Source organism: Pseudomonas sp. GW704-F2, assembly GCF_059423025.1.
This window is the reverse complement of sequence record NZ_JBWKXO010000004.1, coordinates 88,721-204,063: the sequence shown is the minus strand read 5'-3', so window position 1 is coordinate 204,063 and position 115,343 is coordinate 88,721. Positions and strand designations below refer to the sequence as shown.

Sequence of the window (115,343 nt, the reverse complement as noted above, 5' to 3'; positions counted from 1 at the left end):
CGCGGCGAGCACCGCATACCGCGGCGACAGGCGTTTGATGAGCAGGTAGGTGAAAAACATCCCCAGAACCAGGCCGGTGCGATGCTGCGCGGCGACGAAAATCTCGCTGCCGATCTTGAACAGAATCCCCGCCAGCAACGCCGCCGCCAGCGACGCCGGGATGCGTCTGACCAGTTTTTCGAAGCTGCCGGTCAGCCCGCAGAGCGTCACCAGCACCGCGCAGGTGATGTAGGCGCCGATGGCTTCGCCGTAACTGACGCCGCCGAGGCTGGTGATCAACAGCGCTGCGCCGGGTGTCGACCAGGCAATGGTGATCGGTGTGCGGTAGCGCAGGGACAGGCCGATGCTGCACACCGCCATGCCGATGGAAATCGCCCAGATCCACGAGGAAATCTGCGCACTGGTCAAACCGGCGGCTTGGCCGGCCTGGAACATGAGCACCAGGGAGCTGGTATAGCCGGTCATCATGGCGATGAAACCGGCGACGATGGCCGAGGGAGAAGTGTCGGCCAGTGGGCGCAAGGGCGCTTGGGTGGCGTCGGTCATGGCGAGGTGTTCCTTTTACCTGGGAGTTTGCCAGTGAAGGCGCAGATTCAAGCCTAAACTCAAACGTAACGACTCATTGCAGTACAGCCGGGCTCGCAAACAGCCGTACAGTGTGTTGGCGCATGGGGTTGTGTACAATGTGCGCTGATTTTAGCTGATACTTGCCAGCGCCTCTTTGTTGCCGTATTACCGTTAATTCGCCGCCGTTCTCCCGATCCGAGTGCCCATGAACGAACAGTTGCAACCTCTCAAGAAACAACCGCGAGCCAGCAAGACCGGCCGCAGCGGAACCCAGGACGATATCGTCTACGCGCATATCTTCGAGGCGATTCTCGAACAACGCCTGGCACCCGGTACCAAATTGAGCGAAGAGGCACTCGGCGAAATCTTTGGCGTGAGCCGCACCATCATTCGCCGCGCGCTGTCGCGCCTGGCCCATGAAGGCGTGGTACTGCTGCGGCCCAATCGCGGCGCGGTGGTGGCCAGCCCGAGTGTCGAAGAAGCGCGCCAGGTGTTCCTGGCCCGGCGCCTGGTCGAGCGGGCGATCACGGAACTGGCGGTGCAGCACGCCACGGCGGAGCAGTTGGCCGAGCTGCGGCAGATGGTCAACGACGAACGCGACAGCTTCTCCCGCGGCGATCGCGGTGCCGGTATCCGCCTTTCCGGCGAGTTCCATCTGAAGCTGGCCGAAGCGGCAAAAAACGCGCCGCTGATCAGCTTCCAGCGCAGCCTGGTGTCCCAGACCTCATTGATCATCGCGCAGTACGAAAGCGGCAACCGCTCGCACTGTTCCTACGATGAACACAGCCAGTTGATCGATGCGATCGAAGCCCGGGACGCGGCGCTGGCAGTGAATTTGATGATGCATCACATGGATCATATCGACAGCAAGCTCAACCTCGACGAGGAAAGCGCGTCGGATGATTTGCATGCGGTGTTCTCGCATTTGTTGCAGAGCAAGAAGCCGGGGCGTTCGTCGGTCAAACTCTAAGCCCGATCAAAAATGTGGGAGGGGGCTTGCCCCCGATGGCGGTGTATCAGTCACTGGATGCTTTGACTGAACCACTGCAATCGGGGGCAAGCCCCCTCCCACATTTGGGTTTGTGGCATATCTGAAATTAGCGTTGGTGAACCAGATTACCGGCCGCATAGGTCTGCAACACCGCCCGGTCATCCCCCAACGTCATCAATACAAACAACCTCTCGGCAATGTCCTTGGCCTGCTTCATGCGATAGCTGAGCAGTGGCGTGGCGTTGTAATCCAGCACCAGGAAGTCCGCATCGGTACCCGGCTGCAACGTGCCGATCTTGTCCTCCAACCGCAACGCCCGCGCACCGCCCAGGGTGGCCAGGTACAGCGACTTGAACGGGCTCAGTCGCGCGCCTTGCAGTTGCATGACCTTGTAGGCTTCGTTCAACGTCTGCAGCAACGAGAAGCTGGTGCCGCCGCCGACGTCAGTGCCCAGGCCCACGTTGAGTTTGTGCTTCTCGGCCATCGGCAGGTTGAACAGCCCGCTGCCGAGGAACAGGTTCGAGGTCGGGCAGAATGCGACTGCCGAGCCGGTCTGCGCCAACCGCGCGCATTCGTCATCGCACAGATGCACGCCGTGGGCAAACACCGAGCGTTCGCCCAATAGCTGGTAGTGGTCGTACACATCCAGGTAGCCGTTGCGCTCGGGGAACAGCTCGTTGACCCACTCGACTTCCTGCTTGTTCTCACTGATGTGCGTCTGCATGTACAGGTCGGGGTATTCGCCCAGCAGTTGCCCGGCCAGCGCCAATTGCTGCGGCGTGCTGGTGGGTGCGAAGCGCGGCGTCACCGCATAGTGCAGGCGGCCCTTGCCGTGCCAGCGTTCGATCAGCGCCTTGCTCTCCTGGTAGCCGGATTCGGCGGTGTCGGTCAGGTAGTCGGGGGCGTTGCGGTCCATCATCACCTTGCCGGCGATCATGCGCAGGTCGAGTTTTTCGGCGGCCTCGAAGAATGCCTGCACCGATTGCGGATGCACGCTGCCGAACACCAGCGCGGTGGTGGTGCCGTTGCGCAGCAGTTCCTTGATGAAAATCTCCGCGACGTCCTCGGCATGGGCCTTGTCGGCGAACTGGCGTTCGCAGGGGAAGGTGTAGGTGTTGAGCCAGTCCAGTAGCTGTTCGCCATAAGCGCCGACCATGCCGGTTTGCGGCAGGTGGATATGCGTATCGATCAGCCCGGGGGTGATCAGCGCGTCCTGGTAGTGGGTGATTTCGACCTCGGCGGGCAGGTGCGGCAGCAGGTCGTGGGCGTGGCCCAGGGCGCTGATCCGGCCGTTGTCGATGACCAGCAGGCCGTCTTCGAAATACTCATAGGACGCCTCGATCCCCACTTCGGCGGGGTCGGCGAGGCTGTGCAGGATGGCGGCGCGGTAGGCTTTGCGAGTCGAAGGCATGGTGATCTCAATTTAAATAGCTTGGCTGCGACGCGAAGCCGGCAGCAGTTGGGCAATGGGTTCGGCGCTCGCGGTGTGCTGGCCGAAATGGGCGTTATAGGTGGCGATGATTTCGCCGGCGATGGAGATGGCGATTTCCACCGGCAATTTGCCCTTCACTTCGCTAAGGCCCATGGGGCAGCGCATGCGTTGCAGTTGTGCGGCGTCGATGCCGCGATCCCGCAGGCGGTGTTCGAATTTGACGCGCTTGGTCTTCGAACCGATCAGACCGAAGTAGGCAAAGTCATTGCGCTTGAGCAGGGCGGCGCTGAGTTCCAGGTCCAGCGCGTGATTGTGGGTCATCACGATGCAGTAACTGCCCGCGGGCAGGTCGGCAATTTCGTCGACCGGTTCTTCGCTGACGATTTTGCGCACGCCTTGTGGGATGTGTTCCGGGAACTCCTGCTCGCGCGAATCGATCCAGCGCACCCGGCACGGCAGGCTCGCCAGCAACGGCACCAGGGCGCGGCCGACGTGGCCGGCGCCAAATACGGCGATCTGTGCCTGCACCTGACCCATGGGTTCGAACAGCAGCACGGTCGCGCCGCCGCAGCACTGGCCCAGGCTCGCGCCGAGGCTGAAGCGCTCCAGATGGGTGTGTTGCTGGCCGCGGGCGAGCATGTCGCGGGCGATCTGCATCGCTTTGTATTCCAGGTGCCCGCCGCCGATGGTGTCGAACGTGTGTGCGGCACTGATGACCATCTTCGAACCGGCATTGCGCGGCGTGGAGCCGAGCTCTTCGATGATGGTCACCAGCACGCAGGGTTCGCCCTGGTTTTGCAGGTTGGCGAGGGCGCTGATCCAGTTGTTCATGTCTACCTCAACATTTCTGTTGTCAGTTCTACCGTCATCGGGGGCAAGCCCCCTCCCACACTTGAATGTATTCACAGATCAAAAATGTGGGAGGGGCAAGCCCCTTCCCATACTTGAATGTATTCACAGGTGAAAAATGTGGGAGGGGGCTTGCCCCCGATGGCAGCACCTCGATTTACAGCGAAGCCATCTCGGTTTCAGCCTCAACCGCCTTCGCAGCAGCCAACTGCCGCATCTGCTCACAGCCCCACAACACCCGCTCAGGCGTCGCCGGCGCATCGATGTTCGGCTGGTGGCGATAGTCACCCAGGCTCGCCACCGCATCCTTGATCGCGCACCACGAGGCAATCCCGAGCATGAACGGCGGCTCACCCACGGCCTTGGAATGGAACACCGTGTCTTCCGGGTTCTTACGGTTTTCCACCAGTTTCACGCGCAAATCCAAGGGCATGTCGGCCACGGCCGGGATCTTGTAGCTGGCCGGGCCGTTTGTCATCAGCTTGCCCTTGTCGTTCCACACCAGCTCTTCCATGGTCAGCCAGCCCATGCCCTGGATAAAGCCGCCTTCGACCTGGCCAGTGTCGATGGCCGGGTTCAGCGAAGCGCCGACGTCGTGGAGGATGTCGGTGCGCAGCATCTTGTATTCGCCGGTCAGGGTGTCGACGATCACTTCGCAGCAGGCCGCGCCGAACGCGAAGTAGTAGAACGGCCGACCGCGCGCCTGGCTGCGGTCGTAGAAGATTTTCGGGGTCTTGTAGAAGCCGGTGCTCGACAACGACACCTGGGCGAAATACGCCTGCTGGATCAGGCTTTCAAAGCTCAGGATCTGCTCGCGCACGCGCACATGGCCGTTGTGGAATGCCACGTCCGCTTCGCTCACCGCGTAGTGGCGCGCAGCAAATTCCACCAGGCGTTGCTTGATGGTTTCAGCGGCGTTCTGCGCGGCCTTGCCGTTCAGGTCGGCACCGCTGGAGGCGGCGGTCGGCGAGGTGTTGGGCACCTTGTCGGTGTTGGTGGCGGTGATCTGCACACGGTCGATGTCCACCTGGAACACCTCGGCCACCACTTGCGCGACCTTGGTGTTCAAGCCCTGGCCCATCTCGGTGCCGCCGTGGTTCAGGTGAATGCTGCCATCGGTGTAGATATGGATCAGCGCGCCGGCCTGGTTGAGGAAGCTGGCGGTGAAGGAAATGCCGAATTTTACCGGGGTCAGCGCCAGGCCTTTTTTCAGGATCGGGCTGTGCGCGTTGTAGCGGCGGATCGCTTCGCGGCGCTCGGCGTATTGGCTGCTGGCCTCAAGCTCGGCAGTCATCTCTTCGAGCAGGTTGTGCTCGACGGTCTGATAGTAGTGGGTGACGTTGCGCTCGGTCTTGCCGTAATAGTTGGCCTTGCGCACCGCCAACGGGTCGAGGGCCAGATGACGGGCGATAGCGTCCATGACTTCTTCGATGGCGACCATCCCTTGCGGGCCGCCAAAGCCGCGGTACGCGGTGTTGGACGCGGTGTTGGTCTTGCAGCGATGGCCGTTGACCGTGGCGTCGCCCAGGTAATACGCGTTGTCGGCGTGGAACATGGCGCGGTCGACAATCGAGTTCGACAGGTCCGGCGAGCAGCCGCAGTTACCCGCCAGCTCCAACTGGATGCCGTGCAAGCGCCCGCTGTCATCGAAGCCGACGTCGTATTCGATATAGAAGGGGTGGCGCTTGCCGGTCATCAGCATGTCTTCGACGCGCGGCAGGCGCATCTTGGTCGGCTGCCCGGTAAGGCGCGCGACCACCGCACACAGGCACGCCGGGCTGGCGGCCTGAGTCTCCTTGCCGCCGAAACCACCGCCCATGCGGCGCATGTCGACGACGATCTTGTTCATCGACACGTCGAGCACTTCGGCCACCAGCTTCTGCACCTCGGTGGGGTTTTGCGTGGAGCAGTAGACGATCATGCCGCCGTCTTCGGTGGGCATCACCGAGGAAATCTGGGTTTCCAGGTAGAAGTGTTCCTGGCCGCCGATATGCAGCGTGCCCTGGATGCGATGCTTCGCGGCCGCCAGCGCTGTCGCCGAATCGCCGCGTTGATGGGTGTGGCTGTCCAGCACGAAATGCTGGTTGCGGTAGGCCTCGACCACGTCCAGCACCGGCTCCAGGTCTTCGTATTCGATCACTGCGGCCAGCGCCGCTTTACGCGCGGTTTCCAGGTCGCGGGCGGCCACGGCCAGCACCACCTGGCCGACGAACTGCACGGTGTCGATGGCCAACAGCGGATCACCCGGCAGCAGCGGGCCGATGTCTTTGAGCCCCGGCACGTCTTCGTGGGTGATGACAATACGCACGCCGTCGAAGGCGTAGCAGGGCGCGGTATCGATGTTGAGGATTTTGGCGTGGGCGCGGTCGGACAGGCGCGCATACAGGTGCAACTGGTTGGGGAATTCCAGGCGGTCGTCGATGTACTGCGCTTCGCCGGATACGTGCTTGGCGGCGCTGTCGTGCTTGACGCTGCGGCCGACGCCGGAGGTCAGGTCCTGGGCAAACAGCGCGGCCAGTTCGGCCTGGGTTTTTGCCACGGCGTGATGGTTAGACATAAGCGGTCACCCGAGTTTCGATGTGCGGCGTTTGCAGCTCGATGAAGTATTTGCGCAGCAGGTTCTGCGCGCTGAGCAGGCGGTATTCCTTGCTGGCGCGAAAGTCCGACAGCGGGGTGAAATCCTCGGCCAGGGCGGCGCAGGCGTGCTCCACGGTGGCGGCATTCCAGGGCGCGCCGATCAGCACGGTTTCGCAGTGCTGTGCGCGTTTGGGCGTGGCGGCCATACCGCCGAAGGCGACGCGGGCGTCGCTGATCACACCGTCGTCGATCTTCAGGTTGAACGCCGCGCACACCGCGGAAATGTCGTCGTCCAGGCGCTTGGATACCTTGTACGCCCGGAACCGCGTGTGGCCCTTGGGCACGATGATCTTCTCGATGAACTCGCTGTCCTGGCGTGCGGTGACGCGGTAGTCGATGAAGTAATCTTCCAGCGCCAGGGTGCGACGGACGTTGCCCTTGCACAGCACGATCTGCGCGCCGAGGGCGATCAGCAGCGGCGGCGAATCGCCGATCGGCGAGGCGTTGCCGATGTTGCCGCCCAGGGTGCCCTGGTTGCGGATTTGCAGGGAGGCGAAGCGCTGCAGCAGTTCGCCGAAGTCCGGGTATTCGTGGCGCAGCGCGGTGTAGCAATCGGAGAGGGCGGCGGCGGCGCCGATTTCCAGGCGATCGTCGAACGTCTCGATGCGCTTCATCTCGTCGATATTGCCGACGTAGATCATCACCGGCAGCGTGCGGTGGAACTGCGTGACTTCCAGCGCCAGGTCGGTGCCACCGGCCAGCAGGCGGGCCTGGGGGTAGGCGTCGTAGAGGTCGGCCAGGTCGGCGACGGTCAGCGGCACCAGGCAGCGTTTGTCGCCGCTGTTGAGTTCAGCGGTGTGCGTCGGCGCGATGGCCTTGAGGCGGGCGATGGTCTGGGCCTCGCGGCTGTCGAACTGATCCTGGGGTTTGTTGCAGCAGGCCTGTTCGGCGGCGGCGAGGATCGGGCGATAGCCGGTGCAGCGGCACAGGTTGCCGGCCAGGGCTTCATGGGCTTTGTCGCGGTCAGGGGCGTCGCTGTTTTTTTGCAGGGCGAACAACGACATCACAAAACCGGGGGTGCAGAAGCCGCATTGCGAACCGTGACACTCCACCATGGCCTGTTGCACGCTGTGCAGTTGGCCCTGGTGCTTGAGGTCTTCGACGCTGATCAACTGTTTACCGTGCAACGACGACACGAACGTCAGGCACGCATTCAGGCTGCGATAGCGAATCCGCTCGCCCTGCTCATCGCTGTGCAGTTCGCCGACCACCACGGTGCAGGCGCCGCAATCGCCGCTGGCACAGCCTTCCTTGGTGCCGGGTTTGCCCACATGCTCGCGCAGGTAGTTGAGCACGGTCAGGTTGGGGTCCAGGGCGTGCTCGCTACGGAGTTCCTGGTTAAGTAAAAACTGGATCACGGAAGGCCTCGCAGACTCATTATTGTTGTTAACCGCTTTGCGCCGAATCTAGTCATGTCTGACTTTTCGGTCAATGATTTTCTGACCTAAAGGTCAAGAAAATGCGGTCACAACCCTATCCATTATGGTCCAGTCTTCTGGAACCGGCGTTTTTGGGGGCTTCTGGCGGTTCATCGTTGCTTATTTCATGCCAAATTCTTGAAGGTGGGCCGAGCGCCATCAGCGGGCATTTGCGCTACACTGGCGCGCTTGTATCGATAGAAGATTTTGAAGGGAAAACATGACGTTCAAGGCGCCGGACAGTCTCGCCGAGCAAATCGCTCACCACCTCGCCGAACGTATCATTCGCGGCGATCTCAAGCCTGGGGAACGGATCCAGGAACAGAAGGTTACGCTGGCACTCAACGTCAGCCGCGGTTCCGTGCGTGAAGCCTTGCTGATCCTCGAACGTCGCCACCTGATCGCGATCCTGCCGCGCCGTGGCGCTCACGTCACCGAACTCACCGCGCACAAGGTGCAGAGCCTGTGTACGTTGATGGCCGAGCTGTACATCCTGCTCGGCAATGCGGTGGCGCAGGGCTGGCAGACCCAGGCCGACATGGCGTCGTTCGTGCAGATCCAGCAGCGCCTGGTGAGCAATTTCGAACGCCAGGACATCCGCGCCTTCGTCGCAGAAAGCTTCAATGTGATGCGTGCCGCGTACCCCTTCGCCAACAACCCGTATTTGCAGGAAACCGTCGAGAACCTGCAGCCGGCGATGAACCGTGCCTATTACCTGGCCCTGGATCAACGCAAGGCCTCCATGAGCGAATACCTCGCGCTGTTCGAGCAATTGCTCGCCGCCGTGCTCGCCCGTGACCTGCCGCAGATTCGCCTGGTGCTGTCGGCCTACGGCCAGCGCAGTTGCTCGCTGGTGATCGCTGCGTTGGCGGACGCCTAAGCGTGCGGCTCAAGTGCATCAAACTGGCGGGGTTCAAATCCTTCGTCGACCCGACCACGGTGAACTTCCCCAGTAACATGGCGGCGGTGGTCGGGCCCAATGGCTGCGGCAAGTCGAACATCATCGATGCCGTGCGCTGGGTGATGGGCGAGAGCTCGGCAAAAAACCTGCGTGGCGAGTCGATGACCGACGTCATCTTCAACGGCTCCACCAGCCGCAAGCCGGTGAGCCAGGCCAGCATCGAACTGGTGTTCGACAACTCTGACGGCACCCTGGTCGGCGAATACGCGGCCTACGCGGAAATTTCCATCCGCCGCAAAGTGACGCGCGACAGCCAGAACAGTTACTTCCTCAACGGCACCAAGTGTCGCCGTCGGGACATCACCGATATCTTCCTCGGCACCGGCCTTGGCCCGCGCAGCTATTCGATCATCGAACAGGGCATGATCTCCAAGCTGATCGAAGCCAAGCCCGAAGACCTGCGTAACTTTATCGAAGAAGCCGCCGGCATCTCCAAGTACAAGGAGCGCCGTCGCGAGACCGAAAACCGTATCCGCCGCACCCATGAAAACCTCGCCCGCCTGACCGACCTGCGCGAAGAGCTGGAGCGCCAGTTGGAGCGCCTGCACCGCCAGGCCCAGGCCGCCGAGAAGTATCAGGAATACAAGGGCGAAGAACGTCAACTCAAGGCACAACTGTCGGCCTTGCGCTGGCAGGCGCTGAACGATCAGGTCGGCCAGCGCGAAGCGATCATCGGCACCCAGGAAATCAGCTTCGAAGCCCTGGTGGCCGAACAACGCAACGCCGACGCCAGCATTGAGCGCCTGCGCGACGGGCATCATGACCTGTCCGAGCGCTTCAATCTGGTGCAGGGCCGCTTCTATTCGGTGGGCGGCGACATCGCCCGGGTTGAGCAGAGCATCCAGCACGGCCAGCAACGTCTGCGCCAGTTGCAGGACGATCTGAAGGAAGCCGAGCGCGCGCGCCTGGAGACCGAGTCCCACCTCGGCCACGACCGCACCTTGCTGCTGACCCTCGGCGAAGAGCTGGACATGCTCACCCCCGAACAGGAAATCACCAGCGCCGCTGCCGAAGAAGCCGCCGCCACTCTGGAAGAATCCGAGACCACCATGCACGGCTGGCAGGAGCAGTGGGACACCTTCAACCTGCGCTCCGCCGAACCGCGCCGCCAGGCCGAGGTGCAGCAGTCGCGCATCCAGCAACTGGAAACCAGCATGGAGCGCCTGGCCGAGCGCCAGCGTCGCTTGCAGGAAGAGCGCGTGCTGCTCGCCGCCGACCCGGAAGACGCGGCGATCCTGGAGCTGAGCGAGCAACTCGCCGAAAGCGAAATGACCCTCGAAGAGCTGGAAGCCAGCGAAGAACAGCAAGTGGAGCGCCTGGAGCAATTGCGTCAGCAACTGCAACAGGCGACCCAGGCCCAGCAACAGGCCCAGGGCGATCTGCAGCGGCTCAACGGGCGCCTGGCGTCCCTCGAAGCCTTGCAGCAGGCCGCGTTGGACCCTGGCACCGGCACCGCCGAATGGCTGCGTGACCAGCACTTGGCCGAACGCCCGCGTCTGGCGGAGGGCTTGAAGGTCGAGGCCGGTTGGGAACTGGCGGTGGAAACCGTGCTCGGCGCCGACCTGCAAGCGGTGCTGGTGGATGATTTTGCCGGCTTCGACCTGGCCGGTTTTGCCCAGGGCGATCTGCGCTTGCTCAGCCCCGCCGCCGATGGCGCGCGTGTGCCGGGCAGCCTGCTGGATAAAGTCGAGGCCGCGCTTGACCTGGCGCCGTGGCTGGGCCAGGTCAAACCGGTGGAATCCCTGGAGCAGGCGCTGGCCCAGCGCGGTCAACTGGGCGCCGGCGAAAGCCTGATCAGCCGCGACGGTTATTGGGTCGGCCGCCACTTCCTGCGGGTGCGCCGCGCCAGTGAGGCGGAAAGTGGCGTATTGGCCCGTGGCCAGGAAATCGTCAAGCTGATCGCCGAGCGTGAAGAGCGCGAAGCCACCCTGGAAAGCCTGGAAACCGAACTGCAAACCCTGCGCGCCACCCAGCGCCAGCAAGAGACCGGCCGCGAACACCTGCGCCGCCTGTTGCAGGACGAAGCGCGCCAGCAGGGCGAATTGAAAGCCCAGTTGTCGGCGAGCAAGGCCAAGGTCGAGCAACTGACCCTGCGCCGCACTCGCCTCGACGAAGAAGTGGCCGAGATGGGCGAGCAGCGCGCCCTCGAACACGAACAGATCGGCGAGGCGCGCCTGCAATTGCAGGAAGCCCTCGACAGCATGGCCGTCGACACCGAGCAGCGCGAATTGCTGCTGGCCCAGCGCGACAGCCTGCGCGAACGCCTCGACCGGGTCCGTCAGGAAGCGCGCCAGCACAAGGACCACGCCCACCAGTTGGCGGTGCGCCTCGGCTCCCTGCGTGCCCAGCACGATTCCACGCGCCAGGCCCTGGAGCGCCTGGAGATGCAGTCCGAGCGCCTGACCGAAAAGCGTGAGCAACTGAGCCTCAACCTGGAGGAGGGCGAAGCGCCCCTGGAAGAGTTGCGGCTCAAGCTCGAAGAACTGCTCGACAAGCGCATGACCGTCGACGAAGAACTCAAGACCGCGCAAATCGCCCTGGAAGACGCCGACCGCGAACTGCGCGACGCGGAAAAACGCCGCACCCAGGCCGAGCAGCAATCCCAGCTGATTCGCGGCCAGCTCGAACAACAGCGCATGGAATGGCAGGCCCTGACCGTGCGCCGCAAAACCCTGCAAGACCAACTGCTCGAAGACGGCTACGACCTGCACGGCGTGCTCAACACCCTGACCGCCCAGGCCAACGAGAAAGACGCCGAAGAAGAACTTGAGCGGATTGCCGCGCGTATCCAGCGACTCGGTGCGATCAACCTCGCCGCCATCGACGAATACCAGCAACAGTCCGAGCGTAAACGTTATCTGGATGCTCAGGACGCCGATCTGGTGGAAGCCCTGGACACCCTGGAAAACGTGATCCGCAAGATCGACAAGGAAACCCGCAACCGCTTCAAAGATACCTTTGATCAGATTAACGGCGGTTTACAGGCGTTATTCCCAAAAGTTTTCGGTGGCGGCAGCGCTTACTTGGAACTGACGGGCGAAGATCTACTCGATACAGGGGTAACGATCATGGCGCGGCCTCCGGGCAAGAAGAACAGCACCATCCATTTGTTGTCCGGCGGCGAAAAAGCCCTGACCGCATTGGCCCTGGTGTTTGCCATCTTCAAGTTGAACCCGGCGCCGTTCTGCATGCTCGATGAAGTTGACGCGCCACTGGATGACGCTAACGTTGGACGTTACGCACGCCTGGTCAAAGAGATGTCCCAGACCGTGCAGTTCATCTATATCACCCACAACAAGATCGCCATGGAAATGGCGGATCAGTTGATGGGGGTGACGATGCACGAGCCGGGCTGTTCGCGATTGGTGGCGGTGGATGTCGAAGAGGCGATGGCGATGGTGGATTCCTGAGCCATGTCAGCAGCGAAGATTATCAGCGCGATGTAGGGCGGTTTACCGGTCTGACGAAAGTGGCAAATTGGCATATTTGTTCAAGGCATTTTGACAGACGGTGTAAAGTTATCTTTGGTCGTGCTAGTTTAATGTCAATTTTTCGTATGCGTGGGCAAAACGTCAGTCAGAACATAGAGTTGGCGCCACGTTTTAAAGCGGTTTGCACGGTGCTAAACCCCTTATTTTTCAGCATTTTTTATTAGAGGCACGGGATTACATGGAAATCGGTCTGCGCGAGTGGCTGATCGTCATCGGCATTATTGTCATTGCCGGTATTCTTTTTGATGGCTGGCGCCGTATGCGCGGCGGCAAGGGCAAGCTCAAGTTCCGTCTGGACCGCAACCTGTCCAACTTGCCCGACGACGACGGCAGCGCCGAGCTGCTGGGGCCGCCCCGTGTGCTGGATACCCACAAGGAACCGCAACTGGACGAACATGACTTGCCGTCCATGAGCGCCCCTGTGCGCGAAGCCCGTGAACCGTCTTCCAAGCGTGGCAAACGTGGCAGTGCCGCCGCCGCCGAGCCGCATCAGGGCGACCTGAACCTGGGCGTGGACGACGGCCCGAGCTTCAGCAGCCGCGATGACGATTTCCCTGACGAGAGCCCGGCCAAGAGTGCGCCGCGCCAGTCGGTGAACGATCAGCCGGCCGCCGAAGAAGTCCTGGTGATCAGCGTGATCTGCCGCGACGCCGCTGGCTTCAAGGGCCCGGCACTGTTGCAGAACATTCTGGAAAGCGGCCTGCGCTTTGGCGAGATGGATATCTTCCACCGCCACGAAAGCATGGCCGGTAATGGCGAAGTGCTGTTCTCGATGGCCAACGCGGTCAAGCCGGGCACCTTCGACCTGGACGATATCGACCTGTTCAGCACCCCGGCCGTGAGCTTCTTCCTCGGCCTGCCGGGTCCGCGTCATCCGAAACAGGCCTTCGACGTGATGGTTGCCGCAGCGCGCAAACTGTCCCAGGAGCTCAACGGCGAACTGAAGGACGATCAGCGCAGCGTCCTGACCGCCCAGACCATCGAACACTACCGTCAGCGCATCGTCGAGTTCGAGCGTCGCGCCCTGACACAGAAACGCTGAGGTTTGGCCTCAAGCGTTGTCGATAGAATAAGCGCACCAACATTTGAGCAGCTTCGGCTGCTCTTTTGCTTTATGAGAGAACACCCATGACCGCCGCCCACACCCGCATCCTCGAATTGCGCGCTGAACTGGATCAGCACGACTACCGTTATTACGTCCTCGACGAGCCGAGCATCCCAGACGCCGAGTACGATCGCTTGTTCCAGGAACTCAAGGCCCTGGAGGCCGAGCATCCGGAGCTGGTCACGCGTGATTCGCCGACGCAGCGGGTCGGCGGTGCGGCGTTGTCGGCGTTTACCCAGGTCAAGCATGAGATTCCGATGCTCAGCCTGGGCAACGCCTTCGATGAAACCACCATGCTCGAGTTCGATCGCCGGGTGACCGAAGGCCTCGACCTGCCGACCGGCGACCTGTTTGGCGGCGGTGCTGCGGTGGAATACAGCTGCGAGCCGAAGTTGGATGGCCTGGCGGTCAGCCTGCTGTATCTGAACGGCGAACTGGTGCGCGGCGCCACCCGGGGCGACGGCACCACCGGCGAAGACATCAGCGTGAATGTGCGTACCGTGCGCAATATCCCGTTGAAGCTGCACGGCAGCGGCTGGCCGGCGACCCTGGAAGTGCGCGGCGAGGTGTTCATGTCCAAGGCCGGTTTCGAGCGCCTGAACGCCTCGCAACTGGAAGTCGGCGGCAAGACCTTCGCCAACCCGCGCAACGCCGCCGCCGGCAGCCTGCGCCAGCTGGATTCGAAAATCACCGCCAGCCGCCCGCTGGAGTTCTGCTGCTACGGCATTGGCCAGGTGACGGCGGATATCAGCGACACCCACATCGGCAATTTGCAGCAGTTGCAGAAGTGGGGCATGCCGATCAGCCATGAGCTGAAACTGGCCAAGGGCATCCAGGAATGCCTGGACTACTACCGTGATATCGGCGAGCGGCGTAGCAACCTGCCCTATGAAATCGACGGCGTGGTGTTCAAGGTCAACAGCATTGCCTCCCAGCGCGAACTGGGTTTCCGCGCTCGCGAGCCGCGGTGGGCGATCGCGCACAAATTCCCGGCCATGGAAGAGTTGACCGAGCTGCTCGACGTGGAATTCCAGGTCGGCCGCACCGGCGCCGTCACCCCGGTGGCGCGGCTGAAACCGGTCAAGGTCGCGGGTGTGACCGTGTCCAACGCCACCCTGCACAACATGGATGAAGTGGCGCGCCTGGGCCTGATGATCGGCGACACGGTGATCATCCGCCGCGCCGGGGACGTGATCCCGCAGGTCGTCTCGGTGGTCACCGAGCGCCGCCCGGAACACGCCCGCGCGGTGCATATCCCGGAAAGCTGCCCGGTGTGCGGCTCCCACGTCGAGCGCACGCAACTGGTCAAGCGCAGCAAGGGCAAGGAAACCGTCAGCGAAGGCGCGGTGTACCGCTGCGTCGGTCGCCTGGCCTGCGGGGCGCAGCTCAAGCAGGCGATCATCCATTTCGTCTCGCGCCGGGCGATGGACATCGACGGCCTGGGCGACAAGACCATCGAGCAATTGGTCGACGAAAAACTCATCGCCTCGCCGGCGGATCTGTACATGCTCAAGTACGAACAGATCATCGACCTGGAAGGCTTTGCCGATGTCTCCAGCAAGAAGCTGATCAGCGCCATCGAACACAGCAAGACGCCGACCCTGGCACGTTTCATCTACGCCCTGGGCATTCCCGACGTGGGCGAGGAGACCGCCAAGGTGCTGGCGCGCTCCCTGGCGTCCCTGGAGCGCGTGCAGCGCGCTTTGCCGGAAGTGCTGACGTACCTGCCGGACGTGGGCCTGGAAGTGGCGCACGAGATCCACAGCTTCTTTGAGGATCGCCACAACCAGGACGTGATCGGCGCGCTGTTGGCGCCGGACAAGTGCGGCCTGCAACTGCAGGACCAAGGCGACCTGGCCGCGGAGTTCGCCGCCAGCACCACCCTCGGCGGTTTGCTCGACAAACTCAACGTGCCCAGCGTCGGCCCCGGCGCCGCGCAGAAACTGGCGGACAAGTTCGGCTCCCTCGAAGGCGTGATCAAGGCCGACTGGCTCGATATGCGCCAGGCGCTGCCCGAGAAGCAGGCCAAGGCCGTGCGCGAGTTCTTCGATAACCCCGACCACGCCCAGCGTGCCCTGGCCATCGAGCAGCAACTCGAGGAATTCGGCATGCACTGGCAGAGCGCGAAAAAAGTGATCGAAGGTTTGCCGGAGGCGGGGCACACCTGGGTGCTGACCGGCTCGCTGGAGCGGATGAGCCGCGACGTGGCCAAGGACAAGCTCGAAAGCCTCGGCGCCAAGGTGGCCGGTTCAGTGTCGGCGAAAACCTATTGCGTGGTGGCCGGGCCGGGTGCCGGTTCGAAGTTGGCCAAGGCCAGCGAACTGGGCCTGAAGGTTCTGGACGAAGACGCCTTCGTGGACTTTCTGGCTCGGCACAACATCACTGTCTGACAACTTCTTGTGATGCGGGCGCTTGCTCCCGCTGGGCTGCGAAGCGGCCCTTCGAAGAAAGTGGAACGATCCCGGGCGCGAAATGATCTAGTCTTCGTCACCCCGGGAGAGATCGCCATGTACCGCTTCTTCGAGCAACTCAGTTCGCGCATCGCCGCACCGTTCATGGCCGAATCCTCGCGCAACAGCAAGGTCTGGCAGTGCCGGTGTGGCCAGTCGTTGTTCTTTCGCAACAGCCAATGCCTGGCCTGCTCGGCGCTGCTCGGCTACCCACCGCAACAAAGCCGCCTGTCTTCATTGCACGCGGGCCCGGTCGCCGACACTTGGCTGCTGGACGACAACCCCGACGCCGGCGCTTTCCGCCGCTGCGCCAACCTCGACAGCCCGGCCGCCTGCAACTGGCTGATTCCCGCCCACAGCACCGCCGCGCTGTGCGTGGCGTGCAGCCTGAATCGCACCATTCCCGACCTGTCGATCGCAGAAAACCCCGAGCGCTGGGGCAAGGTCGAGACCGCCAAACGCCGGCTGGTGGCGCAACTGATCAGCCTGGGTTTGCAGGTCGTGCCCAAAAGCGTCGACGAAGACAACGGCCTGGCCTTCGACTTCGTTGGCATCGACCTGGAAGGCAACGCGCCGACCACCGGCCATGCCAACGGCCTGATCACCCTCGACATCAAGGAAGCCGACGACGCCCACCGCGAAAAAATCCGCGTGCAGATGCGCGAACCGTACCGCACCTTGCTCGGCCACTTTCGCCATGAAGTCGGCCATTACTATTGGGACCGGCTGATCGCCAACAGCCACTGGCTTCCAGCGTTTCGCCACCTGTTCGGCGACGAACGCGCAAGTTACGCCGACGCCCTCGACCAGCACTACCAGAACGGCCCGCGCGCGGATTGGCAACACACCTGCGTCAGCGCCTACGCCACCATGCACCCCTGGGAAGACTGGGCCGAAACCTGGGCGCATTACCTGCACATGATGGACGCCGTCGACACCGCCCTGGGCTTCGGCATGAGCGCCCGCGAAATGGACCTGGATTACCAGCCGTTCCCCCGCACCACCCTCTACGACCCCGAACACCCCGGCGGCGCGGCGTTCCTCTCATTCGTCAACGCCTGGATCGAACTGGCCGGCATGCTCAACGAACTGTCCCGCGCCATGGGCCAGCCGGATTTCTACCCCTTCATACTGCCACCGGCAGTGATCGCCAAGCTGCACTTCATTCACCTGGTCATCCAGGAAGAGGGCGGCAGGGCAGATGAGGCCCTGCAGGCACAGGCATGAAGGAGAGATCCGGACGGTTAGGGCAAGTGCTTGAACCTCTTCATTTTTTAATCCCGCACTAACGGTTGTAACTTCCGATCAGATCGGTACAATGGCGCGGCTTGCCGAGAGGCCGGCGTCGTTATGGTGACCCCATCGGTCCCCCCGCAACGATTACCCGTGAACCTGGTCAGAGCCGGAAGGCAGCAGCCACAGCGGGAACATTGTGTGCCGGGGTGTGGCTGGTGGGGTTGCCTCCTATCTCTAAATCCTTGAATCTACAAGGATTTGTCAGTTAAAAATCTCGAAGTGTGACAGCGTTTAAGCACACCAATTTGGTGCGCTGCTCGTCATAATACCTGAGCCAAAAAACAAGTACGTTGATTTAAGCTGACTCGAAGCCGTGATGGCATTTCGTTATCTTTCGGATGCTGTTAATCTCTAGACGCATTGGGAACGGGTATTTCCGGCATATCTCGCTTCCACTGATCCACCCTTCGATATTCATTTGGCGAGGACTGCTGAATGCGAAACGTGTCACTTATCCCCAAATTTTTTGGTTGTGATGTTTGTATCAGCATAAAAGTCTTAATAAGGTTTCTACTTGGAATCTTGCCCTACGGTGTATGTCGTTTACGATGTGCAAGTAAGAGTCCATGCAAGTTAAAGCAATCAATAAGATACTCTGGTAGCTCTGCTAACGGTAAGTCCTATGGATATTGATAAAAGAATTCAGTTTCCATTAGGTCGGAGTTTTATCCTTCGGAAAGAGTTGGGTCAGGGGGCGTGTGGTAGGACGGTTTTATTGCACGATGATGTGATTGATGAATATTTTGTATGTAAAAAATATTCACCAATGTTTATCGAGTGGAAAGAGGTTTTATATAAAGGTTTTGTTGGTGAGATAAAGCTCCTTTATTCTCTCCATCACCTTAATGTTGTGCGTGTTTTTAATTATATGCTGTATCCGGAAAAATTCAGTGGCTTCATATTCATGGAGTATGTTGAAGGCGTTGATGTTGAAGTGTACTTAACAGAACATCCTGAAAATATAAATGAAGTGTTTTTACAGGTTGTTGATGCTTTTGCTCATTTGGAATCTCGCAATATTTTGCATCGTGATGTTCGGCCGTCAAATCTGATGGTTACAAATGAAGGTATTGTTAAGGTTATCGATTTTGGGTTTGGGAAAAAAGTACTTGAAAGCGTAGACTTTGATAAAAGTATTTCGTTGAATTGGTGGTGTGAACTTCCTGCAGAGTTTGGGGATAAGTTATATTCTCATGCCACCGAAGTTTATTTTGTAGGCAAGCTGTTCGAAAAAATTGTACGTGAAAACTCAATTATCTCGTTCAAGCATGCAGCTTTAGTTGAGGGTATGACCAAGCGATTGCAGGATGATCGTATTGATTCGTTCGCTAGTGTTAGAGAGGCCGCTTTAACGAATACAGCAGCATCTGTAACGTTCACAGATTATGAGAAGTCCACTTATCAGTCGTTTTCCCGTGGCTTGGTGTCAGTAGTTTCAAAAATCGTTTCTGATGCAAAATACTTCGATGTAGATGAGTTCTCGGTGCGTTTGCGGAATGTCTACAATAGTGTGATGCTTGAAAGTCAAGTGCCTTCTAATGCGGCGGTGGTTAAGTGCTTCGTGAATGGTGGATACTATTACAGTAAGAAAAGTCTTATGTCAGTGCATGTGATTGAAGAGTTTTTGATGCTCTTGGATGATTCTGGAAAGGAAAAAAGAAATATCATAGAGGCCAATATCTACGCAAAATTGGATGCGGTAGAAAGATATAAGTCACGACCTGTTCCGGACTTTAGTTCTTTTGATGATGATATTCCGTTCTGATTATCATGTTTTTGCTGTGGCTTTATTATTGTAGAGTTATTTTGTAATTAATTTCTCATAAGGAGTTGCACGGATGCACTTTCAGCTATTGATTTTTGATCTCGATAATACCTTGCTCGAGACAAATGACCTCGAAGATGGATTTCGTGGGTTTGAATATAAAGGCGAACAACCCTTAGATTATATTAATAGACTTCGTGCAAAGGCTTTGGAGCGCCCGCAGCGTGTCGTATATACATTGGGGTTTTTAGTTTGGCTGAAGGAGAAATATCCGCTTCTGAAATTTGGTGTTTTTACACGTGCTCCTAAAGTTTACACTCATACGTTATTGTCGTTGTTTTATCCTGATTTTCATTGGGATTCTATAGTGACTGCTGATGATGGTGTTCGGCCTAAGCCTTCGCCTGATGGGATTCAGCGTTCAATGGCTTCTTTAGGTATAACTGACGTTTCAGCAGTGGTAATGATAGGTGATGGCAAGGTAGACATTAATGCTGCATATGCTGCAGGTGTGTGGGCTGTTGCTGATACGACCACATGGCCAGAACGGCATATTTCGGATAATTATTACGTTATCGAACGACTTCCCGATGCAATGATTGGTGATCCCCAACATTTACCCATTTTCCTTGAAAATCCCGTAGACGGTTGGCCATTACTGGAAAAGCTGGAATATTATAAATCGAATAATCCTGTTGGAACACCGCAAAGGGTTGAGGTTATTAATCATTTCGATAAGTCTGGTGATGATAAAAAGTTCGTGAAGGTTTCAGTGCTTGGTAGAAGATTTCGTAATGATGATCTTTTAGCTACGAGGCGAAACTGGCATCCGGTTTCACATGAGATTGAAGCAAATAAAAACGCTATTATTTTTCCCCCGCACTGGATTCAAAGCTTACGGGTTTGTATAGGGAGTGATATCGGTGTCCAAGTCGGAAATCCAGTGGTTGTAACTGTGATTCCCGCTCGCGTGGGAAGAACGCCACGTCTTGAAAATCTATTAGCACAACTTTCTCAGTCTCATGCCAGCGCCCCGCTTACTGGAATTTTCGGTAGTGTTAATCTAGAGTTTATTCCTGACGTCTTCGCATATACCGAAGGGATGCGTTCCAATCATGGGGAGCATCTGGGGGCAAAAGATCGATTTATCAATGTAAGGGATCACATGATTGTCCGGCCGGGGTATTCGCCCCACAGAAAACGATATATAGTAATTGACGACGTCGTCACCACGGGGGCCACATTGTTCTATGCCTCGCATTATTTGAGAGATGCTGGTGCAGTAGACGTTGTTCTGATTTCCTTAGCGAAGGCGGTTTCAGTTTAATAATGGTGATTTCTCAAAAGACAGAAAGAATGTTGGCCCTATCGTTGCTAAAGGGTATAGGGCCTGCTTCCTTGCATCAGATTTCAAAGTTTCCAAGTTTTTTGGAGGAAGATGTCGGTGTTATTGCAAACTCTTTGTCGAAATTAAAAAAATCTCTTGAAGTCTCAGGCTCTTGGAAGATGGCTTTAGAGCAAGTTCGTTATCAGGTAAGTCAAGCCGAAGAATCAAATTGCCGTATTTTGAGCGTCCTTGATTCTGATTATCCATCACTGCTAAGGTTTACAAAGGATGCCCCGTATATAATTTATGTTAAAGGAACACTGCATCAAAGTCCTGAGAAGTCTGTTGCGATAATCGGGACTCGGCATCCAACGCGTCATGGGTCATTAATCACCGAAAGGATTACAAGTTTCTTTGTCAAGAATGATTGGAGTATTGTAAGCGGCCTAGCACTGGGGTGCGACACTATTGCTCATCAAACTGCGGTAGCTGCGCGGGGACACACCATTGCGGTTTTGGCTCATGGGCTCCAGACAATATCACCAGGTAGCAACAAGAAGCTCGCCTCTGAAATACTTGAGTCTGGCGGTGCACTAATCAGCGAGTATGGGTTTGGGAGTGCAGCAATTCCTGCACATTTTGTAAAGCGAGATAGGACCCAAGCTGGCTTGGCACAGGGTGTCGTTATGATTCAGTCGGATATAAAAGGGGGCAGTCTACATGCTTCTCGTGCCGCACTTCAATATGGTCGCTGGTTAGCTGTTCCTTTTCCTACCGAGCTTGATAGGCAAGCGGCAGAGCCTAAAATTCAAGCAAATATGTTATTTGCGTCAAATGATACTAATGAAAAAGCTTCTTTGTTGAACTGTGATGCTGCGGATTTGCAAAGACTTCATATTGTTGAAAGTAAAGAAGATTATCCGAAAATAATTGAGCTGGAAAAGTACGTTGGTGGTACTTCAAAGTATGGTCTTGACTTTCTTGATTAGTGAGTTTTTAATTTTCGGCAAACTAATAGTCTAGTTGTGTGGGAAAGGCTTCAGGCTTCAGTGTTCCAGTGACGTTTAACCGTTGCAATGCCGATCCCTAATTCCGCTGCAGCCTGTGTTTGAATGTACCCCCTGGCTTTCAATTTCTGGACTTCAACCGTAGTTTTCACAGCTATGGGACGACCAAGCTTCTTTCCTTCAGCTTTGGCACGTTTCAACCCTTGCTGTGTGCGCTCTATCAGCAGGTCACGTTCAAACTCTGCTACAGCGCTCAAAACCTGCATCGTCATCTTGCCTGCCGGACTTGTCAGGTCTACGCCGCCTAATGCTAGACAATGGACGCGAATTCCAATTCCAGCTAGGTGTTCAACGGTTTGACGCACATCCATTGCGTTTCGGCCCAAACGGTCCAGCTTGGTCACGATCAGTACGTCACCTGTTTCCATACGATCCAATAGTTTTTGAAACCCTTGGCGTTCACTAGCCGCGATGCTACCCGATATGACTTCTTCAATTACCCTGCTTGCCTGTACGTCGAATCCGGCTGCTCTCACTTCTTGCACTTGGTTTGCAGTGAACTGATTGGAAGTTGAAACACGACAGTATAGGAATGTGCGGGACATGGGGTGCGCTCACGTATCATTAAACGTGGTATCACTGTAGCTTGGTATCGCTATATCCTCAACCTTATTTTGTTGATACTTTTACGAGCACTAATTCTGCGCATCACTAAACGGTCGTTTGGTGATGCGTTTGCTTACGACGCGTAGCGATGGCCTTTATTCGGTAGATGAAGGCTACCGAGATCAACTGCAGGCATGGACGTCATGATGGCTTTAAGCTACCTTTCAGCGCGCTTCCGCTATTTACGACCAATCCGTCACCATCAATCAATAAAAGGCAAGTCCAATGGAAGAACCTCTGTTGTTTGTAAACGTTGGATGGATGGTGTCCTACCAAGGGTTAGATAACGATCCCACTATCGGGGGACACGGCTGGCTAAAGACCCATGATTATGGGCATGAGGCTTGGAACTTCCTCCCGCACAGGGGAAAACTATATGGGTACGTACCACGGTCGGCACGTATCGACTTGAGAAGGCTTGGCGCTACTAATAAAGATGAGAAGTTGGCTGGTGTTACTGTCGTGTGGGTCGCTCGAAATCCCCGTGATGGAGTGACATACGTGGCGGGCTGGTATCGGAATGCCTTAGTTCACCGTGAATGCAACCATTTCAAGATTTCGCGTTCGACCGATCAAGTCGTGGAGTATCAAATTCAGGCGCCGCTTAGTAAGGCGAGGCTGCTAGCTCCGGATCAGCGGACGCAGAAGGTACCTACGGCCAAAGTGAAAGGAAATCTTGGGCAAAGTCCAGTCTGGTATGGAAATGCTGAATACGTGGCACGAATCCGCGCATACCTGAAAAACGATGGAGTTATAAAAGCTCCCACTGAAGGAAAAGGACGAGGGACACCAAAACAGCAGGATGCCGAAACGCGAAAGCTCGTCGAGCTCGCTGCTGTACGCCATGCAATCGCCTACTACACGTCTCGTGAGGGCGGTAACCGCATCGTAAATTCAGTGGAACGCGACAATGTTGGATGGGATTTAACGGTTACGGGCGGCGACGTAACACTCAAGGTTGAAGTCAAAGGTCTATCGGGAAGCGCGTTATGCGTAGAGCTGACCCCGAACGAATACAAGCAAATGCTCTCATCCGAACACAGAAGTATGTACGTCATCTATGCCGTTACGAATGCTTTAACTCCTCATGCAGAGGCCAATGTCTTCTACTACAACGCCGAGGCTAGCCACGGTCGTAATTACATCTGGGCGACTGAAGATGGACGGTTGCTCAATATCGAACCACTCACTGGCGCTAGGCTGACATTAGCTTGAAGTAGGTTTGGGGTGTTATATGATCTCTATCAGATCGCTGGTGATATTGGTGCTTCTGTAAACCCCGACGATATTTGAAAAATTCCTGCACCAGTACACCTAAAAACGCAGATTATTCAATAATTGGGTGAAAAATGGCTGTTTCACTAAATGCTTTAAGGCCTACGGGCAAATGGATGATAATCGATTGCGTGCAAGAAGCGGGTATCGATGTCAGAGCATGGAGTTTCAGAAAGAAAGACGGTCAACCGGTGGCTTTGCCCCAATCCAATGGTGGGTACTGCTACGAATGGTCGTTTCGCAGCGATAACGGTCGTATATTTTTGTTATGCGTCTGGTTCGAAGAGCTACGAGTTGATGACCAGGGGAGAATTAACTTTCCGGGCAACCTAGCCGCATACGCCGATACGTTGATCAGGCAGCTCGAAAAAGACCCCAAAAATAGAGCCCGCACTATCAAAGACCCGCGTATCAGTCGTGCGCAGCATTTCAACTCGACGGTTCAGCTTGCCTACATAAACTCGGTTCCTGTGCGTGTGGTTATCGTGTCAGGACCTGTTCGTGAGATAGAAGACATTGATTCTGGGAATGATCGTGCTGTTGGTCGTTACTTGGATAGCGAATCTTGGACAGTGGAGCGTTTTGATAAAGGCACTGGTGCTTTCGTCCTGATTCGCGGCTGTAGTTCTGATCAGCCATTAGTACAAGCGGGACTTGAGGAAGGTGCCGCAGGTCTTGCCGTTGTAGATGGGCAGGTAGTGAGCGATCAGTTTCAGGAGCAAAACCGCTCTGAGGCTTATACGTACAATGGTGTTCATAGGTACCGAGACCCGAAAGTGCGTGCGCTTGTACTGGCAAGATCGAAGGGAGTATGTGAACTGACAATGGCTCCAGGTTTCAAAATGGCAAACGGCGGCACCTATTTGGAAACGCACCATATTGTTCCTCTTTCGGAGGGTGGTGCCGACACAATCGAAAATGTCATAGCACTTTCCGCTGATGCCCATCGTCAAGCGCACTATGCTGTGGATCGCGATAATTTGCGACGAAAGTGCCTTGAAATTGTTGCGGAACGCTTGAGGTCTTTACAAGTGTGAACGGCGAAAGGTGTGCATGTATTTGCAGTTAGGGACGAAGCAGAGGGAGCAGTAATCACTGGTGGCGACTCAGCTCTATTTCCAGTTCTGATATCAGAACGGATGGCGGGCAGTGCAGCGCGTGGGCAAGCTTGAAAACTATCGCAATGGTAGGATGGTGAATTCCTCGCTCGATCAAGCTGACATAATTACGTTGCACATCAGCCTCATGGGCAAGCTGTTCCTGGGTCAGTCCGGCATCCTTACGCTTCTGACGAAGGACCTTTCCGAAAGCTACGCCAATATCCACTTTTACAGTCCGGTCTCAAAGACGGGTCACTGTCGGTGATGGCTGTGGATACGTCCTCACAGTATACTGTGAATATTGAGGCAAAATTCACTTAAACCGAGGTCAGTATGAAGCTCTACATATCCATATTTATCGCCGCAACCAGCATGCCGGTAGCCAGTATTACCGGAATCTGTTCATTGGAATTCGGATACGTTTCCAGCTTCCGGCAAGCACTGGGCGTTGGCGTCCTGGTGGGCTCTGTGATGCTGCTGGTGGCCTTGACTTTGTTCCTGGCAGGGGTGCCCTCGACTTTGCGGCGTTTGCGCGCACCGATCAATACGAACTGATTTCAAGGATGAATGGCGATGCGAAAACCAGGAGTTAAAGAGTACGCAGTCAGTAGGCCGAAATTAAAAAGCAGGACAGCCGCAGTGGGGTTGAATGTACTGCTTCCTGGGGCTGGCTACCTGTACATGGGCCGTTGGTTCGCGGGTATTTTCGGTGGGGCGCTGATTCTGGCAATTCTAATGCGCAGTTCTCAAGAACATCTTTTTTGGGTTTGGACAGTTACAAATCTAATTATGGCTATTGACATGTGCCTGTTGAGTTCAAATCATCAATCTAAACAAAGGGGTTTTCAATGAAACTTCCATTGGTAGTACTTTTATTCACAATGGCATCTGTTACCCATGCAGATGCGGCTGATTCCGTAGAATGGGATCAATTCAATACGCGCATGCATGAAATGTTTGACACGACAGGTTGGGAATTTCGCCAAGCTGTTGACACCAAACAGATTACAAAAGATTTACAATCCAATCAGGCAAGGGCACAAATTAAATATAGCATGCCCGGCATTTATCACGGGCGTATCAGTAAGATAATGATGGATGATCAGGGAGCTTTCTTCATAATTGATCAAGGAAAAAATACTGCTGTAACGGTATTTATGTCCGGGTATCAGGCTTGGCCTTGGAAGGTTTCCGGGGGGAAATCGGAAATCACAGGAATTCAATCCCTCAATGAATTTGCCGCCAACTTCGATATAGGACAGGAACTGTACTTTCAATGTCGAAGGGTTGAGTTTGGGCTTGGCATATATCTAAGAAACTGCCTGGTATTTCCACCGAGTGTAGCGACTTCGCGTTCTGCTCCTGAGTTGATCAATGAAGTTGACATGGGGGCAAACTTTGACGAACTGATCAAAGCTCGCTCCGCTGAAGGCTGGACACGCGTACCGTCAGTAAGAAAGGGAATGGTCGTTGAATTGGAAATCGGTATGGCGCCAGACGGTACTGTTAGATCAGTCAACATAGCTAAAACTAGTGGCGATGAACCATTTGATAGATCAGCAGTGGCGGCAGTCAAAAATATTGGCCGACTGGCTGAAATGCAGGGGATGAAGGCAGAAGATATAGCCAGATATCGATTGTTTCGCATGTTATTTACACCGGATGACTTAAGCTTGTAATACGGTTCGTCCCATTGGGTTATGGACCTCTAAAGGATGTGAACAGTAAAAGAAGCAAGGTTTATATGGTAGGGAAAAGTAAAAGTCCAGAGGTTTAATTGAAACTTGCAGGGTTATCTTGAACGGTTAGGGTTTGATAAAAACTCATAATCTATGTGAATATGTATTGAGGTAATACATATTCACAGTTTCAAGTTGACCTGATCAAAGTTGTAATCTTCCAGATTAAGATAAGATACCCAAAAAAACTGTAGCGGGAACGCAGTTCATGCGAAGCCGGTAGGCGAGCATAAAGCTCAGTAATTCAAGTCGAATTGCCGTTTCTAAACGTTTCCTATCTCTTCCTCGCTTTGCTTCGGAAACACCTGCGGTGTGGGTGGTTTTGTAACTGGATACCTTATAGTTATAAGGAGATTATTTACTTTTTACGGGATTAGGTTTCGGACTTACAACCACTGCTCAAGGGTATGGGTAGAGCTTGCACTGTTTTCCCCAGCTTTGATCTGTCGAATAGCTTTCGCATAATTGCAGATGGTCATCTTATCCAGTTTGGTCGCCCGTGCAACTACTGCCTGTTTCATACCGGCTTGGAGCATGGTAATAGCTTTTTCACGTTCTGGATGTGGTGTTGGTCCAGGTTTTTTCTTTTCTTTGTAGGTTTTGGCCAAGCTGTCGTCAATTTTTGCATTTGGAAGATACATGTTTTTCAAAAAGTTGGCGACCTCATTATCTTGAACGTACAGTTTTACCGGCTTGTCAATTGTTTTGCTTCGCAACGACGTCCGAAAAACATTTTGCAAAGTCATTTCCAGTTTGTATGTGAATTTCCATGCGTTTTGCAGTTCGTCTGTTGATCTGTTATATTTTTTTGCAATGTATTCAAAAGATTTGTATGCGAGTGGATTAGGATTTCCATGGAATGCTGTGAATGCGCAATGTGTGTCTGTAAAGCTATTAAGTCCACGGCTATCAATTTTGCACTGAATGAATTTTCTGCTATGAGTGTTTTTGCCCCATTTGTACGCAAACATCAGGCAGTATTCTTGGTTGGTCAATTGTTGGTCAATCAAATTTGCCATTGATTGCAAGACTTTGCACCCGTCATTGGAAGCGCCGTCCACTGAATCCAGTACTCCACGTGAACAGTGGTTTTTGTCGGAAAGCATTGGATAAATAGTTACATCTTTTACATTGTCGGTGGTGCTTTGGGCGAAGTTTGAGTGGGCATACGTAAACCCATTGGCTCTCGCAAACCAATCAAACAATGAGCCCTTGAGTGTTGCTGACAAAAGATGTACTTCTTGTGCCATATGAAATCGTTCGAAAAATCCATATTCCTCAATGATCCGAATCACGATTTTTTCATTGGCTGAGTGATATGCGTCAGCGAACACGGGAAGCTTGCTCAAAACCGCGTTATAAATATCTTGCGCGGCAGGGGACAATGTAGTATCGATTTGATTGTATTTCTGGCTTTTGGATTTGTTGAATGTGGCTACTTCATTTTTGATGTCTTCGTATTTGTTTTTTTTGATTTTGATTTGGTTGTCAATGATCTCAATAAGGTCCAAGCGCTTGAGTTGTACTTGGTCGAAGGCCATATGACGAAGACTGATGGGCATAGGCAGCTCATCAATGATGATCGTCCAGTCGCGCAAGTGTTTTGTCGAGCACTTTTGGAAGGTGATATGCTGGCAGATAATTAAATGCGAACTTTCTTTTGGGTTCAGCATTTTGTTCAGGTTTGCCTCTGCTGATCCTTCACATCGTGAATCAATAATAATCGGTTCAAGAGAACTACAAATTCTGCGGATGTCTTTAAAAACTTGATCTGCCAGTGCAAGTGTTGGTGCTACGTAGAGAATTTTTTTCCCATGACCAAGCATTCCAGGGATGGCGGAAATTGCCGCCATAGTTTTACCTGTGCCAGGTGCTGCAATAGATACGTGAATGATTTTACTGTTCATTGGTTTTCCAGTGATTTGTTTCGGTTGTAGGATGGCTTTCATTGTCGAATGTGCGTTCGAATGTTTGGTGTGCTTGTTACTCATTCGATGAGGCAACTCTACAATACGGGGGCGCCATTCTAAACATTCAATCTGAATAAAGTTGGATCGACTTTTATGGTTGTGGATTTCAAGCTTAATAGTGGGGGGTACTGGTTGCGTTTGAAATTTTTGATGTAAATGATCTGGTAAATGATATAAAGGCCAGATGGTTTGCGAGGTTGGTTAATTGGTTGTTTTTGACGATTTTATAAAATTAATCTGTCGAGTTGCTTCACCCATTGCGCATCGCTATGGATGAAGCATAGTAAGAATCCGACGACGATATTCAGTCAGATCACGGCGGTTTTCACGCGGCGTTCATCACTGTATGTGGATCAGGGCTTTTAGCATTGCTTTTATCGGTATCCTGCTTCCATAAACGCAAAAGGTAATACTGTTGTCTTCATGCCCAGCAATACGCTTGATCAAGGAGTCTTGTACTCCAGCATCCCTAAGATCATCGATCATTGTGTGGCGGAAGCTGTGAAAGGTTTTCTTTGGGTCGGCGACACCCATTCTAATCCTGTATCGACTAAACCACTTCGACGGCGCGTGGCCTAGCTTTCCGCGAACAGGCTCCAGCTCTGGGAATAAACGATCAGACCCCTGAATACGCAGATTATTCAGGTGATCAAGCAGTCCAAGCTGAATCAGCGTTGGATGGATTGGGAGAGTTCGGCGACTGCTACTGTTCTTCAGGCTTTGGGCTTGGTGACCATCGTCAATCCGAATGCACTCGAATCCTTGCAGCGTGACGAAATCGGTAACGTGCAACTGGCAAAGCTCTTCCAGTCGGGCGCCGGTGAACCTACCAAGCAATGGGAGCCAGAACCTCCATGGATGCTTACGTGATTCTTCCTTGAGTGCATTTAGGTCGAGAAGGATACTCAAGTCGCGTTGATCAAACGACAGTCGTGCATCTTTCGCCGAACCCGTCATCATCTTGAGTCCCGACAATGGATTGTCGGTAACGTAACCATTGGATTTGCACCAATTCATAAATGCCGAGAGTTTACGTAGACGGTTGTTTACGGTTACGGCGGTGATGGTTTTGTACGTGCCGCCAGAGTCAATCACTTGAGTTAGCGTCTTGCCCTTGAACTGGGGGAGCAGAGCGAAGTATTGGGGGCAACGGCTCAGACGATCCTTCAACAGACGGGCCTGATGCACATCGAACTCAAATGCAGGCATATCGCCCATCAGCTCGAACAAATCTCGTAATGCACGTTCAACTTCGTGTGTGCTGACCTCACGCCACGTGCCACCACGTTTTCCTTCTTCGATATACAGCTTGGACAGGGTGGTCAGTGTAGGTCCGTCCACATTGCACTTCACGGTGATGGCTGGAGCCTTCCGTGAGGCATTTTGGATGGTCGGCATGGGTGCTGAATCACGCCACTCCGAACACAGCCTACGCAGCGTTTGAAAGCCATCCAGGGGGTGTTCTGATAAGTGCTTATGCACCCGCTGGGCCAGAAATGCAGCAAGGAACAATGCGCTTTGCCGGTGCCGGATGTTCAGGCTCAGACGTAAAGTGTGACACCTTGGGAAGAGGTGCTTAGGTAGTCGCAGATTCAGATAGTAGAAAGCCCCGCGACGGATTATGTAGGCCATATGTGTGACACCGATGTGTGACAGCTGTGTGTGACAGTGCTGGCTACACCCCCGATTTCTAACTGTCCGCACCGGGTATTGGCACGGAAGGTTAGAGGCAATCTCAAAAGCCTGTTACCCTGACCCCATCGGTCCCCCCGCAACGATTACCCGTGAACCTGGTCAGAGCCGGAAGGCAGCAGCCACAGCGGGAACATTGTGTGCCGGGGTGTGGCTGGTGGGGTTGCCTCCATAACGCTCCTCCTTGTAGTAACCTCCTTCTGCTTCCAATCAAAAACTTTGATTCGTCATCTGCCAGGTTTTATTGCGCAGTGCGTGACGGACACTTCACTATTTTCAAAATGTGCTAACGGGAAACCATCCAATATCGGGCTTCGCTTCAACGACAGGGCTGGGAGTGCCTGAGTCAAAAGTGGATCGCCCCGGCAATCGTTGCGTACTGACGATGAGGGAAGATACAGGGAGGTGGAGTTTTATCGCGTTCTACTGATGCCGGAGTCGTTGATTGAGTGACTGGCCTCGATTACTTCAAATCAGGAGCTTCCTGTTCCAGCACCTCTTCAGCAATGTTGCCAAAAAAGTTTCGTGTGATGCTGAAGAACGGGCTCAGTTGTGTTCCTCTCGGTGCAAGGTCAATGCCTGCAAGGCAGTGCAGGCTCATATCCTGATCAATATGCTCGCTGAAAAGCGCTTCCAATTCGCTCCACCACTGATACCGCAACTCCTGAAGAAAGGGGCTATTCAGATTGAGCAGGTCAATGGTGTATTTGGCTCGGTCCTTCTCCTGTGCGGACAGTCCGTCAGCGGCCACTATGCGCCCATCGGACAGGTACGCGAAGAAGCGGCTGCAATCGGATTGATGACAGGACACAAAGCGATTGATATCGACTGTGCTCGATTTTCCAAGCGCATGTCCGCCAAATACCTCTGACGCCTGGCCTTTGAACGTGTACAGATCGGTCTCGCTATCCAAGGATGAGGCGGCCAGGTTGCTGTAATCGAATGTGCGTTGGGGATTCTGACTTTTGTTTTCGACGTGCTCTATATGCAACCCTAGTCCGATCAGATCGGGTCGAATCTCACTGTAGCAACACAGGCCATATTGCTCCTCTAACAGGTAACCAAGCACTTGCTGTTTAGAGCCGAACCCCGCCCAGCGACTCGTCGCCGCTTTGGCTGTGATGGGGGGATTTGCATGTGAGTTGTTCAATTGATAAGGGCCGTTGCCTCGCTTGTGAATAGCCCTCATCTTTTAAGCGCCCGCTGCCGCTTGATGCTGCGCTGTAGGCGTTGCAGTTGGGGATGCTGTTCACTCAGTGCTGCTGTCAGCCGTTCCATCAATTCAACTGCGGGTTGCTCGTCATAGCGCCCCTTGTCCACCCATTCGGTGAGTTGCAACAACTCGGGCTTTTCAATAACGGGTGGCTGCGGATCTACCTGCATGACGCTATGTAAAACACTGCTGCTGGGTTCACCGTAGGTCATTGCCAGTGGAGGAGAGGCGATCAAGTTGCCATGCACATCCTTGCCAATCACTCGAATGTTTTCGCGCCGCACAGTACTCAATACTTGTGGGCTATGAGTGGTCACAATGAATTGCATGGCTGGGAAAGCTGCTCGTAATGACCCTAGGATTGTCTGTTGCCAGTGAGGGTGGAGAAACATATCCACTTCGTCGATCAAGGCGATACCGGGCGTTTGTGAGGGTGCCTGGTCCCCTAAGTGCGGATTGAGCTTGCAGGCCCGAAAGGCAAGGTCAGCAACCATGGCAATGGCGTTGCGCAGTCCATCGCTCAGCATCTCTACAGGTAATATGCCTTGTTCCGGGTGATGCATGATCAGTTGCTGTTGATGGCTCTCACTGTATTCCAGGCTGTGCCAGCCGGTCGGGCCTTGTATCAATCGGTCAATGGCTTCTTTTATGGACCTGATGATCTGCCCGAAGCGAATGCCTAGGTCGGACAGCTCTGCGTTGCGCTCGAGGGCGATCACCTGTGCTTCCCGATAGCTGCGATAGATCCAGCCATACCATGCAGTGAAAGTTTTGAAGCTCGAAGAGTAGGAGAGGCAATTCAGATAGCCTGAGGTTCTAGAGTACTCAGTTTTGTCGAGAGTGGTTTGAGCCGCTGCGGAGGTGAAACGGCCCTCGAACCAGAGTCGGGAAGTCCCTAAGTAAGTTATCAGCGGCAACACGACGGGCTCATCGCGACGTACTTTTTCCTGAAGAGACTTGCTGTATCCAGTCAGTGCTTTCGAGCCTGTGTCGCCAAGGGTATTGGTCGACTTCTTCAAGCTTGTGCGCTGCTGCAACCAATTGTTTTCAGGTTCGTCTGGTCCCCACGGACCCCAGGCCTCGATGACGCTGGCAATTTGAGGCTCCATGTTGCCGCTGGCAAGGTGTGCGAGGCGCACGTCGTCGATTTGAATTGTCGCGGATTTTCCGGTCTGGCTACCGAGGTCAAAACCCTTTACAAAAGGCCATAGAGCAACTCGCGCAGCATCCAGAATGGTGGTTTTACCGCCTCCGTTGGAAGCAATCAATATGGTCAGATGAGGGTCGAAGTCGATCTCGAACTCTCCAAAGCAGCGGTAATTCTGCACGCGCAGTTTGTCGAGCCTCACAGTCGTTTCTCCGATTTCATTCTCTGGCCAGGCATAGGATCTATCCCTCTGCATTCCGGGGGGTACAGCATACTAAAGAGAAATGACGAAAGCGCTATGTAAAGCTGGCGGGGATGACTCCCTCGCATCCTGGGCGTTCCTGAGGGTGGTAGATAATCGGCGGAAGATAATTCCAACCGCTATCCATCGTTCGACAGCCAATTCACACCTTTTAAAAGCCCTGCTGGACAACCTCAAACCACCTTGTTAGTTTCCGCCGGCCACTTGTTTCAGAGTATAACAATGGCGCTGATTTGATATTGAAGTGCTATCACTTCTTTAACTAACAAGGATGTCTGTGATGAAAAGCCTGCAGGGGTTACCCCGTCTTATCAGTGCTTCAGTTGGTGCCTCCGGTAAAGCCCGTAACTTGCCCGCCGATGTTCAGTGCATTCAGTATTTATTCAATTTGATCATCCCCAAGATGGGGTTTCCGTTGGCTGAAAACGGCAAGTGCGACGGCCAATTGGTGCAGTGCATCAGCCAGTATCAGTTCCGTCATCTCAAGTACGCCCATCCCGATGGCGTGATCGACCCCACCGGCCGCACGTTCAACAGCCTGATCGAGGAAGCGGTGAAGGTGCCGGTGAAGGCCTTCCCGACGATGCGTATCCCGAGCTTTCTCAATGTGTTCGGCAACAACAGCGGCGATGCGGTGCAGGCCACGGTCAATGTGTACCTGGACCGCATGCGCGCGATGGTCGAGGCCGAGCGGCGCAATCGGCAGTTGATACTTCAGGCCACGTGCGACGGGGGCATGACCCTGAGCGATAGCGACTTCCAGAACGCCGCTACGCAACTGGGCAATGGTATTTCCGTCAATATCATCAGGGCCTTCGCCACCGTGGAATCGGGTGGGCGTTCCGGGTTTGGCCCGGCCAAGTTGCCGGTGATCGCCTTTGAGGGGCACCAGTTTCGCAAGTACACCAAGCGTATCTACGACCAGGCGCACCCGCTGCTGTCGTACCCCTACGTCAGAAAGGCGGGGCCGCAGTGGCAGGTCAATAACAAGGATCAGATCAAGGCCTGGGAAACCATGGCCACCGCATTTGCGCTGAATCAGGAAGCTGCCTTGATGTCGGCCTCATGGGGCATGTTTCAGATCATGGGGTTCAATTTCGCGGCATGCGGTTACACAAGCGTATTTGAGTTCGTTGCCGCATTAAAAGTTAATGCCGGTAATCAACTAAAGGCTTTCCTCGCCTTGTGCAGCCACAGCCCGGCATTGATGAAAGCCATGAAAGCCAAAGACTTTACCGCCATGGCCCGTAACTATAACGGCGAGGACTACGGCAACTATGACGACCTCATGAAAAAAGCCTACGACGCACTTGAGAGGAAAAAATAAGATGATCCGTTATCTCGCGATGGGTGTGTTGTCGTGGTGTGCGGTGGCGCCGGTATTCGCCGGTTCCGCTGTGTTGCATTCGGGCAAGTACGAAGGGTTGATGCTGGCGTTGACGCCCGAGCATCAGGTCGAAGGTTTCTACGCCGAAGAACTGGGCGAGGGCGTGACCCGTGGTTGCGCGTTCTACCTGCAAGGCCAGCCCGACGCGTTGACCACCTGGCTTGACGATGCCTACCCCGGCAGCGTGGCGCCTTCGTCCGACGGCGTGACCCTGACCGTCGAACAGGGTCGCCAGCATCCCGGTTGCATCAGTGTGTTGATGCCGGAAATCGCCACCGGCCTGGACCTGAGCCAGACTGCCAACAAGCCATGGATCGGCCTGGTGACCGTGTCCGCCGACAAGGCCTACTTGCTGAAGACCCCGCGCGCCAAGGCGGCCAAGCGTGCGTATATCGTCAAAGGGGATGTGGTCGGCGTGCTGGCTTTCAAGGACGGCTGGGCCCAGGTCGAGTTCGTCAATGCTCAGGATCGGTCGTTCATCGGCTGGATCAGCCAGGATCAGTACGCGCGATTGGCTGCCCCGAAAAGCTGATGTTCGCTCAGGGTTGGCCGAAGGTTTCGCGCAGCAGCCCGGCGAATGCATCCCGGGCCAGATGTCGCTGGGTGTCCTTGTGCCAGAACAGCAGGTTATCCACGGCCGCCAGTTCTTCGAACCGGTATGACGCCAGCTGATTGGCCTGCTCATAGCGCGCCAGAATGCCCTCCGGCGCCAGCGCCACGCCGATCCCTGCGCTGACGCAGCCGATGATCGTGCCCCAACTGGCATAGCTGGCGATGGTCGGCTTGAAGTCATGGGGCTTGACCCAGTTTTCCAAGGCCGCGCGATAAGGGCAGCCAGGCGGCCAGACGAGCAGGGTACGCCCTGCCAGGTCCTCGGCACGCTTGATCGGTGCGCTGCAGGCGCTGGCGATCAGCACCAGGCGTTCGCTGTAGACCACGCTGTGTTCGAGCTTGGAGCGTTTGTTGCCGGCGGCCACCAGCGCCACGTCCAGGCGGTGGTGTTGCAGGTCGTCGAGCAGTTGGCCCCAGGCGCCGGTCACCAGTTCGAGGCTGACGTCGGGGTAGCGTCGATGGTATTCCGCCAGCAGCGGTGGCAGGCGGCCGCTGGCGCTGGACTCTACCGCGCCGATCCGCAAGGTGCCCCGCGGGATAGCGTTGGCGTCCACCGCGCGTTTGGATTCGTCCACCAGGGCCAGGATGCGTTCGCAGTAATCGAGGAAGATTTCACCGGCGGCGCTGATCGCCAGCCCGCGTCCGGCACGGATGAACAGTGGCGTGCCCAATTCGCTTTCCAGCTGTTTGATGCGCGTGGTGATGTTCGACGGCACGCAATGCAATTGCGCCGCGGCCTGAGCCACGCTGCCGGTTTGCGCCACGGCTCGCACCATCTTCAGTTGGGCCATTTCCATTGCTCAGTTCCACTGATTTCAGAAGTCAGAAACGCTTAATTGTCCTACGGCGTGACCCGGCCAAGACTGGCGGCATTCCTTCTCTGTTTCTGGATGCCGTTGATGAATTCCCCGTCACGCCTAAAGCTTACGCTAGTCATCGCCAGCGTGATCCTCTGCTGGGCCTATTCGCCGATTGGCGTACACATGGGGCTGCGCAGCTACAGTCCGGGTCAACTGGCGTTGCTGCGATTTTTGATCGCCTCGGTGTTTATGGGCGGCGTCGCGTTGGTGCTGGATGTCGGTCGGCCGCGCCTGCGAGATGTGCCGTGGTTGCTGGTGCTGGGTTTTTTCGGGGTGTTCCTGCATCACACTTGCCTCAACTATGGGCAGCAATGGGTCACGGCGGCGGCGTCCAGTGTATTGGCGCAGTCGGCGCCGCTGTTCAGTGTGCTGATCGCGTTTTTTTGCTTGAGGGAGCGGGTCAGTGTCTGGCGCTGGAGCTGTGTATTGCTGGGGTTGCTTGGCGTGCTGGTGGTGATCTGGGGTGAGCAGGGCGTGGGTGACATCGACCCGTGTGGCCTGGTGATCCTGCTGGCAGCGGTGTCATGGAGCGTGTATTTCGCCATCCAGAAACACTATGCCCACCGCTACAGCCCGCTGACCCTGGCGTGCTACATGGTGTGGTCGGGCACCTTGATGCTCTGCGTGAACCTGCCAGGCCTGCCCGCTGCCGTGGCGCAGGCGCCCTGGCCGGAAAACCTGGCGGTGCTGGTGCTGGGCATTTTCCCCAGTGCCTTGGCGTACCTGGCCTGGGCTTATGTGTTGAAGCATGTCGAGGTCAGCCGTGCATCGGTGGCGATGTACTTGATTCCGCCGGTGTCCATGGCGATGGCGGCGATATTGCTGGGTGAGCACGTCGCCGGGCAGGTGATGCTCGGCGCGATGATCGTGCTCGCCAGTGTGGCGGCCATCAGCCTGGAAGGCCGCTGGCGGCGCAGCTCAGCCGCCCATGCAGAACGCGCGCAACCGATGACCGTCGAGGTCCTGGGCGACAAAGGTGTAGCCAAAGTCCACGACGGTCGGTGACTGGATGATCGTGGCGCCACGTTCCAGCCATTGGTCGTGCAGAGCATCCACGGCGGCCTGGTCGGGCAGGGCGAAGCCCACTTCGCCGCCGCCGCCCGTGGCCTGGGCCGCTGGCTCTACGCTGTGGCGCGACCACAGGCCGAGCTTGACGCCATTATCGAGAATGAACAGGGCAAAGGTCGGGTTCAATTCAACCGGTGGCTTGTCCAGCAGGCGGCTGTAGAAGTTGGCGCTGGTGGCGGGGCTGTCGACATACAGCAGGAAGTAATGGGCGACGGTATTCATGGAGGCTCCTTGAGGACGGGGTGGTTGAGCCCAGTCTAAAAGACGGCGCTGTCAGTTCTTGTCAGGAGCGTGCGGGGGCACGGCGTCTTCGCCGGTGTACAGCTGGATGATGTCGTCGATTTCGCCTGACATCTTCATCCGCAGCAGGGTGCGCAGGATTTGTTGCACCGGCAGGTCCGGGTCGTTGCGCACGGCGCAGCCCAGGCTTTGCTCCTCGATGATGGCGACTTTGTGCAGTCGCTGTTCCATCGGCAGGTGCTGGTTGAAGCGGTCGACGATCCATTCATTGCTCACCGCATACTTGAAGCGCCCGGCCACCAGTTTGTGCAGCACTTGTTCTTCGCTGCGGGCGTCGTCGCGCCTCAGTTGGCCTTTGGCGAACAATGGGTCGAGCGTGGGGTAGCGGTAATTGAGCACCGTTCCGATCGACTGCGGCGCCAGCCGGGCCAATTGCACCGGCTGGTTGCGGACGCTGACCAATACGTTGCGCTGGACCAGCAACGGCAGGCTCCAGAGGTAGTCGCCAGACAGGTTGTCGAGCCAGGCCTGGGCGACATAACAGCGCACATCGATGTCGCCATGGGCCATGGCCGCGGCAATGCGTGCCCGCGCCAGTACGTGGAACTCGGCCGGGCGGCCGACCTGGGTGGCCAGGCTCGACATCAGGTCATACAAAATACCCTGGGTGGGCTGGCCGTCCTCCACTTGCACCATAGGCATCGCCCAACTGTCGGAAACCGAGAAACGCAACGGCGCGGGCGCCGCAAGGCTGGCGGTGGTGAGCATCCATAAGGCGCCCAGGACTACGCGCATACACTCTCCGGGTTCAGGCCTTTTCGGGGCCGCTCAGGCAATCTTAGGCAGATAAGGCAAGCGTGCCGGATGCAATTTCCCCCTTGCTCCGCTAGCATTACCGGCTTCCGCTTCTCAGTTGCGACGGTTTTCGATGAGTTATCAGGTTCTTGCACGTAAATGGCGCCCGCGCTCGTTCCGCGAAATGGTCGGCCAGACCCATGTGCTCAAGGCTCTGATCAATGCCTTGGACAGCCAACGGCTGCACCACGCCTACCTGTTTACCGGTACTCGCGGTGTCGGCAAGACTACCATTGCCCGAATCATTGCCAAGTGCCTGAACTGTGAGACGGGCATCACCTCGACGCCCTGCGGTACCTGCTCGGTATGCCGCGAGATCGACGAAGGGCGTTTCGTCGACCTGATCGAGATCGACGCCGCGAGCCGCACCAAGGTCGAAGACACCCGCGAGCTGCTCGATAACGTGCAGTACGCGCCGAGCCGTGGCCGCTTCAAGGTCTACCTGATCGACGAAGTCCACATGCTTTCCAGTCATTCGTTCAACGCATTGTTGAAAACCCTGGAAGAGCCGCCGCCCTACGTCAAATTCATCCTGGCGACCACCGACCCGCAGAAACTCCCTGCAACGATTTTGTCGCGGTGCCTGCAGTTCTCCCTGAAAAACATGACCCCCGAGCGTGTGGTCGAGCACTTGACCCACGTGCTGGGTGTCGAAAACGTACCGTTCGAAGACGACGCGCTGTGGCTGCTCGGCCGTGCCGCCGATGGTTCGATGCGTGACGCCATGAGCCTCACCGACCAGGCCATTGCCTTTGGTGAAGGCAAGGTCATGGCCGCCGATGTGCGTGCCATGCTCGGCACCCTCGACCACGGCCAGGTGTTCGACGTGCTGCACGCGCTGATCGAAGGCGACGCCAAGGCGTTGCTCGAAGCCGTGCGCCACTTGTCGGAACAGGGCCCGGACTGGAACGGCGTGCTCTCGGAAATCCTCAACGTGCTGCACCGCGTCGCCATCGCCCAGGCCCTGCCCGAAGGCGTCGACAACGGCCACGGCGACCGCGACCGCGTGTTGGCCCTGGCCCAGGCGTTGCCAGCCGAAGACGTGCAGTTCTACTACCAGATGGGCCTGATCGGTCGCCGGGACTTGCCCCTCGCACCAGACCCGCGTGGCGGCTTCGAAATGGTCCTGCTGCGCATGCTGGCCTTCCGCCCCGCCGACGCGACGGACGCGCCGAGACAGCCGCTAAAGCCAGTGGGGATCAGCCAGGCCACAGTTGATTCCGCCAAATCAGTGGCTGGCGCGGCGGTGGTCGCGCCAGCGGTTGCTGCGCCTGCGCCGGTTGCGCCGGTGCCTGAGCCGGTGGTTGTCGCGCCGGTGATCGCGCCGGTGCCGGTTGTCGAGCCCGAACCGGCCCCGGTGGTCGACCTGCCCTGGAATGCCCCGGCAGAGGCTGAACCCGAGGTCGAGCTGCAGCCCGCCGTGGAGCCCGTGCTGGAAACCGCCGGCGAGCAGCCCGAGCTGACGCCGATGCCTACGCCAATGCCGGACAGCGTGGTACCGGATGCGCCGGAATGGGTCAGTGCGCCCGTCCCCGAGCCGACCGTCGCCCAGGTGGACGCCGCAACGCCCGGCATCGACCTGGACGACGAACCGCCGCTGGACGAAGACTACATCGAGCCGGACATCGATTCGGCCTACAGCTACCTGGACGAACTGGCCAGCGAACACGCCGCCGAGCCGGCCCCCGAGCCCGAAGCGGAACCCGCTGCCGCGCCGGCCACCGGCCTGGCCCTGCAATGGCTGGAGCTGTTCCCGAAACTGCCGATTTCCGGCATGACCGGCAGCATCGCCGCCAACTGCACCCTGATCGCCATCGAGGGCGACCACTGGTTGCTGCACCTGGACCCGGCCCACAGCGCCTTGTTCAACGCGACCCAGCAGCGCCGGCTCAACGATGCCCTCAACCAGTATCATGAGCGCACGCTGAGCATCACCATCGAGTTGATCAAGCCCGAGCAGGAAACCCCGGCCCAGGCCGCAACCCGCCGACGCCTCAATCGCCAGCGCGAGGCTGAGGAGTCGATCCACGGTGACCCGCTCATCCAACAATTGATGCAACAGTTCGGCGCGGTCGTCCGTCACGATACTATTGAACCTGTCGAAGCCCCGGTGCCCCAGGCGTCATGACACCGGGCTACTTATTGATCCACGTACTTTTGAGGTGATTCCCATGATGAAAGGTGGCATGGCCGGCCTGATGAAGCAGGCACAGCAGATGCAGGAAAAGATGGCCAAGATGCAGGAAGAGCTGGCCAACGCCGAAGTCACCGGTAAAGCCGGTGGCGATATGGTCAGCGTGGTGATGACCGGTCGTCACGACATCAAGCGCGTGAGCATCGACCCGAGCCTGCTCGAAGGCGTCAGCGATGACGACCGTGAAGTGCTAGAAGATCTGTTCGCTGCGGCCGTCAATGACGCTGTGCGCAAGATCGAAGCCAACAGCCAGGACAAAATGTCCGGCGTGACCGCTGGCATGCAACTGCCACCGGGCATGAAACTGCCGTTCTGATCGGCCAGTCTTAGCTAGACTGGAATGCCAGGCATCGCGCCTGGCATTTTTTTTGGCTGTTTTCCCCTGCGTAGCGGCTACGCAAGGGTAACTTTGTCGAACCTCGGTGCCTTGGCCAGTGTCTGCACTTGATGCCATTGAATTCGACCCTCGATAACGGAGCCCCCCGATGCCTCAAGAACCGATGCTTAACCAGCGCATTGTCCTGGTCTCGCGCCCTCACGGCGCGCCAACTGCGGAAAACTTCCGCCTCGAACGTGTGACCCTGCCGGAACTGGCAGACGGCCAAGTCCTGTTGAAGACGCTATACCTGTCCCTCGACCCCTACATGCGCGGGCGCATGAGTGATGCACCGTCCTACGCCGCTCCGGTGGAAATCGACGAAGTGATGACGGGTGGCGCTGTCAGCCGTATCGAGCAGTCGCGCAACCCGAAATTCGAAGCGGGCGACCTGGTGGTCGGCTCCACCGGCTGGCAAAGCCACAGCATTAGCGACGGTCGCAACCTGATGCCGGTGCCCAACGGTCTGGCCAGCCCGTCGATGGCGTTGGGCGTGCTGGGCATGCCGGGCATGACCGCCTACATGGGCCTGATGGACATCGGCCAGCCCAAGGCCGGCGAAACCCTGGTGGTGGCGGCCGCGTCCGGTGCGGTGGGCTCGGTGGTGGGCCAGGTGGCCAAGCTCAAGGGCCTGCGCGTGGTGGGTGTCGCGGGCGGGGCCGACAAGTGCCGTTACGTGGTGGATGAGCTGGGCTTTGATGCCTGCATCGACCACAAAAGCGAGAACTTCGCCAATGAATTGGCCCTGGCCTGTTTCAAGGGCGTGGATATCTACTTTGAAAACGTCGGCGGCAAGGTGTTCGATGCCGTGCTGCCGCTGCTCAACCCCAAGGCGCGGATCCCGCTATGCGGGCTGATCGCCGGCTATAACGCCCATGAAGCGCCCAGCGGCCCTGATCGACTGCCGGCGCTGCAACGCACCTTGCTGACCAAGCGCGTGCGTATCCAGGGCTTTATCGTGTTCGATGACTACGGCGATCGCCAGCCGGAATTCCTCAGCGCCATGGCGCCGTGGGTACGCGACGGCAAGATCAAGTTCCGCGAAGACATGGTCGACGGCCTGGAACACGCGCCTGAAGCCTTTATCGGTTTGCTCGAAGGACGCAACTTCGGCAAGTTGGTGGTGCGCGTCGCGCAGGATTGAGCATTTGACGCTAATCCGGGGCGCGGGTATAAACCGCGTCTCGTTGTTTTGTCGGACCCTTCGCCCATGAGCTTCAGCCCCCTGATTCGCCAACTGATCGACGCCCTGCGCACTTTGCCCGGTGTCGGCCAGAAAACCGCCCAGCGCATGGCGCTGCAACTGCTGGAGCGTGATCGCAGCGGCGGCACCCGGTTGGCCCAGGCCTTGAGCCAGGCCATGGAGGGCGTTGGTCACTGTCGCCAGTGCCGCACCCTCACCGAGGAAGAACTCTGCCCGCAATGCGCCGACCCGCGTCGCGATGACACGCTGTTATGCGTGGTGGAAGGGCCGATGGACGTGTACGCGGTGGAACAGACCGGTTATCGCGGGCGCTATTTCGTGCTCAAAGGCCATCTGTCGCCGTTGGACGGCCTGGGCCCGGAAGCCATCGGCATTCCGCAACTGGTGGCGCGGATCGAAGCGCAGGGCACGTTTACTGAAGTGATCCTGGCCACCAACCCGACCGTGGAGGGTGAAGCGACCGCGCATTACATTGCCCAACTGCTGAGCAACAAAGGCCTGGTCACGTCGCGGATCGCCCACGGTGTGCCGCTGGGTGGCGAGCTGGAGTTGGTAGACGGCGGCACCCTGGCGCATTCGTTTGCCGGTCGCAAACCCATCGCGCTTTAAGCCACGCGGCAGGTCAAGGTGTGGGAGGGGGCTTGCTCCCACATGGGTTGAGTGGTGTCGGTGATAATCCTCAACGCTCGCTCAGCGCAAATTGCGTCAGGCAAAACGTCGGAATCTCCATATCTTCCAGGCGTTGCGTGCCACCCAGTTCCGGCAGGTCGATAATCGCCGCCGCTTCGAACACCTTCGCGCCCATGCGCCGCACCAGGTTTGCTGCGGCGATCAGCGTGCCGCCGGTGGCGATCAGGTCATCGAAGATCAGTACCGAGTCGCCTTCACACAGGCTGTCGGCATGCACTTCGAGGAAGGCTTCGCCGTATTCGGTCTGGTAACCCTCGGCCAACACGTCGGCCGGCAGCTTGCCCTGTTTGCGGAACAGGATCAGCGGTTTGTTCAATTGGTAGGCGATGATCGAGCCGATCAGGAAACCCCGGGCATCCATCGCACCGATATGGCTGAAATCGGCTTCGACGTAGCGATGGACGAAGGTGTCGGCCACCAGGCGCAGGGCCTTGGGCGACTGGAACAGCGGCGTGATGTCACGAAAGATCACCCCAGGCTTGGGGAAGTCGATGACAGGGCGGATCAGGGATTTGATGTCGAACGAATCGAAGGTCATCGTCGCAGAGTCCAGGGGCGGAAAACGGACTCGAAGTATACCTTGCGGCCTGGCCGATTGGCGCGGCCGCAAGTGTCTGGATCAGCCCTCCAGGGAGCCGCCCGCCAACGCACACAGCTGGATCGGGTCGAGGATGTGTACTTCCTTGCCTTCGGCGGCAAGCAGTTCGTTCTGCTGGAAACGGGTAAATACCCGGGACACGGTTTCCACCGCCAGGCCCAGGTAATTGCCGATTTCATTGCGCGACATGCTCAGGCGGAACTGGTTGGCCGAGAAACCACGGGCACGGAACCGCGCCGACAGGTTGACCAGGAAGGTGGCGATGCGCTCGTCGGCGGTTTTCTTCGACAACAGCAGCATCATTTGCTGGTCGTCCCGGATCTCGCGGCTCATGACACGCATCAGTTGGCGGCGCAGTTGCGGCAGTTGCAGGGCCAGTTCGTCCAGGCGTTCGAAAGGAATTTCGCACACCGATGTGGTCTCCAGTGCCTGAGCCGACACCGGATGAATCTCGGTGTCCATCCCCGACAGCCCGACCAGCTCGCTCGGCAGGTGGAAGCCGGTGATCTGCTCTTCGCCACTGTCGCTCAGGCTGAAGGTCTTCAATGCACCCGAACGTACTGCATAGACAGAATCGAACTTGTCGCCCTGGCGATATAGAAACTCGCCTTTTTTCAGTGGGCGTCCACGTTTAACGATTTCGTCCAGCGCATCCATGTCTTCCAGATTCAATGAAAGTGGTAAGCAGAGGGGGGCCAGGCTGCAATCCTTGCAATGGGCCTGGCTGTTAGCGCGCAGCTTAACGGGCTCGGACATTTCTTAAATCCTTGTGGGAAAACACACATAAGACATAAGGGTAACGCACTGTGGGTAGAAGAGGCCAGCATGGACGAAAAACCGATGCCGGGATAAAGATTATTGTATCGATCCCGATACAAGTCAGTGTCCCTTAGAGCCTGGAGGCTCACATCATGCTTTCCATCGGTGAAAACTCTGCTGCCAAGCTGCCGGTTCCGGCGGTTCGCGAGCCCAAGGATCTGGTGGCGGAGGCTAAAGAAGCCAAGGCAGCCAAAGCACTTGAGGACGCCACGTCGGCGCCGCTGCGTCCGGCCAAGGCGGTCGAGGGCGTGACCGTGACTATTTCCGGAGCGGCATTGAAGGCTGTGGGTACCGCGAAGAAAGCCAACAGCGATATCGAAGAGAGTGGCTTGCCGGATAACATTCAGCAGACGCTGAAAATGATCCGTCAGATCAAGGAGCAGATCGCCAAGAAACAGGCCGAGCTGGCTGCTGTGATGGCGGACACGGGCCTGACGCCTGACCAGGCGCGGGTCAAGGCCAGCAACCTGCAAGCCTCACTCAGCGCACTGCAGGCGAGCCTGGTGACCGCGCAAGCCTCGCTGGCCAAAGCCATGAAAGGCCTGAGCGGCGAAGACGCCATGAAGGCGGCCTCCCTGGCGATGGCATAGAACCTTCAGATCACCCGCGAAAAGCGCTGCCGGTTCTGATGTTCCAGGTAGGCATCGAACACCATGCACACCGAGCGCACCAGCAGCCGCCCGGCCGGTAGAACGCGAATGCCTTGTGCGTCCAGTTCGATCAGGCCGTCGTCGGCCATCGTTTCGAGTTGCGGCCAGATCTCGTCGAAGTAGCCGCGAAAATCGATATTGAACGCCTGTTCGATCTGCTCGAATGTCAGGCTGAAATTACAGATCAATTGCTGAATCACTTCCCGCCGCAACCGATCGTCCGTGGTGCAGACCAGGCCGCGGTTGGTCGCCAGTTGCGCGTCGGCCAGGGCGTTCTGGTAGCTATTGAGGTCGCTGGTGTTCTGGCAATACAGATCGCCGATCTGGCTGATGGCCGACACCCCGAGCCCGATCAGGTCGCAATGGCCGTGGGTGGTGTAGCCCTGGAAGTTGCGTTGCAGGGTGCCTTCTTCCTGGGCAATGGCCAATTCGTCGTCCGGTAGCGCGAAGTGGTCCATGCCGATGTAGCGGTAGCCGGCGTCGGTCAACTGTTCGATGGTGGTTTGCAGCATCTGCAGTTTTGCCGCCGGGGACGGCAGGTCATCGGGGTTGATCCGCCGCTGAGGCATGAAGCGTTCCGGCAAGTGCGCGTAGTTGAACACCGACAGGCGATCCGGTTGCAACTTGATCACTTCTTCCACGGTGCGTGCGAAGTTGATCGGGGTTTGCTTGGGCAGGCCGTAGATCAGGTCGATATTGATCGAGCGGTACTGCAAGGTGCGCGCGGCATCAATCACGGCGCGGGTTTCTTCCAGGCTTTGCAGGCGATTGACCGCCCGTTGCACTTCCGGGTCGAGGTCTTGCAGGCCGATACTGACGCGGTTGAAGCCCAGCTCGCGCAGCAGGCCCATGGTTGCCCAGTCGGCTTCGCGCGGGTCGATCTCGATGCTGTAGTCGCCGGAATCGTCATCGAGCAGGTTGAAATGCTTGCGCAGGCAGGCCATCACCTGGCGCAGTTCGTCATGGCTGAGAAAAGTCGGGGTACCACCGCCGAAATGCAGCTGCTCCACGGTCTGTTTCGGATCGAGGTGGCAGGCGATCAGTTGGATCTCTTGTTCCAGGCGCTGCAGGTAGGGCTGGGCGCGGCCGCGGTCCTTGGTGATGACTTTGTTGCAGGCGCAGTAGTAGCAGATGTTGGCGCAGAACGGCACGTGCACATACAGCGACAACGGGCGTGCAGCCTTGCGGCTGTCGCGCAGGGCGTGGAGCAGGTCGAAGGAGCCGACCTGGCTGTCGAATTGCACTGCGGTGGGGTAGGACGTGTAGCGTGGCCCCGCCAAATCGTAGCGATGAATCAGGTTGCTGTCCCAACGAATGGCGTCGAGCATGCGGGCGTTCCCCCGGATAGACTAGTCGGCCGAGTCTAGGGGCGTGGCGGATATGGCATCTTGATTTGCGTCAACGGGGAGCGGCGCTATGCCACATGGCCTTTTAGTGGCCCATTAGCCAGTGCTGATGGGGGCCGGGCAAGGTCCAGATACCGAACAGAATTACCAGCACACCGCCGGCGGTACGCACACTGCGTTTGCGCAACAATGCCGTGACGCGTTCGGCGGCCAGCCCGGTCGCCAGCAGCACTGGCCAGGTACCCAGGCCGAACGCCAGCATCAGCACCGCACTGTCCAGCGCATTGCCTTGGCTGGCGGCCCACAGCAGGGTGCTGTAGACCAACCCGCACGGCAACCAGCCCCACAGCGCGCCCAACAGCAGGGCGCGGGGCAGGCTGGACACCGGCAGCAAACGGTTGGCAACCGGCTGGATGTGCCGCCACAGGCCGCGACCGAGGCTTTCGATGCGGGTGAGGCCGCTCCACCAGCCGGCCAGGTACAGGCCCATGCTGATCAGCAGCAGGCCGGCCAGCACGCGCATGAACATCGCCGCCGGGCTGTTGGCCACGGCCCAGCCGGCCAGGCCAAGCAGCAGGCCGGCGGTGGCGTAGCTGAGGATGCGCCCCAGGTTGTACGCGAGCAGCAGGCGGAACCTGCGGCTGCGTTGTTCCTTGGGGATCGCCAGCGTCAGCGCACCCATCAGGCCGCCGCACATGCCCAGGCAATGGCCGCCCCCCAGCAGGCCAAGGATCAGCGCGGAGACCAGCAGCGGCGCCAGATCAAGCATGGGGCGGATCTTTCGGGTCGGCCGGGGGCTCGGGGCTGTTGGCCTCGTCGACGGCGGCCAGGTGGTTTGGGTCCTGATCGTCGAACAGCACGCTGTGGGCCGGGCCGTCGAGGTCGTCGTACTGGCCGCTGTCCACCGCCCAGAAGAAGATGTAGATGGCGATGGCCACAATCAGCAGCGCCGCCGGAATCATCACGTATAAAGCTGGCATCTGCACTCCATGCCCGCGCGGCTCAAGCCGGCAACGGGCGGGTTACTGAGAGGGTGCTGGCGGTCGGCGCGCTCGGCAGGCGAGTCAGGCGCAGGGCGTTGAGCACCACGGTCAACGAACTGAGGGACATGCCGACCGCGGCCCAGATCGGCGTGATCCAGCCGAGCGCGGCAAACGGCAGCATAAGGCCATTGTACAGCCCGGCCCACAGCAGATTCTCCATGATCACCCGACGGGTGCGCCGCGCCAAGGTAAACGCTTGCACCAGGGCGTCGAGGCGGTTGGACAGCAGCACCGCGTCGGCGCTGGTTTTTGCCAGGTCGGTGGCCGAGCCCATGGCCACGCTGATATCGGCGGCGGCCAGCACCGGCACATCGTTCACCCCGTCGCCGAGCATCAGCACTTTGCGCCCTTCTTTGTGCAGTTGTTGCAGCACTTGCAGCTTGTCATCGGGGCGCAGGCCGCCGTGGGCTTCGTCGATGCCCAGTTCGGCGGCGACGCTGGCGACCATCGGCGAACTGTCGCCCGACAGCAGCAGCGTGCGCCAACCGCGTGCCTTGCAGGCCGCCAGCAGGGCCGGGGCGTCGCTGCGCAGGCGGTCATCCAGGACGAACCAGGCGAGGGCGCCGTCGCGGTCGCCCAACAGCAGCCATTGCCCGGCTTCATCCGGCGCGGCGGGGATCGGGCAGCCGCTGAGTTCACACACATAGCCCGGCTGGCCGATGCGCAGTTGACGTTCGCCCACCCAGCCTTCCAGGCCGAGGCCGGGGGCACTGAGCACTTCGTCGGCGGCCAGGGGCGCGCGCCCGAAGGCACGGGCGATCGGGTGTTCTGAGCGATTTTCCAGGGCGGCGGCGAGGCCCAGGCACTGGTCGCTGTTCAACGCTCCCAGTGGGCGGATCGCACGCAGCGCCAGGCGCCCTTCGGTGAGGGTGCCGGTCTTGTCGAAAATCACCGTGTCGATCTGGTTCAGGCCTTCCAGCACATGGCCGCGGGTCAGCAGCAGGCCGAGTTTGTGCAGGGTGCCGGTGGCGGCGGTCAGGGCGGTCGGCGTGGCCAGCGACAGCGCGCACGGGCAGGTCGCCACCAGCATTGCCAGGACGATCCAGAACGCCCGCGACGCGTCCAACTGCCACCACAACAAGCCGATCAGCACGGCGGCGACCAGCGAGCCGAGCAGGAACCACTGTGCGGCGCGATCGGCGATTTGCGCCAGGTGCGGTTTCTCGGCCTGGGCCCGCTCCAGCAGGCGCACGATGGCGGACAGGCGCGTGTCATGGCCCAGGGCGCGCACTTCGACGGTCAGCGCGCCCTCGACGTTGAGGGTGCCGGCCGTTACCGCATCGCCGACTTGACGCGGTTGCGGCAGGTATTCGCCGGTGAGCAGGGATTCGTCGATGCTCGACTGGCCGTCGAGAATCACCCCGTCCGCCGGCAGCACGGCACCGGGATGAACCAGCACGCGGTCGCCCAGGGCCAGCTCGGGGAGCAGGATGCGTTCGCTCTGGCCTTCAGCGTTCAAACGCAGGCATGAGGCAGGCAGCAGGTTGACCAACTGCGCGGTAGCGGCCGCCGTGCGTTCGCGGGCCCGCCGCTCCAGGTAGCGGCCGGCCAGCAGGAACAGCGCGAACATGCCCACTGCATCGAAATACAGTTCACCGACGCCGGTGATCGCGGTCCAGATGCCGGCCAGGTAAGCCCCGCCAATGGCCAGGGATACCGACACGTCCATGGTCAGGTGGCGGGTGCGCAGGTCGCGCATGGCGCCCTTGAAAAACGGCGCACAGCTGTAGAACACGATGGGCGTGGTCAGAAACATCGCGACCCAGCGCAGGATGACGTGCAGTTCGGCGCTGAGGTCGATATTGAATTCCGGCCAGGTGGCCATGGTCGCCATCATCGCCTGGAACCACAGCAACCCGGCAACGCCGAGTTGGCGCAAGGCCAGACGGTTTTCGCCGGCCAATTGCTCGGCGGCGCGATCTGCCTGATAGGGGTGGGCGGCGTAACCGATATGGCGCAGCTCACTGAGCAGTTGGCTCAGCGGCAGTTGCCCGTCGGCCCAGCGTACCTGCAGGCGATGGTTGGACAGGTTCAGGCGCGCCTCCGCCACGGCGGGCAGGCTGCGCAGGTGTTTTTCGATCAGCCAGCCACAGGCCGCGCAACTGATGCCTTCCATCAACAGCGTGGCTTCGGCCAGTTCGCCATCGTGGCGCACGAAGGGTTTTTGCACGTCGGCGCGGTCGTACAGCGCCAGTTCGTCGACCAATTGCACCGGCAGTGCCTCGGGGTTGGCCGAGGCTTCGCTGCGGTGCTGGTAATAGCTTTCCAACCCGCCCGCCACGATCGCTTCGGCCACGGCCTGGCAGCCCGGGCAGCAGAGTTCGCGGCGCTCGCCGAGGATCACGGCGGTGAAGCGGCTACCGGGTGGAACGGGCAGGGCGCAGTGGTAGCAGGGGGTTGGGGTGGTCATGGCGTTAGATCTTTGGTGGCGGGTAGGGCCTCATCGCGGGCAAGCCCGCTCCCACAGTGGATCGCGGTGTCCATGTGGGAGCGGGCTTGCCCGCGATGCGTGAAGCGCAGCCTGTTTACTTCTTCAGGTCTTCAGCACCCTGCAGCGGTTCATCCCCGAGCAGCAAGTCCTTGTCGTGGTTGACCTGTTCTTCTTCGAACAAGCGCCAGGTCCTGTCGCCTTCCACGCCGAGCAGTTCGACGAAGCGCCGACCTTCGACCTTGTCGGTGACCTGGCCGATGTAGCGACCGGGTTCGCTGTCGCTGCGGGCCAGGTTGATCTTGCGGTCCTTCTCGGGCTGAGTCGGCGAAATCAGGTTCAGTTCCAGGGTGCTCGGGTTGCTGTAGCCGGTGAGGTGCAGTTCGACTTCACCGGTCAGCTCATCCAGATGCACCTTGGCGCGCAGTTGCAGGGTCTGGGCCAGGCGTTCGCGGTCCAGGGAGCGGTTGATGCCTTTGCCGGCCTCGTAGTAGTTGTCGTTGACCAGGTTGTCCGGGTTGTTCACTGCAATGGTCACCATGGACAAGGTCAAGGTCACCGAGCAGGCCAGGATACCAATGATGATCCAGGGCCAGAGGTGCTTGTACCAGGGGCTTGCGGCAGTGGCTACGGGCATTGTTCAGCTCTCTCGTTAACGAACTTGTGGGCCGATGAATCGGCTCTTGGCTTCAATGTGGACGCTGGCGTCATCGGCATCCTTGAGGATGAATTTCACCTCGTTGGTGCTCGACGGCAATTGCTCCGGCGCACTCGACAGTTCGACCGGCATGCTGACGATGTCGCCGGCAGCCACCTTGATTTCGCGGCGGCCTTGCAGCTTGAGGTCCGGCAGCCCGGCAGCATCAAGCACATACGTGTGGTCGCGCTGGTCTTTGTTCATGATCTTCAGGCTGTAGACGTTCTCGATCCGTCCTTCAGCGTTTTCGCGGTACAGCACACGGTCTTTGCTGACGTCGAAACCCACCAGCGGACGCATGAAAAATGCCGTGGCCAACAGGCTCATCATCGCCAGCAATACCAGCGCATAGCCGATCAGGCGCGGACGCAGCTTGTGGGTTTTCTGCCCCGACAGGTTGTGCTCGGTGGTGTAGCTGATCAGGCCGCGCGGGTAATCCATCTTGTCCATGATGTTGTCGCAGGCGTCGATACACGCGGCGCAGCCGATGCATTCGATCTGCAGGCCATCGCGGATGTCGATGCCGGTCGGGCACACCTGCACGCACATTGTGCAATCGATGCAATCGCCGAGGCCCTGGGCCTTGTAGTCGGCGCCTTTTTTACGCGGGCCACGCACTTCGCCACGACGTGGGTCGTAGGAGACGATCAGGGTGTCTTTGTCGAACATCACGCTTTGGAAGCGCGCATAGGGGCACATGTAGATGCACACCTGTTCGCGCAGCCAGCCGGCGTTGCCGTAGGTGGCGAGCGTGAAGAAACCGACCCAGAAATACGACCAGCCATCGGCCTGGCCGGTGAAGAAGTCGAACACCAGTTCGCGGATCGGCGAGAAATAACCGACGAAGGTCATGCCGGTGACAAAACCGATCAGCAGCCACAGCGTGTGTTTGCTGAACTTGCGCAGGAACTTGTTGGCGCCCATCGGCGCCTTGTCCAGCTTGATGCGCTGGTTACGGTCGCCTTCGGTGACTTTTTCGCACCACATGAAGATCCACGTCCACACGCTTTGCGGGCAGGTATACCCGCACCAGATGCGCCCCGCGTACACCGTGATGAAGAACAGGCCGAAGGCCGCGACGATCAGGATGCCCGAGAGGAGGATGAAGTCCTGGGGCCAGAAGGTCGCACCGAAAATGAAGAACTTACGTTCCGGCAGGTCCCACCACACGGCCTGGTGACCACCCCAGTTCAGCCACACCGTGCCGAAGTAGAGCAGGAACAGACCGGCGCCGCCAAGCATGCGCAGGTTGCGGAACAGGCCCGTGAAGGCGCGGGTGTAGATTTTCTCTCGCGACGCGTAGAGGTCGACACCGTTGTTGGAGTTTTTGGCAGGTGGAGTAACGTCTTGTACCGGTATTTGCTTGCTCATCATTGCATCCCACGGCGGTGGAGATTTGCCTCGGCCAGTACGTGCCGGTCGGGGTCAAATGAAGGGTCTTGCAGTGGCGTAATGATACGCCCCCGATGACGCGCAAAGGGTGCGACCTTTGGTCGCGTTGGGGGAAATCAATTGATGGTGTAGGTGACGTGGATCAATTGACTTGTGAAGTATGGACGGTTTTTGCGCGTGGAGCGGTCATTCGTCCCATGGGTTAACCCATGAACCAGAGCAGTAGCGGCGATCAACGCATCGATTTCATTGGCCCGTATAGCTGCCAGAAAAAAGCCCCGCCAGTTTGTACTGTACGGGGCTTTTGTGTTTCTGATGAAGCTTACTGCTCTTGAGCCTTCTTATCCCCATGGGACAAGCTGTAAACATATGCGGCCAGCAAATGCACCTTGTCGTTCCCTTGCAGTAATTCCTGTGCAGGCATCTGGCCCTGGCGGCCGTAGCGGATGGTCTGCTGCAGTTGGGCGAAGCTTGAACCGTAGATGAACGCGCCCGGGTGAGTCAGGTCGGGTGCGCCCATGGCGGGTGTGCCTTTACCGGCCGGGCCGTGGCAGGCCACGCAGTTGGCGGCGAAGAGTTTCCCGCCGTTGGCCACGTCGGCCTTGGCGCCTTCCGGCAGTTTGCGGCCGTCAAGGTTGGTCACCACGAAGCCCGCCACGTCGGCCACGCCTTGTTCGCCGATGACTTCGGCCCAGGCCGGCATCACCGCGTGGCGGCCTTTCATGATGGTTTCCTTGATGGTCGCGGGCTCGCCGCCCCAGCGCCAGTCGGCGTCGGTCAGGTTGGGGAAGCCGTAGGCTCCCTTGGCGTCCGAACCGTGGCATACCGAGCAGTTGGAGGCAAACAGACGGCCGCCCATCTTCAGGGCTTGCGGGTCTTTGGCAACCTCCTCAATCGGCATCGCGGCGAATTTGGCGAAGATCGGCCCGAACTTGGCGTCCGACCTGGCCATTTCCTTTTCCCACTCATGCACGCCGGTCCAGCCGGTCTGGCCGTTGGCGAAGGCGGTCTGCTTGTCGTTGTCGAGGTAGTTGTAGCCCGGCAGCAGGCCTTTCCAATTGCCCAGGCCGGGGTATAGCACCAGGTAGCCGAGGGCGAAGACGATGGTGCCGACGAACAGCATGAACCACCATTTCGGCAGTGGGTTGTCGTACTCCTCGATACCGTCGAACGAGTGGCCGACGGTCTCGTCCGTTTGCTCGGCGCGCTGGCCCTTGCGGGTCGACAGCAGCAGCCAGGTCAGGGCGAAAATGGTACCCAGACTGAGGACTGTGACGTACAGACTCCAGAACGTAGTCATTCTTTGTTACTCCTAGAAGCTTGCTCGACGTGCTTGATGGCTTCGGGGTCATCCGCAAAGGGCAGCATGGTTGCGTCGTCAAACTCCGACTTGCGCTTGGGGCTGAACACCCACAGCGCCAGGCCGATAAAGGCCACCATCACGACAACGGTGCCCAGGCCACGAATCATCCCGATATCCATGAAGAATCACCGTTTGCTTTTGATGATGGTGCCAAGGCCTTGCAGGTAGGCCACCAATGCGTCCATTTCGGTCTTGCCCTTCACGGCTGCGGCTGCACCGGCGATGTCTTCGTCGGTGTAGGGCACGCCCAGGGTGCGCAAGACTTCCATCTTCTTCGCGGTGTCCTTGCCGTCGAGCTTGTTTTCCACGAGGAACGGGTACGCCGGCATTTTCGACTCAGGCACAACGTTGCGCGGGTTGTACAAGTGCGCGCGTTGCCAGTCATCGGAGTAGCGTCCGCCGACACGGGCCAGGTCCGGCCCGGTGCGCTTGGAACCCCACAGGAACGGGTGGTCCCACACGCTTTCACCGGCCACGGAGTAGTGGCCATAACGTTCGGTTTCGGCGCGGAACGGACGGATCATCTGCGAGTGGCAGCCGACACAGCCGTTGGCGATGTAGATGTCGCGGCCTTCCAGTTCAAGGGCGGTACGCGGTTTCATGCCTTCGACCGGCTTGTTGGTCACGTCCTGGAAGAACAGCGGAACGATCTGGGTCAGGCCGCCGATACTCACGGCGATGACCATGAAGAAGGCCAGCAGGCCGATATTCTTCTCGACTACTTCGTGCTTCATCAGTGGGCTCCCACAACGGCGATCTTGGCGGCGGCTTCGGCTTCTGCAGGGTCGGAGGCACGCACGGTGCGCCAGACGTTGTAGGCCATGAACAGCATGCCGGAGGCAAAGAACGCGCCGCCCAGGGCACGGACGATGTAGCCCGGGTGGCTGGCTTGCAGCGCTTCGACGAAGGAGTAGGTGAGGGTGCCGTCATCGTTGATCGCACGCCACATCAGGCCTTGGGTAATGCCGTTGACCCACATCGAGGCGATGTAGAGCACGGTGCCGATGGTGGCCAGCCAGAAGTGCGTATTGATCAACCCGACGCTGTGCATCTGCGCACGCCCGAAGATTTTCGGGATCATGTGGTACAGCGCGCCGATGGAGATCATCGCTACCCAGCCGAGCGCACCGGCGTGTACGTGGCCGATGGTCCAGTCGGTGTAGTGCGACAGCGAGTTGACGGTCTTGATCGCCATCATCGGCCCTTCGAAGGTCGACATGCCGTAGAACGCCAGCGAGACGACCAGGAAGCGCAGGATCGGGTCGGTGCGCAGCTTATGCCAGGCGCCCGAGAGGGTCATCATGCCGTTGATCATGCCGCCCCAGCTTGGCGCCAGCAGGATGATCGACATCGCCATGCCCAACGACTGTGCCCAATCCGGCAGCGCGGTGTAGTGCAGGTGGTGCGGACCGGCCCAGATGTACAGGGTGATCAGCGCCCAGAAGTGGACGATGGACAGACGGTAAGAGTAGATGGGACGTTCGGCCTGTTTCGGCACGAAGTAGTACATCATCCCCAGGAAACCGGTGGTGAGGAAGAACCCCACGGCGTTGTGGCCGTACCACCACTGGATCATCGCATCCGTCGCTCCGGCGTAGGCCGAATAGGACTTGAACAGGGTGACCGGCAACGACGCATGGTTGACGATGTGCAGCATCGCCGTCACCAGGATGAAGGCACCGTAGAACCAGTTACCCACATAGATGTGCTTGGTCTTGCGCTTGGCGATGGTGCCGAAGAACACCACCGCGTAGATCACCCAGACAATCGCGAGCAAAATGGCGATGGGCCATTCCAGCTCGGCGTATTCCTTGGTGGTGGTGTAGCCCAGCGGCAACGAGATGCCGGCCCCGACGATCACGGCTTGCCATCCCCAGAAGGTGAAGGCGGCGAGGCCGTCGGAAATCAGTCGCGTCTGGCAGGTTCGCTGCACGACATAGTAGGAGGTGGCAAATAATGCACATCCGCCGAAGGCGAAAATCACCAGGTTAGTGTGCAGCGGGCGTAGGCGGCCAAAGGTCGTCCATGGCAGGCCGAAATTCAATTCCGGCCAGACCAGTTGCGAGGCGATGAAGACCCCGAGCCCCATGCCAAGGATCCCCCAGACCACCGTCATGATGGCGAACTGGCGGACTACCTTATAGTTATAAGCAGTCGGACTGATTGCTGTGCTCATTCTAAGGTTCCACGGTTTAGGTTTTTTTATAGGTAAAAATCGGTCGCAAGTATGTAGAAACCGAGGTGCCATTGCAACGCAAGGGTGACCTGTGTCAATGCGTGCCACGCCAGATTCTGCGCCCTTTCCATGTTTGATGTAAGGACAAAATCCGAAATCAAAAACTGATCGATCGGACAGGAATTTTTGCGTGACGCGTCGACGGGTGACTCGCTGTGTGTCGACACGCTGCTGAAGCGATGAACGGTCAGTGGCACGACAGCCGGTCGCTGCCAGCCTTTGCGCCTGTCATCCCTGCAGAAGTGTGCAACCCAGCGCGTGCAAGTCGACCGTCGACCGGTCTGTACCGATCCGCTGTGCAGACAAGCGTAGACCCGAATGGCAGGAGGGGAAAGCAGTGCTTTGGAAGGGTGCGACACTTGGTCGCGTAGGAAGGTTGAGCTACCGCCCCCGGATCAGGGGCGGCAGTTCAGGGGTGGAGCGTTACTCTGCCTGGCGTTGCGGCGTTGCGCCGTCAGCGTTGTGGGAGAGGCTGTAAACATAAGCGGCCAGCAGGTGAACCTTGTCATTGCCTTGCAGCACTTCCTGCGCCGGCATCTGGCCTTGGCGGCCGTGGCGAATGGTTTGCTGCAACTGCGCCAGGCTGGTGCCGTAGATAAAGCCGCTTGGCGCGGTCAGGTTCGGCGCGCCCATGGTTTCGACACCGTGGCCTTGCGGACCGTGGCAGGCCACGCAGGTGGTGTTGAACGTGGCTTGGCCGGCGACCAGGTCGGCGCCGCTGTCGGCTGGCAGTGGCAGCTTGGCCAGGTCGTGACGCACATAGGCGGCGACGTTTTTCACACCGTCTTCGCCCAGCACTTCGCCCCAGGCCGGCATCGCCGCGTGGCGACCGCCCATGATGGTGGTCTTGATCGCCTCGGCGGAGCCGCCCCAGCGCCAGTTATTGTCCGCCAGGTTCGGGAAGCCATACGCGCCCTTGGCATCCGAGCCGTGGCACACCGCGCAGTTGGAGGCGAACAGGCGCCCGCCCATTTTCAGCGCTTGTGGGTCTTTAGCGACTTCTTCCACTGGCATGGCCGAGAATTTGGCGAAGATCGGCCCGAACTTGGCGTCGGCCTTGGCCATTTCCTTGTCCCATTCCTTGGTCGAGGTCCAGCCGCCTTCATAGCCCGGCAGGACGCCTTTCCAGTTGCCCAGGCCCGGGTAGAGGATCAAGTAGCCGACGGCGAACAGCAGGGTGCCGGCGAACAGCATGAACCACCACTGAGGCAGCGGGTTGTCGTATTCCTCAATGCCGTCGAAGGCGTGGCCCATGGTCTGGTCGACACTGCCCTTGGTCTCGCCCTTGCGGGTGCCGAACAGCAGCCAGGTCAGGCCGATCAGGCTGCCGATGGTCAGTACGCAGATCCATGTACTCCAGAAGGTAGTCATGGCCGATTGCTCCTTGTTGCAGGCGCTTCTTGAGCGTCGGATGGGGTGGCGGTGGGTTCGTCGGCAAACGGCAGCAGGCGTGCCTGCTCGAATTCCGCATTGCGTCGGTTGTTGAATACCCACAGCGAGAGGCCGATAAAGGCGATGGCGACGACTAGCGTGCCGAGGCCGCGGATGGTGCCCGCATCGAATTCAAATCCCATGGCTCACCTCTTGCTCTTGATGGCGGTGCCGAGGACTTGCAGGTACGAAACCAGCGCGTCGATCTCGGTCTTGCCCTTGAGGCTGGCCACTGCACCGTTGATGTCATCGTCGGTGTAGGGCACGCCAAGGGTACGCATCACTTTGAGCTTGGCTTCGGTGTGGCTGCTGTCGAGCGGTGCCGTCACCAGCCATGGGTAGGCCGGCATTTTCGACTCAGGCACTACGTTGCGCGGGTTGTACAAGTGCGCGCGGTGCCAGTCGTCCGAGTAGCGTGCGCCGACGCGCGCCAGGTCTGGCCCGGTACGCTTGGAGCCCCACAGGAACGGGTGATCCCAGACGCTTTCGCCCGCAACCGAGTAGTGCCCGTAGCGCTCGGTCTCGGCACGGAACGGACGGATCATCTGCGAGTGGCACTGTACGCAACCTTCGCGGATGTAGATGTCGCGGCCTTCCAGTTGCAGCGCGGTGTAGGGCTTCATGCCTTCCACCGGTTTGTTGGTCACGTCCTGGAAGAACAGCGGGACGATCTGGGTCAGGCCGCCGATGCTCACGGCAAGCACCATCAGCAGCATCAGCAGGCCGACGTTCTTTTCAATCGTTTCGTGTTTCATCACTGACTCCTCAGGCCGTCTGCGCGGCAGGGGTGGCTTCGACAGGTTGTGCCGAGCGCACGGTGCGCCATGTGTTGTAAGCCATCAGCAACATGCCGCTGAGGAACACCGCACCGCCCACCAGTCGCACGACGAAGCCAGGGTGGCTGGCCACCAGGGTTTCGACGAAGGAGTAGGTCAAGGTGCCGTCTTCGTTGATCGCACGCCACATCAGGCCCTGGGCGATGCCGTTGACCCACATCGAGGCGATGTAGAGCACGGTGCCGATGGTGGCCAGCCAGAAGTGCGCGTTGATCAGGCCGACGCTGTACATCTGCTCGCGGCCGAAGACTTTCGGGATCATGTGATACAGCGCGCCGATGGAGATCATCGCCACCCAGCCGAGCGCGCCGGCGTGTACGTGGCCGATGGTCCAGTCGGTGTAGTGCGACAGCGAGTTGACGGTCTTGATGGCCATCATCGGCCCTTCGAACGTCGACATGCCGTAGAACGCCAGCGAGACGACCAGGAAGCGCAGGATCGGGTCGCTGCGCAGCTTATGCCAGGCGCCCGAGAGGGTCATCATGCCGTTGATCATGCCGCCCCAGCTTGGTGCCAGCAGCACCAGGGACATCACCATGCCCAACGACTGTGCCCAGTCCGGCAACGCGGTGTAGTGCAGGTGGTGCGGACCGGCCCAGATGTACAGGGTGATCAGCGCCCAGAAGTGGACGATGGACAGGCGATAGGAATACACCGGACGTTCGGCTTGCTTGGGTACGAAGTAGTACATCATCCCGAGGAAGCCGGCAGTCAGGAAGAAACCCACTGCGTTATGCCCATACCACCACTGCACCATGGCATCCGTCGCACCGCCGTACAGCGAGTAGGACTTGGTCAGGCTGACCGGGATTTCCAGGTTGTTGACGATATGCAAGATTGCCACGGTGATGATGAACGCACCGAAGAACCAGTTACCGACATAGATGTGCTTGGTATTGCGCTTGGCCACAGTGCCGAAGAACACAATGGCATAAGCCACCCAGACGATAGTGATCAGGATGTCGATCGGCCATTCCAGCTCGGCGTATTCCTTGGAACTGGTGTAACCCAGTGGCAAGGTGATCGCTGCCAGGACAATGACCAGTTGCCAGCCCCAAAAGCAGAACTGCGCGACTTTCGGCGCGAACAGCTGGGTTTGGCAGGTGCGCTGCACCGAGTAGAAGGAGCTGGCAAACAGCGCACAACCCCCGAAGGCGAAGATCACCGCGTTGGTGTGCAGCGGGCGCAAGCGGCCGAAGCTGGTCCAAGGCAAGTCAAAGTTGAGTGCAGGCCACACCAATTGAGCCGCGAGAAAAACCCCGAGCCCCATGCCGACGATGCCCCACACCACCGTCATAATCGCGAATTGGCGGACCACCTTGTAGTTATAGGCGGTACTTAAAGTAGTGTTCATGGTTCCCCATCCACGGTTCAACCCAAGCAGATGCGACACTTGGGCTGGAGTTATAGGCAGACTAAAAAGCGAGGTAAGCATGGGCAAAGAGCACAAGGCCAGTATTGACGGGGATCAATGGGCACGGTGTGTGCAGGAGCATGGCTGGCTGTGGGATATCGCCTCGGGTGCGTCAGCGCATACGCCTGTGACGCTGATCCTGGCCCACGGTGCCGGCGCACCGATGGACTCATCTTTCATGAACGACATGGCTGCGCGCCTTGCCAGGCATGGCGTCAATGTGGTGCGCTTTGAGTTTCCCTACATGGCCCAGCGCCGGTTGGACGGGGGCAAGCGCCCGCCTAACCCGGCGCCGAAACTGCTGGAAAGCTGGCGCGAGGTGTATGCCGAGGTGCGACGCCATGCCGCTGGGAAACTGGCCATCGGTGGCAAGTCCATGGGCGGGCGCATGGCCAGTTTGCTCGCCGATGAATTGGAGGCCGATGCCTTGGTGTGCCTGGGCTATCCGTTCTATGCGGTGGGCAAGCCGGAAAAGCCGCGAGTCGCGCATTTGGCCGGGTTGAACACGCCGACATTGATTGTGCAGGGCGAACGCGATGCCTTGGGTAATCGAGCCGCGGTGCAGGGGTATGACTTGTCACCGAGCATCGAGGTGCTGTGGCTGGCGGCGGGGGATCATGATTTGAAACCGTTGAAGGCTTCAGGGTTCAGCCATGAGCAGCATTTGGAGGCGGCGGCGGTGCGAGTGGCTCAGTTTATCGGCGCCTGTTAGGGCCCTATCGGGGGCAAGCCCCCTCCCACATGAGGTGTACACGGTTAAATGTGGGGAGGAACAAGCCCTCTCCCACATTCGACTGCATTCCAAGGTGTGTACACGGTTAAATGTGGGAAGGAACAAGCCCTCTCCCACATTCGACCGCATTCCAAGGTGTGTACGCGGTTAAATGTGGGAGGGGCGGTGCGACGATTCGACTTGCCCCCGATAGCGGTTTAACGGTTAAAACGCTCTACCAGCGAATACTGGGTATTGGCGGTAACAGTAAGCTCTTCACTCAACTGCGCCGAGTTCAATGCCTGTTCCGAGGTCTGGTCCGCCAACAGCGCGATGGTGCTGATATTGCGGCTGATCTCTTCGGCCACCGAACTTTGCTCTTCCGTGGCGGCGGCGATCTGTGTGGTCATGTCGGTGATGTTGGCCACCGCTTCGCTGATGCCCACCAGTGCCTGGTCCGCTTCCATCACCCGCGCCACGCCTTCTTCGGCCTGGCGATGCCCGGCGTCCATGGTTTGTACGGCAGCGGCGGCGGTCTGCTGCAGCTTGGCGATCAGGGTGTGGATCTGCCCGGTCGATTCAGCGGTACGCTGCGCCAATTGGCGGACTTCATCGGCAACCACCGCAAAACCACGGCCCATCTCACCGGCACGCGCTGCTTCGATCGCGGCGTTCAAGGCCAGCAGGTTGGTCTGGTCGGCGATGCCTTTGATCACGTCGACCACGCCGCCGATTTCATCGCTGTCCTTGGCCAGTTGGGTGACCGTCACGCCGGTCTCGCCAACCGCGGCCGACAGCCGCTGAATCGCCTCGCGGGTTTCCCCGGCGATATCGCGGCCGCGCCCGGTCAGGCGATTGGCTTCCTGGGTGGCATCGGCCGTGCGCTGCACATGGCTGGCGACTTCCTGGGTGGTTGCCGCCATCTGGTTGACCGCGGTAGCCACTTGTTCGGTTTCCACACGCTGGCGTTCCAGGCCGCTGGAGCTATTGTGCGCCAGGGTGTTGGACTGCGCCGCCTGCTCGTTGAGGTGTTCGGCGGTGTCCTGCAAGCGCGTGAGACAGGTCTTCAGACGTGCCTCTTGGCTGAGGATCGACATTTCCAGTCGCGCCTGGGCGCCACGGCTGTCGGTATACATCTGCGCGATCAACGGGTCGGAGGTGGTCTGTTCGGCCAGGCGCAGCAAACGCTTGAGACCGCGCTGTTGCCAGCTCAGGCCCAGCAGGCCCAGCGGCACCGACAACCCTGCCGCGAGGGCAAAGCCCCATTGAGAATTGAGCGATGCGCCAATCATGAAGCTCAACTGGCTGACCAGAATAAATGGCAGCCAGTCCTGCAGCACCGGCAGCCACTTGTCCCGCCGGGGAATGGCGGGCTTGCCCTGATTGATGCGGTGGTAGAGCGCTTCGGCCCGGCGGACCTGCTCGGCGGTGGGCTTGACGCGCACCGATTCATAGCCGACCACCTGGTTGCCATCGAACACTGGCGTCACATAGGCGTTGACCCAGTAGTGATCGCCGGTTTTGCAGCGGTTCTTGACGATGCCCATCCATGGCAAGCCTTGCTTGAGCGTGGACCACATGTGTGCGAACACAGCCGCCGGAACGTCCGGGTGGCGTACCAGGTTATGCGGGGCACGCACCAGTTCGTCGCGGGAGAAACCACTGATTTCGACGAAAGCGTCGTTGCAATAAGTGATTACACCCTTGGCATCTGTGGTGGAGATCAACCGTTGCTGAGCGGGGAAGGTACGTTCGCGCTGGGTAACGGGTTGGTTATTACGCATGGTTATTCAATCCGCAAGGCTTTCAAGGGGTATCGGCGATGGCGATCATTTATTTAACTTATTTTCGTAATAATCAGCCGGCGAGCATTGGATAGGAAAACAGTCCGAAATGCAGCAAATTCAGGCCGAAATGCGTGGCAATTGCCGCACCCAGGCCGCCAAAACGATAAGCAAGGCCATAACCGGCCCCGGCGATGCTGGCCAGCAGCACCCACTGCCAGCCCGCGCTCAGGTGCGCCAGGCCGAACAGCAGCGAGGCCAGCAGCAATGCGAGGTTTTCGCCGTAGGGCAAGTGTTTGAGGCGCTGGCTCAGGCCGCCCTGAATGTAGCCGCGAAACAGCGCTTCTTCCACCAGCGTCACCAGCAACAGATTATTCAGCACCCACAGCCACGCCTGCTCCGGCCACTTCGGCGCCCAACTGATGATCCCCAGCAACGCCGCGCCGCCCAGGGCTGCGATGGCCGTCAGCGCCAGCGCCAGGGCGGTGACGCAGATCGACAGGCGCAATGAACGCCGCGCCACAATCCACGGGCAGGCCAGCAACAGCCAGAAACCGATCAGTGGTTTGTCCTGGTTGAGGTACATCGAGAAGGGCACGGCATCGGCGCTGAAACGCTGGGGGGCGATACCGCGCCCATTGTAGAACCCCGGCAGCCAGTGCATCGCCAGGCCCAAGGCCAAGACGATGAACAACCCATGGCCGACGTAGCGCGCCCACGGGGTACGTTGTTGGCGTACCGCATACCCGGCGATCAACAACAGCGCCACGGAGATGGCCGCGAGCACACCCAGTTGGCCGTAGACCAACGCCAGTGCATAGCCGATGGACAGGAGGACGAGATACACCCAGGGCAATGCGCTCATGTGACATCCTTGGAAAAAACTGCTCGGTAGTATAGCGAGTGGGTTCCGGCGCCAAAATGAAAATGCCGTCACGCGAAAAGGGCGCTGTCGGAGCGATTGCAAAATATGTCGGCGGTTGGTTATAGTCGCCGCGTCTTCACCTCCTCAAAAGATCAGCCCATGCCTGCATTCCTGTGCATAGCGGTAGTCGATTCAGCGTCCAGCGCTGTGGTCGTGCCGTGCGGGAACCTGCAGCCTGCGCAGATCAGCCACTACCCCCCACCTGTCAGTAGCACGCCGGTGTACGCAGTCGTATCACCGCCGGGTGTTGGCATTTCGGGCTGATCAGCTGATTGCTGTTCCCCTATGCCCGCCTGAAAAAAACCTACTGAGTTTCAGCCTTGCTTGGCTGAATCGGCTTTTTTTGCCTGATTACAGGTGGTAACCATGTCTGTTATGTCGAAACAATCCGTGGCCGCGGCGGCCTCGACGAGCCTGTTCGTATTGCTGTGGAGCAGCGGGGCGATTTTCTCCAAGTTGGGCCTGGCCCATGCGTCACCCTTCGCCTTTTTGCTGATCCGTTTTGCCATCGCCCTGGCGGGGCTGGTGATGCTAGTACCGATCCTCAAGCTGAAACTGCCACAACCCGGCAAGCCGCTGTGGTATGCGGCGGCGACGGGGCTGGTGTTGTTGGGGGCGTACCAGATTTTCTATCTGCTGGCCCTGGACCTCAACGTCACGCCGGGGATGATGGCGACCATCATGGGCGTGCAACCGATCCTGACCGTGGTGCTGATGGAGCGCCAGCGTTCCTGGCGCCGGATGTTCGGCCTGGGCCTGGGGTTGGCCGGCTTGATCATGGTGGTGTACCAGGGCATCGGGCTGTCGCGGATGTCCCTGGCCGGGATGTTGTTCGGTTTGCTGGCCCTGGCAAGCATGACCTTCGGCTCGATCATGCAGAAGCGCATCACCGACAACCCGTTGGGCACGCTGCCCGTGCAATACCTGGCCGGGTTGGTGTTGTGCTCGGTGTTCGTGCCGTTCCAGCCGTTCCACTTCGAGCACACCGCCAGTTTTTACCTGCCGGTGCTGTGGATGGGCCTGGTGGTGTCGCTGCTGGCGACGCTGTTGCTGTACCGCCTGATCGCCCGCGGCAACCTGGTCAATGTCACCAGCCTGTTCTACCTGGTGCCGGCGGTGACGGCGGTGATGGATTACCTGATCTTCGGCAACCGGCTCGCGTGGTTGAGCTTACTGGGGATGGGGTTGATCATCATTGGCCTGGTTTTTGTGTTCCGTAAACGCTAACCAGCGGACACGCTGTAGGGGCAGGCATGCTCCTACAGCGCTTTGGCCAATTTCCCTGGCCGCAACACCAACCACAATGCCCCCGCGATCAATATCCCGCCATACAGATGCGCCATCGACAGCGGCTCATCCAGCAGCAACGCACCCCACAGCACCCCGAACGGCGGGATCAGGAAGGTGGTGGTCATCGATCGCACCGGGCCAATGGCTGTCAGCAGGCGAAAGTACAGGACGTAGGCAAACGCCGTACACATCAGCCCCAACCCAAGCAACGACAACCACACGTGCCAGCCGCCCCAGCTTGCCGGCGGATGAACGATGGCGCTGTAGGCAAACAGCGGCAGCAGGAACAAGGTCGCGCCGAGCATGCTGCCCAGGGCCGCGAGCCGACTGTCGAGCCCGCCGCGCTGATCCAGCCAGCGGCGCGCGAGAAACCCGGCAAAACCGTAGCAAGTGGTGGCCAACAGGCAGGCCAACGCGCCCATCAACAATTCCAGGTCAAACGCCACCGGCCCGGCGCGGGTCAGCACGCCCACGCCAAACAGGCCCAGGCACACCCCGGCGACTTTCGATGGCGTCAGGCGTTCGCTGAAAAACAATCCGCCAATCAGCACGCCCATTAACGGCGTGGTGGCATTGAAGATCGCCGAGTAACCCGCCGGCAACACCTGGGCCGCCACGGAGTACAGGGTCGCGGGTATGCCGGAGTTGATCACGCCCAGCAGCAGGATGGTCTTGAACTTGCCTTGGAAGTCCCAGTTCACGCGCATCACCGCGAGCATCACCAGCAACCCGGCGGCGGCAATCGACACGCGGAAGAACGCGGTCGGCAGCGTGCCGATTTCCGGGGCGATAATACGCATGAACAGGAAACTCGCGCCCCAGATCGCGGCCAGCCCCAGCAGGTATAGGGTGTCGACAGGTCTCACGGAAAACTCCTACATCAATAAGGCGGCGAGTGTTGCCCAGCGACTGGCTCGACACAATCACTGATTACAGGACAACCCGCGTCATCGGCTGTGTTGGCCGATTTATGCATTGGCCGCAGTGAGTGTTTCCAATAACGCCCATAAATCTGCGAAATGAACGAAAGTCCACAAACTAGCATGCTAAATGACTGCTTCTCCTGGCTCCCTTGACTGGCTAAGCTCTGGGCTTCCAGATACCCGTCCGAGGTTTCCCGCATGTCGCAGCGCACACCCGCCCTCGCTATCGCCCAGATGATCCTCGATGGCTTCGACGATTACCGCGAGCACTTCCGCCAGATCACCGATGGTGCCCGTGAACGTTTCGAAAAGGCCCAGTGGCAGCAGGGCCAGGCGGCTTCGGCGGCGCGTATCAACCTGTATGAGGAGAAAGTCAGCGAAGTGACGAGCCGCCTGCGGGCGAGCTTCGATGACGCCACCCTGATGGACATCGAGGCCTGGCCGTTGGTGAAAAGCGCCTACATCGGCCTGATCGACCTGCGCTTTGACGATGAGCTGTCCGAGACCTGGTACAACTCGATCTTCTGTGGCCTGTTCAGCCATGACCTGATCAGTGACGGCTGCATGTTCGTCCACACCACGCGGCCGAGCCTGCGCCGGGCGAGGGCGGCGCAAACCCGGGTCTACACCCCAGTCGGCAAAATTTCCGACATGCTGGCGCAGATTTTCGCTGATTACAGCTTCAGCGAGCCCTACGCGGACCTGCCGGCCGACCTGCGCCGCCTCGAAGTGCAACTGCGCGAGAACCTGCCGGACTGGGTGTGCAAGGACCCTGAGCTGAAGGTCGAGCTGTTTTCCTCGGTGCTCTACCGCAACAAGGGTGCCTACCTTGTCGGACGCATCTACACCCGTGACGAGCAGTGGCCCCTCGTAATCCCGCTGCTGCACCGCGAAGGGCAGGGCATCCAGATCGACGCGCTGATCACCGACGAAGCCGATGTGTCGATCATTTTCTCCTTCACCCGCTCCTACTTCATGGTCGACGTGCCGGTGCCGGCGGAGTTCATCGGCTTCCTCAAGCGCATCCTGCCGGGCAAGCACATTGCCGAGCTGTACACCTCGATCGGCTTCTACAAGCACGGCAAGTCGGAATTCTATCGCGCCCTGATCAACCACCTGGCCACCACCGACGATCAGTTCATCATGGCTCCCGGTATCCGCGGCATGGTCATGAGCGTGTTTACGTTGCCGGGCTTCAACACGGTGTTCAAGATCATCAAGGACCGCTTCTCGCCGTCGAAAAACGTCAGCCGCGCCACCGTGATCGAGAAGTACCGCCTGGTCAAAAGCGTCGACCGCGTCGGGCGCATGGCCGATACCCAGGAGTTCGCTGATTTTCGCTTTCCGTTGAGCAAGTTCGAGCCCGAGTGCCTGGCCGAATTGCTCGACGTGGCCGCCAGCACCGTTGCCGTCGAAGGCGACACCGTGCTGATCCGCCACTGCTGGACCGAACGGCGCATGACCCCGCTCAACCTCTACCTCGACAACGCCAGCCCCGCCCAGGAGCGCGAAGCCTTGGAAGACTATGGCCTGGCGATCAAGCAACTGGCGGCGGCGAACATTTTCCCCGGCGACATGCTGCTGAAGAACTTCGGCGTCACCCGCCACGGCCGTGTGGTGTTCTACGACTACGACGAGATCTGCTACCTCACCGAAGCCAACTTCCGCCACATCCCCGCGCCCCGCACGCCGGAGGATGAAATGGCCTCGGAGCCCTGGTACTCCATCGGCCCGCTGGATGTGTTCCCCGAAGAGTTCCCGCCGTTCCTGTTCGCCGACGCCGGCCAGCGCAAGCTGTTCGATCAACTGCACGGCGAGTTGTACGATGCTGACTACTGGAAGGGCCTGCAGGACGCGATTCGCGCCGGAAAGGTCATTGATGTGTTTCCATACCGGCGCAAGGAGCGCGAGAACGAATGAGGGGCGCGCATGCCGGCGGTTTTCTGCGACAATCCGCCCCCTGCATAAATAGACGACCAAAACGCACCTGATGACTGACCAAGCGCCCGCTATCGACCAACTGCTGAAAAACCTCGATCACGCCATGCTCGCCGACCGCCACCGTTTGCGGCGGCAGTTGCTCGAGCTGCGCAAGAAGCCCGATGAGGAGAAGCTGGCGCAGTGGGTGACGCGCATGCAGGCGTCCTGCGCCCAGGTCACGGCGCGGCGCGCCAGCCTGCCGCTGATCCGCTACGACGACAGCCTGCCGATCGCCGCCAAGCGCGACGAAATCAAGGCGGCGTTGCTCAAGCATCAGGTGCTGATCATCGCCGGCGAGACCGGTTCGGGTAAGACCACCCAGTTGCCGAAAATCTGCCTGGAGATCGGTCGCGGCCAATACGGCCTGATCGGCCACACCCAGCCACGTCGGATCGCAGCGCGCAGCGTCGCCAGCCGGGTTGCCGAAGAGTTGGCCACGCCGCTCGGCGCACTGGTCGGTTATCAGGTGCGCTTCGAAGACCAGAGTGATTCCAACACCCTGATCAAGTTGATGACCGACGGCATCCTGCTGGCGGAAACCCAGAACGACCGCTACCTCGAACGCTACGACACGATCATCGTCGACGAAGCCCACGAACGCAGCCTGAACATCGACTTCCTGCTCGGCTACCTGAAAACCCTGTTGCCGCGTCGCCCGGACCTGAAAGTCATCATCACCTCGGCGACCATCGACCTGGAGCGTTTCTCCAAGCATTTCGACGATGCGCCGATTGTCGAAGTGTCGGGCCGCACCTTCCCGGTGGACACTTGGTATCGCCCGCTGACCCTGGAACAGGACGAGGAGGGCAACCGCGTCGAGGACGACTTGACCGTCGACCAGGCAATCCTCGCCACCCTCGATGAAATCGCCGCCTACGAGCGCAGCGAGCGGCGCAGCCCTGGCGACGTGCTGGTGTTCCTGCCGGGCGAGCGCGAGATTCGCGATGCCGCCGACATGCTGCGCAAGGCCCAGCTCAAGCACACCGAGATTTTGCCGCTGTATGCGCGCCTGTCACCGGCCGAACAGCAGCGCATTTTCCAGTCCCACCCCGGCCGGCGCGTGGTGCTGGCGACCAACGTCGCCGAAACCTCGCTGACCGTGCCGGGCATTCGTTATGTGATCGACAGCGGCACCGCGCGCATCAGCCGCTACAGCTACCGCGCCAAGGTGCAGCGTCTGCCCATCGAGGCGATCTCCCAGGCCAGCGCCAACCAGCGTAAAGGCCGCTGCGGCCGGGTCGAGCCGGGGATTTGCATCCGCCTGTACAGCGAAGAAGACTTTATCGGCCGCCCGGAATTTACCGACCCGGAGATCCTGCGCACCAACCTGGCGGCTGTGATCCTGCAGATGCTGCACCTGCGCCTGGGCGAAATCAGCGACTTCCCGTTTATCGAACCGCCGGACGGCAAGGCCATCAGCGATGGTTTCAACCTGCTGCAAGAACTGTCGGCGGTCGACCGCAACAGCCAACTGACCCCGCTGGGTCGCCAGTTGGCGCGCCTGCCGGTGGACCCGCGCATGGGCCGCATGCTGCTCGAAGCCGCCAAGCTGGGCAGCCTGCAGGAAGTGCTGATCGTGGCCAGCGCCATGTCGATCCAGGACCCGCGCGAGCGCCCGCCGGAACGCCAACAGGCCGCCGACCAGGCCCACGCACAATGGAAGGACGCCGATTCGGACTTCGCCGGGTTGGTCAATCTGTGGCGTGGCTTTGAAGAGCAGCGCCAGGAACTGACTGCCAGCCCGCTGCGCAACTGGTGTCGCAAGAACTTCCTCAACTACCTGCGCCTGCGCGAGTGGCGCGATTCCCATCGCCAGTTGAGCCTGATCTGCCGCGACATGCAGCTGAGCCTCAACAAGGAACCGGCCGACTTCGCGAAACTGCACAAAGCCGTACTGTCGGGCCTGCTCAGTCAGATCGGGCAGAAAACCGAAGACGGCGATTACCTCGGTGCGCGTCAGCGGCGCTTCTGGATTCACCCGTCGTCGGGCATCGGCAAGAAACGTCCGCAGTGGCTGATGACCGCCGAGCTGGTCGAAACCACCAAGCTGTACGCACGCATGGTGGCGAAGATCGATGCCGACTGGATCGAACCGCTGGCTGGGCACCTGATCAAGAAAAACCACTTCGAACCGCATTGGGAGAAGAAGCGTGGCCAAGTGGTGGCGTTCGAGCAGATCACCCTGTTCGGGCTGATCGTGGTCGGGCGCCGGCCGGTGCATTACGGGCCGGTCGACCCAGTGGTGTCGCGCGAGCTGTTTATCCGCGAAGGCCTGGTGCGCGGCGAAATCCAGTCCCGGGCCAAGTGCCTGACCGCCAATCAGCAGTTGCTGGAGCAGCTCGACGAGCTGGAAGCCAAGGCGCGTCGGCGCGACATCCTGGCCGACGAAGAGACGCTGTACGCGTTCTACGATGCGCGCTTGCCGGCGGAGATCCACCAGACCGCGACGTTCGACAGCTGGTACAAGGTCAACAGCCAGAAAGACCCGCAATTGTTGATCATGCGCGAGGAAGACGTGCTGGCCCGCGACGCCAGCGAAGTCACCGCCGCGCATTACCCGGACACCCTGCACCTGGGCGACCTGGCGCTGGCCTTGAGTTACCACTTCGAACCCAACCACCCGCGTGACGGCGTGACCTTGCGCGTGCCGGCGCCGCTGTTGCCGGCGTTGCCCGCCGAACGCCTGGAATGGCTGGTGCCGGGGGTGATCGAAGCCAAGTGCATCGCCCTGGTGCGCAACCTGCCCAAGGCCCTGCGCAAGAATTTCGTGCCGGTGCCGGACTTCGTCAGGGCCGCCCTGCAACGTATCGAATTCGCCCAGGGCTCGCTGCCCCAGGCGCTGGGGCGCGAACTGCTGCGCATGACCGGCGCGCGCGTCAGCGATGAAGCCTGGGCCGAGGCCGCGCAGCAGGTGGAAAGCCACCTGAAGATGAACCTGGAAGTGGTCGACGGCCAGGGCAAGTTTCTCGGCGAAGGCCGCGACCTGGCCGAACTGACCGCGCGCTTTGCCGAGGCCAGCCAGGCCGCGTTGGCCGTGCCGCAAACGGCAAAAAGCCAACAGCCGGTGGAAGCCAAGGTGTTCGCGGCGGTGGCCGAGAAGACCCAGCAAAAGATCGCCGGGCTGTCGATGACGGTGTACCCGGCGCTGGTGGAAGAAAACGGCACGGTCAAGGAAGGACGTTTCTCCACCGCCGCCGAGGCCGAGTTCCAGCACCGTCGCGCCTTGCAGCGCCTGCTGATGCAGCAATTGGCCGAACCGGCAAAATTCCTGCGCGGCAAATTGCCCGGCCTGACCGAGCTGGGCCTGATGTACCGCGAACTGGGGCGCATCGAGGCGCTGGTGGAAGATATTTTGCTGGCCAGCCTCGACAGCTGCGTGCTGGAAGGCGAAGCCAGCCTGCCGCGTGACGGCGCCGGGCTGGCGGCGCTGGCCGAGCGCAAGCGTGGCGGTTGGACCGAACACGCCGAGCGCCTGGCGCGCTTGACCCTGGACGTGTTGAAACTCTGGCACGGCCTGCAAAAGCGCTTCAAAGGCAAGATCGACCTGGCCCAGGCGGTGGCCTTGAACGATATCAAGCTGCAACTGAGCAATCTGGTTTATCCCGGCTTTGTGCGCGAAACTCCGGCGCAGTGGTTCAAGGAGTTGCCGCGTTTCCTCAAGGCGATCGAGCTGCGTCTGGAAAAACTGCCCAGCCAGGTGCAAAAAGATCGGGTGTGGAGCGGCGAGCTGGCAGGCCTGTGGGCGCAGTACCAGAACCGTTTGAACAAGCATGCCCAGGAAGGCAAGCACGACCCCCAGCTAGCGCTCTATCGCTGGTGGTTGGAGGAATATCGGGTGTCGTTGTTTGCCCAGCAGTTGGGCACCCGGGTGCCGATTTCCGACAAGCGCCTGAGCAAGCAATGGAGCCTGGTCGAAGCGTGATCACACCAATGGGCAATGGCGCTTATCCGGGATATGGCGCCAAATCCCCAGGGTTGTGGCAAACTTCGCGGTTATAAATGCCGGGAGCGTCGTGATGGGCTGGTGTGCAGCCGCGGCGCGATGGAATAAAGCGTTGCCAGTTTGATGCCCGCTGGACGGAATCAAACGACTTACAGTTTGGTACGACGGTACCAATATCTTCTGCCTGACAGATTTAGAGGAACGACCGTGCATAACGTCGTCATCAGCGGCACTGGCCTGTACACCCCGGCCAACAGCATCTCCAACGAAGAGCTGGTGCAGTCTTTCAATACCTACGTGCAGCAGTTCAACACGGAGAACGCCGCCGCCATCGAACGCGGTGACGTGCAGGCGCTGACCGAGTCCAGCGCAGCCTTCATCGAGAAGGCGTCGGGCATCAAGAGCCGTTTTGTGATGGACAAGGACGGCATCCTGGACCCGCAGCGCATGACCCCGCGCCTGCCCGAGCGCAGCAACGACGAATGGTCGGTGCTCTGCCAGATGGCCATCGGCGCCGCCGAACAGGCCCTGCAGCGCGCCGGCAAGACCGCCGCCGACATCGACGGGGTGATCGTCGCCTGCTCCAACCTGCAACGCGCCTACCCGGCCATCGCCATCGAAGTCCAGGAAGCCCTGGGCATCGCCGGTTTCGGCTTCGACATGAACGTGGCGTGTTCCTCGGCGACCTTCGGCATCCAGAACGCCGCCAACAGCATCAAGCTGGGCCAGGCCCGGGCGATCCTGATGGTCAACCCGGAAGTCTGCACCGGCCACTTGAACTTCCGCGACCGCGACAGCCACTTCATTTTCGGTGACGCGGCCACTGCGGTGATCCTCGAGCGCGCTGACCTGGCGACCTCCGAGCACCAGTTCGACGTGGTCAGCACCAAGCTGCTGACCAAGTTCTCGAATACCATCCGCAACAACTTCGGCTTCCTCAACCGCGCGGCGGAAGAGGGCATCGGCGCGCCCGACAAGCTGTTCGTGCAGGAAGGCCGTAAAGTCTTCCGGGATGTCTGCCCGATGGTCGCTGAGTTGATCGGCACGCACCTGGCGGAAAACCAGTTGAACGTGAACGACGTGAAGCGCTTCTGGCTGCACCAGGCCAACCTGAGCATGAACCACCTGATCGTGAAGAAGCTGCTGGGGCGTGAAGCCACGGTGGAAGAAGCACCAGTGATTCTCGACACTTACGCCAACACCAGCTCGGCGGGTTCGGTGATCGCGTTCCACACTTACCAGGACGACCTGCCCAAAGGCGCCGTGGCGGTACTCAGCTCGTTTGGCGCCGGCTATTCGATCGGCAGCGTGATCCTGCGCAAACGCTGATCCTGCGGCTCGCCGCGGTCAAATGTGGGCGCTGGCAAGCCAGCCCCCACACAGATCGCGTTCTCACTTGGAAACCGAGGTCTCGAATGGCAGTAGCGGACGACGCGCACCTGCTTGAACGCTTGCTCAAGGGCGAGCAGCGGGCCTACAAGGAATTGGTCAGCCAATACCAAAGCGCCATGCGCGCGGTGGCCTACGCGATTGCCGGTCAGCGTCATGCCGACGAAGTGGTACAGGACGCCTGGCTGTCGGTGGTACGCAACCTGCCCAAGTTCGAAGGGCGCTCCAGCCTCAAGACCTGGCTGCTGACCATCACCGCCAATGCCGCCAAGAGCCGCTACAAACAGAATCGTCGCGAAGTGTTACTCGATGATTTGCCCTCGCCCCACGGCACGATCGGCGATGAGCGTTTCAGCGCGGATGACGGTCACTGGGCGGTCGCCCCTTTTGCCTGGCACCAGGACACCCCGGAAGCCCTGCTCACGGAGGACGAACTGCGCAAATGCCTGGAACATACGTTGCTGAGTTTGTCGGAATTGCAAAGCAGCGTACTGGTGCTGCGTGAACGCCAGGGCCTGGAGTTGGAGGAGATTTGTAATCTTCTGACGCTTTCGCTCTCCAATGTGCGGGTGCTGTTGCATCGCGCACGGCTTAAAGTCTTCGCCACGGTGGAGCATTTTGAGGAAACCGGCGAATGTTGACGTGTAAAGAGCAAGTGGCGCGTTCCAGTGACTTTCTCGATGGTCAGTTGACCTTTCGCGAGCGGCTGCTGGTGCGTCATCACTTGATGTTCTGCCCTAATTGCCGGCGTTTTATCCGTCAGATGCGCTTGCTGCAGGCGACATTGCGGATCATGCCGCAGGCGCCGGTACAGGATGTGGATGCCTTGGCTGAACGGCTGGCCGCCGAGCGGCGCAAGGATCAGTAACGGCGGGGGGAAGGCAGACTCGCATGGGGGAATCGGACGGATGATGGGGACCGATTCACCCACGCCAGGCTGTTACAGCCACCCCGGGCCATCCTGGCCCAAGGCGTGTCGCACTTACAGTTAGAACTTGGCTTCAGCATCCAACTGCAGGGTGTTGGTGTTGGCATCACGCTGCGTGCGGCTGGCGTAGTCAGCCTTGGTCAGGAAGTACGTGGCGCCGACGGCGAAGTTCTTGTCGATGTCGTAGCTGACCTTCATCTTATGACCGCGCGAACCGGTGGTGCCGTTGGCGAAGTCCGAATCGGTGAAGGCGCCTACCACAGCGTTACGTTGCGTATCGCGGTAGTTGTAGTCCAGGTTGAAACCGAACACCTTGGACTTGGCACCCAGCAACCAGGCGGTGTCCTGATCGGTGGAAGCGTCGTTGTTCTTCACGTACTGACCGTAGAACGCCAGCGGCACGGCCAGGCCACCGATGTCGGCTTGGGCAAAACCTTCGTACAGACGGAATTGTTCGTTCGCCGAGTTGCCGTTGACCGCCAGTGCGCAAGGCGTGGTGCTGCTCGTACAGGTGCTGTTTTCGTCGTTCTGGTAGGCGTAGATACTGCCGCCCAGGGTCATTTTCAGGTTGTCGGTCACCGAGAAACGCGTGCCCAACTGGCCGGAAGTCAGGCGCAGGTCGTGGCGGAATTGCACACCGTCGCCGTCGACGTTGTCCTTGAGGTTGTAGTTACCGAGGCTGCCGAACAGCTCGGCGCTGCTACCCAGCGGGTATTTGTAGGTCAGGGCCAGACCTTCCGGGTTGATATCGCTATCCCAGATCACGTCGCCCATGTTCACCCATGGCTGGAGCATCTTGCCGCCGATGACGTGCAGGTTCTTGATCTGCTTCGGGTGGTAGTCGATGTAGCCGAGGTCCAGCCAGATCGACTTCTTGTCGAAGTAGTTGTCCTGGTCCTGGTTGGTGGAGCGTGCATCGTCGCTGCTGCCGGTGGCGATACGAATGCCGGTGTCGACCTGGTCGTTGATCTCGGTGTAGGCGCCGAGACGGGCACGGATACGCTGACGGTCCTTGTCACGGCCACCGTTGTTGGATTCGCCCTGGATCTTCACGGTTTCCTGACGGAAGCGCACGTCACCCTTGAACTGGGTCTTGGCGGCCCAGGCAAGTTTCTGGTCGAACACGCTCAGGTCGTTGGCTTTTTTCGCGGTGGCCGCGATCTGTTCGTTGGTCTCTTGTTGAGCTTGCTGTGCGATCTGCTTTTCTTTCTGATCCTTGGCCAGCTCAGCTTGCAGTTCAGTGTACTGCGATGCCGAGATTTGACCGTTGGCCTTGAGCATGTCGAGCAATTTAGCGTCGACTGCAGCGCTGGCCGGAACGCTCAGGGCCAGCAGCAAGCCGCCACAAAGGGCCGCCGCAGTTTTAGTGGAAGCAAGACGCATATCAATCTCCGAAAGTGAGGAGGGATGGCAAACCATCCAGGACACAACCGACCGATGACGGACGGAAAAATAACTGCCGGGGTAGAACCAGGCGCGCTAAAAACAGGCGTCAGTATCGCGATCGTTTATGACGGCGCAGTGGCGAACTGATGTCAGGTAGATGACAAATTATTTATAAACGGAACTATTGGTTTAGAGCCTTGTCCGGCGATTTGGAGGTGTGTCGGGAGCGGCGATAAGCGATACTCGCGAGGCTTTCACGCCCTGAAGTAGTGAGGATGCCGATGCCGCTGCAACGCCTGGACAGCCTGTCCGAAATCGCCCCGCAGGCCTGGGACGCCCTGGTGCCGCAGGCCCAGCCCTTTGTGCGACATGCGTTCCTGAGCGCGCTGGAAGACAGCGCCAGCCTCGGCCCGCATTCGGGTTGGCAGCCTGAGCATTTACTGCACTGGGACGGTGATCGGCTGGTGGCGGCATTGCCCGGTTATCGCAAATGGCATTCCTCTGGCGAGTACGTCTTCGACCACGGTTGGGCGCAGGCCTGCGAGCGGGCCGGTATCGATTACTACCCCAAGCTGTTGGTCGCCGTGCCGTTCAGCCCGGTCAGCGGCCCGCGCCTGTTGGCCGCCAGCGCCGAAGACGGTTTCGAGTTGCTCGGCAGCCTGCCCGGTTACCTGGAAATCGAAGGGCTCTCCAGCGCCCATATCAACTTCACCGACCCGCTGGCGGATGACGCCCTGGCCCGACAGCCGGGCTGGTTGCCGCGCCTGGGCTGTCAGTTTCACTGGCAGAACCGCGGCTACCGGGATTTCCAGGACTTCCTTGACGCCTTGAGTTCGCGCAAGCGCAAACAGATGCGCAAGGAACGCGAACAGGTGGCGGGGCAGGGCATCGAGTTCGAATGGTTGCAAGGCCATGAACTGAGCGAGGCGCAGTGGGATTTCGTCTACGCCTGCTACGCCAACACCTACGCGGTGCGCCGCCAGGCGCCGTACCTGACCCGTGCGTTTTTCAGCCTGCTGGCCGAACGCATGCCCGAAGCGATCCGCGTGGTGCTGGCCAAACAAGGCACGCGCCCGGTCGCGATGGCGTTCAGCTTGATCGGCGGCGACAGCTTCTTTGGGCGTTACTGGGGCTGCCTGGCGGAATTCGACCGCCTGCATTTCGAAACCTGCTTCTACCAAGGCATGGATTACGCCATCGCCCACGGCTTGCAGCGCTTCGATGCCGGTGCCCAGGGCGAGCATAAATTGATTCGCGGGTTCGAGCCGGTGATCACCCGGTCGTGGCACTACCTGCGTCATCCAGGGTTGAAGACGGCCGTCGAAGACTTCCTGGAGCGCGAGCGGGTGGGGATTCTGGCCTATGCCGAAGAGGCGAGGGCAGCCCTGCCGTATCGGCAGGGCTGAACCCGTTTTGCCTCAGGCCGGCTCCTCCTTGCCCAACCATCGATAGGCCACGCCGCCGATCACCGCGCCGAGGATCGGCGCGAGCCAGAACATCCACAATTGCTGGATCGCCCACCCGCCCACGATCAGCGCCGGTCCCGTACTGCGGGCTGGGTTGACCGAGGTGTTGGTCACGGGAATCGAGATCAGGTGGATCAAGGTCAGCGCCAGGCCGATAGCGATGGGGGCGAGGCCCTTCGGGGCACGCGGGTCGGTGGCGCCGAGGATGATCAGCACGAACATTGCTGTCATCACCAGCTCACAGACAAACCCCGCTGCCATTGAATAGCCGCCAGGCGAATGCTCGCCATAGCCGTTGGAGGCCAGGCCTGACGCCAGTTCGAACCCCGGTTTGCCGCTGGCGATCACATACAACAGCGCAGCGGCGATAATGCCGCCAATGACCTGGGCAACGATGTACGCCGGTAACTCCCTGGCCGGAAACCTGCCGCCCACGACCAGCCCCACCGATACCGCCGGGTTGAGGTGACAACCGCTGATGTGCCCGATGGCGACCGCCATGGTCAGTACCGTGAGCCCGAAGGCCAGGGCCACCCCCAACAACCCGATGCCGACTGCGGGAAACGCCGCGGCCAACACCGCACTCCCGCAACCGCCCAGCACCAGCCAAAACGTACCTAAACCTTCTGTGACTGAACGCTTGAACAAAGACATGTACCCGTCCTTGATAGATCGCTCTACCGAATCAGTAAATCAGTGATGCTCCCTGCGATTTACTTCAGCGCCCGTCTTGGCACTGCACTGAGTACAGCACGGTTGCGGCACAAATCCAGGACACCCATGTGGGAGCAAGCCCCTCCCACCTTTTGAGTTGTATAGGCCCGGCAGTTTCAGTCGATGCCGACGAAGCCTCCGGTCTGGTGCTGCCACAGCCGCGCATACAGCCCGCCGTGGGCGAGCAACTGGGCATGGCTGCCGGTCTCGGCGATCTGGCCTTTCTCCAGCACCACCAGGCGGTCCATCCGCGCAATGGTCGACAAGCGGTGCGCAATCGCAATCACCGTCTTGCCTTGCATCAGGGTTTCCAGGCTTTCCTGGATCGCCGCTTCGACTTCCGAATCCAGCGCCGAGGTGGCTTCGTCCATGATCAGGATCGGCGCATCCTTGAGCAGCACCCGCGCGATGGCGATGCGCTGGCGTTGCCCGCCGGACAGTTTCACGCCGCGCTCGCCCACATGGGCATCCAGCCCGGTGCGGCCTTCGGCGTCCGACAGCTGCGGGATGAACTCATCGGCACGCGCCTTGCGTATGGCCGCCCAGAGTTCTTCGTCGCTGGCGTCCGGCTTGCCATACAACAGGTTTTCGCGGATCGAACGGTGCAGCAGCGACGTGTCCTGGGTGATCATGCCGATCTGTTCGCGCAGGCTTTCCTGGGCGACCTCGGCGATGTTCTGGCCGTCGATCAGGATGCGCCCGCCTTGCAGGTCGTACAGGCGCAGCAGCAGGTTGACCAGGGTCGATTTGCCTGCGCCGGAGGGGCCGATCAGGCCGATTTTTTCACCGGCCTCGATGGTCAGGTTCAGGCCGCCAATGATCCCGCTCTTCTTGCCGTAGTGGAAATCCACCTGCTCGAAGCGCACTTCGCCATGGGGTACGGTCAGGCGTGGAGCGTTGTCGCGGTCGACCACGGCCAGCGGCTGGGCGATGGTTTTCAGGCCGTCCTGCACCATGCCGATGTTTTCGAAAATGCCATTGACCACCCACATGATCCAGCCGGACATGTTGACGATGCGAATCACCAGGCCGGTCGCCAGGGCAATCGCGCCCACGGAAATCAGCGAATGGGTCCACAACCACAGGGCCAGGCCGGTGGTGGTGACGATCAGCAGGCCGTTCATGGTGGTGATCACCACGTCCATGCTGGTCACCACGCGGCTGGCCAACTGGGTTTTTTCGGTCTGCTCGATGATCGCTTCCTTGGCGTATTCCTGCTCGGATTGGGTATGCGCGAACAGCTTCAAGGTGGTGATGTTGGTGTAGCCATCGACGATGCGGCCCATCAACTTGGAGCGCGCTTCGGAGGAAATCACCGAACGCGCTTTCACCCGCGGCACGAAGTAGCGCAATGCCAGGCTGTAGCAGACGATCCAGGTCACCAGCGGGATCATCAGGCGCCAGTCGGCCTCGGCAAACAGCACCAGGGAACTGATGGCGTAGATCGCCACGTGCCAGATCGCATCCACGGCCGCCACGGCGGAATCGCGCAGGGAGTTGCCGGTTTGCATGATGCGCTGGGCGATGCGCCCGGCGAAGTCGTTCTGGAAGAAATTCAGGCTCTGCTTGAGCACGTAGCTGTGGTTTTGCCAACGGATCAGGCTGGTCATGCCGGGGCTGATGGTCTGGTGGACCAGCAGGTCATGCAGGGCGCCGAAGATCGGGCGCAGCAGCAGGGCGACCACGCCCATCCAGATCAGCTCGGTGCTGTGGATCTGGAAAAAGTTCGCGGGCGGTGTGCCCTGGGCCAGGTCGATGATGCGGCTCAGGTAGCTGAACAGCGCGACTTCGATCAGTGCGCCGATCAGGCCCACCACCAACAGCGCGGCGAAACACGGCCACACCTGACGCAGGTAGTAGAGGTAGAAGGGCAGGACTTTATCGGGAGGGGCGGCGCTGGGCGCGTCGCGGAAAATATCGATCAGTTGTTCGAAACGACGATAGAGCATTAGGGTTGACGCCCGCCCGGCGGGCTCTCCTGTTCAAAGGCGCGCGACGCCTTGTGAGCGCCGCGCGGAACTACCTGCGGACCTCAGTCGATGCGCTTGGCCGACTTGATCAGGACAGGATCGATTGGCACGTTCTGCATGCCTTGTTTGGTGGTGGTCTGCGAGTTGACGATGATGTCGACCACGTCCATGCCTTTGACCACTTTGGCGAACACGGCATAACCGGCATCGCGGCCTGGATCGAGGAAGGCATTGTCCGCGACGTTGATGAAGAATTGGCTGGTGGCCGAATCCGGGTTCGAGGTGCGGGCCATCGACAGCGTGCCACGCACGTTATGCAGGCCGTTGCTGGCTTCGTTCTTGATCGGTGGGTTGGTGTCTTTTTGCGCCATCTGCGCAGTGAACCCGCCGCCCTGGACCATGAAGCCCGGGATCACACGGTGGAAAATCGTGTTGGTGTAGAAGCCCTTGTCGACGTAGGCCAGGAAGTTCTTGCTACTGATCGGCGCCTTGACCGGGTCCAGTTCGATTTCAATGTCGCCGTTGGTGGTGGAGATCAATACGTGGGGCGCCTTGGCGGGCTCGGCGGCCATCAGGTTGGCAGCGAACAGAACGGAACCGGCAAAGAAGGCGATTTTTTTCAGCATGGGTCAGTGATCCTGGGTAGTGGTTTCGACTGTCTTTAGAAAATCGAGCAGGGTAGCGTTAAAGACATCGGGTTGATCCAAGGGTGTGGCATGGCGGGAATCTTCGATGACCACCAGCCGCGCATCGGGCAGCAGTTTTACATAGATTTCTTTGTGCGCCACAGGGGTGTAGTCGTGGTCGGCGCTGATGACCAGGGTTGGACAGGTAATTCTGTAAAGTCGTTCCTGCACGCCCCAGCCCACAATTGCATCGAAGCTGGCGAGATAAGCACGTTTGTCGTTTTTTGCCCAGCGCTCGGCCATCTTGCGGCGCAGGTCGGCTTGCTGCGGTTTGGGAAACAGCCGGTCGCCCAGGGCCTTGCCGATGGTGGCCAGGCTGAGGACGCGTGCCAGGGTCCAGCGCTTGGCCCATTGCCAGTAATCGTCGGCGCTGCGCACCTTGACCTCGGGCGCGCTGTTGACGATGCACAGGCTCTTGACTCGCGCCGGTTCGTCCACCGCCAGTTGAAACGCGATCATGCCGCCCATGGACAAGCCCACCACGTGCGCGGCGGGCAGGTCCAGGTGTTCGATCAGGGCGATCAGGTCGAGGGTGAAACCTTTGATGCTGTAGCGCTCCCGGGGTTTGTCGGAGCGCCCGTGGCCGCGCACATCCACCACGATCAGGCGGTAATGCCGGGCCAGCACCGGAATCTGCAGTTCCCAATCCTGGCTGCTGGAGCCCAGGCCGTGGATCAGAATCAGCGGGGTGCCGTGACCATATTCCTCGTAATGCAGGCTGCACCCTTCATGTTCGAACCAGGCCATGCATGAACTCCGTTTCAGGCTTGCTGCGGTGCGGCGAAAGGCGCATCCAGGGGGGCGGTGTCAAATGTGCGCAGCAGCTCCACGAGGATCTGCGTCGCTGGCCCCAAGGGTTTGTCCTTGTTCGAGTACAGGTAGAACGTAGGGTGACGGCTGCCACCCTGCTCCAAGGGTAGCTGCTTGAGCACGCCTTCGGCGAGTTCGCGCTCGATCATGTGCCGGGGCAACCAGGCAAAGCCCAGGCCGCTGCCGACGAAACTGGCGGCTGTGGCGAGGCTGCCGACGGTCCAGCGCTGTTCGGCGCCGAGCCAGCCGACATCGCGCGGCTGCTGGCGCCCGGAGTCGCGGATCACCACTTGCATCTGGCTTTCCAGGTCCTGGAAGCTCAGTTCGCGGTTCATGCGGTGCAAGGCATGCTCGGGGTGAGCGACGGCGACAAACTCCACGTTGCTCATCTCGGTGCCGAGATAGCCGGGGATGTTGAAGCTGCTGATCGCCAGGTCGGCCACGCCTTCGATCAACAGCTCTTCAACCCCCGACAACACCTCTTCGCGCAGGCGCACGCGGCAGCCGCGGCTTTGCGGCATAAAGGCGGTCAGGGCGCGCACCAAGCGTGCATTCGGGTAGGCGGCATCGACCACCAGGCGTACTTCGGCTTCCCAGCCCTGTTCCATATGGTGGGCGAGGTCTTCGAGTTGGCTGGCGTTTTTCACCAACTGCCGGGAGCGGCGTAACAGCACTTCGCCGGCGTCGGTGAGCACGGCCTTGCGCCCGTCGATGCGCAGCAGCGGCACCCCGAGCTGGTCTTGCATGCGGGCCACGGTGTAGCTCACCGAGGACTGCGAACGGTGCAGCGCTTCGGCCGCCTGGGCAAAGCCGCCATGGTCGACCACGGCTTGCAGCGTGCGCCATTGATCGAGGGTAACGCGGGGCGCTTTCAAGATGAGCTCCTCTTGTCCTAAGCTGACAGTCCTTATTGGAGACTGCCGAATGAGAAAATTGTGTTGTGTGGTGCTGGCACTGCTGCCGCTCAGTGCGTTTGCCTACCCCATCGATGTGACAAAAAAGATCGACGGCGTGAGCGTGGATTACACCGCGTCCGACGTGGACGGTGACATCAGTTCGATCCAACTGAACAACTACGGCACGCGCGACGCGCTGTGTTCGGTGACTTTCACCAACGGCCCGGAATCACCCCGTCGCCGTACTGTCAGCGTGCCGGCGGGCAAAAGCACCAACACCACCGTCAAGTTCAACCGCGCGATCATCAAGATGCGTATCGCACTGGAATGTGCACCGAAATAAAGCGACAGCGGAGCATGCCTACAGCAATACTCCGCTTATAAACAAATTTCTAGATGGGTTGTAGCAGTTTTTTGCGCTTTTTTATCGAATTGGCTCTGGTTAATCTTTTCTCCATCGACTTACAGCAATTACAGATGGAGCCTACGCAGCCATGTCCAACGTACTGATCATCGAAAGCAGCGCCCGCCAGCAGGATTCGATCTCCCGCCAACTGACCCGGCAGTTCATCAGCCAATGGCAGGCTGCGCACCCGGCGGATCAGATCACCGTGCGCGACGTGGCGCTCAACCCGCTTCCGCACCTGGACGCCAACCTGCTCGGCGGTTGGATGAAACCGGCGGATCAGCGCAGCGCCAGCGAACAGGCATCCCTGGATCGCTCCAACACCTTGACCGATGAATTGCTCGCCGCCGACGTGTTGGTGATGGCGGCGCCGATGTACAACTTCGCCATCCCCAGCACCCTCAAAGCCTGGCTGGATCATGTGTTGCGTGCAGGTGTGAGCTTCAAGTACACCGCCACCGGCCCCCAGGGGCTGTTGATCGGTAAGCGGGCCATCGTGCTCACCGCCCGGGGCGGGATTCACACCGGCGCAAGCTCCGATCACCAGGAACCTTACCTGCGTCAGGTGATGGCATTCATCGGGATTCATGACGTGACGTTCATTCACGCCGAAGGGGTGAACCTGAGCGGCGACTTCCAGGAAAAAGGCATCAACCACGCCAAGGCGTTGCTGGCGCAAGTCGCGTGATCCTTTAATCGTCACATAATCGCGCGGTGTTTATATCTCACCACGCAAACCCTTCAAGTCCGCGTAAAAACCTCCCTTTGCACTTGTTGCTCCTGAGTGCTCCTGCCCGACTGCCGCTATCGCGAGGTCGGGTTTTTTTTGCGCCGAGTTTCGTGAGCCGCCGAAAACCTTTAATGTCCCGCCCATTCGATACGAGGCGTGCATGGGCTACTTACTGGTTGTCACCCTGATACAGGCATTTTCCTTCAGCTTGATCGGCGAATACCTTGCCGGTCACGTCGACAGCTACTTCGCGGTGCTGGTGCGCGTGCTGCTGGCCGGGCTGGTGTTCATTCCGCTGACGCGCTGGCGCTCGGTGCAGCCGACCTTCATGCGCGGCATGCTGGTCATCGGTGCGCTGCAATTTGGCGTGACCTACGTTTGCCTGTACCTGAGCTTTCGCGTGCTCACGGTGCCCGAGGTGCTGCTGTTCACTATCCTCACGCCGCTGCATGTGACCCTGATCGAAGACGCCCTCAACCGACGCTTCAACCCCTGGGCCCTGGTCGCCGCGCTGGTCGCGGTGGTGGGTGCGGCGGTCATCCGCTTCGATCAAGTCACCCCACACTTCCTTGGGGGCTTCCTGCTGCTGCAACTGGCCAACTTCACCTACGCCGCCGGGCAAGTCATGTACAAGCAGTTGGTGGCGCGCTACCCCAGTGATCTGCCGCACTACCGGCGCTTCGGTTATTTCTACCTCGGTGCGCTGCTGGTGGTGTTGCCGGCATTCCTGGTGTTCGGCAAGGCTGATTTCCTCCCCGAAGCGCCGCTGCAATGGGGCGTGCTGGTGTTCCTCGGGCTGGTCAGCACGGCCCTGGGCATGTACTGGTGGAACAAGGGCGCGTGCCTGGTCAACGGCGGGACCCTGGCGGTGATGAACAACCTGCATGTGCCGGTGGGGCTGTTATTGAACCTGTTGATCTGGAACCAGCACGAGCCGTTGGGCCGCCTGGCCCTGGGCGGCTTGGTGATTCTGGCGGCAGTGTGGATCAGTCGGTTGGGCATAAAGCCCGGGCCTGGCGTACAGTCTGCGAGGTGATAGGCCCAGGGCAGGCGTGAGCGGGAATGAAAGTCTGTTATAGAAGAGAAAAGTGTGGGGGCGGCAGAGTGGACAAGGTTGACGAACAGATCATTGCTGCCTTGAAGGACGACTCCCGGGTCAGCCTGGCGCAGCTGGCGCGACAAGTTCACAAGTCGCGAACCGCCGTGGAATCGCGGGTTCAGAAACTGATCGAGAAGGGCATTATCCTCGGCTTCACCATCAACGTCGCCGCCGATGAAGAAGCCCAGCAATCGGCGTTTTTGATGCTCACGCTCAATGGCAGCAACTGCCACCTGGTGTTTCCGAAGATCTACCAGTTCCGTGAAGTGGTTCAGGCTTATTCGCTGTTCGGCGACGTCGACATGATGCTCGAGGTCAAATACCGCAACTTTGAAGAGCTGATGGTGTTCAAGGACAACCTGCTGAAGATCGAGCATGTGCGCGAGGTGGTGGTCAACCCGGTGCTCAAGGCCTGGCGGTAGCCGCTGCTGTTCTGGCAGCGGCTATGCGGTTCCAGCCTCAGGCGTGATCGTGTACGGTCTCGAGAAAGTGGTGACTCAAGGCCGGCATTCGCTGGCGCAGGGTGTCGACGAACTCTTCGATGACGGCCTGGTTGAAGGCCAACGGCGTATCGTCGTGCCCCAGCACCACCACCAGCAGGCTCGACGAGTCCTTCGTCAGCCTGAAGTCATGGGCGTCGGCGTCGACCTTGCCGATACTCGCCAGGGGCACGTCACCGCAGGTATAGACGATATCGCCCGCTGGAATCGTAATCTCCTTCTTGGCGAACAGCGGGCGGAAAGCCCTGGGGGCCTCCGAGCGCATGACGTAGATGTCATCCCGCCGATGGTAGGTGTGTACGCCGATGCTGACCCCATGCCGGATCGCCACGGCGTTATAGGCATCGACGATGTTGTTGATGGGGTATACGCCCTTGGCGATGAAGCGCCGCAACAGTTTCTCGTTGGCGCTCACGGTGTTTTCGTAGCCGAGCTTCTTGAGTTGCTTGGCAAAGCCTTCGTAAATGACGTTGGAGTCCAGCTCGTTGAGGTGGGACGCAACGTGATTCAGGTTGCTTTGCAGGACACTGACGAAGCTCTGGTCGTCCGACACGGTAATGTCTTCGATAACCGCCGCGCACGCGTTGTTGATGCCCAGATCACTGGCTGACTTTCGGATGATCAAACGACTTTTCATGGTCTTAACACCACAGCTGTTTACGTAGATTGGCGCTGCTGATGTCCAGTTGCGGCGCCGAGAGGTGTTGCAGCCAGAACAGCCCCGGGCAGGTGGCGAAGTCGATCGTGACCGGCGTGGTGTCGCCCGGGCGGATGAAGTAGCGGTGGCCGCAATAGGCCTCGTCCTCCATTACGCTCTGCAGGGCCTGCGGCGAGGGCGCGGCGAAGGTACGTTGTTCGTCGGAGCAGAAGAACCCGATCCGACCGTGGCTGATCTGGCTGACCGCATCGGCGCGCGGGCGTGGGCGGCCGAGGTAGCTGTCGATGGCCAGCGAGAGCAAATCCGGGTGATACACCTGTTGAAACAGCAGCGGTGCGATGCCGCCATGCAAGCGGCCGCCGGCTTCAATCATCACCGGGCCGTGGGCAGACCAGATGATCTCCATATGAATCGGGCCGACCTCGATGCTCAGCGCCGCGGCCGCCTGGCGGGCATAGTCGGTCAGCGGTTGCAGGTCTTCGGCGCGGGGGTCGAGGGTGTCCAGGCTTTCGTAGACAAACATGCTGCCGTTTCTCTGGACCTTGGTGTACCTGCACACCGAGGCAATGATGTACACGCCGTCAAAGGCGACCATATCCACCACATATTCCGGGCCCGACACGAACGGCTGCACGATGAAACCGAGGTTGATTTCCCCCAGGTCGTTTTTGCGCTGCCAGGCCGCAGTGTCCAAGGAACTCTTGACGCCGGCCCGGCCGTGGGCAAACACCACGCCTTCGGTGGCGGCGGAATTGAGCGGCTTGACCACGTAGGTGGTCTTGTCGTCCAGCGTGGCAACCACCTCTGCAATGCGCGTCGGTGAGCTCAGCAGTTGCGATTCGATGTTCGCCAGCCCGTGTTTTTTCAGGGCGTGCTGCATGGAGAACTTGTTGCGACGCAGGTCGCTGGTGACGCGGCTGTTACCGGGAACGCGCAGGACTTCGGTGAGGTAGTCGGTCAGGTAGATCGCGGTTTCGCAACCGGCGATCACGGCGCTCAGTGACAGCGGTTCGAGGATCTCCAGCAAACCCTCTTCCCAGTGGTAGACCGCCTCGAAGTTTTCCCTGATCAGGTCATCGGTGAAATGCGCGGGCAAGCTGTCGGTGGAAATCACGGCAAAGCACCTCACGCCCTGAGCCTTGAGCAAGGGCGCGTAGAGTTTACCTGTGGAGAACGGGTCAACGATCAGTACGGTTTCCAAAGCAGGTACTCCTATTTTGTGGTGGCGGTGGCCGCGACGGCAGGGGTGAGGTTCCACGCCAGTACGGCAGCGGCCAACAGCGCGGCGGAGACGATCATCAGCACGCGCGCACCTTCGAGGCCGAGGAAGCCTGTGGTGGTGAAGAACGTCAGGATCATCGGCGCCGAGCCACTGACCAGCAGGTAGTAGAGCGAGCTTTTGGCGGCGATCACGTCGGCGATCCGTGCGTTGGGCGCCGACTCGATCAGGGTTTTACGCAATTGGATGCGCAGGCTGTTGATGCAGAAACCCAGCAGGAAAGCGGCGCCCATCATCACGTAGAGGTTATGGAAATAGACGATTGCCACGTCGGCCAGGATCACCAGCAGGATCGCGCTGTAGCTGTTGAGCTTGATCCGTGGCAGCACCGCGGCACTGAACGCACCGAGGCCCGCCAGGCCGCTGGCGACGCCAAACAGGGTGGCGTTCCATTCGTTGAGCTTCTGGAACACGATCGGCACCAGGCTGTTGAAGGCGCCGATATGGAAGCCGATCATGCTCAACACGATGATCAGGATGTACAGGTTGCGCGGCAACTGTAGAGACTGCGCCGTGTGGGTGTCGGCGACTTGCTCGGTGGCGTCGGCGGTGGGCGTGGCCGCGACAAAAAGAATCGCCGCCAACGACAGGATCGCCCCCAGGCTGATGATCTGCAGGGTCTGGTTGACCGTGAACACATCCACAATCACCCCGCCCAGCAGCGCACCGCCAAAGGCCCCGATCTGGATGGAGGTTTGCATCAAGCGCGCCGAGGTGTCGCTGTTGGTCAGCCCGGCCAGCACCAGCTTGGTGTTTTTCGATTCCAGGGTACTGATGGTGAAGTAGTCGGTGACCCCCACCACGAAGGCAATCGCCAGGAAACCGATCGGCAACAGCGCCGCGTCGGTAAACGACAGCCCCAGCACGGCGGCGAACGCGGTCAGGCGAATGTACAACAGCCGTTTCATGCTCAGTTCAATGGTGAAGAACCGGCCGATGTACTGCTCGCACAGATACGGCACCACGGTCGCCACGCATAAGGTGGCGCCCACCAGGAAGGTCGAGCCGGTGGTCTCCAGGCCGAACCAGACCATGGCAATCACAATCGCCATGTCCAGGCCGGTGAAGAGGGTCACGATCGAGTAAAACGCAGCAAGGGTCGATTTATTATTCATGGGCACCATCAGTCGTAACGAGAGAGTTTAAGGAGAGGCACGCACCGCTCGGTGTCACCAATGACGGTGCTGATCTGGTTTCTGACGCGAACGGTGGGCAGCGACTTCTTTTCCAGGTTGCAGACCTTGTAGGCGTTGTCGTGCCAGGGGCAGATCACGCTTTGCCCGTCACCCGTCACTTCCCCCATGTGCAGCGGGCCGCCGCGATGGGGGCAGGCGGTCGGCAGCAGTTGAGTCGAATGTGCATGGCGCTTGAGAAAGTAGGTTTTCCCTTCCACCGCCACATAGTGGGTATGGCTGAGGTTCAGGCTGATGGCTTTCATGGGGCGGCGTCCTCAAATGGCCGTGACGGTGTAAGTGCAGGACGGGCTGACGACGCGGGTGCCATGCAGCATGCCCTTGGGAATCACCACGCCTTCCCCGGCCTTGAGGCGCACGCTCAGTTCGGGGCTGGCGACGAAATCCAGCTCGCCGGACTCGACCCAGAACAGCTCGTCGTTGGGGTGGGTATGCAGCACCGAAAGCTCGTGTTCAGGCTCGGTGATCGTCAGGTCCACCGGCTTGCGGCCTTGGAGGGCGCTGGCTTGGGCACGGTGTTCGTCCAACTCGTCATGCCACTTGATATGGGCATACAGCTCTTCGTCGGCGATGTCCTGCAGTAAGCGGAACTCCTCGAAACCGCGGATAAGGTCGGGGATGATCGCGTTGCCGAACTGCTTGATCATCGGCAGGATCAGGCGTTGCAGGGCCATTCTTCCGTGATGCACATCGATGTGTGAGTGCTCGTCGAAGTATTCGGTGGAGACCGTGCCGTTGAAGATGGTCTTGATGGCGCGCGACTGATGCTGGGTGGTCAGGGCCAGCGTGGCTTCGGTGTAGTACATGGCGCCGATATAGCGGAACAGCTCGCCATGGTTGGCCGACACGTAGTGGAAGTAGTTGGTGAGCGACAGCGAGGCCGGGGTATAGAACTGCCAGTAGTGATGCACGTGAGGGGACATGTCCATGTCTTTGAGCATGTCTTCAAAAATGGTGCTGTGCTTTTTCTTGTCGATGCCGTAGCCGTATTCGTCGATCAGGATCTTGAACAGCTCGCTGGTGTACACGCCGCTGTTGCCCAGCACATTGCGCGCCATGGCCGAGGCTTCACTGAGGAAGTCGCCGGCGCATTGCGTCATGAAGAACCGCGCGGCACGTTCGGGATGGCGGCTGGTGGTCAGGACTTCATGGAGTTTTGAATCGGAGCGGGCCACATCGTCCAAGACCTTGTCGGTGTGGGCGACAAAGGCGTCCAGGCACCAGGGGCCGTTGATGTGCACCTCTTCCTTGAGCCAGTTGTAGAGGTAGTGCTCCAATAACGGACGAATCTTTTTACCCGACGCGGCATGCAATGGGTCATAAAAGTCCTTGAATACCTTGAGGTCCAGCGCCATGGGCGGCTTGGGTAAAAAGACCAAGTCTTGCTCATAGATATTCAATAATAAACGTTGCGCCAAAAGATGCTGGCTGTGTGAGAGTTGCTCGCTTGTCAGGCAACTGCTGATAATCGAATCGGTCACGTCCTGCGGCCTTGAAGGCCGCTGGTAGGGGCTGTCGGTATAAAAGTCGCGAGGTTGAGAAAAGGCAGTTGCACCGCAGTAATGAGTCAATGCTTCCGCATCCGAACTTAATACAAAGTGTGCCGCATCATCTGAAAGCTTAGTTGTCCATAACATAAGTAACGCCTTCTCACAGAGTTGTTCGATGGCCAGATGCTATAGCTTTGGTTTTTCTAAAAACAGATTAAAAACCGGGTGCCTGAATAGTGAAATTCACTAAACGTATAGGTAGAGTTTTCTTAGTTGCGGCGTCGGTTTGATTTTGCCGCGTGCGGCAACTAGACATGTTCCTCGGCTATTTACCGAGTTGGCCTGGCCTGTAGCGCAAGGCCTGATTGGGCGCGGGGGCGTGTGGTGATTCGACCGGCGAGGGGCACGCGAGCCCCGCGCCGTCTGCCTTGTCAGCGCTCCAGCGCTTGGGCGGTCGTGGTGTTCTGCGTCATTGCGAACAGCCCGCTGCGCAGGTCCGTGCCGCTCGGCTGTTGATACAGGCTCAAGCCGAATTCCGGCAGCACCGCCAGCAGGTAGTCGAAGATATCCCCTTGAATCCGCTCGTAATCCGACCACGCCGTGGTGCGGGTGAAGCAGTAGATTTCCAGCGGCACGCCCTGGGCGGTGGTTTGCATCTGACGCACCATGCAGGTCATGTTCGGCTGGATGTCCGGGTGGCTTTTCAGGTAAGCCAGGGCATACGCGCGGAAGGTGCCGAGGTTGGTCATGCGCCGGCGGTTGGCCGACAACTGCGCGCTTTGGCCCTGGGCTTCGTTCCAGGCCTTGAGTTCGGCCTGCTTGCGGCTGATGTAGTCGGTGAGCAGGTGGACCTGGGTCATGCGGACTTCTTCATCGTCGCGCAGGAAGCGCACGGCGCTGGCATCGATAAACAGGCTGCGCTTGATCCGACGCCCGCCTGACGCCTGCATGCCGCGCCAGTTCTTGAACGACTCGGACATCAGGCGCCAGGTCGGAATCGAGACGATGGTCTTGTCGAAGTTCTGCACCTTGACCGTGTGCAAGGTGATGTCCACCACGTCACCGTCCGCGCCGACCTGGGGCATTTCGATCCAGTCGCCGACCCGCAGCATGTCGTTGCTGGTCAACTGCACGCTGGCGACGAACGACAGCAAGGTGTCCTTGTAGACCAACAAGATAACCGCCGACATCGCACCCAGGCCGGACAGCAGCAACAGCGGCGAGCGGTCGATCAGGGTGGCGACGATGATGATCGCGGCAAACACGAACAGAATCATCTTCGCCAACTGCACATAGCCCTTGATCGAGCGGGTACGTGCATGTTCGGTGCGCGCATAGATGTCCAGCAGGGCGTTGAGCAGCGCACTGATGGCCAGCACCACGAACAGGATGGTGAACGCCAGCGCCACGTTGCCGATGAACAGCGTTGCGGTCTTGCTCAGGTCCGGCACCAGGTGCAGGCCGAACTGGATCACCAGCGACGGCGTCATCTGCGCCAGGCGGTGGAAGACTTTGTTGTGGCGCAGGTCGTTGAGCCAGTGCAGGGCCGGTTGCCGGCCGAGCAATTTGACCGCATGCAGAATGAGGTAACGCGCCACCCGTCCGAGCAACAGCGCCACCACCAACAACACCAGCAAGCCCAGGCTGGAATGCAGCAGCGGGTGTTCATCGAGGGCGTTCCAAAGGTCTTTGACGTTGAGCCAGAGCTGTTTGATATCCATGGGTGAAACCGATTCTTCTGTAAGACAAGACCGGTCGATTAGAGCATTTAAGAGCAGCTACATTGGCGTTACAGACAAACGCCTTAACAAAAAAGCAGCTGATTAGCCCTGTTCGCGTAAAGAAACTCGGTTTGGACGCTCGAAACCGTTACCCTATGCAGCTGATATTTTGTATTTCTTCGAGGTAGCACCCGTGTTTTCCCAATTCGCCCTGCACGAACGCCTGCTCAAAGCCGTGGCCGAGCTTAAATTTGTCGAGCCTACGCCTGTGCAGGCAGCGGCCATCCCGCTCGCGCTCGAAGGGCGTGACCTGCGGGTGACGGCTCAAACCGGGAGTGGCAAGACGGCCGCTTTCGTCCTGCCTATTCTTAACCGCCTGATCGGCCCGGCCAAAGTCCGCGTCAGCATCAAGACCCTGATCTTGCTGCCGACCCGCGAGCTGGCCCAGCAGACCCTGAAAGAAGTCGAACGTTTCTCGCAGTTCACCTTCATCAAGTCCGGCCTGATCACCGGCGGCGAAGACTTCAAGGTCCAGGCCGCCATGCTGCGCAAGGTCCCGGACATCCTCATCGGCACCCCGGGCCGCATGATCGAGCAACTCAACGCCGGCAACCTCGACCTCAAGGAAGTCGAAGTGCTGGTGCTCGACGAAGCCGACCGCATGCTCGACATGGGTTTTGCCGATGACGTGCAGCGCCTGGTGGCCGAGTGCGTGAATCGTCAGCAGACCATGCTGTTCTCCGCCACCACCGGCGGTTCGACCCTGCGCGACATGGTTGCCAAGGTCCTGAACAACCCCGAGCACCTGCAGGTCAACAATGTCAGCGACCTGAACGCGACCACGCGCCAGCAGATCATCACCGCTGACCATAACGTCCACAAAGAACAGATCCTCAACTGGCTGTTGGCCAACGAGACCTATCAGAAGGCCATCGTGTTCACCAACACCCGCGCTGCGGCTGATCGCATCTACGGCCGCCTGGTGGCGCAGGACTACAAAGCGTTCGTCCTGCACGGCGAGAAAGACCAGAAGGACCGCAAGCTGGCAATCGACCGCCTCAAGCAAGGCGGGGTGAAGATCCTGGTTGCCACCGACGTCGCCGCGCGCGGCCTGGACGTCGACGGCCTGGACATGGTCATCAACTTCGACATGCCCCGCAGCGGCGACGAATACGTCCACCGTATCGGTCGCACCGGGCGTGCCGGCAACGATGGCCTGGCGATCTCACTGATCTGCCACGGCGACTGGAACCTGATGTCGAGCATCGAGCGCTATCTCAAGCAGTCGTTCGAGCGCCGCACCATCAAGGAAGTCAAAGGCACCTACACCGGGCCGAAGAAGGTCAAGGCTTCGGGCAAGGCTGTAGGCGTGAAGAAGAAAAAAGTCGACGGCAAGGGTGACAAGAAGAAGGCCGGCGCCAAGTCGCCGACCAAGCGCAAGATCGCCAACCGGCCGAAGACCGACAACCTGTCGTTGGTCAGCAAGGACGGCATGGCGCCGCTCAAGCGCCGCAAGCCAGAAGCACCGGCTGCCGAATAAGGCTGGGCCGCGATAAAAAAACCGGACGCTGTCCGGTTTTTTTTGCCTGCGGTTTTTTTGCCTTGGCCGCAGCTTCTTTCCGCCCAGTTGAGGCGGCGAACGTCTGGAAAGTACACAGAAGTGACGCCTGTCCATTCGGCTGAACGGCCGCTGACGAGACGTGTCCCAACTCTGAACGGGCTGCTTTTCCTTTTGGCCCGCAGGAGGAATCAGGATGACGACTTACAACTGGGATCTGATCGAACGGCTGTTGCATGAAGTGCAGAATGGCGAGGGCAGCTTTGCCCCGCGTAAGTACGCCGAGCAGGAGGCCGCCGAGAAGGTCATGGCGGGCGAGTCCACCGGCAATCTGGATGTGTTGAAAACAACCGCTGCGGATTACGAGGCGCTGTTGCTCAAGCGCGGGTTTATCGAGTCGCGGCCTGAAGAGGAGGGTGGTAATGGTGAGAACTTTATCCTGACGCCACGAGGAGCCCAATTGCTGGCGTTGATCGACAGCTCGATACCGGGCCACGCTCACCCGCGTCAGGTGCTCGATGAGCAGGCGGATGCGCTGGAACCGGCGACGTTCGACGACGTGGCGTCCAAGGCGGCGATTGCCTGAAGGGCCTGCGCGGGCGCGATGTTGCTCCCACGTTCTAGTCAGCGGCGGCGTTGAGGCATTTGAGCGCCTTGAAATCGCTGCGCACGCCCGCGATTTTGTGCGTCAGTTTCTGGCGTTGTTGTACGCTGCTTTGCGCCATTAGATCCACGATCAGGCTGCGCGCCGCTGTTTCCGTCTGGGCATCGGCCTGCCGATATTCCGGGGTCCATGCGCGTTCGCGGTCCACCAACAATTGTTGCATTTTCTGCGCAAAGTCAGGGGCGTGGCGTTGTTGCACAGCGTCGATGAACTGCGCCTGCCAGCGGGCGCGGTTGTCGATCCACTGTTGGTTCTGGTCACCCAGCTCCGCAGACCAGGCCACCACCCGTTGCTGCTGGCTGGCGCTGAGCGGCCCGATCCACGCATGGAGGCGCTTGCTCATGCGCTCGGCACGCGCCTGGATCTGTCGCGGCAGGGGCGGTTTCAGGTATTCGTCCTGGCGTTTGCGCAGGTCTTTGGCCAGGGCGTCGTTCATGTCCTTGACCTGCTGGTCGTCCAGCCCGCGCAGCAAGTGGACCGCCGACGGTGTGATCGCGCGCGCGATCTCGCTCACCGCCTGTTTGGCTTCGTCGGTATGGCTCTGCAAGGCGTTGTCGCTGACCTGATGGTTGTCGACCATCTGTTGCAGGCGGTCGAGCCAGTCCAGATAACCCGGTAACTGCGTGGTGCAATGCCAGGCCAGGTGTTGCTGGAGGGTGTCGTTGAACCAGCGTTTCTGCCCGGCGTTCATGTCCAGGTAGTCACTGAGGGTCCACGGGATGATCACGTCGAGATTGCGGTAGGCCAAACCCACGCGGTTGCAGCCGCCAAGCACCAGGCTCAGGATCACGAATGGCAGCAGAAATTTGAGCCGGCTCAGCATGGGCGGGTCCTTGCGCAGAGGGGGTTAATGCATGTGAACCCGCGCTGGGTGCGACAGTTCAGCCCATCAATAAAACGTCCGCGCTGCCTTCAAGGTCAACAGCCCATCGCATTGCGAATTGTGTCCGGAGTAGGCCGAGCAGTCGCCGCCGTTGAGGCTGGAGTCGCTGTAGATCAGGTCAAGGTCAACGCCCATCCACGCCCGTGAGAATTGCACCGACCAGTCGCTGAAACTGCGGATCGAACCGCCGTCCACCGAGACCGGGCTGCCCAGTTGATGTGTGGTGTACTTCATGCTGACGCCGATGCCGAACGGCTGTGTGCCGCCAAGATCGGCGAACAGGGTGCTGTCCTGGCGGTCGGGGTCGTTGCTGAAGGACGCGCCGAAGCGATTGCCCAGCAGGTTCAGGCCGCCATAGAACTCCTGGCTGTCAAGGGGGCTGAGCGAGGGATAGCTGTAGTGGATCAATCCCACTTCGTAGCCGAGCGTCTGGTCGAAGGGGTGTTTGAACCCCATGTACGAGTCGATTTCAAGGTTGCTCGCCGAAGACAGGCCCATGTTCGGTGAGAACTGGCCGATGTACAGGCCGCTGTCGTGGCTCAGGTCGAGGCCGCCGTGGAAGGCGTCGCTGCCCGGCGATGTCGGCTTGACCAGGCCCTGGGCCATGCTGCGGCTGGGCGTGGTGCCCAGTTTCAGATCGAAGTCGCCCAATTCGCGCTGGAAAATCTGCGCTTCGGCCAAAGGGCTGGCAGCGAGGGCGGCGAGCAGGAAAATACAGGGTTTGAGCATGCTTCACTCCATGAAAAGCGAGGAGCAGTAATGGAAGGAATCGTGCAGATGCCCGTGCTAGACGTGTGCAAGCATACCGGCGAATGCCGGGCGGTGAGGCCCGTTGGTCGATTTTGTGTTGCAGGGAGAAGCAATGGGGTGTTTCGGGCTCTAGTCCTAGCGCCTTGCTGGCAAGACGCTTAGGGACCAGGTGTGTTGCGCGGTCAGCTTACTTCTTGCCCAGGCTGATCTGCTTGGACGGGCCGAAAGTCTGGCCGCTCACGCCCTTGGCAATCTGCTGGATTTCGCCACCGGACTTGAGGAACGCAGCGATCTGGCTGTTGATCGACTCGCTGGTTTCGACGGCGGGAGCTGGCTTTGCTTTGCTGTTGGATGCTTTTACGCGCATGGCGGCCACTAACCTGTAGAAAATTAACTTGGCCAGGCATCGTACAGGAAATGCTTGACAATTGCTTGGTAAATATCCCCTTGTATTTAGTGCGCTGGCTGAAACCAGCGAAGTTCGTCGTCGAAATAAGCCTCTAACTTACTGTTTTAACTCGAAACCACGCGGTCTGTCGGGCGCCGCTGGCGCGGCGGAATTCAGCCGATTGATCAGACGAGTGGGGCGGTGCCAGTAGAATGCCATGCGAACCCGCGAATTTTCAGGCGTGCGCGCGTGCCGGACGCAACTCGGGTAGAATGCCGCCCACGCAATGAGGGTATTGGAAATGGCTTTAGTCGGGCGCTACAACAGCTTGCAAGTGGTTAAACACACTAACTTTGGTTTGTACCTGGATGGTGCGCAAGACGGTGAAATCCTCTTGCCTAATCGGTATATCCCCAAAGATATTCCTAGTGAAGATGAAGACTGGCTTAACGTATTCATTTACCTGGACAGCGATGACAAACTTATCGCCACCACTGAAAAACCAAAAGTTCAAGTCGGCGAATTTGCCAGTTTGAAAGTTGTGGAAGTCAACAGCATCGGTGTCTTCCTCGATTGGGGTTTGCCCAAGGATCTGTTGCTGCCGTATTCGGAAGAAAAGCGTCAATTGACCGCTGGCGAATATTGCGTGGTGCATGTCTATCTCGACAAGCACACCAAGCGCATCACCGCCACCGCGCGCCTTGACCGCTACCTGGACAAGACGCCCGCCAACTACCAGGTTGGCCAGGAAGTCGACCTGCTGGTGGCCGAGGCCACGGACATGGGCTTCAAGGCGATCATCAACAACAAGCACTGGGGCCTGATCCACAAGAACGAAGTGTTCAAGTTCCTGCGTCCGGGCAAGGAAGAGAAGGGCTTTATCAAGGAAATCCGCGCCGACGGCAATATCAGCCTGAGCCTGCAACCGGTCGGCCAGGAAGCGGCTTCCAGCCTCAACTCGAAGATCCTCGCCAAGTTGCGCGAAAACAACGGCAGCCTGCCGGTCAGCGATAAAAGCGACCCGGCGGTGATCAGCAACTTGTTCGGCGTCAGCAAAGGCAACTTCAAGAAGGCCATTGGTGCGCTCTACAAGCAGGGCCAGATTGTGATTCATGCCGATCGCATTGAACTGAGCTGAGTGCGGTTTGCTCTTCTGTAGGAGCGAATCGCTCCTACAGAAGCTGTGCCGATGCCCCGTAAATCCTTGTTCTGTCGGCCTACGGCGCAGATGACCTGAGCAACTTGGCCACATTCCTCAGCGCCGCTTGCTGCGCAGTCAGGCACCTGTGTGCACAACGGGTGTGCAAGTGATTGTGTACAGGATTAAGGCGTGCACCGTTGCTGAGCGGTATACACCGGTCTAACTCTCGATACATCCTTTGGCACCCCGGCCCGTGGGGATTGTGTGCCATTGGCACGCATTCTGCTGACTCTTTCGTATACAAACCATGCCGCCTTCCGTATGCATCCCGTTACGGCAGCGCAGGCGGGTATTTCGAGGAGCCAAGCGATGACCGAACAATTGCCCAAAGGCTACAGCCCGCGCCTGTACAACCAGGACCTGGGCCCACTGCCGCAGAAGTGGACCTGGTACAACATCTTTGCCTTCTGGATGAGCGACGTACACAGCGTCGGCGGCTATGTCTTCGCCGCCAGTCTGTTCGCCCTCGGGCTGGCCAGTTGGCAGGTGCTGATTGCGTTGCTCGCGGGCATTTGCATCGTGCAATTGATCGCTAACCTGGTGGCCAGGCCGAGCCAGCAAGCGGCCGTACCGTACCCGGTGATCTGCCGACTGGCGTTTGGTGTGTTCGGTGCGAATATTCCGGCGGTGATACGTGGCTTGATCGCGGTGGCGTGGTACGGGATTCAGACGTATCTGGCGTCGAGTGCGCTGATCATCGTGGTGCTGCGCTTTTTCCCACAGATGGCCGTGTATGCAGAGCCGCACTTCGCGGGCCTGTCCTACCTGGGCTGGTTTGGTTTCCTCAGCTTGTGGGTGGTGCAGGCGGCCGTATTCTGGGCGGGCATGGAGTCTATCCGGCGCTTTATCGACTGGGCCGGGCCGGTGGTCTACGCGGTGATGTTCGCCCTGGCCGGCTGGATCGTGTGGAAGGCGGGCTGGGCGAATATCAGCTTTACCCTGGCGGAGAAGTCCTTGTCGGGCTGGCAGGCTTTCGGCCAGGTGATTGTGGCGACGGCGTTGGTGGTGTCGTACTTTTCCGGGCCGACGCTGAACTTCGGCGATTTCAGCCGCTACTGCCGCAGCATGCAGGATGTGCGTCGCGGTAATTTCTGGGGGCTGCCGGTGAATTTCCTGGCGTTCTCCCTGGTGACCGTGGTGATCGTCTCGGGCACCTTGCCGGTATTCGGTGAAATGCTCCACGATCCGATCGCCACCGTGTCGCGTATCGACAACAGCATGGCCGTGTTGCTGGGCGCCTTTGCCTTTGTCACGGCCACGATCGGCATCAATATCGTCGCCAACTTCGTGTCCCCGGCGTTCGACTTCGCCAACGTTGCGCCGAGCAAAATCAGCTGGCGCGCCGGCGGCATGATTGCAGCGGTGGCTTCAGTCTTTATCACCCCGTGGAACCTGTTCAACAACCCGCTGATGATCCACTACACCCTGGACATCCTCGCCGCGTTTATCGGGCCGTTGTTCGGGATTTTGCTGGTGGATTTCTACCTGATCAAAAAACAGCAGATCGACGTGGATGCGCTGTTCGATGACAGCCCGAGCGGGCGTTATTACTTCGACGGCGGCGTGAACTGGACGGCGGTCAAGGCTCTGTTGCCGGCGACGCTGGTGGGTGTCGCGATCACGTTCACCCCGGCCTTGCAGGGCATGGCCAACTTCGCCTGGTTCACCGGTTGCTTCCTGGGTGGGCTGTTTTTCCTGGTGCTCGCTCGGCGCGAACAGGCTCGCGTGCCAACGCCGCTGATGGCTGGCTGACTGCCGCAGCCGGGCGCAGCAACAGCGCGCCGGCCAATAACAACCCGCAACCGGCGATCACCAGCGCCGGTTGCAGGCCGCCGCTCAGGTGGCTGCTCACCGACGCGAGCAATGGGCCGCTCAGTTGTCCGATGGCAAAGCTCGCGGTCAGCACCCCAGTGCTGCGCTGGTAGCCGTGGGGCGCCACCTCGCGCAAGCGTGCCATCACCAACTGCATACACGCCAGAAACGGTGCGCCGCAGAGCAACACGCCCAGCGCCAGGCCCCAGCCGTTGCCGAGCAAGCAGGTAAATACGCCCGCCGCTTGCAACCATAAGGTTGTCATCAGCCAGCGGCGGGTTGTGTTCGCGGCCTTGCGGCGCAGGCTCGCCACGACCACCCCGAGCGCAGCCGCCAGGCCAAAGCATGGCCAGAACAGGTCTGCCTGCCAGGCGCCCTTGAACTGCGCGCTGGCCATCTGGGACAGAAAGGTCGCCGGGATGATGTAGCCGAGGCCGTAGAGGAAATAAACCCAACCCAGGTGCGCGATGCTCGCATTGCTGCTCGCGTCGCTGACGGGCGCGTTAGTGACGCTCGGTTGAGGCAGGAAAGGCAGGATCGCCAGCAGCATCAGCAGCGCCACCCCGCCGTAGACCAGCCACAGTGTTGCGGAGCTTTGTCCCAGCAGGTTCGAACCCAGCGCCAGCAGGCCGGTCAACAGAATCCCCAGGCCCGGCCCGGCAAACACCAGGGCGCCCAAGCGCGGCCGCCCGGCGGCAATCGCCAACGGTTGGCTGAGGCTGGTGATCATCACCAGCGCCCAGGCGCTGGCCACGCCGGTGCCGAAGCGCAACAGCAGGTGCGGCCAGAACCCGTGGGCCCAATACGACGCCAGGGTCAGCAGCACGCACAACCACAACCCGCCGTACAAGCGACCGCGTACATGGTGATGGCTGCGCGCGAAAATCGAATCCACCGCGCCGACGAAGTAACCCAGGTAGTTGGCGGCGGCGATCAGCCCGGCACCGGTCAGATCAATCTGCCCCTCGCTGAGCAGATGTGGCATTTGCGGGGTGAGGGCGAAGCGGCCAATGCCCATGGCCATCATCAGGGCGATAAAGCTGGCGAGGAGGCGAGTCAACGGCGACATGTGCAAGGTTTCCTGCGGGAAAGCGAATGACGTGCAGGCTAAGGCGGATTGACTTTCTGTAAAAATGAATAATAGTGAGTAACTTGTTCAGTTTTGGAGAAAGGTATGGAGTTCAGTCAATTGCGCATTTTCCAGGCCGTGGCGGAAGAGGGCTCCATCACCCGCGCTGCCGAGCGCTTGCACCGCGTGCCATCGAACCTGTCGACCCGGCTCAAGCAGATGGAGGAGCAACTGGGCGTCGAGTTGTTCGTTCGTGAACGTCAACGCCTGCAGCTTTCCCCTGCGGGCAAAGTGTTGCTGGACTACAGCACCCGTCTGCTGGCGCTGCACGACGAAGCCCACGGTGCCGTGCAAGGCGGGCAACCGGCCGGTGACTTTGTGCTGGGCAGCATGTACAGCACCGCCGCGATTCACTTACCGAAACTGTTGGCGCGCTATCACAAGGCGTATCCGATGGTGAATCTGCAGGTGCAATCGGCGCCCAGCGGCGAGCTGCTCGAAGGCTTGATCACCGGGCGTCTCGACGCGGCGCTGGTCGACGGCCCGCTGACTATCGCGTCCCTGGACGGTGTGCCCTTGTGCGACGAAAAGCTGATGCTGATTTGCGAAGCCGACCACCCGCCAGTACTCGGCCCCCAGGATGTTGCCGGCCGTGCAGTGTTCACCTTCCGACGCAGTTGTTCCTATCGCCGACGTTTGGAGACGTGGTTTTCCCACGAGCACGTGGCGATGGGCCGTGCCATTGAGATCGAGTCTTATCAAGGCATGCTCGCCTGCGTGATCGCCGGTTCCGGCGTGGCCTTGATGTCCGAATCCATGCTCGACAGCCTGCCAGGCAAGGACAGCGTGTCCGTTCATCCCCTATCTGAGCCTTTTGCCACTGCGACCACCTGGCTGATGTGGCGAAAGGGTATGCTCGGCGCTAATCTCAACGCATGGATCGAACTGCAGCGCGAAGGCCAGGCCGGGTTCCTGCAAGATAGCCGGGCGATCGCCTGACCGATCTGTCGTATTTGCATGAATTTGGTAATAGTTCGTTGTGGTTTCGTTCATGCAATGTGTAGGAGTTAGGGCTACTATTTGTAGGAAGAGGCGAAAGAATTTCCGCCGACCCGCACTACCCTCAAAGGGGGCAATCATGAAAGAGAAAATCCAAACCTGGCTCCACGACCTTGGCGTTGCGCTGGGCCTGATCGAGCCCCCGCTGCAGCCGGTGCCCATTCGCACGGATGATGAGCAGCGTCGTCCACGTCGGCGTTGAACCGCAGTCGTCGGAACACCGCAGAATCTATGTAGGAACGGGCTTGTGTGGGAGCAAGCAAACCCGCCCTCGCGATGCGTGGTACGCCACGCAAAAAAAACGAGTGCGACATCCGACGTCGCACCCGCTGAAGAAAACCTGATTTCCCGCGTGCTTGTTCAGGCGGCCCGCGCCGGTTCCGTTTCAGGTCGGCGCGACAACAGGCTCACCCCGACAAAACTCACCAACGCCACTGCCAGGCTGTAGTAGATCGGCGTGTTCGCGTCCAAGCCGTCCTTGAACATGAACACCAACGCCGTCACGAAGCCCAGGGTCATGGACGTAATCGCCCCCGAAGTCGTCGCGCGCTTCCAGAAAATCGCCCCGATCAGCGGGATCAGCATGCCCCCCACCAACAGGTTGTAAGCCAGGGTCAGGGCACTGATCACATCGTTCACCACCAGCGCGATGCCCAGCACCGCGATACCGGTCAGCAGGGTGAACAGGCGGTTGATGTTCAGGCTCGACTGCTTGCCGCCGCGCAAACGTGGCAGCAGGTCCTCGGTCAACACGGTGGACGCCGCCAGCAAGCCAGCGCTGGCCGTCGACATCATCGCCGCCAACGCCGCCGCAATCACCAACCCACGAATGCCATCGGGCAGCGACACTTTGACGATCGCGGCGAACGCGTTGTTGACGTTATCCAGATCGGGAATCAGCACATGGGCCGCCATGCCGATCAACGCACAGGCCAGGCCGTAGAGAATGCAGTAGAAACCGGCGAAAGTGCCTGCGTACTGGGCGACCTTTTCGTCACGGGCGGTGAACACCCGTTGCCAGATGTCCTGGCCGATCAGGATGCCGAAAAAGTAGATCATGAAGTAGGTGATGATCGTGTCCCAGCCGATCGCGGTGAAGCTGAAGTTCGACGCTGGCAGCTTGGCCACCAGTTCGTCCCAGCCGCCGACGCGGTACAGGCAGATCGGCAGCAGGATAAACATCAGGCCGACGGTCTTGATCACGAACTGCACGATGTCGGTCAGGGTCAGCGACCACATGCCGCCGATGGTCGAGTACATCACCACCACGCCACCGCCGAGCAGCACCGAAATCCAGAAGGGCAGGCCGAACAGCACCTGCAGCACGGTGCCGATGGCCAGGATCGAGGTCACGCCGATCATCAGCGCGTAGGCCAGCATGATCACTGCGCTCGCCTGGCGGGCCATGGGGTTGTAGCGTTTTTCCAGGACCTGGGTGACGGTGAAGATTTTCAGCTTGAGCAACGGCTTGGCCAGGAACAGGTTCAGCGCGATGATCCCCATGCCCAGCGCGGCGCACAGCCAGAAGCCGGAGATGCCGTGGACATACCCCAGGCGCACGGTGCCGACGGTGGACGCGCCGCCCAATACCGTGGCGGCCATGGTGCCCATGTACAGCGACGGGCCGAGATTGCGCCCGGCGACCAGGTAGTCTTCGTGGGTCTTGGCGCGGCGCATGCCGTAATAGCCGAGCACGAGCATGCCGGCGGCGTAGATGAGGACGACGAATAAATCCAAAGCCATGACGGCGGGTCTCCGATTATTTTTTTATGGAAGTCAGGCGGCTTTTTGCAGCGCCGGTTCAGCGCGCACGTCCGTGCGTTCGCTGCGTGGATCGGTAGGGCCGTACACGGCAGCCGGTTCCGGGAACAGGCGCAGCAAGCTCAGGTACACCACCGAGGCCAGCCCCAATGTCACCGGCAGGCTGATATCGATGCCCTCGGCGAGGTTGCCCAATGGCCCGACAAACTGCCCCGGCAGGTTGACGAAGCACAGCCCCACCAACGCGCTCGGAATCCAGGCCCCCAGGCCGCGCCAGTTCCAGCCGTGGCTGAACCAATAGCGCCCGCCGCGTTCGCCGCGGGTAAATACCTGCAGGTCGTCCGGGCAGTAGAAGCCGCGACGCACGATCAGGCCGATGATCATCATCACCATCCACGGGGTGGTGCAGGTGATGATCAGCACCGCGAAGGTCGACACGCTCTGCACCAGGTTGGCGGCGAAACGTCCGATAAAGATGAAGGCGATAGACATCACCCCGATCAGCAGCGTGGCCTTGACCCGCGACAGCAGGCGCGGGAACACGCTGGACATGTCCAACCCCGTGCCATACAGCGACGTGGTGCCGGTGGACATGCCGCCGATCACCGCGATCAGGCACACCGGCAGGAAGAACCAGCTCGGCGCCACCGCCAGCAGGCCGCCGACGTAGTTGTTGGCCGCGATGTAGTCCGGTGCCCTGACCGCGACGATGGTCGCGGTGGCCAAGCCGAACAGGAACGGGATCAAGGTGGCGATCTGTGCCGCGACCACCGCCAGCATGATGCGAATTTTCGGCGTTTCACGCGGGATGTAGCGCGACCAGTCACCGAGGAACGCGCCGAAGGAGATCGGGTTGCTCATGGCCACCAGCGCCGCGCCGATAAACGCGGCCCAGAAACCGCTCTGGCCGAGGGCCACGCTGCCGGCGAAGTGGCTGTCGAAGGTCGGCGCGAACGCGAAGATCCCCAGCAGAAACAGCAGGCTCGCCGCCCACACCGCGATGCGGTTGACCCACAGCATGAAGCGAAAGCCGTAGATACAGACCGTCAGCACCAGGATGGCAAACACGCCATAGGCCAGGCCCAGGGTCAGGTCGGTTTCCGGCAGGCCGATCAGCCGCTTCGCACCGCCGACCAGCGCATCGCCCGAACTCCACACCGACAGTGAGAAGAAGGCAATCGCCGTCAGCAATGACAGAAACGAGCCGACGATCCGCCCGTGGACACCGAAGTGCGCCCCGGACGACACAGCATTGTTGGTGCCATTGATCGGCCCGAACAGGCCCATGGGCGCCAGGATCAGCGCACCCACCAGCACGCCCAGCACAATCGCCCAGACACCGGCCTGGAACGACAGGCCGAACAGCACCGGAAAGGCACCCAGCACCGCTGTGGCAAAGGTATTGGCACCGCCGAAGATCAGGCGAAACAGATCCTTGGGCCCTGCGGTACGTTCATGGTCTGGGATCTGTTCGACCCCGTTGGTTTCTATCTTGCGAATACTGTTTTCGTTGTTTTTATTATTCATGATCAGCTCCGATCACATTGGCTAAGGGGGCGGCAGCCCTTCCGGCATAGCGGACAAATGTTCGTGACAGGCCAGCCACAGGCCTTGTTTTTGTTGTACGTCCAACCCTTGCCGTCTGAAGACAATGGTCTCGCGTTCCTGGCTATTGAATTGCTCCCCGTTCATGCGCAGCTCGGTGGCCACGTCATGCATAAAAATCGCCACATCACCCTGCAGGCTGACAACGGCGTTGCTCGAGACGCAGGACAGCACCTCGAACCCCTCGTCCCGGCGCCAGCTGTCCCACAATGCCTGGTAGGCATCGCGACTGAGCAGCGGCTGGGGCAGGGTGTAGAACACGAAGCTGGCATCGGCGCTGAACGCGCCGAAGTAAGCTTCGCGGTCGTTGCGTGCGAAGGCCGACACTAGGTCGGCCGCCGCTTTCAACACCTCATGGGTGCTCATCAGCGGTGCGCCACGCCGGGCAGTACGCAGAGCATTTCGTACAGCAGGTTGGCGCCCAGCAACGAGGTGTTGCCGGTGGTGTCGTAAGGCGGCGAAACTTCTACCAGATCGCAACCAATCAGGTCGAGGCCCTGGCAGCCACGGATGATTTCGATCGCCTGGATAGTGGTCAGCCCGCCGATTTCCGGAGTGCCGGTGCCGGGCGCCCAGGCCGGGTCGATGCCGTCGATGTCAAAGCTCAGGTACACCGGGCCGCCACCGACTTTTTCGCGCACTTCGGCCATCAACGGCGCGAGGGAGTGGTGCCAGCATTCTTCGGCCTGCACCACGCGAAAGCCTTGCTTGCGGCTCCAGTTGAAGTCTTCGGCGGTGTAGCCCTGGGCGCGCAGGCCGATCTGTACCACGCGGTCGCAATCGAGCAGGCCTTCTTCCACCGCACGGCGGAAGGTGGTGCCGTGGGCGATCTTCTCGCCGAACATGTGGTCGTTGACGTCGGCATGGGCATCGATGTGGACCAGCCCGACCTTGCCGTGCTTTTTGTGGATCGCCCGCAGGATCGGCAGGGTGATGGTGTGATCGCCGCCCAGGGTCATGGGGATGACGTTGTGTTCGAGGATCTCGTCGTAGGCTTCTTCAATGATCCGCACGGCGTCGAGCAGGTTGAAGGTGTTGATCGCCACGTCGCCGATATCGGCCACCGACAGCGAATCGAACGGCGCGGCACCGGTGGCCATGTTGTACGGGCGGATCATCACCGATTCGGCGCGGATTTCCCGGGGGCCGAAGCGGGTGCCGGCGCGCAGCGAGGTGCCGATGTCCAGCGGCACGCCGATAAAGGCCGCATCCAGGCCCTTGGCCGATTGCAAATGGGGAAGACGCATCATGGTGGCGATGCCGGCGAAGCGCGGCATTTCGTTGCCGCCCAGTGGTTGGTGGAAAATCTTGTCCACGGGATTGCCTCATCGTGTTGTGTTTATTAGCGGCCGATTCTGCGAAAAGCCCGGGGTGGGAAGAATCGGCAGAGGCAAATACTTAGTTCAGATTTTTCTAAACTAATGCCGGCAGGTAGACTACTGCGATCACCTCCCCGGAGCCGACCATGGCCAACGCCTTGCCTGACCTGAAACTCCTGCGCATCTTCGTCAGCGTCGTGCGCCACCAGGGGTTCGCCAATGCGCAGCACGAGCTCAACCTGTCGACCTCGGCGATCAGCACCTATATGAGCCAGCTCGAATCGGCGTTGGGCCTGGTGCTGTGCCACCGTGGCCGGGGCGGGTTCAGCCTGACCAGCAAGGGCGAGTTGTTCCATCAGGAGACTCTGCGTCTACTGGGCGAACTGGAAGGTTTCGAGCAATACGCCGCCGCGCTCAAAGGCGAGCTGCGCGGCACGCTCAAGCTCGGCGTGCTCGACTCCACCGTCAGCGACAAGGCCCTGCCGTTCGCCGAGGTGATCGGCGCCTACAGCCTGGAACACCCGGCGGTGCACCTGCATTTGTCGGTGCTGAGCCCTTACGAACTGCAACTGGGCGTGCAGGACAACCGCCTGGACCTGGCCATCGGCGCGTTCTCCAACCGCATGAGCGGGCTGATCTACATGCCGCTGTACCGTGAACAACACTGGTTGTATTGCAGCACCCGGCACCCGCTGTTCAATGAGCGGCGCATCCCCGAACAGGTGATCACCCAGCAGCGCATGGTCGGGCGCGGCTACTGGAGCCAGGCGGAACTGGCGCGCCACGGCTTCAAGCACAGCGCCGCCACCGTGGAAAGTATGGAGGCGCAGCTGATCCTGGTGCTGTCCGGCGCCTACATCGGCTACCTGCCCGAACACTACGCCCAGGCCTGGGCCGACAAGGGCGACCTGCGCGTGCTGCTGCCGGCGACCTTCGGCTACCAGGCGCCGTTCTCGATGATCATGCGCCGTGGCCGTAGCCGCGAGCCGCTGATCCAGACGTTTCGCGACTTGCTCAAAACCCAGCTCAACCAGGCCTGAAAAACCATGTCCAGACCCCAGTGTTCCCGTTGCCTGCGGCCCGCCACCCATTGCCTGTGCGCGCTGATCCCCAGCCTCGACAGCCGCACCCGCGTGTTGCTGCTGCAGCACCCGAGCGAGGTCAACCATGCGCTCAATACCGCGCGGTTGGCGGCGTTGGGCTTGAACAATGCGCAGTTGGTGGTGGGCGAGGTATTCGACGATCTGCCGAGCTTGCTGAACTCGCCCGGCTATCAGGCGCGCCTGTTGTTTCCGGCAGACGATGCCCAGCCGCTGCAGGCTTATGGGCCGAGCGACGGGCCGTTGTTGCTGGTGGTCCCCGACGGCACCTGGCGCAAGGCGCGCAAGCTGTTGCACCTCAACCCGCTGCTGGCGGCGCTGCCCAGGGTGACGCTGGCCGCGGGCGCCGTCTCGCGCTACCGGCTGCGCAAGGCGCCGGGCCCCGGCGCCTTGTCGACGGTGGAGGCGATTGTGCAGGCGTTGCAGGTGCTGGAGGCGCCCACTTCTTTCGAGCCGTTACTCAAACCCTTCGATGCGTTGATCGAGGGCCAGATTGCGGCGATGGGGCCGGCGGTTTTCGACAAGAACCACGGCTGATCCATGGCGCTACATAGCTACCTGAGACGCTGACGGCGAGGCGATAGGCTGAGCTTTTCAGGAGCAGAGCCATGAGCGAGCCGATTACCCCCACACCGCAGGACACGCTGAGCGCTTTTATCGCGCAGCAGCGCGCACCCTTGATGGCCGGCCTGGAGTGGTCAGTCCTGCAAGCCCTGGATGGCTTGAGAGCTGAGTTCGACGGCCTTCTCGGCGGGCTCGATCTTGCCGAAAAACGTGAGTACGTGCGCCTGCAAAGGGCCTGGATTGATGCGCAGCACACCATGGAGCAGGGCATCCGCCAACTCACCGAAGCGTTCGAGCTACATGCCCTGGAGTCGTTGCGCAGCGCGTTGATAACCCTGACCGGCCAGTACATCGACCCCAAGGTAGCGAAGATCAATACCCGCTACCTCAAGCACTCCGGTCGCGTCCGGCGCGAATTGAAAGGTGATGAGATCAAGATCTCTAGCGTGACCTTATGGGACGCCGCCTGTATGAACTATGACGGCCTGACCGGCTGGAGCTACCCCGGCCGCACCGGCCTGGCCGATGCCAGTTACCTCGACAGGAACATCAACGCGACCGCCGGCGAATTCATTGCGCTGGTGCGCCGGCTCGATCTCGGCGGGCAACTGCGTCGCCGTCTCGACCAGGCGCTGCAGGCCAACGCCTCGCTGGGCAGCAGCATCATGCGGTTGGCGAATGCCGAGTTTGAGTTCGCCCTCATCGAGGCCTTGAGAAACACCGAAGCCAGCCGCGTCGACCGGGACAAATATCAGCAGGTGAAACGTGCGCTGGCGGGAGAAGCGCGCTGGGAGCGCGTAGAGGAAATGCTGCTTTTCGTGCCCCATGGGACGGACAACATCAGTTGGTTGCCACAATCGATCGGCTTGGTCGGGCATTACGCCGGCCAGCCTCCCGGCGACAGCTTGAGCATTCCCCACATCGTTTTTTCCGTCAGCGGTTGCAAGGGGGCTTTCAGTTTTATCCCGAATCGCCCCGGCGGGTCCCTGCGTCATCATGCCAGCCATCGGCAAGCCTGCGAGGTGTTTCATGCGGAGTTCCATGCGGCCTACCGCGCGGGGCGGGTCGATTGGCTGTATCAGATCATGTGGCTGCGTGACTGTGCGCGACTCAAGCAAATCGGTAAAACCGCGCAGCCGCGTCGCGACCTTGAGGGGTTGGAAAAACTGGTCGACTGGCTGGCCCGTGTCATTCCGAGCGTCAACATCGTCGATAAAGTCGGCTATGTGCGCAACGTCGTGCAAAAGTCCCCGGCGCTGAGCCTGAACGATTTCTATCGCGAGCGCAGTCGCGCCAATCTGCAGGAATTGGCGCACCAGACGCCCGGTTTCATGCCCACCATGATCGAGCTGTTCCAGACCCTGATCGGTGAAATCCTCGATGTGCTGCTGATCCCGGTGCCGGGGGCGTTAAAAGGGTTGGGGCGGGTGAGGGCGTTTGCGATGTTCATAGCGATGGAGCAAGCGTTGGTCGAAGGGGGGCGGCAGGCGCTGCTCGGCGAGCCTGCCGAATTGCTCCAGGGGTTTGCCGACCTTGCCGATTTACTGATCAGTGGTCGATTGCATACGCGTTTGGGGCGCAGCGTGCTGCGTCGCCATCAGCACTTGTATCAACGCTTGTCCCAGCGCTACAGCGCCGTGCCTGAACACCGGCATCTGTCGAGCCCGCAGGTGCTCGAAAGAATGCTCGGCAGCCAGGACGTATTGCCACGGCAAATCGAGATTTTGCTCGAAACGAGCGCGACCTCGGCACAGACCTTGAACCAGGTATGGGAGGGCGCGCCGGCGTCGGCGTCTTTGGTCGACGCCGTGCATCGGTTGCGCGCCGACCGGCTGATCGATTGGCTGGCCGCAGACGCCGATCCCAGCCGCCCCGCGCCCGTCGACGCGCTGGACGTCATGGCGCCGCTGCTCACTCAGTTGGAGGGTTGGCCGGCGGGAATGTCGTTGAGCATTGAAGACCATCAGGGCCTGGAGGTGCGTCGCTACAACAAGGAGGCAACGCGTGCGACAACGGCAGTGGTTACGCTGACCGCGCTGGAAAATCATGAGTTCGCCTATGCCACGCCGCGCCGCTTCACCGCCCATGTGGCACAGGCCATTGTGGCGTTGGTGCCGGCGCTTGTTTCGGGTGACGCGCAGTTGCTTCGTCAGCAATTGGCGACGAAAGCCAAGGCCTTGAGGAACGACCTGTTTGAAGCGCTCACGCGGTTTGCCGACACCTGCCGTGCTGACGCGGTGGGCGCCAGTGCGTCGGTACTCAAATTGTTGCCCGAGCGCGTCAGCCCCGACCAGCCCGTACCGGCGGTGATTACCCAACTACGGGCCTTGCACCCCGAACTGAGCATGGCGCGGTTGCTGGAGGTGTTGCGCGAACACCCGTTATCGGAGCATCAGCAAACCCAGCTGCTGCAGTCGCAACTGCAACCCGAGGCGCTTTACGACGCATTGCGCGCCGCACGCCTGGTGACGCGCCGCGAAGCCATCGTCGATGGGCTTTTTCATCCGCGCCGATTTGACCGGCAAACCCAGGATTGGGCCGCGCATTTCGCCCACAGCGTGCTGCGCGACGGCAGCGCCCAGGCGTTGCTCGTCAGCCCGGCCACGCAAGCGCTGCCCTATGTTTCGCAGGGGGCACAGGACCGCAGCGTGGTGGTCATTGATCAGGGCCAAGGGCGATTTTCGCCGTATTACCACCGTGAGTCGCGCACCGGCGCCATGCTGAGTGGTGCCAACGGTTTCTATCTGGCGATCATGCGCCAGCTGTCCGACGATGACCGGCGTCTACTCGGCTTGAGCGCGGAACACAGCGTTGCCGACTTTCGGCGTCAGGTCGCTCGCGCCCTGTTACGCCATCGTGCGCCGGATGGCGCGTTTTATCCCGACCGGCGCGAGATCGCGCACTACGTCAGTCACGTCGATACCGCCCGTATCGCCGCAGAGCCCGATGCCCTTGGCCTTTACCACCTGGGGGCGGAGCGCTACCTGTGGCTGGACGATGCTTATTTCAAGGTGGCGGAGCAGCCATGGCGCCTATTGCACCCGTCCCTGAACGATGCGTATGCCCCGCTGTTGAGCCACAACGGTGCCGGCGCCTGGCGGCACGAATGGGAAAACCCGCTGACGTGGGACGGCGCCAAGGCGTTCCAGCGCCTGGGGCCGTTTACCCGCGCAGTGCCGGCGGATGCCATTGAGCAGATTCAGCAGATCAGCGGGGTGACAGCGGACGTCCTGCGCCGGATACATCTGCGCAATGAGCGCGCGCCGGCAATCGTGGTGGAGACCGTCGAGCGCTTCATGCTGCATCAACGGATCAACACCGGCGTGGATACGGGGCGGGATTTTTTCGACAGGCTGCTCGGCGAGGTCGGTGTCGACAGCGCCGAGACGTTGGTGGGGCCGGCGGCGGCCACCCGCGCCGAGCAGGTCGCGGTGCTCGAGGCCGAGGTCGCGCGCAACCGGCCCCACATGGAGCGCCTGTTTTTCAAGGCGCTGGGCCAAAAACAGCAGCCATCGGGCGATCCATTGGCGCAGGTGCTGCAGCGCGATTTTCCCAGTTTGACGGCGGCACTCGCCGAAGAACTGGTGTGCGACGTCACCGCGCAGGAGCGCCTCAGCCTGCAGGCCGGCCGCATCCCCTTGAGCCTGATGTCGGCCGCGCGTTGGCGGGTGAGCGTCGCGCGCAAGATCAGGGCGCTGGAGGGATTGTATCTGCCGGCTGCAGCGAGTGAAGACACCTCGAGACTGATCCTGCATACATTGCCGGACATCGACGGATGGCCGAACCACCTGCGGGTCGAGGTGTGGGAGCGCGGTCGCCTGATCGATAGCATCGGCCCGGTCGACGGCGCGCTCAGACGGATACTGGAAGCGGTCGACGTGGATTATCAGGCCTACATTCTTCAAGCGAACGGTGAACGGCAACCGACCGGGCGTCCCGGGGCGTTCCTGGCGGTGCTGTTGGACGCGTTACCGTCGACTGAACGTGAAGCGCTGCACTACACCCACGATGCGCTGCGCCGGGAGATCGAACAGCGTTCGCAACGCGCCCTCAGCCTGTTCGACCCACAGCGACGCCCCTGGTACGTCCCGCCACGGCGCCTGGCGGATGGGCGCATGGGTTACCCGTTGAGCGGCGGTGATCATTGGGGTCCGGTGGACCGTGAACACGTCGCCAAGCTGCGGCAGCTGTTTCCGGCGAAAACCGATGAGCAGGCCTTCGCGCTGCTCCAGGGCCTGAGTGATTCCGTCCGAGAGCGGGAAAGCGCGATCAACTTCATGTTCAGAGAGCGCGCCGTCTTGAATGCCAACCTTGAACGATGGTGCCGACAGGGTAAGCCCGAGGACTTGCCCGCACAACGTGAGGCGGCTGCGCGCATTCAGCGCTGCTGGGCTAAAGAAGACTCCGTTCGCGGGGTACCGTATGAACTCATCCTGGATGACTTGGCATTAAATGATTTGCCGCCGCTGGGCGCCTATTTCGGTCATGTAAAACTGTTGAGCCTGAAAAACAATCGGCTGGAAACCATTCCAACCAGTTTTTTCAGGTGTTTTCCGCAGCTTCGCTGGGTGTTTTTCAACGGTAATCATCTGCAGCGCCTTCCCGTCGGGTTGGCACAGCTGGGCTATTTATCGCTGCTCAACCTCTCGAATAATCGGCTCAAGCTTCAACTGGGGGACGTAATACTGCTCGCTGAAATGACCAGCCTGGTGACACTGGATTTATCGGTAAACCCACTGAGACTGGGGCAGCGCTTGAAGCTGCATGGGTTGAAGAAGTTGCGCGTGCTTAACCTGCGCAATACGCAAATTGAAAGCCTGCCCCTTGGCGCCGCCATCTTGCGATCACTGGAGGTCTTTGATTTGCGTGACAATCGAATATCGATCTTGACCAGCCTCGATTTGTTCATTTACCCGAATGTTCATCGAGCGATGAATTTGCAAGGCAACCCGCTTTCACAGGGCTCCCTGCAAATGATGCGCCGCTACCGTGAGTGGCCGGGGCAGGCGGATATCGATTTTGGCCTGGGCGCCCAGCCCGCAGCGGCATCCACGCGCCCCGACACATGGTTGGCGGTGCTGCCTTTCGCTGAAGTTCCCCACTACCAGGCACTTTGGGCGCAACTGCAGCAACGCCCGATGTCTGATCGTTTTTTTGAGTTGCTGGCATGTATCGCGGCCTATCCGTCGCTCATCGCCACCGGCTTTCGGGCGCTGCGAGAAGACCTGACGCGCCGCGTGTGGCAGTTGATCGAGAGTGCAACCCATAACGAGCAGCTGGCCGTGATCCTGTTTCAGCACCGCTTCGAGCTCAATCGCGGGGTGGATGGCTGGCTGTTATCACTCAATGCGCTGGAGCTTGAGTTCCTGCCGATCGAACTGCTCGCCCGCGACACGGACGGTGATGCGGCGCCACTCTTGAATTACTTTCGAGCCCTGAAACGGTTGCAGGCCATCGATGAGATGGTGTTGCGTTTCGACCGCCATCAAACGTGGGATGTGGTGAGCAGCATGATCCTTGCCAGCCGCATTGCGTTGGCGCACAGCCTGGATTTACCCCTTGGATTCGACGAGCGTTTGGCCAGGACACTGGGTGGCCCCAATGCGAACTCAATCACCAGGATGCACGGAATGATCGTGGCCGCCGAAGCTCAGTTCGACTGGCCGGCTTTATTGGTGCAAGCAGAATACTGGCGGCAGTTTCTGGCGCGTAAATACCGATCGCGGTTCGACGCGCGCCTTGGGCAATACGATCGAGAAATGGAGCGTGCGCAGGCGCAAGTCGAAAGCGCGGAGATGAGCGAAGGCGCGTACCTGCTGCTGGTGCGTAAGGTGCAAGCCTTGAGGGCGCACGACGAGGAGCAATTGATTGAGCAACTGACGCGCGAGGAATGGACCCGCTTCGTGACCGGCTGATTGCGTGCTTATGCCTTTAAGCCATAAGCACCGCACTTTGCGTGATATGGCGCGCCAGGCTTTCCCGGTATGATGTTCGCCCCGCAGTCTGGATTGCGAATACGCCATGACCTTGCAGTACCCTACAATCGCCGATTGCGTCGGCAACACGCCCCTGGTCCGCTTGCAACGCATGGCGGGTGAAACCAGCAATACCCTGTTGCTCAAGCTCGAAGGGAACAACCCGGCCGGTTCCGTCAAGGACCGTCCGGCGCTGTCGATGATCACGCGCGCCGAGCTGCGCGGGCAGATCAAGCCGGGCGACACCCTGATCGAAGCCACCTCCGGTAACACCGGGATCGCCCTGGCCATGGCCGCGGCGATCAAGGGTTACAAGATGGTGCTGATCATGCCCGACAATGGCAGCGCCGAGCGCAAGGCCGCGATGACCGCCTACGGTGCCGAATTGGTCCTGGTCAGCCAGGAAGAAGGCATGGAAGGCGCCCGCGACCTCGCCGAGCGCATGGCCGCCGAAGGCCGTGGTCAGGTGCTGGACCAGTTCGCCAACGGCGACAATCCCGAGGCGCACTACACCACCACCGGCCCGGAAATCTGGCGCCAGACCCAGGGCACGATTACCCATTTCGTCAGCTCCATGGGCACCACCGGCACCATCATGGGCAACTCGCGCTACCTCAAGGAGCAGAACCCGGCGATCCAGATCGTCGGCCTGCAACCGATGGAAGGCGCGTCGATCCCCGGGATTCGCCGCTGGCCCGAAGAGTATTTGCCGAAGATCTACAACGCTACGCGCGTGGATCGCATCATCGACATGGCCCAGCGTGAAGCCGAAGACACCACACGCCGCCTGGCCCGTGAAGAAGGCATCTTCTGCGGTGTGTCCTCCGGCGGTGCCGTGGCCGGCATGTTGCGATTGTCCAAGGAAGTGGAAAACGCGGTGATCGTCGCGATCATCTGTGACCGTGGCGACCGTTACTTGTCGACCGGCATTTTCGACGAACCCAACTGATGGCCAAGCACGAGAGAGGCCTGCGCTTCCAGCCGACGGGCGGCAGCCGTACCCCACAGATTCCGGTGGGCAAGAAGCAACGCCTGACCATCGAGCGCCTGGCCAATGACGGCCGTGGCATCGTGTTTTTTGAAGGCCGCACCTGGTTTGTCAACGGTGCGCTGGCCGGTGAAGAGGTCGAAGCGCGGGTATTGGGCGCCCACGGCAAAGTGGTCGAGGCGCGCACCGAGCGTGTGTTCAAGCCCAGCGAACTGCGGCGCCCGGCGCCGTGCGCGCACTTCGGTCGTTGCGGCGGTTGCAGCGTGCAGCACCTGCCCCATGCTGAACAACTTGCCCTGAAACAGCGCATGCTCGCCGAGCAACTGTCGCGTGTGGCAGGGGTCGAACCGCAGGCGTGGGCGGCACCGTTGAGTGGCCCGGAGCTGGGCTATCGGCGTCGCGCCCGCGTGGCGGTGCGCTGGGACGCCAAGGCCAAGACCCTGGAAGTGGGCTTTCGCGCCGTGGCCAGCCAGGACATTGTCGCCATCGATGATTGCCCGGTGCTGGTACAGGCCTTGCAACCGATCATGCAGCGCTTGCCCAACATGCTGCGGCGCTTGAGCAAACCGCAGGCATTGGGGCATGTGGAGCTGTTCAGCGGGTCGTCCATCGCCGTATTGCTGCGCCATATGGCACCGTTGTCCGACGCCGATCTGCTGATCCTCAAAGAATTCTGCGCCTTCCATGAGGCCCAGTTGTGGCTGCATGGCGAGGGCCAGCCGGAGCCGGTCGAGCCTGACCAGGCCCTGGGTTATCGGTTGGAACCGTGGGATCTGGAGCTGGCGTATCGGCCCGGCGATTTTGTCCAGGTCAACGCCGGGGTCAACGCGGCGATGGTGGCCCAGGCCCTCGAATGGCTGGCGCCGCAAGCCGATGAGCGCGTGCTGGACCTGTTTTGCGGCCTGGGCAACTTCGCCCTGCCACTTGCGCGCCAGGTGCGCGAAGTGGTCGCGGTAGAAGGCGTACAGGCCATGGTCGAGCGTGCGGCGCTGAATGCCGTCAGCAATAATTTGCATAATGTGCAGTTTTTTCAGGCTGATTTGTCCCAGTCGTTGACTGACGCGGAATGGACCAAACAGGGCTTTTCTGCGGTACTCTTGGACCCTCCTCGCGACGGTGCCCTGGAGGTTGTGCGCAAGCTCGCCAGCCTGGGGGCCAAGCGCCTGGTGTACGTGTCCTGCAATCCGGCGACGCTGGCGCGGGACACGGTTGAGTTGGTCAAGCAGGGTTACCGGCTAAAACGTGCCGGGATCCTCGACATGTTTCCGCAAACCGCGCATGTCGAGGCGATGGCGTTATTTGAGGCGGGCTAGGATGCCCGTTTAATCCGACTGGCCTGCATTCTCCTGGGCCGTGACCTGCCAGGGAGTGTGTGAGCTTTAGTGATAAAGCAGGTCAGCGATGATTTTTGGCGCATCGAAGGTGCGTCGTAGGGAAGGTAAGCAAGATGGTACAGGTGAGAGCACACCAGCCGATCAACACCGACGGCAGTATCAATCTCGAGGCATGGCTGGATCATGCCATCAGTGTCGACCCGGCACTGGACCGTGAAGCCTTGAAAGCAGCCTGCGAGTTCGCTCGTGAGTCTGAACAGCAAGACAATGCGGCCAAGAACCTGTGGGCCGAAGGCACTTCGAGCTTTCGCACCGGCTTGGAAATCGCTGAGATCCTCGCCGATCTCAAGCTCGACCAGGATTCGCTGATCGCTGCCGTGCTCTATCGCGGCGTGCGTGAAGGGCATATCCCGTTGGCCACCGTGGGCCAGCGCTTCGGCTCCGTGGTGGCCAAGCTGATCGACGGCGTGCTGCGCATGGCCGCCATCAGCGCCAGCCTCAGCCCGCGCCAGTCCATGGTGCTGGGCACCCAGGGCCAGGTGGAAAACCTGCGCAAGATGCTGGTGGCGATGGTCGACGACGTGCGCGTCGCCTTGATCAAGCTGGCCGAACGCACCTGCGCGATCCGTGCGGTGAAAACCGCCGACGACGAAAAGCGCAACCGCGTGGCCCGCGAAGTCTTCGACATCTACGCACCGCTGGCGCATCGCCTGGGCATCGGTCATATCAAATGGGAGCTGGAGGACTTGTCCTTCCGCTACCTCGAACCCGACCAATACAAACAGATCGCCACGCTGCTGCATGAGCGCCGGCTCGACCGCGAGCGTTTCATCACCGACGTGATGGGCCAGCTGCGCGCCGAGTTGCAGGCTACCGGCGTCGACGCCGACATCAGCGGCCGCGCCAAGCACATCTATTCGATCTGGCGCAAAATGCAGCGCAAGGGCCTGGCCTTCAGCCAGATCTACGACGTGCGCGCCGTGCGCGTGCTGGTGCCGGAAATGCGCGACTGCTACACCGCGCTCGGTATCGTCCACACCCTGTGGCGGCACATCCCCAAGGAGTTCGACGACTACATCGCCAACCCCAAGGAAAACGGCTATCGCTCGCTGCACACTGCAGTGATCGGCCCCGAGGGCAAGGTGCTGGAAGTGCAGATCCGCACCCATGCCATGCACGAAGAGGCGGAGCTGGGGGTGTGCGCGCACTGGCGCTACAAGGGCACCGACGTCAAGGCCGGGTCCAACCAGTACGAAGAAAAAATCTCCTGGCTGCGCCAAGTGCTGGAGTGGCACGAAGAACTCGGCGACATCGGCGGCCTGGCCGAACAACTGCGGGTGGATATCGAGCCGGACCGGGTCTACATCTTCACCCCCGACGGCCACGCCATCGACCTGCCGAAGGGCGCCACGCCGCTGGACTTCGCCTACCGCGTACACACCGAGATCGGCCACAACTGCCGGGGCGCCAAGATCAACGGGCGCATCGTGCCGCTCAACTATAGCCTGCAGACCGGCGAGCAGGTCGAGATCATCACCAGCAAGCACGGCACGCCGAGCCGCGACTGGCTGAACCCGAACCTGGGCTACATCACCACCTCGCGGGCGCGGGCGAAGATCGTCCACTGGTTCAAGCTGCAGGCGCGCGACCAGAACGTCGCCGCCGGCAAAAGCCTGCTCGAACGCGAACTGGCGCGCCTGGGCCTGCCTCAGGTGGACTTCGACAAGCTGGCCGAAAAGGCCAACATGAAGATCGCCGAAGACATGTTCGCCGCCCTCGGTGCCGGCGACCTGCGCCTGGCGCAACTGGTCAACCTGGCCCAGCAACTGGTGGAGCCGGAGCGCGGCAACGAACAGCTGGAGCTGATCCCGCGCAAAGCCACCGGCTACAAGCCCGGCAAGCGTGGCGATATCCAGATCCAGGGCGTCGGCAACCTGATGACGCAAATGGCCGGTTGCTGCCAGCCGCTGCCGGGCGACGCCATCGTCGGCTACATCACCCAGGGCCGTGGCGTGAGCATTCACCGCCAGGACTGCGCCTCGGTGCTGCAACTGGGCGGGCGCGAGCCGGAGCGGATCATCCAGGTCAGCTGGGGCCCGGTGCCGGTGCTCACCTATCCGGTGGACATCATCATCCGTGCCTACGACCGTTCCGGTCTGCTGCGCGACGTGTCGCAAGTGCTGCTCAACGAACGGATCAACGTGCTGGCCGTCAACACCCGCTCGAACAAGGAGGACAACACCGCGTTGATGTCCCTGACCATCGAGATTCCGGGGCTGGACGCGTTGGGGCGGTTGCTGGGGCGGATTTCCCAGTTGCCGAACATCATCGAGACC

At 59.8% G+C, this 115,343-nt stretch carries 97 protein-coding genes, 2 other RNA genes and 1 pseudogene (1 of these 100 cut by a window edge); 47 read left to right on the top strand and 53 right to left on the bottom strand.

Annotated features, from left to right (window positions below; genetic code table 11):
• Window positions 1-546, bottom strand: the 5' portion of a protein-coding gene (locus AC07W0_RS05535; protein WP_046489409.1) for a benzoate/H(+) symporter BenE family transporter. The gene continues 645 nt to the left of window position 1, outside the view; only the first 546 of its 1,191 coding nucleotides appear in the window; its start codon is at window positions 544-546; its stop codon lies beyond the left edge, outside the window.
• A 226-nt stretch (window positions 547-772) separates the two neighbouring features.
• Between AC07W0_RS05535 and AC07W0_RS05530 the strand changes: the two genes are divergently transcribed.
• The gene (locus AC07W0_RS05530) at window positions 773-1,537 is read left to right on the top strand and encodes a GntR family transcriptional regulator (RefSeq protein WP_046382440.1); all 765 of its coding nucleotides are present in this window, start codon (window positions 773-775) and stop codon (window positions 1,535-1,537) included.
• 127 nt (window positions 1,538-1,664) lie between these two features.
• On the opposite strand, the gene guaD is transcribed toward AC07W0_RS05530, so the two are convergent.
• From guaD to xdhA, 4 genes are all read right to left on the bottom strand, one after another.
• Window positions 1,665-2,969, bottom strand: coding sequence for a guanine deaminase (guaD, locus tag AC07W0_RS05525; RefSeq protein ID WP_102617613.1), 1,305 nt, complete (start codon window positions 2,967-2,969; stop codon window positions 1,665-1,667).
• A 12-nt stretch (window positions 2,970-2,981) separates the two neighbouring features.
• A complete protein-coding gene (xdhC, locus tag AC07W0_RS05520; protein WP_102617614.1) occupies window positions 2,982-3,821 on the bottom strand; it encodes a xanthine dehydrogenase accessory protein XdhC in 840 nt (279 codons plus the stop codon).
• Between the two features lie 175 nt (window positions 3,822-3,996).
• Entirely contained in the window at window positions 3,997-6,396 is a 2,400-nt protein-coding gene (xdhB, locus tag AC07W0_RS05515) for a xanthine dehydrogenase molybdopterin binding subunit (RefSeq protein WP_102617615.1), read from the bottom strand.
• Entirely contained in the window at window positions 6,389-7,834 is a 1,446-nt protein-coding gene (gene xdhA, locus AC07W0_RS05510) for a xanthine dehydrogenase small subunit (protein WP_017845231.1), read from the bottom strand. Before xdhA ends, xdhB begins: the two co-directional genes overlap by 8 nt.
• A gap of 280 nt (window positions 7,835-8,114) precedes the next feature.
• Here xdhA and AC07W0_RS05505 point away from each other — a divergent pair, with 280 nt between their 5' ends.
• The 9 genes from AC07W0_RS05505 to AC07W0_RS05465 all read left to right on the top strand — a co-directional run bounded on the left by AC07W0_RS05505 (window position 8,115) and on the right by AC07W0_RS05465 (window position 21,278).
• Window positions 8,115-8,774, top strand: coding sequence for a GntR family transcriptional regulator (locus AC07W0_RS05505; RefSeq protein ID WP_102617616.1), 660 nt, complete (start codon window positions 8,115-8,117; stop codon window positions 8,772-8,774).
• A gap of 2 nt (window positions 8,775-8,776) precedes the next feature.
• Window positions 8,777-12,265, top strand: a complete 3,489-nt coding sequence (smc, locus tag AC07W0_RS05500) for a chromosome segregation protein SMC (protein ID WP_046489415.1) — start codon at window positions 8,777-8,779, stop codon at window positions 12,263-12,265.
• Between the two features lie 259 nt (window positions 12,266-12,524).
• On the top strand, window positions 12,525-13,388 hold the full coding sequence (gene zipA / locus AC07W0_RS05495) for a cell division protein ZipA (protein WP_017845234.1): 864 nt from the start codon (window positions 12,525-12,527) through the stop codon (window positions 13,386-13,388).
• An 86-nt stretch (window positions 13,389-13,474) separates the two neighbouring features.
• Window positions 13,475-15,841 (top strand): NAD-dependent DNA ligase LigA, encoded by a 2,367-nt coding sequence (gene ligA, locus AC07W0_RS05490; RefSeq protein WP_102617617.1) that lies wholly within the window; start codon window positions 13,475-13,477, stop codon window positions 15,839-15,841.
• 117 nt (window positions 15,842-15,958) lie between these two features.
• Window positions 15,959-17,128 (top strand): zinc-binding metallopeptidase family protein, encoded by a 1,170-nt coding sequence (locus AC07W0_RS05485; RefSeq protein WP_102617618.1) that lies wholly within the window; start codon window positions 15,959-15,961, stop codon window positions 17,126-17,128.
• A gap of 133 nt (window positions 17,129-17,261) precedes the next feature.
• An RNA gene (gene ffs / locus AC07W0_RS05480) (signal recognition particle sRNA small type) lies at window positions 17,262-17,358 on the top strand.
• Window positions 17,359-17,819: 461 nt separating this feature from the next.
• Window positions 17,820-18,962 (top strand): protein kinase family protein, encoded by a 1,143-nt coding sequence (locus tag AC07W0_RS05475; protein ID WP_102617619.1) that lies wholly within the window; start codon window positions 17,820-17,822, stop codon window positions 18,960-18,962.
• A gap of 73 nt (window positions 18,963-19,035) precedes the next feature.
• Window positions 19,036-20,289: an HAD hydrolase-like protein gene (locus AC07W0_RS05470; protein WP_102617620.1), complete on the top strand. Its 1,254-nt coding sequence runs from the start codon at window positions 19,036-19,038 to the stop codon at window positions 20,287-20,289.
• A 2-nt stretch (window positions 20,290-20,291) separates the two neighbouring features.
• The gene (locus tag AC07W0_RS05465) at window positions 20,292-21,278 is read left to right on the top strand and encodes a DNA-processing protein DprA (protein WP_226925972.1); all 987 of its coding nucleotides are present in this window, start codon (window positions 20,292-20,294) and stop codon (window positions 21,276-21,278) included.
• A 50-nt stretch (window positions 21,279-21,328) separates the two neighbouring features.
• Here AC07W0_RS05465 and AC07W0_RS05460 read toward each other — a convergent pair whose 3' ends face one another.
• Window positions 21,329-21,901: a recombinase family protein gene (locus tag AC07W0_RS05460; RefSeq protein WP_102617622.1), complete on the bottom strand. Its 573-nt coding sequence runs from the start codon at window positions 21,899-21,901 to the stop codon at window positions 21,329-21,331.
• A gap of 286 nt (window positions 21,902-22,187) precedes the next feature.
• On the opposite strand from AC07W0_RS05460, the gene AC07W0_RS05455 reads away from it, so the two are divergent.
• Together AC07W0_RS05455 and AC07W0_RS05450 are read left to right on the top strand one after the other, a co-directional pair.
• Window positions 22,188-23,177, top strand: a complete 990-nt coding sequence (locus tag AC07W0_RS05455; protein WP_102617623.1) for a protein NO VEIN domain-containing protein — start codon at window positions 22,188-22,190, stop codon at window positions 23,175-23,177.
• 134 nt (window positions 23,178-23,311) lie between these two features.
• On the top strand, window positions 23,312-24,274 hold the full coding sequence (locus tag AC07W0_RS05450; RefSeq protein WP_102617624.1) for an HNH endonuclease: 963 nt from the start codon (window positions 23,312-23,314) through the stop codon (window positions 24,272-24,274).
• 55 nt (window positions 24,275-24,329) lie between these two features.
• Here AC07W0_RS05450 and AC07W0_RS05445 read toward each other — a convergent pair whose 3' ends face one another.
• A complete protein-coding gene (locus AC07W0_RS05445) occupies window positions 24,330-24,563 on the bottom strand; it encodes a helix-turn-helix domain-containing protein (RefSeq protein ID WP_102617625.1) in 234 nt (77 codons plus the stop codon).
• Window positions 24,564-24,670: 107 nt separating this feature from the next.
• Here AC07W0_RS05445 and AC07W0_RS05440 point away from each other — a divergent pair, with 107 nt between their 5' ends.
• The gene (locus tag AC07W0_RS05440; RefSeq protein WP_102617626.1) at window positions 24,671-24,892 is read left to right on the top strand and encodes a hypothetical protein; all 222 of its coding nucleotides are present in this window, start codon (window positions 24,671-24,673) and stop codon (window positions 24,890-24,892) included.
• An 842-nt stretch (window positions 24,893-25,734) separates the two neighbouring features.
• Window positions 25,735-26,016 (top strand): annotated as a pseudogene (locus AC07W0_RS05435) (TonB family protein); the annotation flags it as partial.
• Between the two features lie 446 nt (window positions 26,017-26,462).
• Here the strand turns inward: AC07W0_RS05435 and AC07W0_RS05430 are convergent.
• Together AC07W0_RS05430 and AC07W0_RS05425 are read right to left on the bottom strand one after the other, a co-directional pair.
• Window positions 26,463-27,983 (bottom strand): DEAD/DEAH box helicase, encoded by a 1,521-nt coding sequence (locus AC07W0_RS05430; RefSeq protein ID WP_158243612.1) that lies wholly within the window; start codon window positions 27,981-27,983, stop codon window positions 26,463-26,465.
• A 402-nt stretch (window positions 27,984-28,385) separates the two neighbouring features.
• Complete coding sequence (locus AC07W0_RS05425) at window positions 28,386-29,678, bottom strand: site-specific integrase (protein ID WP_102617629.1); 1,293 nt, start codon at window positions 29,676-29,678, stop codon at window positions 28,386-28,388.
• A 126-nt stretch (window positions 29,679-29,804) separates the two neighbouring features.
• On the opposite strand from AC07W0_RS05425, the gene ffs (AC07W0_RS05420) reads away from it, so the two are divergent.
• Window positions 29,805-29,901, top strand: an RNA gene (ffs, locus tag AC07W0_RS05420) — signal recognition particle sRNA small type.
• 300 nt (window positions 29,902-30,201) lie between these two features.
• On the opposite strand, the gene AC07W0_RS05415 is transcribed toward ffs (AC07W0_RS05420), so the two are convergent.
• Window positions 30,202-30,927: a retron system putative HNH endonuclease gene (locus AC07W0_RS05415; RefSeq protein WP_256580743.1), complete on the bottom strand. Its 726-nt coding sequence runs from the start codon at window positions 30,925-30,927 to the stop codon at window positions 30,202-30,204.
• Complete coding sequence (locus tag AC07W0_RS05410; RefSeq protein ID WP_269784445.1) at window positions 30,924-32,300, bottom strand: AAA family ATPase; 1,377 nt, start codon at window positions 32,298-32,300, stop codon at window positions 30,924-30,926. Before AC07W0_RS05410 ends, AC07W0_RS05415 begins: the two co-directional genes overlap by 4 nt.
• Before the next feature lie 340 nt (window positions 32,301-32,640).
• Between AC07W0_RS05410 and AC07W0_RS05405 the strand changes: the two genes are divergently transcribed.
• Together AC07W0_RS05405 and AC07W0_RS05400 are read left to right on the top strand one after the other, a co-directional pair.
• On the top strand, window positions 32,641-33,687 hold the full coding sequence (locus tag AC07W0_RS05405) for an N-acetylmuramidase family protein (RefSeq protein ID WP_102617630.1): 1,047 nt from the start codon (window positions 32,641-32,643) through the stop codon (window positions 33,685-33,687).
• A 1-nt stretch (window position 33,688) separates the two neighbouring features.
• Entirely contained in the window at window positions 33,689-34,279 is a 591-nt protein-coding gene (locus tag AC07W0_RS05400) for an SH3 domain-containing protein (protein ID WP_102617631.1), read from the top strand.
• A gap of 7 nt (window positions 34,280-34,286) precedes the next feature.
• Here the strand turns inward: AC07W0_RS05400 and AC07W0_RS05395 are convergent, their stop codons facing one another.
• Window positions 34,287-35,156, bottom strand: a complete 870-nt coding sequence (locus AC07W0_RS05395; protein ID WP_017845241.1) for a LysR family transcriptional regulator — start codon at window positions 35,154-35,156, stop codon at window positions 34,287-34,289.
• A gap of 102 nt (window positions 35,157-35,258) precedes the next feature.
• On the opposite strand from AC07W0_RS05395, the gene AC07W0_RS05390 reads away from it, so the two are divergent.
• Window positions 35,259-36,224, top strand: a complete 966-nt coding sequence (locus AC07W0_RS05390) for a DMT family transporter (protein WP_102617632.1) — start codon at window positions 35,259-35,261, stop codon at window positions 36,222-36,224.
• On the opposite strand, the gene AC07W0_RS05385 is transcribed toward AC07W0_RS05390, so the two are convergent.
• Together AC07W0_RS05385 and AC07W0_RS05380 are read right to left on the bottom strand one after the other, a co-directional pair.
• Complete coding sequence (locus AC07W0_RS05385; RefSeq protein ID WP_046489421.1) at window positions 36,138-36,509, bottom strand: VOC family protein; 372 nt, start codon at window positions 36,507-36,509, stop codon at window positions 36,138-36,140. The two genes, AC07W0_RS05390 and AC07W0_RS05385, sit on opposite strands and share 87 nt — an antisense overlap.
• A 51-nt stretch (window positions 36,510-36,560) precedes the next feature.
• Window positions 36,561-37,322, bottom strand: coding sequence for a substrate-binding periplasmic protein (locus AC07W0_RS05380; protein WP_046489422.1), 762 nt, complete (start codon window positions 37,320-37,322; stop codon window positions 36,561-36,563).
• Between the two features lie 133 nt (window positions 37,323-37,455).
• Here AC07W0_RS05380 and dnaX point away from each other — a divergent pair, with 133 nt between their 5' ends.
• The 4 genes from dnaX to recR all read left to right on the top strand — a co-directional run bounded on the left by dnaX (window position 37,456) and on the right by recR (window position 41,765).
• Window positions 37,456-39,510: a DNA polymerase III subunit gamma/tau gene (dnaX, locus tag AC07W0_RS05375; RefSeq protein ID WP_102617633.1), complete on the top strand. Its 2,055-nt coding sequence runs from the start codon at window positions 37,456-37,458 to the stop codon at window positions 39,508-39,510.
• Between the two features lie 43 nt (window positions 39,511-39,553).
• Window positions 39,554-39,892: a YbaB/EbfC family nucleoid-associated protein gene (locus AC07W0_RS05370; protein WP_017527493.1), complete on the top strand. Its 339-nt coding sequence runs from the start codon at window positions 39,554-39,556 to the stop codon at window positions 39,890-39,892.
• Window positions 39,893-40,061: 169 nt separating this feature from the next.
• A complete protein-coding gene (curA, locus tag AC07W0_RS05365; protein ID WP_102617634.1) occupies window positions 40,062-41,096 on the top strand; it encodes an NADPH-dependent curcumin/dihydrocurcumin reductase in 1,035 nt (344 codons plus the stop codon).
• A 66-nt stretch (window positions 41,097-41,162) separates the two neighbouring features.
• Entirely contained in the window at window positions 41,163-41,765 is a 603-nt protein-coding gene (gene recR / locus AC07W0_RS05360; RefSeq protein ID WP_017845247.1) for a recombination mediator RecR, read from the top strand.
• Between the two features lie 70 nt (window positions 41,766-41,835).
• On the opposite strand, the gene AC07W0_RS05355 is transcribed toward recR, so the two are convergent.
• Both AC07W0_RS05355 and fnr read right to left on the bottom strand, forming a co-directional pair.
• Window positions 41,836-42,384 carry an adenine phosphoribosyltransferase gene (locus AC07W0_RS05355; protein ID WP_017845248.1) on the bottom strand — a complete coding sequence of 183 codons (549 nt, stop codon included), beginning with the start codon at window positions 42,382-42,384 and terminating at the stop codon, window positions 41,836-41,838.
• An 81-nt stretch (window positions 42,385-42,465) separates the two neighbouring features.
• Window positions 42,466-43,200, bottom strand: coding sequence for a fumarate/nitrate reduction transcriptional regulator Fnr (gene fnr, locus AC07W0_RS05350; protein ID WP_017845249.1), 735 nt, complete (start codon window positions 43,198-43,200; stop codon window positions 42,466-42,468).
• Between the two features lie 155 nt (window positions 43,201-43,355).
• Here fnr and AC07W0_RS05345 point away from each other — a divergent pair, with 155 nt between their 5' ends.
• Window positions 43,356-43,853, top strand: coding sequence for a hypothetical protein (locus tag AC07W0_RS05345; protein ID WP_102617635.1), 498 nt, complete (start codon window positions 43,356-43,358; stop codon window positions 43,851-43,853).
• Between the two features lie 5 nt (window positions 43,854-43,858).
• Here AC07W0_RS05345 and hemN read toward each other — a convergent pair whose 3' ends face one another.
• From hemN to ccoN (AC07W0_RS05275), 14 genes are all read right to left on the bottom strand, one after another.
• Entirely contained in the window at window positions 43,859-45,241 is a 1,383-nt protein-coding gene (gene hemN / locus AC07W0_RS05340) for an oxygen-independent coproporphyrinogen III oxidase (RefSeq protein WP_102617636.1), read from the bottom strand.
• 103 nt (window positions 45,242-45,344) lie between these two features.
• Entirely contained in the window at window positions 45,345-46,028 is a 684-nt protein-coding gene (locus AC07W0_RS05335) for a sulfite exporter TauE/SafE family protein (protein ID WP_017845252.1), read from the bottom strand.
• Complete coding sequence (gene ccoS, locus AC07W0_RS05330) at window positions 46,021-46,239, bottom strand: cbb3-type cytochrome oxidase assembly protein CcoS (RefSeq protein WP_057003824.1); 219 nt, start codon at window positions 46,237-46,239, stop codon at window positions 46,021-46,023. The genes AC07W0_RS05335 and ccoS overlap by 8 nt, the downstream gene beginning before the upstream one ends.
• 22 nt (window positions 46,240-46,261) lie before the next feature.
• Window positions 46,262-48,712, bottom strand: coding sequence for a heavy metal translocating P-type ATPase (locus AC07W0_RS05325; RefSeq protein WP_102617637.1), 2,451 nt, complete (start codon window positions 48,710-48,712; stop codon window positions 46,262-46,264).
• Between the two features lie 115 nt (window positions 48,713-48,827).
• Window positions 48,828-49,367 carry a FixH family protein gene (locus AC07W0_RS05320; RefSeq protein ID WP_017845255.1) on the bottom strand — a complete coding sequence of 180 codons (540 nt, stop codon included), beginning with the start codon at window positions 49,365-49,367 and terminating at the stop codon, window positions 48,828-48,830.
• 15 nt (window positions 49,368-49,382) lie between these two features.
• On the bottom strand, window positions 49,383-50,798 hold the full coding sequence (gene ccoG / locus AC07W0_RS05315) for a cytochrome c oxidase accessory protein CcoG (RefSeq protein ID WP_017845256.1): 1,416 nt from the start codon (window positions 50,796-50,798) through the stop codon (window positions 49,383-49,385).
• Window positions 50,799-51,141: 343 nt separating this feature from the next.
• Window positions 51,142-52,119 carry a cytochrome-c oxidase, cbb3-type subunit III gene (gene ccoP, locus AC07W0_RS05310; RefSeq protein WP_017845257.1) on the bottom strand — a complete coding sequence of 326 codons (978 nt, stop codon included), beginning with the start codon at window positions 52,117-52,119 and terminating at the stop codon, window positions 51,142-51,144.
• Complete coding sequence (locus AC07W0_RS05305) at window positions 52,116-52,301, bottom strand: CcoQ/FixQ family Cbb3-type cytochrome c oxidase assembly chaperone (RefSeq protein ID WP_016775513.1); 186 nt, start codon at window positions 52,299-52,301, stop codon at window positions 52,116-52,118. Before AC07W0_RS05305 ends, ccoP (AC07W0_RS05310) begins: the two co-directional genes overlap by 4 nt.
• A gap of 6 nt (window positions 52,302-52,307) precedes the next feature.
• Complete coding sequence (gene ccoO / locus AC07W0_RS05300) at window positions 52,308-52,916, bottom strand: cytochrome-c oxidase, cbb3-type subunit II (protein ID WP_017845258.1); 609 nt, start codon at window positions 52,914-52,916, stop codon at window positions 52,308-52,310.
• On the bottom strand, window positions 52,916-54,358 hold the full coding sequence (gene ccoN, locus AC07W0_RS05295) for a cytochrome-c oxidase, cbb3-type subunit I (RefSeq protein WP_017845259.1): 1,443 nt from the start codon (window positions 54,356-54,358) through the stop codon (window positions 52,916-52,918). Before ccoN (AC07W0_RS05295) ends, ccoO (AC07W0_RS05300) begins: the two co-directional genes overlap by 1 nt.
• A gap of 483 nt (window positions 54,359-54,841) precedes the next feature.
• Window positions 54,842-55,789: a cytochrome-c oxidase, cbb3-type subunit III gene (gene ccoP, locus AC07W0_RS05290; RefSeq protein WP_102617638.1), complete on the bottom strand. Its 948-nt coding sequence runs from the start codon at window positions 55,787-55,789 to the stop codon at window positions 54,842-54,844.
• Entirely contained in the window at window positions 55,786-55,992 is a 207-nt protein-coding gene (locus AC07W0_RS05285) for a cbb3-type cytochrome oxidase subunit 3 (RefSeq protein ID WP_017845261.1), read from the bottom strand. Before AC07W0_RS05285 ends, ccoP (AC07W0_RS05290) begins: the two co-directional genes overlap by 4 nt.
• A gap of 3 nt (window positions 55,993-55,995) precedes the next feature.
• Complete coding sequence (gene ccoO, locus AC07W0_RS05280; protein ID WP_017845262.1) at window positions 55,996-56,604, bottom strand: cytochrome-c oxidase, cbb3-type subunit II; 609 nt, start codon at window positions 56,602-56,604, stop codon at window positions 55,996-55,998.
• A gap of 10 nt (window positions 56,605-56,614) precedes the next feature.
• Window positions 56,615-58,039 (bottom strand): cytochrome-c oxidase, cbb3-type subunit I, encoded by a 1,425-nt coding sequence (ccoN, locus tag AC07W0_RS05275; protein ID WP_017845263.1) that lies wholly within the window; start codon window positions 58,037-58,039, stop codon window positions 56,615-56,617.
• Between the two features lie 79 nt (window positions 58,040-58,118).
• Between ccoN (AC07W0_RS05275) and AC07W0_RS05270 the strand changes: the two genes are divergently transcribed.
• Window positions 58,119-58,811 carry an alpha/beta family hydrolase gene (locus tag AC07W0_RS05270; protein WP_017845264.1) on the top strand — a complete coding sequence of 231 codons (693 nt, stop codon included), beginning with the start codon at window positions 58,119-58,121 and terminating at the stop codon, window positions 58,809-58,811.
• Window positions 58,812-59,029: 218 nt separating this feature from the next.
• On the opposite strand, the gene AC07W0_RS05265 is transcribed toward AC07W0_RS05270, so the two are convergent.
• Window positions 59,030-60,595, bottom strand: a complete 1,566-nt coding sequence (locus AC07W0_RS05265; protein ID WP_017845265.1) for a methyl-accepting chemotaxis protein — start codon at window positions 60,593-60,595, stop codon at window positions 59,030-59,032.
• Window positions 60,596-60,668: 73 nt separating this feature from the next.
• Complete coding sequence (locus AC07W0_RS05260; RefSeq protein ID WP_102617639.1) at window positions 60,669-61,460, bottom strand: CPBP family intramembrane glutamic endopeptidase; 792 nt, start codon at window positions 61,458-61,460, stop codon at window positions 60,669-60,671.
• A 426-nt stretch (window positions 61,461-61,886) separates the two neighbouring features.
• On the opposite strand from AC07W0_RS05260, the gene AC07W0_RS05255 reads away from it, so the two are divergent.
• On the top strand, window positions 61,887-62,747 hold the full coding sequence (locus AC07W0_RS05255) for a DMT family transporter (RefSeq protein ID WP_046382460.1): 861 nt from the start codon (window positions 61,887-61,889) through the stop codon (window positions 62,745-62,747).
• Window positions 62,748-62,779: 32 nt separating this feature from the next.
• On the opposite strand, the gene AC07W0_RS05250 is transcribed toward AC07W0_RS05255, so the two are convergent.
• Entirely contained in the window at window positions 62,780-63,676 is an 897-nt protein-coding gene (locus AC07W0_RS05250) for a DMT family transporter (RefSeq protein WP_017845268.1), read from the bottom strand.
• 255 nt (window positions 63,677-63,931) lie between these two features.
• Here AC07W0_RS05250 and aceK point away from each other — a divergent pair, with 255 nt between their 5' ends.
• From aceK to AC07W0_RS05225, 5 genes are all read left to right on the top strand, one after another.
• Complete coding sequence (gene aceK / locus AC07W0_RS05245) at window positions 63,932-65,653, top strand: bifunctional isocitrate dehydrogenase kinase/phosphatase (protein ID WP_046489433.1); 1,722 nt, start codon at window positions 63,932-63,934, stop codon at window positions 65,651-65,653.
• A 70-nt stretch (window positions 65,654-65,723) separates the two neighbouring features.
• Entirely contained in the window at window positions 65,724-69,635 is a 3,912-nt protein-coding gene (gene hrpA, locus AC07W0_RS05240; RefSeq protein WP_102617640.1) for an ATP-dependent RNA helicase HrpA, read from the top strand.
• 228 nt (window positions 69,636-69,863) lie between these two features.
• On the top strand, window positions 69,864-70,985 hold the full coding sequence (locus tag AC07W0_RS05235) for a beta-ketoacyl-ACP synthase III (RefSeq protein WP_017845271.1): 1,122 nt from the start codon (window positions 69,864-69,866) through the stop codon (window positions 70,983-70,985).
• Window positions 70,986-71,071: 86 nt separating this feature from the next.
• Window positions 71,072-71,686 carry an RNA polymerase sigma factor gene (locus AC07W0_RS05230; protein WP_017845272.1) on the top strand — a complete coding sequence of 205 codons (615 nt, stop codon included), beginning with the start codon at window positions 71,072-71,074 and terminating at the stop codon, window positions 71,684-71,686.
• Complete coding sequence (locus AC07W0_RS05225) at window positions 71,680-71,913, top strand: anti-sigma factor family protein (RefSeq protein ID WP_017845273.1); 234 nt, start codon at window positions 71,680-71,682, stop codon at window positions 71,911-71,913. Before AC07W0_RS05230 ends, AC07W0_RS05225 begins: the two co-directional genes overlap by 7 nt.
• 120 nt (window positions 71,914-72,033) lie before the next feature.
• Here AC07W0_RS05225 and AC07W0_RS05220 read toward each other — a convergent pair whose 3' ends face one another.
• Window positions 72,034-73,356: a putative porin gene (locus AC07W0_RS05220; RefSeq protein ID WP_017845274.1), complete on the bottom strand. Its 1,323-nt coding sequence runs from the start codon at window positions 73,354-73,356 to the stop codon at window positions 72,034-72,036.
• A gap of 284 nt (window positions 73,357-73,640) precedes the next feature.
• On the opposite strand from AC07W0_RS05220, the gene AC07W0_RS05215 reads away from it, so the two are divergent.
• On the top strand, window positions 73,641-74,765 hold the full coding sequence (locus AC07W0_RS05215; RefSeq protein ID WP_079444486.1) for a GNAT family N-acetyltransferase: 1,125 nt from the start codon (window positions 73,641-73,643) through the stop codon (window positions 74,763-74,765).
• 12 nt (window positions 74,766-74,777) lie between these two features.
• Here AC07W0_RS05215 and aqpZ read toward each other — a convergent pair whose 3' ends face one another.
• The 5 genes from aqpZ to AC07W0_RS05190 form a co-directional block, all read right to left on the bottom strand.
• Entirely contained in the window at window positions 74,778-75,479 is a 702-nt protein-coding gene (gene aqpZ / locus AC07W0_RS05210) for an aquaporin Z (RefSeq protein ID WP_046489436.1), read from the bottom strand.
• Between the two features lie 176 nt (window positions 75,480-75,655).
• Window positions 75,656-77,488, bottom strand: coding sequence for an ABC transporter ATP-binding protein (locus AC07W0_RS05205; RefSeq protein ID WP_046382464.1), 1,833 nt, complete (start codon window positions 77,486-77,488; stop codon window positions 75,656-75,658).
• 83 nt (window positions 77,489-77,571) lie between these two features.
• The gene (locus tag AC07W0_RS05200) at window positions 77,572-78,135 is read right to left on the bottom strand and encodes a peptidylprolyl isomerase A (RefSeq protein WP_017845278.1); all 564 of its coding nucleotides are present in this window, start codon (window positions 78,133-78,135) and stop codon (window positions 77,572-77,574) included.
• Window positions 78,136-78,138: 3 nt separating this feature from the next.
• Window positions 78,139-78,942 carry an alpha/beta fold hydrolase gene (locus AC07W0_RS05195; RefSeq protein WP_102617641.1) on the bottom strand — a complete coding sequence of 268 codons (804 nt, stop codon included), beginning with the start codon at window positions 78,940-78,942 and terminating at the stop codon, window positions 78,139-78,141.
• A gap of 14 nt (window positions 78,943-78,956) precedes the next feature.
• Window positions 78,957-79,880: a PA3225 family LysR-type transcriptional regulator gene (locus AC07W0_RS05190; RefSeq protein ID WP_017845280.1), complete on the bottom strand. Its 924-nt coding sequence runs from the start codon at window positions 79,878-79,880 to the stop codon at window positions 78,957-78,959.
• A 49-nt stretch (window positions 79,881-79,929) separates the two neighbouring features.
• Here AC07W0_RS05190 and AC07W0_RS05185 point away from each other — a divergent pair, with 49 nt between their 5' ends.
• The 4 genes from AC07W0_RS05185 to AC07W0_RS05170 all read left to right on the top strand — a co-directional run bounded on the left by AC07W0_RS05185 (window position 79,930) and on the right by AC07W0_RS05170 (window position 82,558).
• The gene (locus tag AC07W0_RS05185) at window positions 79,930-80,244 is read left to right on the top strand and encodes a hypothetical protein (RefSeq protein ID WP_026139816.1); all 315 of its coding nucleotides are present in this window, start codon (window positions 79,930-79,932) and stop codon (window positions 80,242-80,244) included.
• Window positions 80,245-80,395: 151 nt separating this feature from the next.
• Window positions 80,396-80,995 carry an FMN-dependent NADH-azoreductase gene (locus AC07W0_RS05180; RefSeq protein WP_046489439.1) on the top strand — a complete coding sequence of 200 codons (600 nt, stop codon included), beginning with the start codon at window positions 80,396-80,398 and terminating at the stop codon, window positions 80,993-80,995.
• 202 nt (window positions 80,996-81,197) lie between these two features.
• Window positions 81,198-82,073, top strand: coding sequence for a carboxylate/amino acid/amine transporter (locus AC07W0_RS05175; RefSeq protein ID WP_102617642.1), 876 nt, complete (start codon window positions 81,198-81,200; stop codon window positions 82,071-82,073).
• Between the two features lie 68 nt (window positions 82,074-82,141).
• Window positions 82,142-82,558, top strand: a complete 417-nt coding sequence (locus tag AC07W0_RS05170; protein WP_017845284.1) for an Lrp/AsnC family transcriptional regulator — start codon at window positions 82,142-82,144, stop codon at window positions 82,556-82,558.
• A 37-nt stretch (window positions 82,559-82,595) separates the two neighbouring features.
• On the opposite strand, the gene AC07W0_RS05165 is transcribed toward AC07W0_RS05170, so the two are convergent.
• From AC07W0_RS05165 to AC07W0_RS05140, 6 genes are all read right to left on the bottom strand, one after another.
• Entirely contained in the window at window positions 82,596-83,273 is a 678-nt protein-coding gene (locus tag AC07W0_RS05165) for a phenylalanine--tRNA ligase beta subunit-related protein (RefSeq protein WP_017845285.1), read from the bottom strand.
• Between the two features lie 4 nt (window positions 83,274-83,277).
• Window positions 83,278-84,495 carry an ATP-grasp domain-containing protein gene (locus AC07W0_RS05160; RefSeq protein WP_102617643.1) on the bottom strand — a complete coding sequence of 406 codons (1,218 nt, stop codon included), beginning with the start codon at window positions 84,493-84,495 and terminating at the stop codon, window positions 83,278-83,280.
• 11 nt (window positions 84,496-84,506) lie between these two features.
• Window positions 84,507-85,688: an MFS transporter gene (locus tag AC07W0_RS05155; protein ID WP_102617644.1), complete on the bottom strand. Its 1,182-nt coding sequence runs from the start codon at window positions 85,686-85,688 to the stop codon at window positions 84,507-84,509.
• Window positions 85,689-85,696: 8 nt separating this feature from the next.
• The gene (locus AC07W0_RS05150) at window positions 85,697-86,011 is read right to left on the bottom strand and encodes a Rieske 2Fe-2S domain-containing protein (RefSeq protein WP_017845288.1); all 315 of its coding nucleotides are present in this window, start codon (window positions 86,009-86,011) and stop codon (window positions 85,697-85,699) included.
• A gap of 12 nt (window positions 86,012-86,023) precedes the next feature.
• Window positions 86,024-87,247, bottom strand: coding sequence for an iron-containing redox enzyme family protein (locus AC07W0_RS05145; RefSeq protein ID WP_256580747.1), 1,224 nt, complete (start codon window positions 87,245-87,247; stop codon window positions 86,024-86,026).
• Between the two features lie 440 nt (window positions 87,248-87,687).
• Window positions 87,688-88,977, bottom strand: a complete 1,290-nt coding sequence (locus tag AC07W0_RS05140; RefSeq protein ID WP_017845290.1) for a mechanosensitive ion channel family protein — start codon at window positions 88,975-88,977, stop codon at window positions 87,688-87,690.
• Window positions 88,978-89,170: 193 nt separating this feature from the next.
• Between AC07W0_RS05140 and AC07W0_RS05135 the strand changes: the two genes are divergently transcribed.
• Together AC07W0_RS05135 and AC07W0_RS05130 are read left to right on the top strand one after the other, a co-directional pair.
• Complete coding sequence (locus AC07W0_RS05135; RefSeq protein WP_017845291.1) at window positions 89,171-90,517, top strand: DEAD/DEAH box helicase; 1,347 nt, start codon at window positions 89,171-89,173, stop codon at window positions 90,515-90,517.
• Between the two features lie 214 nt (window positions 90,518-90,731).
• Window positions 90,732-91,121, top strand: coding sequence for a transcriptional regulator (locus tag AC07W0_RS05130; protein WP_102617646.1), 390 nt, complete (start codon window positions 90,732-90,734; stop codon window positions 91,119-91,121).
• A gap of 34 nt (window positions 91,122-91,155) precedes the next feature.
• Here the strand turns inward: AC07W0_RS05130 and AC07W0_RS05125 are convergent, their stop codons facing one another.
• The 3 genes from AC07W0_RS05125 to AC07W0_RS05115 all read right to left on the bottom strand — a co-directional run bounded on the left by AC07W0_RS05125 (window position 91,156) and on the right by AC07W0_RS05115 (window position 93,199).
• Window positions 91,156-92,022 (bottom strand): DUF6279 family lipoprotein, encoded by an 867-nt coding sequence (locus AC07W0_RS05125; protein WP_102617647.1) that lies wholly within the window; start codon window positions 92,020-92,022, stop codon window positions 91,156-91,158.
• 66 nt (window positions 92,023-92,088) lie between these two features.
• Window positions 92,089-92,811 carry a TorF family putative porin gene (locus AC07W0_RS05120; protein WP_017845294.1) on the bottom strand — a complete coding sequence of 241 codons (723 nt, stop codon included), beginning with the start codon at window positions 92,809-92,811 and terminating at the stop codon, window positions 92,089-92,091.
• A gap of 208 nt (window positions 92,812-93,019) precedes the next feature.
• The gene (locus tag AC07W0_RS05115) at window positions 93,020-93,199 is read right to left on the bottom strand and encodes a PFL_1563 family small protein (RefSeq protein WP_003193095.1); all 180 of its coding nucleotides are present in this window, start codon (window positions 93,197-93,199) and stop codon (window positions 93,020-93,022) included.
• A gap of 322 nt (window positions 93,200-93,521) precedes the next feature.
• Between AC07W0_RS05115 and AC07W0_RS05110 the strand changes: the two genes are divergently transcribed.
• Window positions 93,522-94,358: a CvfB family protein gene (locus tag AC07W0_RS05110; RefSeq protein WP_028617391.1), complete on the top strand. Its 837-nt coding sequence runs from the start codon at window positions 93,522-93,524 to the stop codon at window positions 94,356-94,358.
• Window positions 94,359-94,730: 372 nt separating this feature from the next.
• On the top strand, window positions 94,731-96,173 hold the full coding sequence (locus AC07W0_RS05105) for an NCS1 family nucleobase:cation symporter-1 (RefSeq protein WP_017845296.1): 1,443 nt from the start codon (window positions 94,731-94,733) through the stop codon (window positions 96,171-96,173).
• On the opposite strand, the gene AC07W0_RS05100 is transcribed toward AC07W0_RS05105, so the two are convergent.
• Window positions 96,085-97,302 (bottom strand): YbfB/YjiJ family MFS transporter, encoded by a 1,218-nt coding sequence (locus AC07W0_RS05100; protein ID WP_102617648.1) that lies wholly within the window; start codon window positions 97,300-97,302, stop codon window positions 96,085-96,087. The genes AC07W0_RS05105 and AC07W0_RS05100 overlap by 89 nt on opposite strands.
• Window positions 97,303-97,407: 105 nt before the next feature.
• Here AC07W0_RS05100 and ptrR point away from each other — a divergent pair, with 105 nt between their 5' ends.
• Complete coding sequence (gene ptrR / locus AC07W0_RS05095) at window positions 97,408-98,301, top strand: putrescine utilization regulator PtrR (RefSeq protein ID WP_046382475.1); 894 nt, start codon at window positions 97,408-97,410, stop codon at window positions 98,299-98,301.
• A gap of 139 nt (window positions 98,302-98,440) precedes the next feature.
• On the top strand, window positions 98,441-98,563 hold the full coding sequence (locus tag AC07W0_RS05090) for a PA1414 family protein (RefSeq protein ID WP_017737772.1): 123 nt from the start codon (window positions 98,441-98,443) through the stop codon (window positions 98,561-98,563).
• A 158-nt stretch (window positions 98,564-98,721) separates the two neighbouring features.
• Here AC07W0_RS05090 and AC07W0_RS05085 read toward each other — a convergent pair whose 3' ends face one another.
• Genes AC07W0_RS05085 through speB form a run of 4 tightly spaced genes read right to left on the bottom strand, consistent with a single transcriptional unit; the run spans window position 98,722 to window position 103,043 of the window.
• Window positions 98,722-100,104: a sodium:solute symporter family protein gene (locus tag AC07W0_RS05085; RefSeq protein ID WP_017845299.1), complete on the bottom strand. Its 1,383-nt coding sequence runs from the start codon at window positions 100,102-100,104 to the stop codon at window positions 98,722-98,724.
• A gap of 33 nt (window positions 100,105-100,137) precedes the next feature.
• Window positions 100,138-101,649 carry a purine-cytosine permease family protein gene (locus AC07W0_RS05080; protein ID WP_017845300.1) on the bottom strand — a complete coding sequence of 504 codons (1,512 nt, stop codon included), beginning with the start codon at window positions 101,647-101,649 and terminating at the stop codon, window positions 100,138-100,140.
• A 21-nt stretch (window positions 101,650-101,670) separates the two neighbouring features.
• Window positions 101,671-102,093 (bottom strand): YybH family protein, encoded by a 423-nt coding sequence (locus tag AC07W0_RS05075; protein WP_057003843.1) that lies wholly within the window; start codon window positions 102,091-102,093, stop codon window positions 101,671-101,673.
• On the bottom strand, window positions 102,093-103,043 hold the full coding sequence (speB, locus tag AC07W0_RS05070) for an agmatinase (RefSeq protein WP_017845302.1): 951 nt from the start codon (window positions 103,041-103,043) through the stop codon (window positions 102,093-102,095). The genes AC07W0_RS05075 and speB overlap by 1 nt, the downstream gene beginning before the upstream one ends.
• Window positions 103,044-103,192: 149 nt before the next feature.
• Between speB and AC07W0_RS05065 the strand changes: the two genes are divergently transcribed.
• The 6 genes from AC07W0_RS05065 to relA form a co-directional block, all read left to right on the top strand.
• The gene (locus tag AC07W0_RS05065) at window positions 103,193-104,086 is read left to right on the top strand and encodes a LysR family transcriptional regulator (RefSeq protein ID WP_017845303.1); all 894 of its coding nucleotides are present in this window, start codon (window positions 103,193-103,195) and stop codon (window positions 104,084-104,086) included.
• Between the two features lie 6 nt (window positions 104,087-104,092).
• The gene (locus AC07W0_RS05060) at window positions 104,093-104,683 is read left to right on the top strand and encodes a tRNA-uridine aminocarboxypropyltransferase (protein ID WP_102617649.1); all 591 of its coding nucleotides are present in this window, start codon (window positions 104,093-104,095) and stop codon (window positions 104,681-104,683) included.
• A 71-nt stretch (window positions 104,684-104,754) separates the two neighbouring features.
• Window positions 104,755-110,625 carry an NEL-type E3 ubiquitin ligase domain-containing protein gene (locus AC07W0_RS05055; protein WP_102617650.1) on the top strand — a complete coding sequence of 1,957 codons (5,871 nt, stop codon included), beginning with the start codon at window positions 104,755-104,757 and terminating at the stop codon, window positions 110,623-110,625.
• A gap of 106 nt (window positions 110,626-110,731) precedes the next feature.
• On the top strand, window positions 110,732-111,634 hold the full coding sequence (gene cysM, locus AC07W0_RS05050; RefSeq protein WP_017845306.1) for a cysteine synthase CysM: 903 nt from the start codon (window positions 110,732-110,734) through the stop codon (window positions 111,632-111,634).
• On the top strand, window positions 111,634-112,986 hold the full coding sequence (gene rlmD / locus AC07W0_RS05045) for a 23S rRNA (uracil(1939)-C(5))-methyltransferase RlmD (protein ID WP_102617651.1): 1,353 nt from the start codon (window positions 111,634-111,636) through the stop codon (window positions 112,984-112,986). The genes cysM and rlmD overlap by 1 nt, the downstream gene beginning before the upstream one ends.
• 134 nt (window positions 112,987-113,120) lie before the next feature.
• Window positions 113,121-115,343, top strand: a 2,223-nt coding sequence (gene relA / locus AC07W0_RS05040) for a GTP diphosphokinase (RefSeq protein WP_495029328.1), incomplete at its 3' end; no start/stop codon positions are given.

Bases quoted from the DNA above. Each gene is read 5' to 3' on its own strand.
- AC07W0_RS05530 (WP_046382440.1), top strand. From the start codon at position 773: ATGAACGAACAGTTGCAACCTCTCAAGAAACAACCGCGAGCCAGCAAG.
- guaD (WP_102617613.1), bottom strand. From the start codon at position 2,969: ATGCCTTCGACTCGCAAAGCCTACCGCGCCGCCATCCTGCACAGCCTC.
- xdhC (WP_102617614.1), bottom strand. From the start codon at position 3,821: ATGAACAACTGGATCAGCGCCCTCGCCAACCTGCAAAACCAGGGCGAA.
- xdhB (WP_102617615.1), bottom strand. From the start codon at position 6,396: ATGTCTAACCATCACGCCGTGGCAAAAACCCAGGCCGAACTGGCCGCG.
- AC07W0_RS05505 (WP_102617616.1), top strand. From the start codon at position 8,115: ATGACGTTCAAGGCGCCGGACAGTCTCGCCGAGCAAATCGCTCACCAC.
- zipA (WP_017845234.1), top strand. From the start codon at position 12,525: ATGGAAATCGGTCTGCGCGAGTGGCTGATCGTCATCGGCATTATTGTC.
- ligA (WP_102617617.1), top strand. From the start codon at position 13,475: ATGACCGCCGCCCACACCCGCATCCTCGAATTGCGCGCTGAACTGGAT.
- AC07W0_RS05485 (WP_102617618.1), top strand. From the start codon at position 15,959: ATGTACCGCTTCTTCGAGCAACTCAGTTCGCGCATCGCCGCACCGTTC.
- AC07W0_RS05475 (WP_102617619.1), top strand. From the start codon at position 17,820: ATGGATATTGATAAAAGAATTCAGTTTCCATTAGGTCGGAGTTTTATC.
- AC07W0_RS05470 (WP_102617620.1), top strand. From the start codon at position 19,036: ATGCACTTTCAGCTATTGATTTTTGATCTCGATAATACCTTGCTCGAG.
- AC07W0_RS05465 (WP_226925972.1), top strand. From the start codon at position 20,292: ATGGTGATTTCTCAAAAGACAGAAAGAATGTTGGCCCTATCGTTGCTA.
- AC07W0_RS05460 (WP_102617622.1), bottom strand. From the start codon at position 21,901: ATGTCCCGCACATTCCTATACTGTCGTGTTTCAACTTCCAATCAGTTC.
- AC07W0_RS05455 (WP_102617623.1), top strand. From the start codon at position 22,188: ATGGAAGAACCTCTGTTGTTTGTAAACGTTGGATGGATGGTGTCCTAC.
- AC07W0_RS05450 (WP_102617624.1), top strand. From the start codon at position 23,312: ATGGCTGTTTCACTAAATGCTTTAAGGCCTACGGGCAAATGGATGATA.
- AC07W0_RS05440 (WP_102617626.1), top strand. From the start codon at position 24,671: ATGAAGCTCTACATATCCATATTTATCGCCGCAACCAGCATGCCGGTA.
- AC07W0_RS05430 (WP_158243612.1), bottom strand. From the start codon at position 27,983: ATGAACAGTAAAATCATTCACGTATCTATTGCAGCACCTGGCACAGGT.
- AC07W0_RS05425 (WP_102617629.1), bottom strand. From the start codon at position 29,678: ATGGCCTACATAATCCGTCGCGGGGCTTTCTACTATCTGAATCTGCGA.
- AC07W0_RS05415 (WP_256580743.1), bottom strand. From the start codon at position 30,927: ATGAGGGCTATTCACAAGCGAGGCAACGGCCCTTATCAATTGAACAAC.
- AC07W0_RS05405 (WP_102617630.1), top strand. From the start codon at position 32,641: ATGAAAAGCCTGCAGGGGTTACCCCGTCTTATCAGTGCTTCAGTTGGT.
- AC07W0_RS05400 (WP_102617631.1), top strand. From the start codon at position 33,689: ATGATCCGTTATCTCGCGATGGGTGTGTTGTCGTGGTGTGCGGTGGCG.
- AC07W0_RS05395 (WP_017845241.1), bottom strand. From the start codon at position 35,156: ATGGAAATGGCCCAACTGAAGATGGTGCGAGCCGTGGCGCAAACCGGC.
- AC07W0_RS05390 (WP_102617632.1), top strand. From the start codon at position 35,259: ATGAATTCCCCGTCACGCCTAAAGCTTACGCTAGTCATCGCCAGCGTG.
- AC07W0_RS05385 (WP_046489421.1), bottom strand. From the start codon at position 36,509: ATGAATACCGTCGCCCATTACTTCCTGCTGTATGTCGACAGCCCCGCC.
- AC07W0_RS05380 (WP_046489422.1), bottom strand. From the start codon at position 37,322: ATGCGCGTAGTCCTGGGCGCCTTATGGATGCTCACCACCGCCAGCCTT.
- dnaX (WP_102617633.1), top strand. From the start codon at position 37,456: ATGAGTTATCAGGTTCTTGCACGTAAATGGCGCCCGCGCTCGTTCCGC.
- AC07W0_RS05370 (WP_017527493.1), top strand. From the start codon at position 39,554: ATGATGAAAGGTGGCATGGCCGGCCTGATGAAGCAGGCACAGCAGATG.
- curA (WP_102617634.1), top strand. From the start codon at position 40,062: ATGCCTCAAGAACCGATGCTTAACCAGCGCATTGTCCTGGTCTCGCGC.
- recR (WP_017845247.1), top strand. From the start codon at position 41,163: ATGAGCTTCAGCCCCCTGATTCGCCAACTGATCGACGCCCTGCGCACT.
- AC07W0_RS05355 (WP_017845248.1), bottom strand. From the start codon at position 42,384: ATGACCTTCGATTCGTTCGACATCAAATCCCTGATCCGCCCTGTCATC.
- fnr (WP_017845249.1), bottom strand. From the start codon at position 43,200: ATGTCCGAGCCCGTTAAGCTGCGCGCTAACAGCCAGGCCCATTGCAAG.
- AC07W0_RS05345 (WP_102617635.1), top strand. From the start codon at position 43,356: ATGCTTTCCATCGGTGAAAACTCTGCTGCCAAGCTGCCGGTTCCGGCG.
- hemN (WP_102617636.1), bottom strand. From the start codon at position 45,241: ATGCTCGACGCCATTCGTTGGGACAGCAACCTGATTCATCGCTACGAT.
- AC07W0_RS05335 (WP_017845252.1), bottom strand. From the start codon at position 46,028: ATGCTTGATCTGGCGCCGCTGCTGGTCTCCGCGCTGATCCTTGGCCTG.
- ccoS (WP_057003824.1), bottom strand. From the start codon at position 46,239: ATGCCAGCTTTATACGTGATGATTCCGGCGGCGCTGCTGATTGTGGCC.
- AC07W0_RS05325 (WP_102617637.1), bottom strand. From the start codon at position 48,712: ATGACCACCCCAACCCCCTGCTACCACTGCGCCCTGCCCGTTCCACCC.
- AC07W0_RS05320 (WP_017845255.1), bottom strand. From the start codon at position 49,367: ATGCCCGTAGCCACTGCCGCAAGCCCCTGGTACAAGCACCTCTGGCCC.
- ccoG (WP_017845256.1), bottom strand. From the start codon at position 50,798: ATGAGCAAGCAAATACCGGTACAAGACGTTACTCCACCTGCCAAAAAC.
- ccoP (WP_017845257.1), bottom strand. From the start codon at position 52,119: ATGACTACGTTCTGGAGTCTGTACGTCACAGTCCTCAGTCTGGGTACC.
- AC07W0_RS05305 (WP_016775513.1), bottom strand. From the start codon at position 52,301: ATGGATATCGGGATGATTCGTGGCCTGGGCACCGTTGTCGTGATGGTG.
- ccoO (WP_017845258.1), bottom strand. From the start codon at position 52,916: ATGAAGCACGAAGTAGTCGAGAAGAATATCGGCCTGCTGGCCTTCTTC.
- ccoN (WP_017845259.1), bottom strand. From the start codon at position 54,358: ATGAGCACAGCAATCAGTCCGACTGCTTATAACTATAAGGTAGTCCGC.
- ccoP (WP_102617638.1), bottom strand. From the start codon at position 55,789: ATGACTACCTTCTGGAGTACATGGATCTGCGTACTGACCATCGGCAGC.
- AC07W0_RS05285 (WP_017845261.1), bottom strand. From the start codon at position 55,992: ATGGGATTTGAATTCGATGCGGGCACCATCCGCGGCCTCGGCACGCTA.
- ccoO (WP_017845262.1), bottom strand. From the start codon at position 56,604: ATGAAACACGAAACGATTGAAAAGAACGTCGGCCTGCTGATGCTGCTG.
- ccoN (WP_017845263.1), bottom strand. From the start codon at position 58,039: ATGAACACTACTTTAAGTACCGCCTATAACTACAAGGTGGTCCGCCAA.
- AC07W0_RS05270 (WP_017845264.1), top strand. From the start codon at position 58,119: ATGGGCAAAGAGCACAAGGCCAGTATTGACGGGGATCAATGGGCACGG.
- AC07W0_RS05265 (WP_017845265.1), bottom strand. From the start codon at position 60,595: ATGCGTAATAACCAACCCGTTACCCAGCGCGAACGTACCTTCCCCGCT.
- AC07W0_RS05260 (WP_102617639.1), bottom strand. From the start codon at position 61,460: ATGAGCGCATTGCCCTGGGTGTATCTCGTCCTCCTGTCCATCGGCTAT.
- AC07W0_RS05255 (WP_046382460.1), top strand. From the start codon at position 61,887: ATGTCTGTTATGTCGAAACAATCCGTGGCCGCGGCGGCCTCGACGAGC.
- aceK (WP_046489433.1), top strand. From the start codon at position 63,932: ATGTCGCAGCGCACACCCGCCCTCGCTATCGCCCAGATGATCCTCGAT.
- hrpA (WP_102617640.1), top strand. From the start codon at position 65,724: ATGACTGACCAAGCGCCCGCTATCGACCAACTGCTGAAAAACCTCGAT.
- AC07W0_RS05230 (WP_017845272.1), top strand. From the start codon at position 71,072: ATGGCAGTAGCGGACGACGCGCACCTGCTTGAACGCTTGCTCAAGGGC.
- AC07W0_RS05225 (WP_017845273.1), top strand. From the start codon at position 71,680: ATGTTGACGTGTAAAGAGCAAGTGGCGCGTTCCAGTGACTTTCTCGAT.
- AC07W0_RS05220 (WP_017845274.1), bottom strand. From the start codon at position 73,356: ATGCGTCTTGCTTCCACTAAAACTGCGGCGGCCCTTTGTGGCGGCTTG.
- AC07W0_RS05215 (WP_079444486.1), top strand. From the start codon at position 73,641: ATGCCGCTGCAACGCCTGGACAGCCTGTCCGAAATCGCCCCGCAGGCC.
- aqpZ (WP_046489436.1), bottom strand. From the start codon at position 75,479: ATGTCTTTGTTCAAGCGTTCAGTCACAGAAGGTTTAGGTACGTTTTGG.
- AC07W0_RS05205 (WP_046382464.1), bottom strand. From the start codon at position 77,488: ATGCTCTATCGTCGTTTCGAACAACTGATCGATATTTTCCGCGACGCG.
- AC07W0_RS05200 (WP_017845278.1), bottom strand. From the start codon at position 78,135: ATGCTGAAAAAAATCGCCTTCTTTGCCGGTTCCGTTCTGTTCGCTGCC.
- AC07W0_RS05195 (WP_102617641.1), bottom strand. From the start codon at position 78,942: ATGGCCTGGTTCGAACATGAAGGGTGCAGCCTGCATTACGAGGAATAT.
- AC07W0_RS05185 (WP_026139816.1), top strand. From the start codon at position 79,930: ATGAGAAAATTGTGTTGTGTGGTGCTGGCACTGCTGCCGCTCAGTGCG.
- AC07W0_RS05180 (WP_046489439.1), top strand. From the start codon at position 80,396: ATGTCCAACGTACTGATCATCGAAAGCAGCGCCCGCCAGCAGGATTCG.
- AC07W0_RS05175 (WP_102617642.1), top strand. From the start codon at position 81,198: ATGGGCTACTTACTGGTTGTCACCCTGATACAGGCATTTTCCTTCAGC.
- AC07W0_RS05165 (WP_017845285.1), bottom strand. From the start codon at position 83,273: ATGAAAAGTCGTTTGATCATCCGAAAGTCAGCCAGTGATCTGGGCATC.
- AC07W0_RS05155 (WP_102617644.1), bottom strand. From the start codon at position 85,688: ATGAATAATAAATCGACCCTTGCTGCGTTTTACTCGATCGTGACCCTC.
- AC07W0_RS05150 (WP_017845288.1), bottom strand. From the start codon at position 86,011: ATGAAAGCCATCAGCCTGAACCTCAGCCATACCCACTATGTGGCGGTG.
- AC07W0_RS05140 (WP_017845290.1), bottom strand. From the start codon at position 88,977: ATGGATATCAAACAGCTCTGGCTCAACGTCAAAGACCTTTGGAACGCC.
- AC07W0_RS05130 (WP_102617646.1), top strand. From the start codon at position 90,732: ATGACGACTTACAACTGGGATCTGATCGAACGGCTGTTGCATGAAGTG.
- AC07W0_RS05125 (WP_102617647.1), bottom strand. From the start codon at position 92,022: ATGCTGAGCCGGCTCAAATTTCTGCTGCCATTCGTGATCCTGAGCCTG.
- AC07W0_RS05120 (WP_017845294.1), bottom strand. From the start codon at position 92,811: ATGCTCAAACCCTGTATTTTCCTGCTCGCCGCCCTCGCTGCCAGCCCT.
- AC07W0_RS05115 (WP_003193095.1), bottom strand. From the start codon at position 93,199: ATGCGCGTAAAAGCATCCAACAGCAAAGCAAAGCCAGCTCCCGCCGTC.
- AC07W0_RS05110 (WP_028617391.1), top strand. From the start codon at position 93,522: ATGGCTTTAGTCGGGCGCTACAACAGCTTGCAAGTGGTTAAACACACT.
- AC07W0_RS05105 (WP_017845296.1), top strand. From the start codon at position 94,731: ATGACCGAACAATTGCCCAAAGGCTACAGCCCGCGCCTGTACAACCAG.
- AC07W0_RS05100 (WP_102617648.1), bottom strand. From the start codon at position 97,302: ATGTCGCCGTTGACTCGCCTCCTCGCCAGCTTTATCGCCCTGATGATG.
- ptrR (WP_046382475.1), top strand. From the start codon at position 97,408: ATGGAGTTCAGTCAATTGCGCATTTTCCAGGCCGTGGCGGAAGAGGGC.
- AC07W0_RS05090 (WP_017737772.1), top strand. From the start codon at position 98,441: ATGAAAGAGAAAATCCAAACCTGGCTCCACGACCTTGGCGTTGCGCTG.
- AC07W0_RS05085 (WP_017845299.1), bottom strand. From the start codon at position 100,104: ATGGCTTTGGATTTATTCGTCGTCCTCATCTACGCCGCCGGCATGCTC.
- AC07W0_RS05080 (WP_017845300.1), bottom strand. From the start codon at position 101,649: ATGAATAATAAAAACAACGAAAACAGTATTCGCAAGATAGAAACCAAC.
- AC07W0_RS05075 (WP_057003843.1), bottom strand. From the start codon at position 102,093: ATGAGCACCCATGAGGTGTTGAAAGCGGCGGCCGACCTAGTGTCGGCC.
- AC07W0_RS05065 (WP_017845303.1), top strand. From the start codon at position 103,193: ATGGCCAACGCCTTGCCTGACCTGAAACTCCTGCGCATCTTCGTCAGC.
- AC07W0_RS05060 (WP_102617649.1), top strand. From the start codon at position 104,093: ATGTCCAGACCCCAGTGTTCCCGTTGCCTGCGGCCCGCCACCCATTGC.
- AC07W0_RS05055 (WP_102617650.1), top strand. From the start codon at position 104,755: ATGAGCGAGCCGATTACCCCCACACCGCAGGACACGCTGAGCGCTTTT.
- cysM (WP_017845306.1), top strand. From the start codon at position 110,732: ATGACCTTGCAGTACCCTACAATCGCCGATTGCGTCGGCAACACGCCC.
- rlmD (WP_102617651.1), top strand. From the start codon at position 111,634: ATGGCCAAGCACGAGAGAGGCCTGCGCTTCCAGCCGACGGGCGGCAGC.